The sequence below is a fragment of the Streptomyces pyxinae genome, from assembly GCF_024756275.1.
GTDB classification, from domain to species: Bacteria; Actinomycetota; Actinomycetes; order Streptomycetales; family Streptomycetaceae; genus Streptomyces; species Streptomyces pyxinae.
The window spans coordinates 1-113281 of record NZ_JANUGQ010000013.1 but is presented as its reverse complement, the minus strand read 5'-3'; the positions used below and the strand labels follow the sequence as shown (position 1 = coordinate 113281).

The 113281-nt window shown below is 74.1% G+C and carries 106 protein-coding genes, 1 pseudogene and 1 riboswitch (1 of these 108 cut by a window edge); of the genes and pseudogenes, 57 read left to right on the top strand and 50 right to left on the bottom strand.

Features of this window, described 5'->3' with window-relative positions; genetic code table 11:
• The 13 genes from sufB to NX801_RS16910 form a co-directional block, all read left to right on the top strand.
• Positions 1 to 593, top strand: the end of a protein-coding gene (sufB, locus tag NX801_RS16970) for a Fe-S cluster assembly protein SufB (RefSeq protein ID WP_258788645.1). It extends 823 nt beyond the left edge of the window; 593 of the gene's 1416 nt are visible here — the last part of the coding sequence; the start codon falls outside the window, past its left edge; its stop codon occupies positions 591 to 593.
• A 476-nt stretch (positions 594 to 1069) separates the two neighbouring features.
• Entirely contained in the window at positions 1070 to 2251 is a 1182-nt protein-coding gene (sufD, locus tag NX801_RS16965; RefSeq protein ID WP_258788577.1) for a Fe-S cluster assembly protein SufD, read from the top strand.
• Positions 2251 to 2571: a non-heme iron oxygenase ferredoxin subunit gene (locus NX801_RS16960; protein WP_258788576.1), complete on the top strand. Its 321-nt coding sequence runs from the start codon at positions 2251 to 2253 to the stop codon at positions 2569 to 2571. Before sufD ends, NX801_RS16960 begins: the two co-directional genes overlap by 1 nt.
• Positions 2572 to 2577: 6 nt before the next feature.
• A complete protein-coding gene (sufC, locus tag NX801_RS16955) occupies positions 2578 to 3342 on the top strand; it encodes a Fe-S cluster assembly ATPase SufC (RefSeq protein ID WP_258788575.1) in 765 nt (254 codons plus the stop codon).
• Between the two features lie 130 nt (positions 3343 to 3472).
• Positions 3473 to 4729, top strand: a complete 1257-nt coding sequence (locus tag NX801_RS16950) for a cysteine desulfurase (protein ID WP_258788574.1) — start codon at positions 3473 to 3475, stop codon at positions 4727 to 4729.
• 15 nt (positions 4730 to 4744) lie between these two features.
• Positions 4745 to 5206 (top strand): Fe-S cluster assembly sulfur transfer protein SufU, encoded by a 462-nt coding sequence (sufU, locus tag NX801_RS16945; RefSeq protein ID WP_258788573.1) that lies wholly within the window; start codon positions 4745 to 4747, stop codon positions 5204 to 5206.
• Positions 5203 to 5559, top strand: coding sequence for a metal-sulfur cluster assembly factor (locus NX801_RS16940; RefSeq protein ID WP_258788572.1), 357 nt, complete (start codon positions 5203 to 5205; stop codon positions 5557 to 5559). The genes sufU and NX801_RS16940 overlap by 4 nt, the downstream gene beginning before the upstream one ends.
• Positions 5560 to 5676: 117 nt before the next feature.
• On the top strand, positions 5677 to 6318 hold the full coding sequence (locus NX801_RS16935) for a TlpA family protein disulfide reductase (protein ID WP_258788571.1): 642 nt from the start codon (positions 5677 to 5679) through the stop codon (positions 6316 to 6318).
• A 63-nt stretch (positions 6319 to 6381) separates the two neighbouring features.
• Complete coding sequence (locus NX801_RS16930; protein WP_258788570.1) at positions 6382 to 6750, top strand: VOC family protein; 369 nt, start codon at positions 6382 to 6384, stop codon at positions 6748 to 6750.
• A 542-nt stretch (positions 6751 to 7292) separates the two neighbouring features.
• Positions 7293 to 7928, top strand: coding sequence for an RNA polymerase sigma factor (locus NX801_RS16925; protein ID WP_428986170.1), 636 nt, complete (start codon positions 7293 to 7295; stop codon positions 7926 to 7928).
• The gene (locus tag NX801_RS16920; RefSeq protein ID WP_258788568.1) at positions 7925 to 8266 is read left to right on the top strand and encodes a hypothetical protein; all 342 of its coding nucleotides are present in this window, start codon (positions 7925 to 7927) and stop codon (positions 8264 to 8266) included. The genes NX801_RS16925 and NX801_RS16920 overlap by 4 nt, the downstream gene beginning before the upstream one ends.
• Positions 8267 to 8333: 67 nt before the next feature.
• Positions 8334 to 9632, top strand: coding sequence for an alpha/beta hydrolase (locus NX801_RS16915; protein WP_258788567.1), 1299 nt, complete (start codon positions 8334 to 8336; stop codon positions 9630 to 9632).
• 392 nt (positions 9633 to 10024) lie between these two features.
• Entirely contained in the window at positions 10025 to 10630 is a 606-nt protein-coding gene (locus tag NX801_RS16910) for a helix-turn-helix transcriptional regulator (RefSeq protein WP_258788566.1), read from the top strand.
• A 94-nt stretch (positions 10631 to 10724) separates the two neighbouring features.
• Here NX801_RS16910 and NX801_RS16905 read toward each other — a convergent pair whose 3' ends face one another.
• Positions 10725 to 11060, bottom strand: coding sequence for a hypothetical protein (locus tag NX801_RS16905; protein ID WP_258788565.1), 336 nt, complete (start codon positions 11058 to 11060; stop codon positions 10725 to 10727).
• A gap of 198 nt (positions 11061 to 11258) precedes the next feature.
• Positions 11259 to 11516 carry a hypothetical protein gene (locus NX801_RS16900; RefSeq protein WP_258788564.1) on the bottom strand — a complete coding sequence of 86 codons (258 nt, stop codon included), beginning with the start codon at positions 11514 to 11516 and terminating at the stop codon, positions 11259 to 11261.
• 261 nt (positions 11517 to 11777) lie between these two features.
• Between NX801_RS16900 and NX801_RS16895 the strand changes: the two genes are divergently transcribed.
• Positions 11778 to 12083, top strand: a complete 306-nt coding sequence (locus NX801_RS16895) for a hypothetical protein (protein ID WP_258788563.1) — start codon at positions 11778 to 11780, stop codon at positions 12081 to 12083.
• A gap of 507 nt (positions 12084 to 12590) precedes the next feature.
• Positions 12591 to 12833: a hypothetical protein gene (locus NX801_RS16890; RefSeq protein WP_258788562.1), complete on the top strand. Its 243-nt coding sequence runs from the start codon at positions 12591 to 12593 to the stop codon at positions 12831 to 12833.
• Here the strand turns inward: NX801_RS16890 and NX801_RS16885 are convergent.
• Positions 12830 to 13993 carry a DUF7847 domain-containing protein gene (locus NX801_RS16885; protein ID WP_258788561.1) on the bottom strand — a complete coding sequence of 388 codons (1164 nt, stop codon included), beginning with the start codon at positions 13991 to 13993 and terminating at the stop codon, positions 12830 to 12832. The genes NX801_RS16890 and NX801_RS16885 overlap by 4 nt on opposite strands.
• A 143-nt stretch (positions 13994 to 14136) precedes the next feature.
• Between NX801_RS16885 and dapD the strand changes: the two genes are divergently transcribed.
• Entirely contained in the window at positions 14137 to 15129 is a 993-nt protein-coding gene (gene dapD, locus NX801_RS16880) for a 2,3,4,5-tetrahydropyridine-2,6-dicarboxylate N-succinyltransferase (protein WP_258788560.1), read from the top strand.
• A gap of 143 nt (positions 15130 to 15272) precedes the next feature.
• Here the strand turns inward: dapD and NX801_RS16875 are convergent.
• Positions 15273 to 15643 (bottom strand): annotated as a pseudogene (locus NX801_RS16875) (dihydrodipicolinate synthase family protein); the annotation flags it as partial.
• A gap of 145 nt (positions 15644 to 15788) precedes the next feature.
• Here NX801_RS16875 and NX801_RS16870 point away from each other — a divergent pair.
• From NX801_RS16870 to NX801_RS16860, 3 genes are read left to right on the top strand one after another with little or no spacing between them, the layout of a single operon-like run.
• Positions 15789 to 16178: a phage holin family protein gene (locus tag NX801_RS16870; RefSeq protein ID WP_258788559.1), complete on the top strand. Its 390-nt coding sequence runs from the start codon at positions 15789 to 15791 to the stop codon at positions 16176 to 16178.
• A complete protein-coding gene (locus NX801_RS16865) occupies positions 16175 to 16432 on the top strand; it encodes a DUF3618 domain-containing protein (RefSeq protein ID WP_258788558.1) in 258 nt (85 codons plus the stop codon). The genes NX801_RS16870 and NX801_RS16865 overlap by 4 nt, the downstream gene beginning before the upstream one ends.
• Before the next feature lie 9 nt (positions 16433 to 16441).
• Positions 16442 to 16741, top strand: coding sequence for a DUF4235 domain-containing protein (locus NX801_RS16860; RefSeq protein ID WP_258788557.1), 300 nt, complete (start codon positions 16442 to 16444; stop codon positions 16739 to 16741).
• 378 nt (positions 16742 to 17119) lie between these two features.
• On the opposite strand, the gene NX801_RS16855 is transcribed toward NX801_RS16860, so the two are convergent.
• Positions 17120 to 19021, bottom strand: a complete 1902-nt coding sequence (locus NX801_RS16855) for an endonuclease/exonuclease/phosphatase family protein (RefSeq protein WP_258788556.1) — start codon at positions 19019 to 19021, stop codon at positions 17120 to 17122.
• A 262-nt stretch (positions 19022 to 19283) separates the two neighbouring features.
• On the opposite strand from NX801_RS16855, the gene NX801_RS16850 reads away from it, so the two are divergent.
• The gene (locus NX801_RS16850) at positions 19284 to 20789 is read left to right on the top strand and encodes a hypothetical protein (protein ID WP_258788555.1); all 1506 of its coding nucleotides are present in this window, start codon (positions 19284 to 19286) and stop codon (positions 20787 to 20789) included.
• Between the two features lie 183 nt (positions 20790 to 20972).
• Here the strand turns inward: NX801_RS16850 and NX801_RS16845 are convergent, their stop codons facing one another.
• Together NX801_RS16845 and NX801_RS16840 are read right to left on the bottom strand one after the other, a co-directional pair.
• Complete coding sequence (locus tag NX801_RS16845) at positions 20973 to 21926, bottom strand: SCO6745 family protein (RefSeq protein ID WP_258788554.1); 954 nt, start codon at positions 21924 to 21926, stop codon at positions 20973 to 20975.
• Between the two features lie 75 nt (positions 21927 to 22001).
• The gene (locus NX801_RS16840; protein ID WP_258788553.1) at positions 22002 to 22682 is read right to left on the bottom strand and encodes a PAS domain-containing protein; all 681 of its coding nucleotides are present in this window, start codon (positions 22680 to 22682) and stop codon (positions 22002 to 22004) included.
• A 220-nt stretch (positions 22683 to 22902) separates the two neighbouring features.
• Here NX801_RS16840 and NX801_RS16835 point away from each other — a divergent pair, with 220 nt between their 5' ends.
• Complete coding sequence (locus tag NX801_RS16835) at positions 22903 to 26433, top strand: cytochrome P450 (RefSeq protein WP_258788552.1); 3531 nt, start codon at positions 22903 to 22905, stop codon at positions 26431 to 26433.
• Positions 26434 to 26566: 133 nt separating this feature from the next.
• Here NX801_RS16835 and NX801_RS16830 read toward each other — a convergent pair whose 3' ends face one another.
• The 4 genes from NX801_RS16830 to NX801_RS16815 form a co-directional block, all read right to left on the bottom strand.
• Entirely contained in the window at positions 26567 to 27823 is a 1257-nt protein-coding gene (locus NX801_RS16830; protein ID WP_258788551.1) for a TerD family protein, read from the bottom strand.
• Between the two features lie 116 nt (positions 27824 to 27939).
• A complete protein-coding gene (locus NX801_RS16825; protein ID WP_258788550.1) occupies positions 27940 to 28773 on the bottom strand; it encodes an NAD-dependent epimerase/dehydratase family protein in 834 nt (277 codons plus the stop codon).
• Positions 28774 to 28947: 174 nt separating this feature from the next.
• Positions 28948 to 29358 carry a hypothetical protein gene (locus NX801_RS16820; protein WP_428986169.1) on the bottom strand — a complete coding sequence of 137 codons (411 nt, stop codon included), beginning with the start codon at positions 29356 to 29358 and terminating at the stop codon, positions 28948 to 28950.
• 244 nt (positions 29359 to 29602) lie between these two features.
• Positions 29603 to 31051, bottom strand: a complete 1449-nt coding sequence (locus tag NX801_RS16815) for a peptidoglycan D,D-transpeptidase FtsI family protein (protein WP_258788549.1) — start codon at positions 31049 to 31051, stop codon at positions 29603 to 29605.
• Between the two features lie 171 nt (positions 31052 to 31222).
• Here NX801_RS16815 and NX801_RS16810 point away from each other — a divergent pair, with 171 nt between their 5' ends.
• Positions 31223 to 31432: a hypothetical protein gene (locus NX801_RS16810; protein WP_258788548.1), complete on the top strand. Its 210-nt coding sequence runs from the start codon at positions 31223 to 31225 to the stop codon at positions 31430 to 31432.
• Between the two features lie 234 nt (positions 31433 to 31666).
• Positions 31667 to 32725: an aminotransferase class V-fold PLP-dependent enzyme gene (locus NX801_RS16805; RefSeq protein WP_258788547.1), complete on the top strand. Its 1059-nt coding sequence runs from the start codon at positions 31667 to 31669 to the stop codon at positions 32723 to 32725.
• A gap of 114 nt (positions 32726 to 32839) precedes the next feature.
• On the opposite strand, the gene thpD is transcribed toward NX801_RS16805, so the two are convergent.
• The 5 genes from thpD to NX801_RS16780 form a co-directional block, all read right to left on the bottom strand.
• On the bottom strand, positions 32840 to 33724 hold the full coding sequence (gene thpD / locus NX801_RS16800; RefSeq protein WP_258788546.1) for an ectoine hydroxylase: 885 nt from the start codon (positions 33722 to 33724) through the stop codon (positions 32840 to 32842).
• Positions 33725 to 33728: 4 nt separating this feature from the next.
• Positions 33729 to 34127, bottom strand: coding sequence for an ectoine synthase (locus NX801_RS16795; RefSeq protein WP_156695024.1), 399 nt, complete (start codon positions 34125 to 34127; stop codon positions 33729 to 33731).
• A 266-nt stretch (positions 34128 to 34393) separates the two neighbouring features.
• Positions 34394 to 35662, bottom strand: coding sequence for a diaminobutyrate--2-oxoglutarate transaminase (gene ectB, locus NX801_RS16790; RefSeq protein ID WP_258788545.1), 1269 nt, complete (start codon positions 35660 to 35662; stop codon positions 34394 to 34396).
• Positions 35663 to 35840: 178 nt separating this feature from the next.
• A complete protein-coding gene (ectA, locus tag NX801_RS16785) occupies positions 35841 to 36389 on the bottom strand; it encodes a diaminobutyrate acetyltransferase (protein WP_258788544.1) in 549 nt (182 codons plus the stop codon).
• Between the two features lie 571 nt (positions 36390 to 36960).
• A complete protein-coding gene (locus NX801_RS16780) occupies positions 36961 to 38058 on the bottom strand; it encodes a pyridoxal-phosphate-dependent aminotransferase family protein (protein ID WP_258788543.1) in 1098 nt (365 codons plus the stop codon).
• Between the two features lie 248 nt (positions 38059 to 38306).
• On the opposite strand from NX801_RS16780, the gene NX801_RS16775 reads away from it, so the two are divergent.
• Entirely contained in the window at positions 38307 to 39398 is a 1092-nt protein-coding gene (locus tag NX801_RS16775; protein WP_258788542.1) for an amidohydrolase family protein, read from the top strand.
• 181 nt (positions 39399 to 39579) lie between these two features.
• Here NX801_RS16775 and NX801_RS16770 read toward each other — a convergent pair whose 3' ends face one another.
• The 11 genes from NX801_RS16770 to NX801_RS16720 form a co-directional block, all read right to left on the bottom strand.
• Entirely contained in the window at positions 39580 to 40152 is a 573-nt protein-coding gene (locus NX801_RS16770) for a GNAT family N-acetyltransferase (protein WP_258788541.1), read from the bottom strand.
• Between the two features lie 140 nt (positions 40153 to 40292).
• Complete coding sequence (locus NX801_RS16765) at positions 40293 to 42635, bottom strand: penicillin acylase family protein (RefSeq protein ID WP_258788540.1); 2343 nt, start codon at positions 42633 to 42635, stop codon at positions 40293 to 40295.
• 231 nt (positions 42636 to 42866) lie between these two features.
• Positions 42867 to 43937, bottom strand: coding sequence for an Rv2231c family histidinol phosphate aminotransferase CobC (gene cobC, locus NX801_RS16760; RefSeq protein WP_258788539.1), 1071 nt, complete (start codon positions 43935 to 43937; stop codon positions 42867 to 42869).
• A 358-nt stretch (positions 43938 to 44295) separates the two neighbouring features.
• On the bottom strand, positions 44296 to 44898 hold the full coding sequence (locus NX801_RS31015; protein ID WP_428986164.1) for a cobalamin biosynthesis protein: 603 nt from the start codon (positions 44896 to 44898) through the stop codon (positions 44296 to 44298).
• Positions 44895 to 46298: a cobyrinic acid a,c-diamide synthase CobB gene (locus NX801_RS16750; protein ID WP_258788538.1), complete on the bottom strand. Its 1404-nt coding sequence runs from the start codon at positions 46296 to 46298 to the stop codon at positions 44895 to 44897. The genes NX801_RS31015 and NX801_RS16750 overlap by 4 nt, the downstream gene beginning before the upstream one ends.
• A complete protein-coding gene (cobO, locus tag NX801_RS16745) occupies positions 46292 to 46900 on the bottom strand; it encodes a cob(I)yrinic acid a,c-diamide adenosyltransferase (RefSeq protein WP_258788537.1) in 609 nt (202 codons plus the stop codon). The genes NX801_RS16750 and cobO overlap by 7 nt, the downstream gene beginning before the upstream one ends.
• A gap of 85 nt (positions 46901 to 46985) precedes the next feature.
• Positions 46986 to 49217, bottom strand: a complete 2232-nt coding sequence (locus tag NX801_RS16740; RefSeq protein ID WP_258788536.1) for a putative cobaltochelatase — start codon at positions 49215 to 49217, stop codon at positions 46986 to 46988.
• 121 nt (positions 49218 to 49338) lie between these two features.
• A complete protein-coding gene (locus NX801_RS16735; protein ID WP_258788535.1) occupies positions 49339 to 51300 on the bottom strand; it encodes a cobyric acid synthase in 1962 nt (653 codons plus the stop codon).
• Positions 51297 to 52391: a cobalamin biosynthesis protein gene (locus NX801_RS16730; protein ID WP_258788534.1), complete on the bottom strand. Its 1095-nt coding sequence runs from the start codon at positions 52389 to 52391 to the stop codon at positions 51297 to 51299. Before NX801_RS16730 ends, NX801_RS16735 begins: the two co-directional genes overlap by 4 nt.
• A 136-nt stretch (positions 52392 to 52527) precedes the next feature.
• A riboswitch (cobalamin riboswitch) is annotated at positions 52528 to 52606 on the bottom strand.
• Positions 52607 to 52903: 297 nt separating this feature from the next.
• Complete coding sequence (locus tag NX801_RS16725; protein ID WP_258788533.1) at positions 52904 to 53125, bottom strand: hypothetical protein; 222 nt, start codon at positions 53123 to 53125, stop codon at positions 52904 to 52906.
• Between the two features lie 13 nt (positions 53126 to 53138).
• A complete protein-coding gene (locus NX801_RS16720) occupies positions 53139 to 54473 on the bottom strand; it encodes an inorganic phosphate transporter (RefSeq protein ID WP_258788532.1) in 1335 nt (444 codons plus the stop codon).
• Positions 54474 to 54605: 132 nt separating this feature from the next.
• Between NX801_RS16720 and NX801_RS16715 the strand changes: the two genes are divergently transcribed.
• From NX801_RS16715 to NX801_RS16705, 3 genes are all read left to right on the top strand, one after another.
• The gene (locus tag NX801_RS16715; RefSeq protein WP_258788531.1) at positions 54606 to 55439 is read left to right on the top strand and encodes a class II aldolase/adducin family protein; all 834 of its coding nucleotides are present in this window, start codon (positions 54606 to 54608) and stop codon (positions 55437 to 55439) included.
• 103 nt (positions 55440 to 55542) lie between these two features.
• Entirely contained in the window at positions 55543 to 56670 is a 1128-nt protein-coding gene (locus tag NX801_RS16710) for an alpha/beta hydrolase (protein ID WP_258788530.1), read from the top strand.
• Positions 56671 to 57030: 360 nt separating this feature from the next.
• On the top strand, positions 57031 to 58329 hold the full coding sequence (locus tag NX801_RS16705; protein WP_258788529.1) for a hypothetical protein: 1299 nt from the start codon (positions 57031 to 57033) through the stop codon (positions 58327 to 58329).
• Between the two features lie 82 nt (positions 58330 to 58411).
• On the opposite strand, the gene NX801_RS16700 is transcribed toward NX801_RS16705, so the two are convergent.
• Positions 58412 to 58813: a VOC family protein gene (locus NX801_RS16700; protein WP_258788528.1), complete on the bottom strand. Its 402-nt coding sequence runs from the start codon at positions 58811 to 58813 to the stop codon at positions 58412 to 58414.
• Between the two features lie 528 nt (positions 58814 to 59341).
• Here NX801_RS16700 and NX801_RS16695 point away from each other — a divergent pair.
• The 3 genes from NX801_RS16695 to NX801_RS16685 all read left to right on the top strand — a co-directional run bounded on the left by NX801_RS16695 (position 59342) and on the right by NX801_RS16685 (position 62622).
• Positions 59342 to 60940 carry an ABC-F family ATP-binding cassette domain-containing protein gene (locus NX801_RS16695; RefSeq protein WP_258788527.1) on the top strand — a complete coding sequence of 533 codons (1599 nt, stop codon included), beginning with the start codon at positions 59342 to 59344 and terminating at the stop codon, positions 60938 to 60940.
• Positions 60941 to 61383: 443 nt separating this feature from the next.
• Positions 61384 to 61605 carry a helix-turn-helix domain-containing protein gene (locus NX801_RS16690; RefSeq protein ID WP_019885249.1) on the top strand — a complete coding sequence of 74 codons (222 nt, stop codon included), beginning with the start codon at positions 61384 to 61386 and terminating at the stop codon, positions 61603 to 61605.
• Between the two features lie 132 nt (positions 61606 to 61737).
• Positions 61738 to 62622 carry an enoyl-CoA hydratase/isomerase family protein gene (locus NX801_RS16685; protein ID WP_258788525.1) on the top strand — a complete coding sequence of 295 codons (885 nt, stop codon included), beginning with the start codon at positions 61738 to 61740 and terminating at the stop codon, positions 62620 to 62622.
• Positions 62623 to 62730: 108 nt separating this feature from the next.
• Here the strand turns inward: NX801_RS16685 and NX801_RS16680 are convergent, their stop codons facing one another.
• Positions 62731 to 63591: a hypothetical protein gene (locus tag NX801_RS16680; RefSeq protein WP_258788524.1), complete on the bottom strand. Its 861-nt coding sequence runs from the start codon at positions 63589 to 63591 to the stop codon at positions 62731 to 62733.
• A gap of 103 nt (positions 63592 to 63694) precedes the next feature.
• Between NX801_RS16680 and NX801_RS16675 the strand changes: the two genes are divergently transcribed.
• From NX801_RS16675 to amaP, 5 genes are all read left to right on the top strand, one after another.
• Positions 63695 to 64180: an Asp23/Gls24 family envelope stress response protein gene (locus tag NX801_RS16675; protein WP_428986168.1), complete on the top strand. Its 486-nt coding sequence runs from the start codon at positions 63695 to 63697 to the stop codon at positions 64178 to 64180.
• A gap of 213 nt (positions 64181 to 64393) precedes the next feature.
• Positions 64394 to 64585, top strand: a complete 192-nt coding sequence (locus NX801_RS16670; protein ID WP_258788522.1) for a hypothetical protein — start codon at positions 64394 to 64396, stop codon at positions 64583 to 64585.
• Positions 64586 to 64591: 6 nt separating this feature from the next.
• Positions 64592 to 64957 (top strand): Asp23/Gls24 family envelope stress response protein, encoded by a 366-nt coding sequence (locus NX801_RS16665; protein WP_258788521.1) that lies wholly within the window; start codon positions 64592 to 64594, stop codon positions 64955 to 64957.
• Positions 64954 to 65535 (top strand): DUF6286 domain-containing protein, encoded by a 582-nt coding sequence (locus tag NX801_RS16660; protein WP_258788520.1) that lies wholly within the window; start codon positions 64954 to 64956, stop codon positions 65533 to 65535. The genes NX801_RS16665 and NX801_RS16660 overlap by 4 nt, the downstream gene beginning before the upstream one ends.
• 4 nt (positions 65536 to 65539) lie before the next feature.
• The gene (amaP, locus tag NX801_RS16655; protein ID WP_258788519.1) at positions 65540 to 66118 is read left to right on the top strand and encodes an alkaline shock response membrane anchor protein AmaP; all 579 of its coding nucleotides are present in this window, start codon (positions 65540 to 65542) and stop codon (positions 66116 to 66118) included.
• 987 nt (positions 66119 to 67105) lie between these two features.
• Here amaP and NX801_RS16650 read toward each other — a convergent pair.
• From NX801_RS16650 to NX801_RS16630, 5 genes are all read right to left on the bottom strand, one after another.
• Complete coding sequence (locus tag NX801_RS16650; protein ID WP_258788518.1) at positions 67106 to 67861, bottom strand: SDR family oxidoreductase; 756 nt, start codon at positions 67859 to 67861, stop codon at positions 67106 to 67108.
• 117 nt (positions 67862 to 67978) lie between these two features.
• A complete protein-coding gene (locus NX801_RS16645; protein ID WP_258788517.1) occupies positions 67979 to 69763 on the bottom strand; it encodes a glycoside hydrolase family 15 protein in 1785 nt (594 codons plus the stop codon).
• Between the two features lie 103 nt (positions 69764 to 69866).
• The gene (locus NX801_RS16640) at positions 69867 to 70655 is read right to left on the bottom strand and encodes an SURF1 family cytochrome oxidase biogenesis protein (RefSeq protein WP_258788516.1); all 789 of its coding nucleotides are present in this window, start codon (positions 70653 to 70655) and stop codon (positions 69867 to 69869) included.
• Between the two features lie 356 nt (positions 70656 to 71011).
• On the bottom strand, positions 71012 to 71245 hold the full coding sequence (locus NX801_RS16635; protein WP_258788515.1) for a hypothetical protein: 234 nt from the start codon (positions 71243 to 71245) through the stop codon (positions 71012 to 71014).
• 152 nt (positions 71246 to 71397) lie between these two features.
• On the bottom strand, positions 71398 to 72366 hold the full coding sequence (locus NX801_RS16630; RefSeq protein ID WP_258788514.1) for a DEDDh family exonuclease: 969 nt from the start codon (positions 72364 to 72366) through the stop codon (positions 71398 to 71400).
• A gap of 313 nt (positions 72367 to 72679) precedes the next feature.
• Here NX801_RS16630 and NX801_RS16625 point away from each other — a divergent pair, with 313 nt between their 5' ends.
• Positions 72680 to 73663 (top strand): sterol desaturase family protein, encoded by a 984-nt coding sequence (locus NX801_RS16625; RefSeq protein ID WP_258788513.1) that lies wholly within the window; start codon positions 72680 to 72682, stop codon positions 73661 to 73663.
• Between the two features lie 89 nt (positions 73664 to 73752).
• Positions 73753 to 74451, top strand: coding sequence for a lysoplasmalogenase (locus tag NX801_RS16620; protein ID WP_428986167.1), 699 nt, complete (start codon positions 73753 to 73755; stop codon positions 74449 to 74451).
• Between the two features lie 63 nt (positions 74452 to 74514).
• On the opposite strand, the gene NX801_RS16615 is transcribed toward NX801_RS16620, so the two are convergent.
• The gene (locus NX801_RS16615) at positions 74515 to 75972 is read right to left on the bottom strand and encodes a CoA transferase (RefSeq protein ID WP_258788512.1); all 1458 of its coding nucleotides are present in this window, start codon (positions 75970 to 75972) and stop codon (positions 74515 to 74517) included.
• A 258-nt stretch (positions 75973 to 76230) separates the two neighbouring features.
• On the bottom strand, positions 76231 to 77766 hold the full coding sequence (locus NX801_RS16610) for a S8 family peptidase (RefSeq protein ID WP_258788511.1): 1536 nt from the start codon (positions 77764 to 77766) through the stop codon (positions 76231 to 76233).
• Positions 77767 to 77995: 229 nt separating this feature from the next.
• On the opposite strand from NX801_RS16610, the gene NX801_RS16605 reads away from it, so the two are divergent.
• The 3 genes from NX801_RS16605 (at position 77996) to moaA (ending at position 81259) form a co-directional block, all read left to right on the top strand.
• Positions 77996 to 78370: a DUF485 domain-containing protein gene (locus NX801_RS16605; RefSeq protein ID WP_258788510.1), complete on the top strand. Its 375-nt coding sequence runs from the start codon at positions 77996 to 77998 to the stop codon at positions 78368 to 78370.
• The gene (locus NX801_RS16600) at positions 78367 to 80001 is read left to right on the top strand and encodes a solute symporter family protein (RefSeq protein ID WP_258788509.1); all 1635 of its coding nucleotides are present in this window, start codon (positions 78367 to 78369) and stop codon (positions 79999 to 80001) included. The genes NX801_RS16605 and NX801_RS16600 overlap by 4 nt, the downstream gene beginning before the upstream one ends.
• A gap of 268 nt (positions 80002 to 80269) precedes the next feature.
• The gene (gene moaA / locus NX801_RS16595) at positions 80270 to 81259 is read left to right on the top strand and encodes a GTP 3',8-cyclase MoaA (RefSeq protein WP_258788508.1); all 990 of its coding nucleotides are present in this window, start codon (positions 80270 to 80272) and stop codon (positions 81257 to 81259) included.
• Between the two features lie 151 nt (positions 81260 to 81410).
• On the opposite strand, the gene NX801_RS16590 is transcribed toward moaA, so the two are convergent.
• Together NX801_RS16590 and NX801_RS16585 are read right to left on the bottom strand one after the other, a co-directional pair.
• On the bottom strand, positions 81411 to 81662 hold the full coding sequence (locus tag NX801_RS16590; RefSeq protein WP_258788507.1) for a hypothetical protein: 252 nt from the start codon (positions 81660 to 81662) through the stop codon (positions 81411 to 81413).
• Positions 81663 to 82023: 361 nt separating this feature from the next.
• Positions 82024 to 82497 (bottom strand): DUF3099 domain-containing protein, encoded by a 474-nt coding sequence (locus tag NX801_RS16585; protein WP_258788506.1) that lies wholly within the window; start codon positions 82495 to 82497, stop codon positions 82024 to 82026.
• 242 nt (positions 82498 to 82739) lie between these two features.
• On the opposite strand from NX801_RS16585, the gene NX801_RS16580 reads away from it, so the two are divergent.
• A complete protein-coding gene (locus NX801_RS16580; protein WP_258788505.1) occupies positions 82740 to 83021 on the top strand; it encodes a GlsB/YeaQ/YmgE family stress response membrane protein in 282 nt (93 codons plus the stop codon).
• Positions 83022 to 83209: 188 nt separating this feature from the next.
• On the opposite strand, the gene tyrS is transcribed toward NX801_RS16580, so the two are convergent.
• From tyrS to NX801_RS16565, 3 genes are all read right to left on the bottom strand, one after another.
• Positions 83210 to 84478, bottom strand: coding sequence for a tyrosine--tRNA ligase (gene tyrS, locus NX801_RS16575; RefSeq protein WP_258788504.1), 1269 nt, complete (start codon positions 84476 to 84478; stop codon positions 83210 to 83212).
• Between the two features lie 392 nt (positions 84479 to 84870).
• Entirely contained in the window at positions 84871 to 86316 is a 1446-nt protein-coding gene (locus tag NX801_RS16570) for a metallopeptidase TldD-related protein (RefSeq protein ID WP_258788503.1), read from the bottom strand.
• Positions 86313 to 87836, bottom strand: coding sequence for a TldD/PmbA family protein (locus NX801_RS16565; protein ID WP_258788502.1), 1524 nt, complete (start codon positions 87834 to 87836; stop codon positions 86313 to 86315). The genes NX801_RS16570 and NX801_RS16565 overlap by 4 nt, the downstream gene beginning before the upstream one ends.
• 475 nt (positions 87837 to 88311) lie before the next feature.
• Between NX801_RS16565 and fabG the strand changes: the two genes are divergently transcribed.
• The 3 genes from fabG (at position 88312) to NX801_RS16550 (ending at position 90408) form a co-directional block, all read left to right on the top strand.
• Entirely contained in the window at positions 88312 to 89031 is a 720-nt protein-coding gene (fabG, locus tag NX801_RS16560; protein ID WP_258788501.1) for a 3-oxoacyl-[acyl-carrier-protein] reductase, read from the top strand.
• A gap of 5 nt (positions 89032 to 89036) precedes the next feature.
• Complete coding sequence (gene fabI / locus NX801_RS16555; protein WP_258788500.1) at positions 89037 to 89804, top strand: enoyl-ACP reductase FabI; 768 nt, start codon at positions 89037 to 89039, stop codon at positions 89802 to 89804.
• A 250-nt stretch (positions 89805 to 90054) separates the two neighbouring features.
• A complete protein-coding gene (locus tag NX801_RS16550) occupies positions 90055 to 90408 on the top strand; it encodes a hypothetical protein (protein WP_258788499.1) in 354 nt (117 codons plus the stop codon).
• On the opposite strand, the gene NX801_RS16545 is transcribed toward NX801_RS16550, so the two are convergent.
• Positions 90383 to 91153: an FCD domain-containing protein gene (locus NX801_RS16545; protein ID WP_258788498.1), complete on the bottom strand. Its 771-nt coding sequence runs from the start codon at positions 91151 to 91153 to the stop codon at positions 90383 to 90385. The genes NX801_RS16550 and NX801_RS16545 overlap by 26 nt on opposite strands.
• 264 nt (positions 91154 to 91417) lie before the next feature.
• Here NX801_RS16545 and NX801_RS16540 point away from each other — a divergent pair, with 264 nt between their 5' ends.
• The 4 genes from NX801_RS16540 to NX801_RS16525 all read left to right on the top strand — a co-directional run bounded on the left by NX801_RS16540 (position 91418) and on the right by NX801_RS16525 (position 93972).
• Positions 91418 to 92770 carry a CynX/NimT family MFS transporter gene (locus NX801_RS16540; RefSeq protein WP_258788497.1) on the top strand — a complete coding sequence of 451 codons (1353 nt, stop codon included), beginning with the start codon at positions 91418 to 91420 and terminating at the stop codon, positions 92768 to 92770.
• Positions 92771 to 92787: 17 nt separating this feature from the next.
• Positions 92788 to 92910: an SGM_5486 family transporter-associated protein gene (locus tag NX801_RS16535; RefSeq protein ID WP_258788496.1), complete on the top strand. Its 123-nt coding sequence runs from the start codon at positions 92788 to 92790 to the stop codon at positions 92908 to 92910.
• A gap of 270 nt (positions 92911 to 93180) precedes the next feature.
• Positions 93181 to 93375 carry a hypothetical protein gene (locus NX801_RS16530; protein ID WP_258788495.1) on the top strand — a complete coding sequence of 65 codons (195 nt, stop codon included), beginning with the start codon at positions 93181 to 93183 and terminating at the stop codon, positions 93373 to 93375.
• A 78-nt stretch (positions 93376 to 93453) separates the two neighbouring features.
• A complete protein-coding gene (locus NX801_RS16525) occupies positions 93454 to 93972 on the top strand; it encodes a SixA phosphatase family protein (protein ID WP_258788494.1) in 519 nt (172 codons plus the stop codon).
• Positions 93973 to 94127: 155 nt separating this feature from the next.
• Here NX801_RS16525 and serB read toward each other — a convergent pair whose 3' ends face one another.
• Positions 94128 to 95345 carry a phosphoserine phosphatase SerB gene (gene serB, locus NX801_RS16520; protein ID WP_258788493.1) on the bottom strand — a complete coding sequence of 406 codons (1218 nt, stop codon included), beginning with the start codon at positions 95343 to 95345 and terminating at the stop codon, positions 94128 to 94130.
• Between the two features lie 304 nt (positions 95346 to 95649).
• Here serB and NX801_RS16515 point away from each other — a divergent pair, with 304 nt between their 5' ends.
• Complete coding sequence (locus NX801_RS16515; protein ID WP_258788492.1) at positions 95650 to 98271, top strand: ABC transporter ATP-binding protein/permease; 2622 nt, start codon at positions 95650 to 95652, stop codon at positions 98269 to 98271.
• Between the two features lie 265 nt (positions 98272 to 98536).
• Here the strand turns inward: NX801_RS16515 and NX801_RS16510 are convergent, their stop codons facing one another.
• The 3 genes from NX801_RS16510 to NX801_RS16500 form a co-directional block, all read right to left on the bottom strand.
• Positions 98537 to 99253, bottom strand: a complete 717-nt coding sequence (locus tag NX801_RS16510; RefSeq protein WP_258788491.1) for a transglycosylase SLT domain-containing protein — start codon at positions 99251 to 99253, stop codon at positions 98537 to 98539.
• Between the two features lie 343 nt (positions 99254 to 99596).
• A complete protein-coding gene (locus tag NX801_RS16505) occupies positions 99597 to 100667 on the bottom strand; it encodes an S-adenosylmethionine:tRNA ribosyltransferase-isomerase (protein ID WP_258788490.1) in 1071 nt (356 codons plus the stop codon).
• Entirely contained in the window at positions 100664 to 101365 is a 702-nt protein-coding gene (locus NX801_RS16500) for an SDR family NAD(P)-dependent oxidoreductase (RefSeq protein WP_258788489.1), read from the bottom strand. The genes NX801_RS16505 and NX801_RS16500 overlap by 4 nt, the downstream gene beginning before the upstream one ends.
• A 367-nt stretch (positions 101366 to 101732) precedes the next feature.
• On the opposite strand from NX801_RS16500, the gene NX801_RS16495 reads away from it, so the two are divergent.
• The 3 genes from NX801_RS16495 to NX801_RS16485 all read left to right on the top strand — a co-directional run bounded on the left by NX801_RS16495 (position 101733) and on the right by NX801_RS16485 (position 104035).
• The gene (locus NX801_RS16495) at positions 101733 to 102914 is read left to right on the top strand and encodes a GAF domain-containing sensor histidine kinase (protein ID WP_258788488.1); all 1182 of its coding nucleotides are present in this window, start codon (positions 101733 to 101735) and stop codon (positions 102912 to 102914) included.
• The gene (locus NX801_RS16490; RefSeq protein ID WP_258788487.1) at positions 102911 to 103573 is read left to right on the top strand and encodes a response regulator; all 663 of its coding nucleotides are present in this window, start codon (positions 102911 to 102913) and stop codon (positions 103571 to 103573) included. Before NX801_RS16495 ends, NX801_RS16490 begins: the two co-directional genes overlap by 4 nt.
• Positions 103574 to 103795: 222 nt before the next feature.
• Positions 103796 to 104035, top strand: a complete 240-nt coding sequence (locus NX801_RS16485) for a chaplin family protein (RefSeq protein WP_309505851.1) — start codon at positions 103796 to 103798, stop codon at positions 104033 to 104035.
• Between the two features lie 1111 nt (positions 104036 to 105146).
• On the opposite strand, the gene NX801_RS16480 is transcribed toward NX801_RS16485, so the two are convergent.
• Positions 105147 to 105956 (bottom strand): hypothetical protein, encoded by an 810-nt coding sequence (locus NX801_RS16480; RefSeq protein ID WP_258788486.1) that lies wholly within the window; start codon positions 105954 to 105956, stop codon positions 105147 to 105149.
• 243 nt (positions 105957 to 106199) lie between these two features.
• Here NX801_RS16480 and NX801_RS16475 point away from each other — a divergent pair, with 243 nt between their 5' ends.
• The 4 genes from NX801_RS16475 (at position 106200) to NX801_RS16460 (ending at position 109775) form a co-directional block, all read left to right on the top strand.
• A complete protein-coding gene (locus tag NX801_RS16475) occupies positions 106200 to 106991 on the top strand; it encodes an ABC transporter ATP-binding protein (protein WP_258788485.1) in 792 nt (263 codons plus the stop codon).
• Between the two features lie 193 nt (positions 106992 to 107184).
• The gene (locus NX801_RS16470; RefSeq protein ID WP_258788484.1) at positions 107185 to 107613 is read left to right on the top strand and encodes an NfeD family protein; all 429 of its coding nucleotides are present in this window, start codon (positions 107185 to 107187) and stop codon (positions 107611 to 107613) included.
• 163 nt (positions 107614 to 107776) lie between these two features.
• On the top strand, positions 107777 to 108796 hold the full coding sequence (locus NX801_RS16465; RefSeq protein ID WP_258788483.1) for an SPFH domain-containing protein: 1020 nt from the start codon (positions 107777 to 107779) through the stop codon (positions 108794 to 108796).
• A gap of 205 nt (positions 108797 to 109001) precedes the next feature.
• A complete protein-coding gene (locus tag NX801_RS16460; RefSeq protein WP_258788482.1) occupies positions 109002 to 109775 on the top strand; it encodes a sulfite exporter TauE/SafE family protein in 774 nt (257 codons plus the stop codon).
• A 136-nt stretch (positions 109776 to 109911) separates the two neighbouring features.
• On the opposite strand, the gene NX801_RS16455 is transcribed toward NX801_RS16460, so the two are convergent.
• From NX801_RS16455 to NX801_RS16445, 3 genes are all read right to left on the bottom strand, one after another.
• Positions 109912 to 110424: an HNH endonuclease gene (locus NX801_RS16455; protein WP_258788481.1), complete on the bottom strand. Its 513-nt coding sequence runs from the start codon at positions 110422 to 110424 to the stop codon at positions 109912 to 109914.
• Positions 110425 to 110568: 144 nt separating this feature from the next.
• Positions 110569 to 111105 carry a YbhB/YbcL family Raf kinase inhibitor-like protein gene (locus NX801_RS16450; RefSeq protein ID WP_258788480.1) on the bottom strand — a complete coding sequence of 179 codons (537 nt, stop codon included), beginning with the start codon at positions 111103 to 111105 and terminating at the stop codon, positions 110569 to 110571.
• 229 nt (positions 111106 to 111334) lie between these two features.
• Positions 111335 to 112117, bottom strand: coding sequence for a sporulation protein (locus NX801_RS16445; RefSeq protein WP_258788479.1), 783 nt, complete (start codon positions 112115 to 112117; stop codon positions 111335 to 111337).
• A gap of 143 nt (positions 112118 to 112260) precedes the next feature.
• Between NX801_RS16445 and NX801_RS16440 the strand changes: the two genes are divergently transcribed.
• On the top strand, positions 112261 to 112911 hold the full coding sequence (locus NX801_RS16440) for a DNA-3-methyladenine glycosylase (RefSeq protein ID WP_258788478.1): 651 nt from the start codon (positions 112261 to 112263) through the stop codon (positions 112909 to 112911).
• Positions 112912 to 113281: the final 370 nt, after the last annotated feature.

Sequence of the window (113281 nt, the reverse complement as noted above, 5' to 3'; positions counted from 1 at the left end):
ACAACCTGGTCACCAAGCGCGCCGTCGCCTACGAGGGCGCCACCATGGAGTGGGTCGACGGCAACCTCGGCTCCAAGGTGACCATGAAGTACCCGGCGGTCTACCTGATGGGTGAGCACGCCAAGGGCGAGACGCTCTCCATCGCCTTCGCGGGCGAGGGCCAGCACCAGGACGCCGGCGCCAAGATGGTGCACATGGCGCCGAACACCTCCTCCAACATCGTCTCCAAGTCGGTGGCGCGAGGCGGCGGCCGCACCTCCTACCGGGGTCTCATCGAGATCGGTGAGGGCGCCCCGGGCGCCAAGTCCAATGTGCTCTGCGACGCCCTGCTGGTGGACACGATCTCCCGCTCGGACACCTACCCGTACGTCGACGTCCGCGAGGACGACGTGTCCATGGGCCACGAGGCGACCGTCTCCAAGGTCTCCGAGGACCAGCTCTTCTACCTGATGAGCCGCGGTCTGAGCGAGGACGAGGCGATGGCGATGATCGTCCGCGGCTTCGTGGAGCCGATCGCCAAGGAGCTGCCGATGGAGTACGCGCTGGAACTCAACCGGCTGATCGAGCTCCAGATGGAGGGCGCGGTCGGCTGACCCGCCGCCCGCCCGTCCGCCGAGCGGTACGCCGCCGGTGCCGTACCGGAGCCGTGGGGCCGTGACCGCGAGGTGACGGCCCCACGGCCCCGGGCCCGGCCTCCGCACCGGTGGCCCTCCTGGTCCGGGGCCCCTCCCGGACCACGGCCGGCCCGGACCCCGGGTGGCCCGGGTGCCGTGCGGCGGGCGGTGCTCCCCGTACCCCCCGCCGGCGGACCCCCACCGGCCGCCGCCCCGCCGACCATGACCCGGCCGGCCCCCGGGCGGCTCCGGAACCCCGGGACCCCGGGACGGGCCCGTGACCCGGGCGAAGCCCCTGACCGGGCCCGCACCGGAGCCGTACCGACCGGACCCGGACAGGACCCCGGCCGGACCCGGAAGGGACCCGGCCGGAGCCGACCGACCGGGCGGCGACCCCCGACCGTCTTCGACCCAGGCTCAGACGCCAGACGCAGGAAGAGAGCAACACGACAGCCATGGCTGAGGCCCAGAACATCCCGGCGGGCTCCACCACCGCCGGATCCATCGCGGTGGCCGCCGAGTCCACCGTCGCCACGCGCATGAGCGCGCCCCCCTCCTTCGACGTGGCGGACTTCCCCGTGCCGCACGGCCGCGAGGAGGAGTGGCGGTTCACCCCGCTGGAGCGGCTGCGCGGACTGCACGACGGCACCGCGGTCGCCACCGGCGACGGGCTGCGTGTCGAGGTGTCGGCGCCCGAGGGCGTCACCACCGAGACCGTCGGCCGGGACGACGCGCGGCTCGGCCGGGCCGGCACTCCGGTGGACCGGGTCGCCGCCCAGGCGTACTCGTCCTTCGAGAAGGCGTCGGTGATCACCGTCGCCAAGGAGACCGTCCTCACCGAGCCGATCCGGATCGCGGTGCACGGCGAGGGCGGCACCGCCTTCGCCCACCAGGTCGTGGAGCTGGGCGCCTTCGCCGAGGCCGTCGTCGTCATCGACCACACCGGCGACGCCGTACTCGCCGCCAATGTCGACTTCGTCCTGGGCGACGGCGCGAAACTCACCGTCGTCTCCATCCAGGACTGGGCCGAGAAGGCCGTCCATGTCGCCCAGCACAACGCGCTGCTCGGCCGGGACTCCTCCTTCAAGTCGGTCGTCGTCACCTTCGGCGGCGACGTGGTCCGGCTGCACCCGCGCGTCTCCTACGCGGGCACCGGCGGCGAGGCCGAGCTGTTCGGCCTCTACTTCACCGAGCGGGGCCAGCACCAGGAGCACCGCCTGCTGGTCGACCACAACACCCCGCACTGCAAGTCGAACGTGGCCTACAAGGGCGCGCTCCAGGGCGAGGACGCGCACGCCGTCTGGATCGGGGACGTACTGATCCAGGCCGCCGCCGAGGGCACCGACACCTACGAGATGAACCGCAACCTGGTGCTCACCGACGGCGCCCGGGTCGACTCGGTGCCCAACCTGGAGATCGAGACCGGTGAGATCGCCGGCGCCGGGCACGCCTCCGCCACCGGCCGCTTCGACGACGAGCAGCTCTTCTACCTGATGGCCCGCGGCATCCCGGAGGCCGAGGCCCGCCGCCTCGTCGTCCGGGGCTTCTTCGCCGAACTGGTCCAGCAGATCGGGCTGCCGGACGTCGAGGAGCGGCTGATCGCCAAGATCGAGGCCGAGCTGGAGGCGTCGCTCTGATGACGACCTTCCAGCGGGCCTGCGGCCTGAGCGAGCTGGACGAGGACACCCCCAAGCGGGTGGAGCTCGGCGGCACGCCCGTGGCCCTGGTGCGCACCGAGGGGGAGGTGTTCGCGATCAACGACATCTGCTCGCACGCGAACGTCTCGCTCTCCGAGGGCGAGGTGGAGGACTGCTCCATCGAGTGCTGGCTGCACGGCTCCAGCTTCGACCTGCGCACCGGCAAGCCCTCCGGCCTTCCCGCGACGCGTCCCGTCCCCGTTTACCCCGTAAAGATCGAAGGGGACGATGTGCTCGTCTCCGTCACCCAGGAGTCCTGAGTCCCCATGGCTACGCTTGAAATCCGCGACCTGCACGTCTCCGTCGAGGCCGACAACGCCACGAAGGAGATCCTCAAGGGTGTCGACCTGACCGTGAAGCAGGGCGAGACCCACGCCATCATGGGCCCCAACGGCTCCGGCAAGTCCACCCTCGCCTACTCGCTGGCGGGCCACCCCAAGTACACGATCACCGGCGGCACGGTCACCCTGGACGGCGAGGACGTCCTGGAGATGTCCGTGGACGAGCGCGCCCGCGCCGGCGTCTTCCTCGCCATGCAGTACCCGGTCGAGGTCCCCGGCGTCTCCGTCTCCAACTTCCTGCGCACCTCCGCCACCGCCACCCGCGGCGAGGCCCCCAAGCTGCGCACCTGGGTGAAGGAGGTCAAGGAGGCCATGGAGCGCCTCAGCATGGACCCCTCCTTCGCCGAGCGGAACGTCAACGAGGGCTTCTCCGGCGGTGAGAAGAAGCGCCACGAGATCCTCCAGCTGGAGCTGCTCAAGCCGAAGATCGCGATCCTGGACGAGACCGACTCCGGTCTGGACGTGGACGCCCTGCGCATCGTCTCCGAGGGCGTCAACCGGGTCCGCGAGAGCGGCGAGGTCGGCACCCTGCTGATCACGCACTACACCCGCATCCTGCGCTACATCAAGCCCGATCACGTGCACGTCTTCGCCGGCGGCCGGATCGTGGAGTCCGGCGGCCCCGAGCTGGCCGACAAGCTGGAGTCCGAGGGCTACGTGGCCTACACCAAGACCGGCACCTCCGCGTGACCGACGCACCCGCGTCCGCCCCGGGGCCGGCCCGCGCACCGCAGGCCGGCCCCGGAGCCGGATTCACCGGCACCGCCGGCGCGTCCGGCCGAGCCGGAGAAACCCGAGACGTACGAGAAAGGGGAGAGGCGTGACCCAGCTGCCGGGCCTCCTCGACACCGAGGCGCTGCGCAAGGACTTCCCGATCCTGGACCGGGTCCTCCACGACGGCAAGAAGCTCATCTACCTGGACAACGCGGCCACCTCGCAGACCCCGCGCCAGGTCATCGACGTGCTCAGCGAGTACTACGAGCGGCACAACGCCAACGTCCACCGCGGGGTGCACGTGCTCGCGGAGGAGGCCACGGCGCTCTACGAGGGTGCCCGTGACAAGGTCGCGGACTTCGTCAACGCGCCCAGCCGCGACGAGGTGATCTTCACCAAGAACGCCTCCGAGTCGCTCAACCTGGTCGCCAACATGCTCGGCTGGGCCGACGAGCCCTACCGGGTGGACAGCGACACCGAGATCGTCATCACGGAGATGGAGCACCACTCCAACATCGTTCCGTGGCAGCTGCTCTCGCAGCGCACCGGAGCGAAGCTGAAGTGGTTCGGGCTGACCGACGACGGCCGGCTCGACCTCTCGGAGATCGACCGGGTCATCACCGAGAAGACGAAGATCGTCTCCTTCGTCCTGGTCTCCAACATCCTCGGCACCCACAACCCGGTCGAGGCGATAGTCCGCCGCGCCCAGGAGGTCGGCGCCCTGGTGCTGATCGACGCCTCCCAGGCCGCCCCGCACATGGTGCTGGACGTCCAGGAACTCGGCGCCGACTTCGTCGCCTTCACCGGCCACAAGATGTGCGGCCCGACCGGCATCGGCGTGCTCTGGGGCCGTCAGGAGCTGCTGGAGGACCTCCCGCCGTTCCTCGGCGGCGGCGAGATGATCGAGACCGTCTCGATGAGCTCGTCGACGTACGCCCCCGCCCCGCACAAGTTCGAGGCCGGTACGCCCCCGATCGCCCAGGCCGTCGGCCTCGGCGCGGCCGTGGACTACCTGTCCGCCATCGGCATGGACAGGATCGCCGCCCATGAGCAGGCGATCACCGAGTACGCCCTGCGGCGCCTCCAGGAGGTCCCGGACCTGCGGATCATCGGCCCGGCGACGGCCGAGGAGCGCGGCGCGGCGATCTCCTTCACGCTCGGCGACATCCACCCCCACGATGTGGGGCAGGTGCTGGACGAGCAGGGCATCGCGGTCCGGGTCGGCCACCACTGCGCCCGGCCGGTCTGCCTCCGGTACGGAATTCCGGCGACCACCCGGGCGTCGTTCTACCTGTACACCAGCCCGGCCGAGGTCGACGCGCTGGTCGACGGGCTGGAGCACGTCCGTAACTTCTTCGGATAAGGGGCAGGGCCACTAGTGAAGCTCGACTCGATGTACCAGGACGTCATCCTGGACCACTACAAGAACCCGCACGGCCGGGGCTTGCGGGACGGCGACGCCGAGGTGCACCACACCAATCCCACGTGCGGTGACGAGATCACGCTGCGGGTGCGGTACGAGGGCTCCCGGATCGCGGACGTCTCGTACGAGGGCCAGGGCTGCTCCATCAGCCAGGCGTCCGCCTCGGTCCTCAACGAGCTGCTGGTCGGCAAGGAGCTGGCGGAGGCCCGGCGGATCCAGGAGACCTTCCTGGAGCTGATGCAGTCCAAGGGAAAGATCGAACCGGACGACGCGATGGAGGAGGTGCTGGAGGACGCCGTGGCGTTCGCCGGTGTCTCCAAGTACCCCGCCCGTGTGAAGTGCGCGCTGCTGAGCTGGATGGCGTGGAAGGACGCGACCGCCCAGGCCCTGGGCGACGCGGAGAGGAAGACGGCATGAGCGAGAACGAGACGGTCGCCGAGAACGAGACGGTCGTGATGAAGCCGGCCTCCGAGGAGGAGGTCCGCGAGGCCCTCTACGACGTGGTCGACCCCGAGCTGGGCATCGATGTCGTCAACCTGGGGCTGATCTACGGCATCCACGTCGACGACTCCAATGTGGCGACCCTGGACATGACGCTCACCTCGGCGGCCTGTCCGCTGACCGACGTCATCGAGGACCAGGCCAAGGCCGCCACCGACGGCATCGTCAGCGAGCTGCGGATCAACTGGGTCTGGATGCCGCCGTGGGGTCCCGACAAGATCACCGACGACGGCCGCGAGCAGCTCCGCGCCCTCGGCTTCAACGTCTGACCCGCCGCGCTCCCCGGGTCCCCGCCCGGCCCCGCGTCCCCGCCCCCGCCCGCCCGGCCCCGCGCCCGGCGGGCGGCGGCGTTTCCGGCCCCGGTGCCCCGTGAGAGGCTCTGGCACATGATCGCCGAACCCCCGCCGCGTATCCCTGTCCGGAGCCGTACGACCCGCCGCCGGTGGTTACGGACGGCCGCGCTCGCCGCCGGGCTGACCGCCCTCGCCGCCTGCACCACCGGTCCCGGTGCGGACGGCCCGGCGGACCGTGCCGGGGCCGGCGCCGTCACCACGGTCCCGGCGGCCGAGCGCCGGCCGGCCCCCGCGCTGACCGGCGAGTCCCTGCACGGCGAACGGCTCGACCTGGCCGCGTACCGGGGCAAGGTGGTGGTGCTCAACATCTGGGCGGCCTGGTGCGCGCCGTGCCGGGCGGAGGCCCCGCACTTCGCCCGGGTGGCCAGGGAACTGAAGAACCAGGGCGTGGAGTTCGTTGGGATCAACACCCGGAACCAGGACACGGGCGAGCCGCTCGCATTCGAGCGTGACTACGGCATCCCCTACCCCAGCTTCCACGACCCCTCCGGCAAGCTGATCCTCGCCTTTCCCCGGGGCTCCCTCAACCCGCAGGCCATCCCCACCACACTCGTCGTCGACCGGGAGGGCCGGACCGCCGCCCGCGCCCTGACGGCCCTGGGCGAGGACCAGTTGAAGGACATGATCCGCCCCCTCCTCACCGAGCGCCCGGCCCCGGCCCCGAGAGCGGGATGACACCGCTCGGCACACCGCACGCGCTCATCCATGAACGGAGGCGGCCACGGGCAGACTGACCGCATGGCCGCTTCCCTGTACCAGATCGCCATCGACGCGCACGACCTCAAGGGACTCGCCGCCTTCTGGTGCCGGGTCCTGGACTGGAAGGTGCTGTACGAGGCGGAGGACGAGATCGTCATCGGCGCGGGCCCCGACGCCTGGCCGGGCATCGTCTTCCTCCCGGTGCCCGAGGGCAAGACCGTCAAGAACCGCGTCCACCTGGACCTGGCCCCCGACACCGACCGGACCGCCGAGGTGGAGCGCCTCATCGCCCTCGGCGCCCGCCCGGCCGACGTGGGCCAGGGCCCCGACGTCCCCTGGACCGTCCTCCAGGACCCGGAGGGCAACGAGCTGTGCGTCCTCGGCCCGAAACGTTCGCTGACGGAGTGAGCGCCGGGGCCCGCCGCGTCGGACCGGCCGGTCCCGGCCTGCCCGGACCGCCCCGGCGATCCGCTCCGGGCGGGTCGGGTCACGCCCCGTGGCCGCGACAGGGGACTCGGTGCGCCGCGTGGTGCGCTCGCTCACGCACCGGTCCGGCTCCCTTCCCTTCCCTTCCCTTTCCTTCCTCTCCTCTCCTTTCCTCTCCTGACGTGTCCTGCCTGATGTGACCCACTTCACCCGGCGATCCGGCGATGGGAGCGGGTGGACCCGCAACCTCGGCTTCGGCCGCACGTCTGGGGCCATGAGAGAGCTTCCTCGGGAGCCGTGTCCCTACGGTGAAGGATCGTCATGTCTGCATGTCACGCCGGCCCAGGTGGGCCCCGCTTCGGTCGGCCGCGCCTCGCCCCGGCCCGTACCCCCTTCCCGGGCACCGCGCCGGCCGCGGGAGTGATATGAGGGCGGCCGGTGGCTCCGTGCTGTGGGCTTCTCGTCCACGCGACACCCCCGGAGCACCGCGCGACCCGGTGGCCACGGTGGCCGCGGCGCGGGGGATGCGTACGGTGCTGCGCACATGGGGAAGGCTGTCGCGTTCCCCGGACAGGCCGTCGCGGGCCACCCCGGGACTCGCCGTGGCCACGCTTCCTGACCCTGGTGCGGCGGCTCACCCCGCCCTCGCGCCGGATGCCCGCCGCCGGGACGGGAAGATGGACATCGGCCTCCTCTACCACCACCGCCGCCTGGCCCTGATCCGCCTGGCCGTACTGCTCGTCGACGACCTGGCCACCGCGGAAGACGTGGTGCAGGACGCCTTCACGGCACTGCTGCGCCGCCACGGCCACCGCCTGGACGAACTGGGGGAGCCAGAGGCGTACCTGCGTACGAGTGTCGTCAACGCCTCCCGCTCCGTGCTGCGCCGGCGCAGGACCGCGCGCCGCGCCCCGCTCGCCCGGGAGCGTCCCTGTCCGCCGCCCGAGGAGTACGTACTGCTGCGCGAGGAGCACCGCGAGGTCCTCGGCGCGCTGGGCCGGCTGACCCGGCGCCAGCGGGAGGTCCTGGTGCTGCGTTACTGGTCCCACCTGACCGAGGCGCAGATCGCGCAGACCCTCGGCCTGTCCCGGGGCACGGTCAAGTCCACCGCCAGCCGCGCCCTGGCCGCGCTGGCCAGGCACCTGGAGGCCGACCGGTGACCGCCCGCCGGCACGAGGACGACGAGGACGTGCGGGAGCGTCTGCGGGCCGCCCTCGACGCCCGGGCCCGGCTCGTCGGGCCGGAGCACCTGAGGCCGCCGGCGCCGCCGTACGCCCCGGTCGCCGCCGGGCCCCACCTCCGGCGCGCGGCACTGGTCCTGGCCGCGCTGGCCGTGGTCGGCGCGACCCTGCTGTGGTGGGACACCCGTCACCACGACCTGCCCGCCGCGCCGGTGCCTGTCCCGACCGTCACCCGCACGGCCCCGATGCCCGCGTCACCCCCCGCCTCCTCGCCCTCTGTCCCGGCCCAGGACATACCGGCGCCGAGGAGCCCGTGAACCCACCCCGCCCATGGCTCCGGTCCACCCCCGGCTTCCGCCCGACCCACCACGACAGGCTGACCCCATGAAGCTCCCCGCCCGCCTGACCGTCCTCGCCTGCGCCCTCGGGCTCTGCGTCCCCGCCGCCCCCGCGTACGCGGCGGCCCCGACCGCTCCGCCCGGGCGGCGACACGCGGAACCGGCGGCCGCCGACACCGTCCTGACGGCCCGTTACGACCTCGGTGACCAGGCGTTCCGGCCCCCCGCCTCGCTCGGTTACACGGGCCGCGCCGAACTCGCCGCCGATGTCTACTACCCCGCCCGCCCGGGCACCGGCCGGCACCCGCTGGTCCTGATGCAGCACGGCTCCTGGGAGACCTGCGCCGACGCCGCGGCCGAGAGCGAACGCGCCGCCGCGATCAAGGCTCGCGACCACGCGCTGAGCCAGGGCGACGAGGCCGAGGCGGACCGGCAGAACGCACTCCTCGAACGGATCGCCGCACGGCTGTGGGCGTGGCCCTGCGCGCCCGGCATCGCCCCGATCCCCAGCAGCGCCGGGTACGACTATCTGGCGCGCGCTCTGGCCCGGCGGGGCTTCGTGGTCGTGTCGGTCGGTGCCAACGGCATCAACGCCACGGCCGCCGGACAGGCCGACACCGTCTACAAGGCCCGTGCCGCCCTGCTCGACCGGCATCTGCGGATGTGGCAGACCCTCGCCGGCTCGGGCACCGGCCCTCTGCGCGGCGCGCTCACGGACCCGCGCACCGGGGCCCCGGTCACGGCCGGCTTCCGTGGCAGGCTCGACATGAGCCGGGTCGGACTCCTCGGCCACTCCATGGGGGGCGGCGGTGTCATGCAGGAGATCGCCGACTCCTCCCGCGCCCACTGGCCGGCCGGCGTCGACATCAAGGCCGCCTTCACCCTCGGCCCCACCGCCACCTGGGACGGCGAACCGGTGACCCGGACACCGTTCGCCGTGATGTGGGGCACCTGCGACCAGGTCAACACGGGTTCCTACTTCGAGCAGAACCGCGCCGCCAACCGGGTGCCCATTTACCAGTACACGCTCACCGGCGGGAATCACGACTTCTACAACAAGCAGTGGTCCCCCAGCAGCGGCCAGGTGGCCGCCCATGACGACATCGTGCCGGGCACCGCTCCCGGCACCTGCCTGTCCCAGTACGGAGGCACCGACCGGCCCCAGCGGGACCAGCCACGGCTGGCCGAGCGCGCGCAACGGCTGATCACGGTTTACCGGGTCACCGCGTTCTTCGAGCGCTTCCTCCAGGACCGCACCGACCGCGAGCCTCACCTCACCGGCGCCCAGCCCTTCCCCGGGGAACCGGCCGGCACCGTCACCACGTCGTACGACCCGGGCCGGTAGCCGGTAGCCCGGGATCTCCACGGCCCGGCGGCCGGCGAGCGGGAAGCCGACGATCAGCCGCGGGGACGCCCCGGGCGCCGCCGCGCGGGGCTCGCGGGCGTCCGGCTGATCCCGCCGTTGTATGGGACTGGTCGCTCACCTTGTTGAGCGGCCCCACCGCGGTGATTAGTTTGGGCGTGGAACCCCGGCGGCGCGGCGGAATGCGGGTACGGGGAGGGCCGGCCGGAACGGCTCCACGACAAAACCGCGTAACGGCGAGGTGAAGGACTGTGCCTGCTGCCGGGCGAACTCGAATTCCGTGGTTCCGGAGGGCTCACGGCCGATGCCGCTCTCGTCGCTGCCCGCCGGACCGGTGAAGTCTCGTGAGCCGGATGGGATCGAGCGGGGGAAACGTGGCGATTCGCGTCGCTGTAGCTGGTGGCTGCCTTCTCGGGGCGGAAATGATGGCCGCGTCCTTGCATCAGGAGGACGGGCTCGATGTCGTGATCGTCGTGACCGGCTACGACGAACTGGTCGAAGCCGTCGCGCGGACGGACGCGAAAGTGGCCCTGATAGACCCGGAACGGATCGACGGGGACTGCACGACCGCCGTCACCGAGGTGCGCAAGGCGCGCCCCACCTGTGAAGTGGCACTGTCCGTGGACGCTCCGACGGCCGGCTTCGTCGACCGGGTATTACGGGCCGGTGTGCTGAGCGTCGTACCCAAGAGCGCCGGGCTGCGGCGACTGATCGAATCCGTGCGAGGTGTGGCGTCCGGCCAGGTGGTCATCGACCCGCGGCTCGTGCCCGGGGCGGTGAGCCGGGGCAACCCCCTGACGGCTCGCGAGGTGGACGTGCTGCGGCTCACGGCGTCGGGTGCCTCGGTCAAGGAGATGGCGGGCGAACTGCACCTGTCCACCGGGAGAATCCGTAACCTCGCCTCGGCGGCGATCAAAAAACTCGGGGCGCGCAATCGCTATGACGCCATGCGCATAGCGGACGGACAAGGCTGGCTCTGACCGGCCCCGGTCGGCCGCGCCACCGGACAGACCGAAGACCGGCCGGGGGGACTTTCCCCCGGCCGGCCTTTGTACGACCCCCGTGTGCGACAACTCAGCAGGAGACGACCCGGTCCCAGTCCGCGATGGGCACGTTGGGGACGAAATTCTTCACCTTGTCGGGGGCGATGGCGACGCACGAACTGTCGTAGGCGCGCTTGAAGATGGCCCGGACCCGCTTGGTCTCCGTGCACTTGTTGGTGACCTCGAAGGAGCGGTACCCCTGGTCATTGGTGTACTTCTTGATCTTCACACACGACGCCGGTGCCGAGGTCGCCGCGCTTTCGCCGGCGGGGGCGGCCGAGGCGGCCGATCCGGTGGCGATGACGGAAGAGAAGGCCAGGACGACCCCGGCACCGACAACGGCGACCTTGTTCTTCATGAGCAGCATGCGTTTCCCCGATTCGTGGTGCCTGAAGGCTGGAAGGTGAAGGTGGAAGCCGGCGCGGAATGGTCGTTCGCGCCACCTGAAATGTATCTTCGGGCGGGGGACGGTGTATGCGTCACATTCGTCACCTTCCGCGATGACATTTGTCACCGCGTCAGCAGGCCGCACCGGGCACCCGGACTCCTGAACCGGGCCGCCGGGTCAGACCGGCAGGTCCCAGCCCGGGCCGTCCTCGGCACCCATCCACACCCGCTGGCGGGCGGCGGAGACCGTGATGCCGAAGCCCTCCTGGCGCGGCTCACCAACGGCTTGCCAGTGCCGCACCGCCCGTTCGACCCGGTCCCACAGGCGCTCGGGCCCGCGCTGCACCACGTTCCACCCGCCCCCGGGTGCGAGCGCCGTCCGGGCCTGCGAACCGGTCGACACGTCCCAGAGGATCTGCTCCGCCCCCGCCCCCATGCGTACGGCCGAGGGCGCCGCGAGCTGCGCGACCCAACCACCGGTCCAGGTGTCGAGCGTCGCGGGGTCGATCGTGTGGTCGTCCGCTCATCCGCAAGGACGCGGCCACGCCGAGCGTTACCGTGGAAGCCGCACCACGCGCAGCGAACGGCCCCGCGAGGCGAGGGAGTCGGGCACCGGTGCGCACAGCGCGGCGGAACGAGGGACTTGAGCGTCTGCACCGCGAGGCGGGGTGGACGCTGCGTCAAGTTCGCCCGGGCCGTGAACCGCCTGGGCACCGAGACCGGCATGCCGCTCCGGTATCAGGAGCCCTCGGTCCACCAGTGGCTCAGCGGCAAGCTGCCGAGGGAGCCCGTACGCCCCCTGGTCCTGGAAGCTCTGTCCCGCCGCCTGCACCGCCCCGTCACCGCCACCGAGGCCGGGTTCCCCATGGTGGCCGGTGAAGCCGACGTGCCCGCCGGGACGGTGAACGGGCTGCTCGACCTGGGCCGGCAGGACATGGATCCCTCTCGCCGGGGTGTCATGAGCGTTGGTCTGTTATCGGTAGCGCTGTCGGTGCCGGAGTGACCGGATGTGGTGGGGCGGATGGAAGCGGCCGGGTCGGGTGCGGTGGGGCGACTGGGGGTGGCCGAGGTGGACGGCGCAGGTGCCGCACGCGCTCGGGGTCGGGCGGAAACGACACCGTGCAGCGATCCGCGACCGGGGCCCTGGTGGCGGCCGGGGTCGGCGCAGCCCCCGAGCCTGCTGCCGACGAGCCGAGCCACCGCAGGAAGCCCGATGACCAGCGCCGGACTATCGGCTGCGCCCTGGGCGAGCCGGTGCAATGCCTGTCGCCCGGCAGGGCCGTGCGGTTCGTTCACCATGTCCGGTGAACGACGGAACTCATGGCGCATGGTCGGTCCTTCACGATTCTCCCCCGCGATGGAGCCTTGCTCGCACCAGGTGACCGCATGGTCGCTCAGCGGGGTGCCGACGGAAGTGGGTGCGACTTCAAGACCTGCAACCGACTCGTCGGCTCAGCTGTACCGGGCCGATGAGGACCACGGGTATGTGGCGCCCACGTACGTGCCTGCCATGCGGCAGAACGTCCGGTACCAGAGCAAGGGCATCCCCATGGCGGTGGTGCCGTGCGTCAATGCCGCGTACGCCCGGCACCCGCGACTGGCGGTGTCGCCGGAGGCGTTGCGGGTGGCCGGGGTGCGGGTGCTGTACGGGGCGGGCTGGTTCGAGCCCAATCCGCCGGGGGAGAGGCGACCGTACCCCTGGGGGCCGGCCTTGGAGGCGCTTGACGGGCTGGTGCGGCGCCCGGGCGGCTAGGTTCCGGTGGGCGCGGGCGGCTGGGGGGCCGGGGGCGCGGCGGGTGCGGCGGCTGCCATCAGGGTGGGGGCCAGGTTCTCGCGGCGGATGCGCTGGTCGACGTAGAGGAGCGAGATCACCAGCTGCGGGAACGCGGAGGTCAGCAACTGGCCCAGGAGCTGGCCGCCGAGGCCGAAGACCAGGGCGATGACGACGAAGGCGACGACCTCGGGGGCGTCGGCGCCCTGCTGGGGGGCCTGGTTGAAGAGGCCGCCGGCGAGCGAGAACGGGAGCTGGAGCAGATAGGCGGCCACCGAGGCGGCCAGGTACCCGAGCATCGAGATGCCGAAGACCCGCCACCAGGAGCCCTTCACCAGCCGGGAGGAGCGGCTCATGGCGGTCAGGGCGGAGCTGCGTTCGAAGACCGCGACGGCCGGGGCGAAGCTGTACTTCACCCAGAGCCAGGTGGCCAGCGGACCGGCGACGAGGAGGGCCAGGACGGCCAGCCCGAGCACGGCGAAGGCGGCCGTGGCATCGCCGTCGTGGAAGGTGATCACGGTGATCAGCAGGGTGGCGGTGAATGTGCCGATGATCAGGACGACGGGGACGAACACGATCAGCCCGGTGAGCAGCACCGCGCCCAGGACCGAGGTGAGCCGCCGGCGGACCCGCCGCCAGACGGTGCCGATCGTGGTGGGACGGCCGAGCACCGCGTCCTGGAGGACGGCGGGGCAGCCGGCCTGGACGACCGCGTTGGCGATGAGCAGGACCAGGGAGCCGAAGAGGTAGACCACGACCAGCGCGATCAGCGGAGGCAGGAACTCGTCCACCCCCGGCGCCCGGTCGTGGGACCAGTGGACCAGGCGGTCGATGTCGCCCGCGACCGCGAGATACGCCAGTCCCGCCACCGCGACGACGGCCAGCGCGGCGACCGCGTAGGCGGCCAGGGCCAGGCCGAACAACTGGCGCCAGTGGCGGCCGAGGGTGGTGAAGGCGCCGTTGAAGATGTCGCCCAGGCCGAGCGGGGCGAGCGGGATCACGCCGGGCCGGGGTGCCGACCAGCCGGGACCGGGGCCCCAGCCCGGGGCGGCCGGGTAGGACGGGCCGGGTGCGCCGGGCGGGGGCGGCGGGGCGGGGTGGCCGTAACCCGGAGGTATGCCCGGGCCCTGGGGGTCGCTCATGCGGTCTCGTACTCCGTCGATCATGTGGGCGGAACCCGAGTACGTTACCGGGCGCACCGGGGGTGCCGGGCGCGGGCCGGGAGCCGGTCGCTCTCCGTGAGACCGGTTGGCTCCGGCGCGCCCCCGCCGGTTAGGTTCTCCGCATGACCGACACCACTTCCGCACCCCGCACCACCGGCGCCGTCGCCGCCGGCCTCGCCACCATCGCCGGCGACGGCACCGTTCTCGACACCTGGTTCCCCGCCCCCGAGCTGACCGACGCGCCCGGCCCGGCCGGCACCGAGCGGCTCACCGAGGACCAGGCCGCCAACCTGATCGGGGAAGGCGCCGTCAAGGCCGTCGGCGTGGACGCCCGCCGGGGGGTCGAGGTGGTCGCCGTGCGCACGGTCATCGCCTCGCTGGACGACAAGCCGCTCGACGCGCACGACGTCTATCTGCGGCTGCACCTGCTCAGCCACCGCCTGGTGAAGCCGCACGGCCAGAACCTGGAGGGCATCTTCGGGCTGCTGGCCAATGTCGCCTGGACCTCGCTCGGCCCGGTCGCCGTGGACGACCTGGAGCGCGTCCGGCTCAACGCCCGCGCCGAGGGGCTGCACCTCCAGGTGACCAGCGTGGACAAGTTCCCGCGCATGACCGACTACGTGGCCCCCAAGGGCGTACGCATCGGGGACGCGGACCGGGTGCGGCTCGGCGCCCACCTCGCGGCCGGCACCACGGTCATGCACGAGGGCTTCGTCAACTTCAACGCCGGCACCCTGGGCACCTCCATGGTCGAGGGCCGGATCTCCGCCGGAGTGCTCGTCGGGGACGGCACCGACATCGGCGGCGGCGCCTCCACCATGGGCACCCTCTCCGGCGGCGGCAATGTGGTCATCTCCATCGGTGAGCGCAGCCTGGTGGGCGCCGAGGCGGGCGTCGGCATCGCGCTGGGCGACGAGTGCGTGGTGGAGGCGGGCCTCTACCTCACCGCCGGCACCCGGGTGACCATGCCCGACGGACAGATCGTCAAGGCCCGGGAGCTCTCCGGCGCCTCGAACATCCTCTTCCGCCGCAACTCGGTCACCGGCACCGTCGAGGCCCGCCCGAACAACGCGGTCTGGGGCGGCCTCAACGAGATCCTGCACAGCCACAACTGAGCCCGGGGCTCCGCGCTGAAACGAGCCCGGGGCTCCGGCTGATCCCGGCGGCGGTCGGACGGCCGCCGCCGGGCCGGTCGGGGTGCCGCCGGGCCGCCCCAGGCCGCCGGTCCGGTAGGGCCGCCGGTCCGGTCGGCAGGGCCCGGTGGATTGAGCTCCTCGCTCCCCGAGCAGTACGCCGGCGGGGCGCCGACGGCCATGGCCCGGGCGGCGCCCAGCAGGTCGTACGAGCAGTCCTTGACCGCCACGATCCGGGGGTGCCCGGCGAGCCGCAGCAGGGTGGCCGGCTCGACGCGTAACCCGGTCCGCGCCGGGATGTCGTACTGGCCGGGGACTCACCGGTGGTCCCGTTGAGCACCAGCCCGTCGCACCCCTCGGCCAGCAGGGCGACGGCCAGTTCCTGTGCCTGGTCCGGACCGAGCGCCCCGGCGGGGGTGAAGGGGGTGACCAGGGCGCGGAGGGCGCGGAGGGCGCGGCCGAAGGGGCGAGGGGCGGCGGTCGGCGCCGGGGACAGGGGCGCAGGCTGTCGGTCGATGGTGGTGAAGGTCTGCTTAGTTCCACTGGGGCTGATGGGTAAGAGTTGCTGAAGGGTGTGGTGGTTCGGGTTTTCGGTGCCGGGGTACCCGGTCGTCCCCGTACGTGATGGGAGGCGATGGGACGTGGCCGGAGAACCGACGGTCGGCGAGCTGGTCAAGCAGGCATCGGAGCAGCTCACCGACCTGGTCAGGACCGAGATGCGCACTGCGCAGGCGGAGATGGTGCAGAAGGGCAAACGCGCGGGCAAGGGCGGTGGTCTGCTGGGCGCCTCCGCCGCCGTGGGGTACGTGGGGCTGATCGGAATCTGGGCGACGGTCGCCGCGCTGCTGAATCTGGCCCTCGACGTCTGGGCCTCGGTGCTCATCGCGACCGCCGTCTTCCTGGTGGTGGCCGGTGTCCTGGCCGTCCTCGGCCGCAAGCAGCTCAAGAGCGCGGTGCCGCCCAAGCCCGAACGGGCCATCGACGGGGTGCGGTCCGATGTCGACGAACTCAAGGAGAGGGTCCACCGATGACCAAGGAGACGCCGGATTCGCCCAGTCCCGACCGGCTCCGGCTGGAAGCGGCGCAGAAGCGCGCGGAGCTGGGCGACACGATCGACCAGCTGATGGCGAAGACCGATGTGAAGGCCCATGCCGCCAAGCTGGTCCATGAGCACACCCCCGAGCCGGTACGCCGCAACGCCGGGCCGCTGCTCGGTGCCGTGGCCGCGCTGGTGGTGACCGGGGTGGTCCTCTGGCGGCTGCGCCGCAGCGGGAAGTGGGGGTGACCGGGACCGATGGCGACAGGACAGAAGCCCCCGAAGAGCAAGAAGAAGCGGAAGCAGAAGCTGCTTTACCGCCCGGTCGGCATCGCGCTGGGCATGGCCGGCGGTGCGCTGGCGAGCACGCTGTTCGCGAAGACCTGGGCCCTGCTGGGCGACGGCGACGCCCCGGACGCCATGGACGAGGAGCGCACCTGGCGGGAGATCCTGCTGGCGGCGGCGCTGCAGGGCGCGATCTTCGCCGTGGTGAAGGCGGCGGTGGACCGCAGCGGCGCCACCGGCGTCCGCAAGCTCACCGGCATCTGGCCCTCCTGAGGCGAGGCGGCCGCACCGGCGGAAGGGCCGGCTCCCGCGCGTCACGCGGGTGGCCGGCCCTTCGCCGTGCCCGGGGCCCCGGCCGCCCGGCGGGCCCCGGCCGCCCGGAGCGGGCAGGTGGCGGACGGAGAACGGACGGACAGCGGACGAAAAAGCGGCTGCACGGCGGACGGACGGCGGGGCGGCCCGGCGGGCGCCCGTCCGCCCGCCGGACCGGTGGCGAGCCCGGGCCCTGCGGGCGGCCCCCTCGGGCCCTGCGGCCGGTCTCGGGCCCTGCGACCGGGTCCCGGGCCCTGCGGGCGGCCCCCCGGGCCCTGCGGCCGGCCCCGCGCCCTACGGGCCCTCCCGGCTCCTGCGGCCGGCCCCCGGCCCCGCGCCCTACGGGCGGAAGCGGATCACCTGCGGGTCGTGGTCGCTGTCCTGCTGGGCGAACTCCGCGTTGATGTGCACGCTGTCGTAGGCGAAGCGGCGGATCGACGGGCTGGTCAGGATCTGGTCGAGCACCTGGCTGTTGCCCTGGTAGACGTACGAGTACCGCTCGGCGCGCGGCAGCGAGGTGACCGCCGTCCGCAGCGCTCCGCCCGCGGTGAGCGCGCGGGCGGTACCGGAGAACTCGAAGTCGTTGATGTCGCCCAGCGCCAGCACCTTGGCGTCCTTCTGGACCGCCAGCAGCTCCTTGACGAAACCGTTCACCGCCTGCGCCTGCTGGAGCCGCTTGGCCTCGGAGGAGCGGTTGGGCGGCTGGTGGTGGGAGACCAGCGACTCGTCGCCGCCCTTGGAGCCGAAGTGATTGGCGATCACGAACACCGTCCGGCCCCGGAAGACGAACTCGCCGGCCAGCGGCTTGCGGCTGTTCTCCCAGGCGGTGTCGGCCGGGGCGATCCGGCCGGGGGAGTGGGTGAGGGCGGCCCGCCCGCGCTCCCGGACGACACCGGTCGCGGTGGTCGCGTCGCCGGGGGCGCGGTCGGTGAAGGAGACCCGGGCCGGGTTGAAGAGGAACGCCTGCCGGATGTTGCCGCCCGGCTCGCCGCCGTCCTGGTTGTTCAGCGGGTCGATCGAGCGCCACGCGTACGCCGGTCCACCGGCCGCCACAATGGCGTCGGTGAACTTCTTCAGCGTCTGGTCGGCCGCCACCACCCCGTCGTTCCTGGCGCCGGTGTTGTCCTGGATCTCCTCCAGGGCCAGCACGTCGGGCGAGGCCAGGTTCTCCACCACGGCCCGGGCCAGCGCGTCGAACTTCGCCTGCGGGTCGGACGGGTCGAGGTTCTCCACGTTGTACGTCGCCACCGCCAGCTCGCCCGAGCGCTGCTTGGCCGTGCGCTCGCGCTTCAGCCCTCGGTCGGTGACGCTCAGCGGCGTCCGGGCGGCCAGGGTGTAGCCGCCGAACTGGTTGAAGTCGAGCGGGCCCTCGGTGGTGCCGGTGAGCACATCGCCCACATTCGCCCTGGGGAAGGGCTGTTCGGCGGTCGGGGTGAGCGACTGGACCTGGAGCCGGCCGGTGTTCTGGTCGGTGTAGGAGCCGTAGACGGTGCCGCCGCGCCGGTTGTCGTTCTCGTGCGGCTTCACCGTCACCCACAGCTCGCTGTACGGGTCGGTGGCGCCCACCACCCGCGAGGAGCCGATCCGGACGTTGGTGCCCTCCAGCGACTCGTAGTAGTCCAGGGCGTACGAACGCGGCTTCAGCGCCAGGCCGTTGACCGAGCCCCCGGCGGCCGGGTCGCCGGCCGGGGTGTACCGGGACGGGACCGTGCGGGCGGAGACGGTCACCGGGGCGGGCAGCGGGTTGCCCGAGGAGACGACGGTGACGGTGGGCTTGGTCAGCTGGGTCAGCGACTGGTTGCCGGAGGCGGTGCCGCCCGGCACGTACTCCCCGACCGTGCCGGCGACGGAGACCGCGTCGCCGGTCTTCACGGTGGGCGCGCCGCCGGTGTAGACGAACAGGCCCTCGCTGGTGGCCGGGTCGGCGTCGGGCCGCGGGTCCTGCATCCAGAAGCCCTTGGAGCCGTACGTCCGGACCCCGGTGACGATGCCCGTCACCCCGGTGACCTGCTGGTTGACGAGCGGGGAGATCCGGGTGGCGCCCTGGATGTCATGGATGCGGACGACCGCCCCGGGCGCCGGGTCCCCGGCCGGGGCCGCGCTCGCGAACGGGCCGGCGAGCAGCCCCGCGGCGAGGGCGGTGGCGACCACGGCGGCCACGGCGGCGGTGCGCGGCAGTGCGGCGGACACCGGGGAGGCCGGGGACGCCGGGGAGGGGGACGGGGATATGGGGCTGGACATCGATGTGCTCCGGAGCTCCGAGGGAGGGTGAGGGTGCCGCGTACGGTCCGTGGCGTGCCTGGTGCGGTCCGTATGCGATTTCTACGCGCGTCAATGTCCGGTGTGCGCGGGGGACTTGTCAAGGGGTGTCGGGCATACGGCGGTTGAGCATTGGATGAACCGTCTGGCATGCCCCCAAATGCGTCTACGCTAAGCGCTGGCCGGCCGGTCGGAGACCAGGGCCGCCCGGTGTACCGCGCACGTTGACGAGGAGACCCAGCCGATGCCCGCGACCCGCCCCACCCTGCCGCCGGTGCGGCTGCTCTCCGACGCGGAGCTGGCCCGGGAGGCGCTCGCCGCCCCGCTGCTGGCCCGCGCCGTCCGGCTCGCCCGCTGGGCCGGCCCGGAGACCCGGGTGGGCGCGGGCGGCGAGCTGGCCGAGGCCCAGCTGCCCGCCGCCGCCGAGGTGTTGGGGCTCGGCGCGGACGAGGACGGTGCCGCCTGCGCCGCCGAGGCGTGGCGGGTCGCGGCCGAGACCGGCCTGGTCGAGGTCACCGATCCCTCGGCGGACGAGGCGGAGGACGGCACCGCCGCGCCGGGCGAGCAACTGGCGCTGATCACCGGGGGTTCGCCGCGCGAGGTGCTGGCCATCTGGCTGGACGCCCTGGAGGCGGCCTTCGCGGACGCCACCGCGCCGGTGCTGGACGATCTGGCCGACGCCCTCGACGAGAGCGGTGCCTTCGACCTCGACGCCCTCGGCTGGGACCCGGAGGCCGAGGCCGAGTTCCTCGAAGGGGTGCTGGGCAACCTCTATCTGCTGACCGTCAGCGAGGGCGGCGCGGGCGACGGACCGGTGCCGCTGCCCGCGCTCGCCGCCTCGGTGATCGTCCCGGACGACATGCCCGAGCCGACCGACGACATCCTGGAGCGGGTCTCCGAGGCGATGATGCGGCTGGACGACCAGTTCCGGGTGCTCGAACCGACCGGTCTCGTCCAGTACGCGCCGGTGGACGAGGCGCTGATGGCGGAGGAGGACCAGGAGCCGGACGTGCCCGGCGGCGCGGGGACGGACGGGACCGGTGACGCGGTGTCGGGCGGGGCCGGGTCCGCGCTGGACGAGGAGGACGTCTCCCGGTACGGGATGGTCCGGCTGACGCCCCTCGGGCTGTACGGCATCCGCACCCGGCTGCTGGAGGCCGGGGTGGCCGCGCCGGCCGTCGGGGAGCTGGCCGACAAGGGGGCGGACGCGCTGCTGGACGGCATCGGGGACTACCCGGACGCCTCGGCCAGGGCGGAGACCCGGAAGTGGCTGGAGCGGCGCGAACCGCTGGCCGCCGCCCGGGAGTTGCTGGCCGCCGCCCGGGGTGCCGACCCGGGTGCGCCGCTGCGCCGGCTCAGCTGTCAGCAGGCCCTGGCCCTGGTCGGCGCGGAGGCCGAGCCGGCCGCCCGCGAGGTGCTGGACGACCCGCAACTGGGCGGGCTGGCCCGGGTGTGGCTGGCCGAGCGGGGCGCCGCGGACATCCCGCCGCCGCCCGAGTCCATGATCTTCTGGCTGGCCGTCGACACGATCGCCGCCCAACTCGACGCGGACGGGGACCTGGAGGAGCTCCAGGACCTGATCGAGTCCCTGACCGGACAGTACGGCGGCTTCTTCGAGACGGCCTGGCGGGTGGACCACCCGGCCACCCCGGAGGTCCTGGAGGCGATGGGCCGCCTCCACCGGGACAAGCACGCCGCCAAGGACGCCCGGAAGGCCGCGTTCAAGGCGCGCTCCCGCTCGGACGGCTGAGCGACGGCCGGGGGCGCCCGGGCGAGCGGCCGGGTCGGCGGCCGGGACCGGCCGGGCGTGCGGGGGTCCTGCGGGGACGGACGGCTTCCGGCGTACCTCCCCGTAGGACGTATGGACGTATGGACGTACGGTCGGCTTCCGGCGTACGGCTCCGAACCGAGCGTACGGCTCCGAACGGGGCGGTCAGCCCGTCGGCGCCGGGGCCCCGGGCGCAGCGGGAGTCTCAGGCGCTCCGGGGGCGTCGGGCGCTCCGGGAGCCCCGGGCACCCCGGAGCCGTCCGGCGCCGGGTCGGGCGCGGGGACGCCGATCGGGTTGGGGAAGCGCAGCGCCCCGGCGCAGACGCGGCCCAGCGGGCCCAGCGCCTCCGCCAGCCGGTCCGCCGCGCCCGGGGGCAGGCCCCGCCACGGCCGGGCGGCGGCCAGATCGGTGGCCCGCTCCACGGCGGCCAGTGTCTCCAGGCCCGCCGGGGTGGCCGTGCCCGCCGGGTCCAGCAGCCCGCGCCCGCACAGCCGGCCGGCCGCCGCCTCCCACTCCGCGTCGGTCCAGCCCCGGTACGGCTGCGACTCGGTGCGGGGCAGATCGTGGCCGGCCCGCAGCACCAGGATTTCGCAGCCGTCGAGCCCGGCGGCGACCAGCGCGGCGAGATGGCCGTCGCCCCGGTGCTCGCGCAGCACGGTCGCGGCGTGCCAGAGCAGGGCGTACGGCTCCTCCGGCGCCGCCACCGCCAGATTGGCGGCGGCCAGCGGGCGCCCGGCCACGTCCACGTCCCGCGCGTACCGGCTGAGGAGCGCGGCGGCCCGCTCGACGGCCGCCTCCCGGCCCGCCAGCATCCGGCGCAGCGCCGCGCTCGCGCCCAGGCACCGCGCCTCCAGCGCCCGGTCCGGCGGGAGCACGTCCCAGACCCCGGGCACCGCCCGTCGGACCATCGCGGGCGCGAACGAGAAGAAGGCGGAGGCCACCGCCCCGGGCCCGGCCGCGCCCAGCGGAGCCGCCCGGCCCGCGAAGTAGCCGCGCCAGACCCCGCGCAGCCCGGTCGTCTCGAAGGCGGCCCTGGCCTCCGGGGCGAAGTAGGTGACGGCGTGCACCGGTTCGTACAGCGTCCAGAGCGCGCGGGCGGCCCGCGAGGCGTCGTCCATGCCGGGGATTCTCACCCGTACGGGTGCCGGTTGGGGAGAGCGCGTTCACACCCGGGGCTGCTTCCGGGGCGGGTCTCAGGGCGCCCCCGGAGGCGGGTCCGGGCGCGGGTCCCGGGCCGGCTCCGGAGGCCAGGCGTCCGGGTCCAGGACGCCCAGCACATAGGCGCGGGCGACCAGGGCCGTACGGTTCGGGACGGACCAGCGGCGGGAGAGCCGGGTCAGGTGGTAGTTGACCCCGTCCACGGTGAGGCCGACCGACCGGGCGATCCGCTCGGTCGTCGCGCCGGCCGCCGCCAGCGCCAGGATCCGGCGCTCCAGCGGACCGGTGTCGTCCGGCCCCCGGGACGGGCGCGGCCGGTGCTCGCCCAGCACCCGGACCAGCACCAGCAGCCAGAGCGGGGCGTCGGCCGTGTCGCTCACCGTGTCGGCGGTCAGCTCGCCGTACCGCTCCCGGCCGTCCGGCGCCGACCAGCTCACCCGGACCGGATAGCGCGACCGGTGGCCCCGGCGCACCGCGTCCACGATCCGGTGCACCTCGTCGGCGGCCCGGGGGTGGAACAGCTCCAGCACGTTCCGCTCCGGCAACTCCCCGGGCCGTGTCCCCCATTCGGCGGCCATCGCGGGGTTGGCCAGCAGGATCCGCCCGTCGGTGCGGCAGACCGCGATGGGCACCGGCACCCGGTCGAAGACCAACAGCGCCCGGTTGCGCCAGTCGAAGAGGGTGCCGGTGTCCAGGATCTCGTGCGCCTCCTTCAACCGCCCTGCCCCTTCCCGCCGATGAGGCGCCCCGCGCCCGCCCTCCGCATGTCCTCCGCAAGCCGTCCGTACGCGCCCTGTGTACGCGCTCTCCGTACGCCCCTCGCCATGTCCTGCGCACAGGAGCACGCGGACCGCAAGGGCGCCGGGCTCCTTCCGGCTACACAATCATGTAGCCCGGTGGCCCGGACGGCCGGGTCGGCGGCCCGACGCTGGGGCCATGAGCGACACACCCGCACCCACCCTTCCCGTACCCGTCCCGTCCGGGGCGCCCGAATCCGGCGCGCCCGCAGCCGTGTTGCCCGGCGGCACCGGGGACGGCTCCCCCGGCGTGCCCGAGGTCACCGTCGAGGTGGACGCCGAGTCGGGCGTGCCCCTGGTGGACATCTCCGCCGTCGGCCCCACGGACACCCCGGTCCAGCAGATCATGGAGCTGATGCGCGAGCACGGGCCGGTGCTGCGGCGCCGGCTGCACGGCCGCGACGTGCTCTTCGTCTCCGACCCGGAGCTGGTCGCGGAGTTGTGCGACGAGGAACGGTTCGCCAAACAGGTCGGCCCGGCGCTGGAGAACGTCCGCGAGTTCACCGCCGACGGCCTCTTCACCGCCTATGACGACGAGCCCAACTGGGCCAAGGCGCACGACATCCTGATGCCCGCCTTCGCGCTGGGCTCGATGCGCACCTACCACCCGGTGATGCTGCGGGTCGCCCGGCGGCTGATCCGCTCCTGGGACGCGCGGATGGCGGCCGGACAGCCGGTGGACGTGGCCGAGGACATGACCCGGATGACCCTGGACACCATCGGACTCGCCGGTTTCGGCTACGACTTCGGCTCCTTCGAGCGCCCCGAGGGCCATCCCTTCGTCCGGGCGATGGTCCGCTGCCTGGAGTGGAGCATGAACCGGCTGGGCCGGGTGCCCGGGATCGACTACACCGAGCAGGACGAGGCGTTCCGGGCGGACGCGGACTATCTGGCCTCGGTGGTGGACGAGGTGATCGCCAACCGGGCCGGGAGCGGCGGCGGGACCGGCACGAGCGCTGCGGACGGCGGGAATGCCGGGAGTGGCGGGACAGGCGCGGACGGCCGGGACGCCGGCTCGGGCGGTGCGGCGGAGGCGCCGGCCGAGGACCTGCTGGGGCTGATGCTGGGGGCCGTCCATCCCGCCGACGGCACCACCCTGGACCACGCCAACATCCGCAACCAGGTCATCACCTTCCTGATCGCGGGCCATGAGACCACCTCGGGCGCCCTCTCCTTCGCCCTCCACTACCTCGTCCGGCACCCGGCCGAACTGCGGGCCGTGCAGCGGGAGGTGGACGCCCTCTGGGGCGACACGGCCGACCCCGAGCCGGAGTTCGCCGAGATCGGGCTGCTCCGCCGCACCCGGCAGGCGCTCAACGAGGCGCTGCGGCTCTGGCCCACGGCCGCCGCGTTCGGCCGCCGGGCCCGCCGGGACACCCTGCTCGGCGGCCGGATCCCACTGCGCGCCGGGGAGTGGGCCATCGTGGCGGCCCCGATGCTGCACCGGGCGCCGGTCTGGGGCGACAACCCGGAGCTGTTCGACCCGGACCGCTTCGCGCCCGAGGCGGAGGCGGACCGGCCGGTGCACGCCTACAAGCCGTTCGGCACCGGCGAACGAGCCTGCATCGGAAGGCAGTTCGCACTGCACGAGGCGACCATGCTGCTCGCGCTGCTGGTCCACCGCTACCGGCCGCTGGACCACGCGGGCTACCGGCTGCGGGTCAAGGAATCGCTGACCCTCAAGCCCGAGGGGCTCACGCTGACCCTCCGGCCCCGCACCGCCGCCGACCGCCGGGCCCTGGCGCGTACCGCTCCGGCCGCCCCGGCCCCCGGCGGACCGGCCGGCACCGGGACGGACGCCACCACCGGGACGGACGCCGGGCACGGGCCCGCCCGGGTGCGGCCGGGCACCGGGCTGCTGGTGCTGCACGGCTCCAACTACGGCACTTGCCGGGGCTTCGCGGCCGAACTGGCCGAACTGGGCGAGGCGCTGGGCTGTACGACCGAGGTGGCGCCGCTGGACGACTACCCGGACGGGGTGCCGGACCGGGGCCCGGCCGGCGAGGAGCGGCCCGTGGTGATCGTCGCCGCCTCCTACAACGGCCGCCCCACCGATGACGCGGCCCGGTTCACCGGGTGGCTGGAGCGGGCCGAGCCGGGCGCGGCCGCCGGGGTGCCGTACGCCGTGCTGGGCGTGGGCGACCGCACCTGGGCCGCCACCTACCAGCGCGTCCCGACCCTGATCGACACCCGGCTGGCCGAGCTGGGCGGCGTCCGGCTGGCCGACCGGGGCGTGGCGGACGCCGCCGGGGACCTGGCCGCCGGGGTACGGGCCTTCGCCGCCGCCCTCCGCGCCCGGCTGCTTGAGCGGTACGGCGACCCGGAGTCGGCCGGCGCCCCCGCTGCCGCTGCTGCTCCCGGTGCCGTCACCGGCACCGACGCTCCGGCCACCGGCCCCGCGTACACCGTCACCGAGCTGACCGGCGGCCCCCTGGACGCGGCAGCCGCCCGGTACGGCCTGGTCCCGATGACCGTCACCGCGAGCCGGGACCTCACCGCGCCCGGCTATCCGCGCGTCAAGCGGCTGGTACGGCTGGCGCTCCCGGCGGGCGCTGCCTACCGCACCGCCGACCATCTCACCGTGCTGCCCGCCAACGCGCCCGAGCGGGTCACCCGTACCGCCGCGCTGCTCGGCGCCGACCCGGACACCCTGCTGAGCCTCGCCCCGGCCCGCCCCGGGCGCGGCCCACTGGCGGTGGACCGACCGCTGACCGTACGGGAGTTGCTCACCCACCATCTGGACCTCGGCCACCGGCCGGGCGGCGACCGGCTGGCCCGGCTCGCCGCGCTCAACCCGTGCCCGCCGGAGCGGGCCGCGCTCGCCGCCCTCGCCGCCGAGGCGGGAGACGGACCGGGACCGGCGACCCTGCCCGAGCTGCTCACCACCTACCCGGCGCTGCGGGAGGCGCTGGACTGGGCGGAACTCCTCGAACTGCTGCCGCCGATGCGGCCGCGCACCTACTCGGTCTCCTCCTCGCCCGCCGTGGACCCCGGCCATCTCGACCTGATGGTCTCGGTGGCGCCGGAACGGCCGGGCACCGGCTCGGCCCATCTGGCCGCGCTGAACCCGGGGGACACCGTGCTCGCCCGCCTCCAGCCGTGCCGGGACGCCTTCCGGGTGGAGCACGGGCCCCGGCCGCTGATCCTGATCGCCGCCGGCACCGGCCTGGCGCCCTTCCGGGGCGTGATCGCGGACCGCCGGGCGCTGCTCGCCGCGAACCCGGCGGCCGGGGAAACGGCGCCCGCGAACCCGGCGGTCCCGGAGCTGGCGCCCGCGAACCCGGCGGCCCCGGGTCCGTACGGGCGGCTGCTCTGCTACGTCGGCTGTGACGCGCCGGACGCCGACTATCTGCACGCCGAGGAGCTGCGGGCGGCCGAGGCGGCGGGCGCGGTGGAGCTGCGCCCGGCCTTCAGCGCCGCCCCGGTCGCCGGGCACCGGTTCGTCCAGCACCGGATCGAGGCGGAGGCGGCCGAGCTGTGGCCCCTGCTTGAGGCGGGCGCCGGGGTGTACGTCTGCGGGGACGGCGCCCGGATGGCGCCGGGCGTCCGGGCGGCGCTGCGGACGGTGTACCTCCGGCACACCCCGGGGGCCGGGGAGGCGGACGCCCAGCGGTGGCTGGACGGCCTCGCCGCCGAGGGGCGGTACACCGAGGACGTCTACGCCGGCTGAGGCACCGGCGGCGCACGCGGTGGGGCGGCGCCCGGGGCTGTACGGCCCCGGGCGCCGCCCCGCCGGAAACCCCGGGCGCCGCCCCGCCGGAAACCCCGGGCGCCGCCCCGCCGGTACCGACTGGCCCCGGCGGTCAGAGCGCCTGGGCGGCCGGCTTCACCATGCCCCGGACCGTGCGGGACTTCACGAAGTCGCCCATCGCGGTCATCTCCCACTCGCCGGAGAACTGCCGGATCAGCTTGGCCATCAGCACACCGGTCTGCGGCTCGGCACCGGTCAGCTCGAAGCGGACCAGCTCCTCGCCGGTCGCGGCGTCCAGCAGCCGGCAGTACGCCTTGGCCACCTCGGTGAACTTCTGGCCGGAGAAGGAGTTCACCGTGAAGACCAGGCCGGTCACCTCGGCGGGCAGCCGGCCGAGGTCGACCACGATCACCTCGTCGTCGCCCGCGCCCTCACCGGTCAGATTGTCGCCGGAGTGCTTCACCGCGCCGTTGAGGATGGTCAGCTTGCCGAAGTAGCAGCTGTCGATGTGGTCCCGCCGGGGTCCGTACGCGATCACCGAGGCGTCCAGGTCGATGTCCCGGCCCCGGAACGCGGGCTCCCAGCCGAGGCCCATCTTCACCTGGGAGAGCAGCGGACGGCCGCCCTTGACCAGGGAGACGGTCTGGTTCTTGGTGAGGCTGACCCGGCCCTTGTCCAGGTTGATCTTCCCGCTGCCGGGTGCGGCGGGCGCCGGGGCCGGGGGAGCGGCCGGCGGCGGGGGCGTGCTCACCCGGGGGTCCACCGGGGCCGGAGCCGGGGCCGCCGGTGCGGGCGGTGCCGCCGGGGCGGAACTTACCGGGGCGGGGGCCGCGGGGGCCGGAGCGGCGGCGGGGGCGGCCGGCGCCTCGTCCTCCACCGAGACACCGAAGTCGGTGGCGATGCCGGCCAGCCCGTTGGCGTACCCCTGGCCCACCGCGCGGGCCTTCCAGGCGCCGTTCCGCCGGTAGACCTCGGCCACCACCAGCGCCGTCTCGGTGCCGAGGCCGGGCGGGGTGAAGGTGGCGAGGACGGCGCCGCTGTCGGCGTCCCGGAGGGTGGCGGTGGGCTCGACGCCCTGGAAGGTCTGTCCCGCCGCGTCCGGGCTCGCGGTCACGACGATCTTCTCGATCCCGTCCGGCACGGCGGTGGTGTCCACCGTGATCGCGTCGGGTGCGGCACCGCCGCCGGAACGGTAACTCACGCCCGGCCCGGACGGCTGGTTGTAGAAGATGAAGTCGTCGTCGGAGCGCACCTTGCCGGCGGCGGTGAGCAGCAGGCCGGAGACGTCCAGCCGCACGGGTGCGGTGACGTCCACCGTCACCCGCGCGGCGCTGAGCGGGATGTTCGAACCGGGGGTCATTGCGGTCATGCCAGGGGTAACGAGCGACTCCGCTTTGCCGTTCCCTTACCCGCGCCCGCCCGTTCCGCGTCCCCCGAACGGCCCCGGCCCGCCTCCCCGGGAACGGCCCCCGGTCCGCCCCCTGCTCACTCCCGCCACCTCGGCGGGTCGGTGGTGAAGGCACCGCCCAGCCGGGTGTGGGCCGGGTCGGTCTCGGAGAGTTCGCCCTGTTCGGCGAGGAGCCGGGCGGCGTACGGCTCCGAGTCGTCGAGCGGTTCGTAGCCGAGGGCGCGGGCGCTCGACAGGTCCCACCAGAGCCGGGTGTTGGCGGAGGAGCCGTACACCACCGTGTGCCCGACGTCCGGCGCGGTGAGCGCCGCGTGGAAGAGCCGGCCCGCGTCACCGGGGCTGAGCCAGAGGGAGAGCTGGCGCACGTCGACGGGGGCCGGGAGGCAGGAGCCGATCCGTATCGAGACCGTCTCGATCCCGTGCAGGTCCCAGTAGAGCTGGGCCAGGTCCTCACCGAACCCCTTGGAGAGGCCGTAGAAGGTGTCGGGCCGGCGGGGCGCGGCGACCGGGATCGGCGCCTCGCCCGCCCGGGGGCGCGGGACGAAGCCCACGGCGTGGTTGGAGGAGGCGAAGACCACCCGGCGCACGCCTTCCGCCCGCGCCGCCTCGTAGAGCCGGTACGTGCCCTCGATGTTGGCCCGCAGGATCGCGTCGAACGACGCCTCCAGCGAGATGCCCGCCAGATGCACGATGGCGTCCGTCCCGCGTACCGCCGCGCGCAGCGCCTCCCGGTCCGCCAGGTCGGCGGTGATCGCCTCCGGTTCACCCGGCACCGGCCGGACGTCCAGCAGCCGGAGCGCGTACCCCCGGGCGGGCAGCGCCTCCCGGAGGACGGCGCCGACCCCGCCCGCGGCCCCGGTCAGCAGCACCGTACGGGGGGACTCGGCGGGGGTGGCGGGCTCGATGGGCACGGTAGGGAACTCCTCATCTGGACGCGGACAAACGACGGCCGGCCGTCAGTCGTCAGCTGCCAGCCGGGCAGATGGTCGTACGAGTAAGTGCACGAGTAAGTGCGTACGAGTACGAGTACGTGCACGGGCACCGGCGCGGGTACGTGTATGGGCCACGCCCGGCCGACGGCGAGGCTAGGAAGCGGGAACGGCCCGGTCAAGAGGGCCTCCGCCCGGGCGGCGCCGCTCGTGGCGCAGCGCCAGCCCGGTGACCACGGCGCCGAGGCCCTCCCAGGCGCCGACCCCCAGGAGCGCCTCCGGGGCGCGCCCGACCAGTACCGCACTGGTGAAGACGGCGCAGGTCAGCAGCCGGAAGGGCACCGTCCAGCGGAAGAAGGGCCGCCAGTCGGCCAGCGCCGCCAGCAGGTAGTAGACACCCATGTTGAGCGCGGCCATCGAGGAGGCGGTCAGGAACATCGTGGTGTGGTCGCCCGCCGCGCGCCGGGCGCCGGGTATCGGGGCCAGGCCCATGACCGCGACCAGCGCGTCCGGGGCGGCCAGCCCCACGGTGCCCAGCGACGCGGCGAGCAGTCCGAAGACCGCCATGGTCCAGCCGGACAGGGAACGGGGACGGGGCAGCCGCACGGCACTTCCTCCAGGGAGCGGGGGCAACGGAGACAACCGCCCCTGCATACCGTGCGGCGGCCGGCCCCCCGCGCCCGGGGTGCCGGCCGCCGCGCCGGGCACGCGCAAGTGACCAGGCGTACGCGCAAGTGACGGCATACGCACAAGTGACCAGGTCCACGCGCGAGTCACCCGGGCGCACGCGCGAGTGGCCGGGTAACCGGCTCTACTTGAGCGCCGCCTTCATCATCTTCTTGGCCACCGGGGCGGCCAGCCCGTTGCCGCTGATCTCGCCGCGCTTGGAGTCGGAGTTCTCCACCATCACCGCGACGGCCACCTCCTTGCCGCTGCCCGGGTCCTTGGCGTACGAGGTGAACCAGGCGTACGGGGGCTCGCTGTTGTTCTTGCCGCGCTGGGCCGTTCCGGTCTTGCCGCCGACCTCGGCGCCGTCGATCCGGGCGTTGGTGCCGGTGCCCTCCTCGACCACGGTCACCATCGCACCGCGCAACTGCTCGGCGGTGGAGGAGGACATGATCCGCCGGCCCTCCTGATCGCCGTAGGAGTCCAGGGCGTCGCCGTTGGCGTCCACCACCTTGGAGACCATGTACGGCGCCGAGAGCACTCCGTCGTTGGCGATGGCACCCGACACCATGGCCATCTGCAACGGGGTGGCCGTCACGTCGAACTGGCCGATGCCGGTCAGCGCGGTCTGCGCCTTGTCCATCTCGGACGGGTAGACGCTGGCGTAGGCCCGTACCGGCACGTCCTGCTTGTCGTTGTTGAAGCCGAACTTTTCCGCCATCTCCTTGACCTTCTCCTTGCCCAGGTCGGCGGCGATCTTGCCGAAGACGTTGTTGCAGGAGTACCGGAGCGCGGTCCGGAGCGAGGCGTTCTCACAGGGCGCCGAGGCGCTCTCGTTCCTCAGCGGGGTGCGGGTGCCGGGCAGGGTGTACGGGTTCGGGCTGTCGGTGGGCTCGTCCACGGAGCCGTACAGCTTGTTCTCCAGCGCCGCCGCCGCGACGACCAGCTTGAAGGTGGACCCGGGGGCCACCGGCTGCCGGATCGCCCGGTTGACCATCGGCTTCTCCTCGGCGGCGTTGAGCTGCCGCCACGCCTTGCCGGCCGAGTCGCCCGCGATGGCGGACGGGTCGTAGGAGGGGGTGCTGACCATGCCGAGGATCCGGCCGCTCTTCGGATCGATCGCCACGGCCGCGCCCATCTTGTCGCCCAGCGCCTCGTACCCCGCCTTCTGCACGGCCGGGTCGATGGTCGTCAGGACGTTGCCGGGCTTGGTCGACTTGCCGGTCAGGACGTCCAGCGGGTTCTTGAGCCGGGTGTCGGTCCCGTCCAGCACCTTGGAGTAGATGCCCTCCAACTGGGTGGCCCCGAACGCCTGCGAGCTGAACCCGGTGACCGCCGCGTACAGCTTTCCGTCCTTGTACGAGCGTTTCCAGCGCAGGTCGCCGCTGGTGGTCTCCGCGGAGCCGGTGACCGGTGACCCGGCCACGATGATGTCGCCCAGTGGATGGGCGTACTGCTCCATGATGTTGCGCCGGTTGCGCTTGTCGTCCGCGAGCGCCTTCGCCTGATACGCCTGCACCCAGGTTGCCCGCACCAGCAGGGCCAGGACGAGCAGCAGGGAGAAGACGGCGGCTCTTCTGATCGTCTTGTTCATGCCGTACGGAGAGACGAACGGGGAACGGTGATTCGTTCCAGGACCATCGACTTTTCAGACAATCCTCATGTCGGTGTCCGAGCTGTGAACGGTCCGCCGCTCGGTCGGGCACGTCGGGAGGGAATCGGGAGGGGAACGTGACTCCGGTGGCCCCGGGAGCGTTGAAGGGGCATGAAGAAACGAACCATGGCCGCCTTCGCCTCGCTCGCCACCGGTGTGGTCACCGCGCTGATCACTCCCAACGCCCACGCCGCCGACCTCGGCGACAAGCTCTCCGAGCTGCCGGTGCTCGGCAAGATCAGCACGCTGGACACCGAGCTCAACACCGACGGCGGCCTGCCGCTGAACAAGAACTCGGAGAGCAGCACCCACCGGATGTAGTCCGGCGGGCCGTGGCCCCGATCCGCGCGCCGGCCTCCCCCGAGGGCACGGCAGCGGACCCGGGGAGGCGGGTGCCCCGACCACCCGCCTCCCCCTCCCGCCATCACCCGGCCTCCCCCAGCCATCACGGGCCCACCGTCACCGGTCTCCGCGCCCGCCCACCGGTCTCCCCGCCGCCCACCGGCGGGGAGCGCGCCGTTGACGGAAAGTTGATCAACCCCGCAGGCTGGGCGCATGGAGACCCGCCTCGGAGGCGCCGAGTTCGCCCCCGCCCAGACCTATCTGAACACCTCCGCGTGCGGGCTGCTGCCCCGCAGGGCCGTCGCCGCCATCACGGCGCTCACCGGGGAACTCGCCGCCGGGCGGCCGGGCGCTTCCGGCAGTTACGAGGTGCTGGAGGCGGTGCGGGCCTCCTTCGGCCGGATCGCCGGAGCGCACCCGGACCGGGTGGCGCTCGGCTCCTCCGTCGCCGGCCATGTCGGCCTGGTCGCCGCCGCTCTCCCACCCGGCGCCGAAGTCCTGCTCCCGGAGGGCGACTTCGTCTCCCTCAGCAGCCCGTTCACCACGCGTGGCGATCTGAAGACCCGGTTCGTCCCGCTGACGGAGCTGGCCGGCGCCGTACGGCCCGGGACCGCCCTGGTCGCGCTCTCCTCCGTGCAGTCGGCGGACGGGCGGATCGCGGACCTGGCGGCGATACGGGCGGCGGCCCGCGCCCATGGCGCCCGGACGCTGGTCGATCTGACCCAGTCGATGGGCTGGCTGCCGCTGGAGACGGGCGCGTACGACTACACCGTCACCGCCGGGTTCAAGTATCTGATGTGCCCGCGCGGCGCCTCCTTCCTCACCGTGACCGAGGAGGCCCAGGAGTCGCTGCCGCCGCACCACCCGGGGTGGTTCGCCGCCGGTGACCCGGACGCCGGTCTGTACGACCCGATCCCGGGGCTCGCCCGCTCGGCCCGCCGCTACGACGACGCGCCCGCCTATCTCTCGTACTACGGCGCCGAGCAGTCGCTCGCCCTGCTGGAGGAGGTCGGAGTGGCCGCCGCCGGCGCTCATGCCACCGCGCTGGCCGCCCGCTTCCGGGCGGGGCTCGCCGCCCTCGGCCGTCCGCCGGTGCCGGCCGACGGCTCGGTCGTGGTCTCCGTACCGGGCCTCGCGGAGCGCCACACGGAGCTGCTCCGGGCCGGAGTGATCACCTCCGCCCGGGCGGGCGGCCTGCGGGCCTCCTTCCACCTCTACAACTCCGCCGCCGATGTGGACCGGGCGCTGGAGGTGCTCGCCGCCGGCCGCTGACCGGAGGCGGGTGCCGGAGCACGGCGGAGGGCGGGACCGGATCTCCGGTCCCGCCCTCCGCCGTCATGCCCGTACGCGGTGCGCCCGCGCAACCGGCTCATCGGTTCACCCGGTTCACCGCACCGGGGTGAACTCCCGGGCGCCGATGAACTCCGGGCGCCGGACCGGAGCCGCGAACGGCTCCACCGCGGTGTTCTCCACGCTGTTGAACACGATGAACACATTGCTGCGCGGGAACGGCGTGATGTTGTCGCCCGAGCCGTGCATGGCGTTGCAGTCGAACCAGGTGGCCGACCCCGCCTTGCCGGTGAAGAGCTTGATGCCGTGGGCGTCCGCGAACGTGGTGAGCGCCTCGTCCGAGGGCGTCCCCGCGTCCTGCATCTGGAGCGACTTCTTGTAGTTGTCCCGGGGCGTCTCACCGGCGCAGCCCAGGAACGTCTTGTGCGAGCCCGGCATGATCATCAGTCCGCCGTTGGTGTCGTGGTTCTCGGTGAGCGCGATCGACACCGAGACGGTACGCATCCGGGGCAGCCCGTCCTCGGCGTGCCAGGTCTCGAAGTCCGAGTGCCAGTAGAAGCCGGAGGCGCCGAACCCGGGCTTCACATTGATCCGGGACTGGTGGACGTACACGTCGGAGCCGAGGATCTCGCGGGCGGTGCCGACGACCCGCTCGTCGCGCACCAGGTTCGCGAAGACCTCGCTGATCCTGTGGACCTCGAAGACCGAGCGGACGTCCTGCGACTTCGGTTCCACGATGGAGCGCTCGTCGGCGCGGATCGCCGGGTCGTTGACGAGCCGGTTCAGCTCGGCCTGGTAGACCCCGACCTCGTCCTCCGGCAGCAGCTCGTCGACGGCGAGGAAGCCGTCGCGCTCGAACGACCGCAGGGCGGGGGTCGGCGTGCCCCAGACGACCGGGTCCTGGCGCGGGGTCATCACCTCTGCGGCTCCCCGGGTGGGGTAGAGGTCGGTCGTCGTGGTGGTGGTCGTGGTCGCGGTCATACTGTCAGCCCTCCTCGGTCAGCAGCGGGTAGACACCGTTCTCGTCGTGGTCCTCCCGTCCGGTGACGGGAGGGTTGAAGACGCAGACGCACCGGAAGTCGGTCTTGGGCCGCATGGTGTGGCGCTCATGGCCGTCGAGCAGGTACATGGTGCCCGGCTCGATCCAGTGCGTCTCGCCCGTCTCGTCGTTGGTCAGTTCGGCCTCGCCCTCGACGCACAGCACGGCCTCGATGTGGTTGGCGTACCACATCGACGTCTCGGTGCCCGCGTAGAGGACGGTCTCGTGCAGCGAGAAGCCGACCTTCTCCTTGGCGAGCACGATGCGCTTGCTCTCCCAGGTGCCGGAAGCCGCCTTCACATGGCGGTCGGTGTTCTCGATGTCCTTGAAGGAGCGGACGATCACGGTGGTGCGGTTTCCCTTCCTCATGTCACCGGCATGGCGGTGGTCTCGTGTCACCGGTGTGACGGTTGCCTCATGACACCGGTGTGACGGTTGCCTCGTCTCACCGGTGTGACGGTGGTGGGCCGCCCGGCCGGGCGTGGTGGCGCCGGCCGGTGCGGTGGTTCGGACGGCCTTTCCGGTACTGCCGGTACGTCCGGTACGGCTCCGGGGCCGCACCGGACGGGCGGCCGGCGGTCAGTGGCCGGCCGCCGGCGGACGGGGCCGCCTCAGGCGGTCTCGCGCACCGCGCGGGCCAGGGTGCGCAGCCCCTCGTCCAGCTCGTCCGGGGTGATGGTCAGCGACGGCAGCAGCTTGACGACCTCGCTCTCCGGGCCGGAGGTCTCCAGGAGCAGCCCCAGCTCGAAGGCGCGGCGGCAGATCCGGCCGGCCCGGCCCTTGTCCGCGAACTCCAGGCCCCAGACGAGGCCCCGGCCGCGGAAGTGGGCGCCGTCGGCGGAGTTCTCGTCGGCGATCGACAGCAGCGCCTGCTCGACCTGCTCGCCGCGGGTGAGGGTCTGCTTCTCCATCTGGCCGTCGGCCCAGTAGGTGTTGAGCGCGGCGGCGGCGGTGACGAACGCCGGGTTGTTGCCCCGGAAGGTGCCGTTGTGCTCGCCCGGCTCCCAGACGTCCAGCTCCGGCTTGAAGAGGCAGAGCGACATCGGCAGGCCGTAACCGCTGATCGACTTGGAGAGGGTGACGATGTCCGGCGTGATGCCCGCCTCCTCGAAGGAGAAGAAGGCGCCGGTGCGGCCGCAGCCCATCTGGATGTCGTCCACGATCAGCAGCATGTCCTGGCGGTGGCACAGCTCCTGGAGCGCGCGCAGCCACTCGGCGCGGGCCACGTTGATGCCGCCCTCGCCCTGGACGGTCTCGACGATCACGGCGGCGGGCTTGTTGAGACCGGAACCCTGGTCCTCCAGCAGCCGCTCGAACCAGAGGAAGTCCGGGACCTGGCCGTCGAAGTAGTTGTCGAACGGCATCGGGGTGCCGTGCACCAGCGGGATGCCCGCGCCGGCGCGCTTGAAGGCGTTGCCGGTGACGGCGAGCGAGCCCAGCGACATGCCGTGGAAGGCGTTGGTGAACGAGACGATCGCCTCGCGGCCCTTCACCTTGCGGGCCAGCTTCAGCGCCGCCTCGACGGCGTTGGTGCCGGTCGGGCCGGGGAACATGACCTTGTACGGCAGGTCACGCGGGCGCAGGATCACATTCTGGAAGGAGTCCAGGAAGGCGCGCTTCGCGGTCGTCGCCATGTCCAGGCCGTGGGTGATGCCGTCGCGCTCGATGTAGTCGATCAGCGCGCGTTTCAGCACCGGGTTGTTGTGGCCGTAGTTGAGTGAGCCGGCCCCGGCGAAGAAGTCCAGGTAGGTGTGGCCGTCCTCGTCGGTCAGATGAGCGCCCTGCGCGCGGTCGAACACCGCCGGCCAACCGCGGCAGTAGCTGCGCACCTCCGACTCCAGGGCCTCGAAAACACTCAGGGCGGGCGGGGTGATGGTCACAGCGGGTTCTCTCCTCGTGGGGGTCGTCGTCTGGTGCGTCTCGTACGCGGTCGGACCGGGTCGGACGGGATCGGCCGGGATCGGGAGGCGTCCGGGACGGTCCGGGGCCCGGCCCGGGGCGTCCGAGGGGGTCCGGAGGGATCCGGGGAAGTCCGTGGGGGGAGGGGACAGGCGCGGGTCAGGCGGCCACGGGGGCGATGCGGTACAGCACCTCGGGCTCGTGGGTGCCCTCGGGGAAGAGACCGCCGTCGAAGAGGACCTCGCGCTCCAGGGCCGCCCCCCGCCGCTCCGCGAACGCGGCGAAGAGCCGGTCGGAGGCGGTGTTGTCGGGCGTGACGGTCGTCTCCAGGGTGCGCACGCCCTGACCGGCCAGCCGGCTGGTGAGCGCGTCCAGCAGCACTCCGGCGAGCCCCTTGCCCCGGTGCTCCCGGTCCACGGCGATCTGCCACACGACCAGGGTCTCGGGGCGCTCGGGGCGTACATAGCCGGTGACGAAGGCGATGGGCTCGCCCTCGGGGCCGCGTGCCACCAGCGATGTACCGGCGAAGTCCCGGCACCACAGCAGGTAGCTGTAGGAGGAATTGAGGTCCAGGACCTCGGAGTCGCGGGCGATGCGCCATATCGCGGCTCCGTCCTCCACGCGAGGAGCGTCTATACCGATGGCCGGGGGCACTGCTCGGTCGAATTCGGTACGGGCACGTGCCAGGTCTGCTTGTGCGGCGGTCATGTCGTTGCAACTTACCCAGCGGCTTTTGAAAATGCATCGCCGGACGGGGTTGGGCGAATGCGTGCCATGTGTTATCGCGCGAGCGCGAGCCGAGATGAACCACTCTGATATCTGTGCAGGTATGCCCGGTTTTTTCCGGGCAAAATGGGCGCGATGTGGAGTCGGTCACATGATCGTAACCTCGGTGACTCATGTACGAATCGTGAAATCGGACCGATCGGGAAGCGGTTCCGAGGTGGGGTGTTTAAGCCCAGGGATACGGGGCAGGAGGTCGTGGGCAGAGAATCACCGATAAGGTCCCGTAAAAGACTGCGCCGTTATTCTCGGATGAATTCCCGGAAGATTCCAGGGGGTTCGGCGAGGAATGCGCGGCGGTTTCTCCCGGCCGCGCCCCCGCTCCCCGTACGCACGCTGCCCCCGCCGGTCGTACCGGCGGGGGCAGCGGTTCGTGTCACGGGTGATCGTCCGGCGAGTGACCGTACGGCGGGCGGGCCGGATCCACGGCCGGGAATCTACGGCCGGACGGTCACGGCGAGCCCCGCCCGCCCCCGGCCCGCCCGCCTCCGGCCGGTCACCAGGTCTCGGTGACGGCGCGGCGGGCGGCCGCCACGTCCACCCGGGCGCCCGTCTCGGCCAGGGCCGTGCCCAGCGCGGCCAGCGAGGAGTGGACCGCGCCCGCGGTGGCGTGCTGCCCGTAGTGATTGACCCGGACCATCTCCCCGGACAGCGCCCCGCCCCCGGCGACCAGCGGCAGCTCCGGGTCGGCCACCAGGGCGGCGGCGACCAGCTCGGCGGCGTTCACCCCGCCGGAGGTGCGCAGGGTGGTGGCGACCGGAGCCGCGTCCCGGGCCTCGACGACATACGGCTCCAGGCCGCCGCCCAGCGCCAGCACCCCCGCCCGAGTGGCCGCGGCGGCCGAGGCGTGCCGGGCCATCAGCGCGCCCGTGCCCTCCTTCTCGATCCGCTCCAGACACGCCTCCAGGGCGAGCATCTCCAGCTGGGCCGGGGCGTGCGGAAGCGCCTTGCGGCCGGTGTCGATCCAGCGCTCCTTCCAGTCCAGCAGCGAGAGGTAGGAGCGGCGCGGGGCGCGCGGGTTCTCCGCGAACCGGGCCCAGGCCCGCTCGCTCACCGAGACCGCCGAGACGCCCGCCGGGCCGCCCATCGCCTTCTGGGCGCCGATCACACAGAGGTCCACGCCCCAGTCGTCCGGTCGCAGCGGCTCGGCGCCCACCGAGGCCACCGCGTCCAGCATGAACAGCGCGCCGTGCGCCCGTACCACCTCACCGATCTCCGCGACCGGATTGGTGTTGCCGGTCGCCGCCTCGGCGTGCACCAGCGAGACGAAGTCGGTCTCCGGATGGGCGGCGAGCGCCCGTTCCACCTGCTCGGCGGTGACCGCCGTGTGGAACGGCACTTCCAGGTCGGTCACCGTGGCCCCGCAGTCGCGCAGCCAGTCGCCGAAGGTCTGCCCGTACGGCCCGGTCACCACATTGAGCGCGGTGGAGCCGGGCCGGGCGCCGGAGCGGACGCACCCCTCCAGCGGCAGCAGCGCCTCGCCCTGGGTGATCACGACATCGTGGTCGGTGGCGAGCAGCGTGGCCACCCGCCGCTCGATCGCGGCGAAGCGCGCGGCGGTGAGCGGCGGAAGGTCGAGAAGGGGATGCGACACGGTGGGCTCTCTTCCGGGACGTGCGGCCGGCGGGCGGCGGGGACGGTGGTGCTGCGGTACGGGCGGTGATGCCAAGGTACGGACGGTGGTGCCGCGGTACGGACGGCGGCGCCGCGGTCGTGGCCGGGTGGCCGGGTGGTGCTGTGGTCGTGGACGGGTGGAGCGGGGTCCGGCCCGGGGCCGCGAGGTCCGGCCAGGGGCCCGGCCGAGCCTACAGAGCGGCCCCGGACGCCTCGTACAGTGCCGGTATGAGCGATCACACGGTGCTGCACGTGACGGGGCGGGTGCTCGTCGGCCCGGAGGACGTACGGGACGAACTGTGGGTGGTGGACGGGCGGATCAGCCTCACCCGTCCCGCCCTGGCGGAGGACGTCCGGACGGTACGCGGCTGGGCGCTGCCCGGTCTGGTCGACGCGCACTGCCATGTCGGCCTCGACGCCCATGGCGCGGTGGACGCGGCCACCAGCGAGAAGCAGGCACTCACCGACCGGGACGCGGGCACCCTGCTGATCCGGGACGCCGGTTCGGCGGCCGACACCCGCTGGATCGACGACCGGGACGACCTGCCGAAGATCATCCGGGCGGGCCGGCACATCGCCCGTACCAAGCGCTACATCCGCGACTACGCCCATGAGATCGAGCCCGCCGACCTGGTCGCCTACGTCGGCCGGGAGGCCCGGCGCGGCGACGGCTGGGTCAAGCTGGTGGGCGACTGGATCGACCGCGAGGCGGGCGACCTCAGCGCCTGCTGGCCGCGCGCCGAGGTGGAAGCGGCCATCGCGGAGGCGCACCGGCTCGGCGCCCGGGTCACCGCGCACTGCTTCGCCGAGGAGTCGCTGCGGGATCTGGTGGAGGCGGGGATCGACTGCGTCGAGCACGCCACCGGGCTCACCGAGGACACCATCCCGCTCTTCGCGGAGCGGGGCGTGGCGATCGTGCCGACCCTGGTGAACATCGCCACCTTCCCGCATCTGGCGGCGGGCGGGGAGGGGAAGTTCCCGCGCTGGGCGGCGCACATGCGGCGGCTGTACGAGCGCCGGTACGACACCGTGCGCGCGGCCTGGGACGCGGGCATCCCGGTCTTCGTGGGTACGGACGCGGGCGGCTCGCTGGCCCACGGACTGGTCGCCGCCGAGGTCGCTGAGCTGGTCAAGGCGGGCATCCCGCCGCTGGACGCCCTCGCCGCCACCACCTGGCGGGCCCGGGAGTGGCTGGGGCGCCCCGCCCTGGAGGAGGGCGCCCCGGCCGACCTGGTGGTCTACGACGAGGACCCGCGCGCGGACGTCCGGGCCCTCGCGGCGCCGCGCCGGGTGGTCCTCAACGGCCGGGTGGTGGGCTGAGCCCCGGGCCGGGGGCGGCCTGGCCGGTCCGGGACGGCCTGGTCCGGGCCGGGCCGGGGCAGTCGTGGCGGCCCCCGGGCGCCGGCCCCGGTCCGGTGTCCGCCGGCGGCCGCCCGCCCGGCGGCTCCGGGGCGGCCCCCCCGGAACCCGGTGCCGGGCCAGTCTGCGCGGCGCCGGCCGCTCAGCGGCTCAGGAAGACCAGCCGGGCGCGCTTCTCGGGCAGGTGCACCTCCGGCAGCACCACCTCGGGGAGCACCACCTCCGGACCCGCCTCGAAGCCGCTGCGGAGCAGCCGGTCGATCGCCTTGTGGTTCGCGGCGTCCGGCTCCGCCACCGCCCGCTCGTGGTCGGCCAGCACGAATCGCTTGAGGGCCCGGATGAGGTGGGCGCTGAAACCGTGCTCGGGCCGGTCGGTGGGCGCCAGCATCAGATGGAAGCCGATGTCCCCGGGCCGTACCTCGTAGCACTCGCTGACCCGGTCGGCGGCGGGTTCGTAGGTCTGGAACAGCGCCACCGGCTCGCCGTCCCGGTAGGCCAGGTAGGCATGGTGGGTGGTGAGCGAGGCCAGATGGGCGTACACCTCCCGCACCTCGTCCACGGTGGTCTCCCGCATCCCCCAGAACCGGGCCCGCTCCTGGTTCACCCAGCCGTGCAGCAGGGGCGCGTCCCGGTCCGGGTCGAGCGGGGCGATCCGCACGGTGCCGAAGCCCTCGAAGGTCTCCTCGAAGAGGGTGGCGGGGTCGGTGGTCGTCATGGTGGTTCTCGTGTCCTCGGGGTGTGCGGGGTACCGCGCGTCTCAGGGGTGTCGCGGGTCTTTCGGGCACCGCGGGTCTTCGTGGTCGCGGAGGATTTCCGGGCTCTCCGGGCTCTCCGGGGGCCCGGCGGGCGGCGCCGCTACGGTGTGCCGTCGGCGGTGCCGGTGCCGGTGCCCGTTTCGGGGATCTCGTACGTCTCCGCCGGGGTGAGCCGCGCCCAGTCGGTGACGACCGGGACCAGGCCGCCGGCCAGCCACAGCGGCAGCTGGTCCCGGGCGTGCGGGTCGCCGGGCACCCCGGAGGCGCCGAGCGGCACCACCCAGAGGCTGTCCTCGCGGCGGGCCAGGTCCCAGACGTACCGGGCGGCCGGGCCCCGGAAGGCCCGGTCGGTGAGGCCCGGCACGCTGGAGGTGGCCAGTACGCAGTCGTGGTCGCCGGCCAGCCCCGGCCGGACGTCGGCGTCCGGGGCGTCCCCGGGCTCCGGCAGCGCCGTCCAGGGCGCCAGCCGGTGGGTGTCGCCCCAGGCGGCGGGCGGGTCCCCGGCGGCCACCTCCTCCAGCGCCGCCCGGACCAGCGCCGGTCGCTCGGCCGCCGGGACCGGACCGGAGGTGAGCAGCGTCTCCAGGGCGTACGCCACCCGGGGCAGCAGGGCCAGCCAGGGCTGGAAGACCGCCGGGTACGCGGGCGGCTCGGTCAGCCCGGCGAACACCGGATGCCCGGCGAGCCGGCGTACGACGGCCCCGCGCACCGCCGCGAAGGCACCGGCGTCCGTGCTGTCGGCGTCCATCCGGCGGTTCCAGCGGAGCAGCCGGTCGCGCAGCTCGCGGCCGGCCGGGGTGAGTCCGTCGAGACCGGCGAGCAGCGCCAGCAGCGGCCGGGCCGAGGCGAGCCGGGTGTCCATGTGGATCGCGGCCTGCCCGGGGCCGGTCCACTCCTTCGAGGCGTCCAGCAGTGCCGCGATCCGCCGCTCCCGGTGCGGGGGCGCGAACTCCACTCCCAGCGGGGCGGCCAGTCCGCGCGCGTTCGCCATCACCGCCACCACCCCGTCCACCGGGGCGCTCGGCAGCGGCTCCCGGCCGTCCCGCCACTCATGGCCGGGCAGCCAGGCCGGTACGACCCGCAGGGCGTTGTCCGGGTGCCGGACCGGGACGTATCCGGCCACCCGGTGCAGGGTGCCGCCGCCGGTGTCGGCCGCCTGGACGACATTGACGGGCTCGATCCAGGCGTCGAACGCCCGGTCCACATCGGCCACGGTCCGGGCGGCGAGCAGCGCGGGCAGGGCGGCGAACCCGGAGTCGGCGGTGACCCGGGGCGGATAGCGCAGACTGATCGCCTCGAACTCGCCGGCCGTGGAATCGCCGGTCGTGGTCCGGCCGGTCGCGGTCCGGCCGGTCGTCGGCTCCCCGGCCGTGGCCTCGCCGGTACGGGGCCCGCCGGCGCCCGTGCCCCCGACCCCGGTCTCCCCGACCCGTCCGGTCTCCCCAGCCCGTCCGGTCTCCCCGACCCGTCCGGTCTCCCCAACCCGTCCGGTGTCCCGGACCTGCCCGGCCTCTCCGGCCTGCCCGGCCTCTCCGGCGTCCGGGACGATCACCGGGCCGCGCTCGGTCTCGATCACCTCCACGGTCACCGGGCCTGCGCCCCTGACCTCGACGGCCTCGGTGTGGGCCGGGGCCGGGCGCCAGCCGTCCGGGCCGAGCGCCTCCACCGTCCCGCCGGGGCCGCGCCGCAGCCGCTCCCGGTAGAGATCCTGGTAGTCGGCCATGGCGTTGGTGATCGCCCAGGCGACCGAACCGGTGTGGCCGAAATGCGCCAGTCCCGGGACCCCCGGCACGGCCAGTCCGACCACGTCGTACTCCGGGCAGGAGAGCCGGATCTGCTGGTAGACCCCGGGCGCCTCGATGAACCGGTGCGGGTCGCCGGCGATCAGCGCGGCCCCGGTCGCGGTGCGTTCCCCGGTGATCAGCCAGCCGTTGCTGCCCGCCGTGCCGGGACCGTCGGTGGCGAACAGATTCAGCCGGTCGTCGCCCAGCGTCCGGGCCACCCGGTCGCGCCAGAGCTTGGTGGGAAAGCCCGCGAAGAGGATGTGGGTGGAGAGCCAGACCGCCAGTGGGGTCCAGGGCTCCCAGCGGCCGGGGGCCTGGCCCGTCGCGGCGAACTCTGGTGCGTGGCGGGCCCCCTCGGGCAGTCCGGCGCGGACACCCTCGGTGTACGCGGTCACCCAGGCCCGGGTCGGCTCGTCCAGCGCGGCGAAGCAGCGGCGGGCGGTGTCGGTGAGCCGGGCGCGCCGCGCGAAGAGGTCCCAGGAGAGCGCGTCGGGGCCGAGGAAGGCGGCCGTGGTGCCCTGGGCGCGGTGCCGCTCGACCTCCAGCTGCCAGGCCCGGTCCCGGGCGGTGGCCCGGCCCTGGGCATGGGCCAGCTCGCGGGCGTTCCCGGCGCGCAGGTGCGGGATGCCCCAGGGGTCCCGGTAGACCTCGATACTCACAGCTGTCCCGCTCTCTTAGGTTAGGCTGGCCTAAGTTAATTCACGGTGGCGCGGGACGCAATCTCGGGCCGCCGAAGCCGCCCCCCGGACGCCCGGAGCCCCGGACACCCGAGGCGGTCCGGGGGCCCAGAAGGGGCCGGAGGGCGACCGGAGCGGGTACGCGCCCGTGGCCGACCGGGACCCGGCCGGAGCGGGGACAGGGCCCGCCGGGCCGGGTACCCGGGTGGGGGCTCAGCGCTCGGCCGAGGTGCACCCCGCCATCACCAGGGCCTGGTCCAGCGCCTGGAGGAACCGGTTGGTGGTGGCCCGGTCGCGCACCGCCAGCCGCAGCCACTCGGGGCCCAGACCCGGGAAGGTGTCACCGCGCCGGGCCGCGAAGCCCAGGGACCGCAGCCGCTCCCGTACCGCCGCCGCGCCCTCGATCCGGACCAGCACGAAGGGCCCGGCCGCCGGGGTCACCACCCGTACCTCGTCGAACTCCGCGAGCCCGGCCAGCAGATGGTCCCGCTCCACACCGATCCGGTGCGCCGCCTGCTCGGCCTCGGCCAGGGCCGCCCCGGTCATGCACGCCTCGGCCGCCGCCAGCGCGGGCGTGGACACCGGCCAGAGCGGCTGGGCCCGCTCCAGCGCGGCGATCGTGGCGGGCGGGCCCAGCACATAGCCGATCCGCAGCCCGGCCAGCCCCCAGGTCTTGGTGAGGCTGCGCAGCACCACCACCCCCGGCAGGTCCGTCCGTCCGGCCAGCGACTCCGGCTCGCCCGGCAGCGCGTCCATGAACGCCTCGTCCACCACCAGGGTCCGTCCCGGCCTGGCCAGCCGGGCCAGGGTCGCGGCCGGGTGCAGCACCGAGGTGGGGTTGGTCGGGTTGCCCACGACGACCAGATCGGCGTCCTCCGGCACCGCCGCCGGGTCGAGCCGGAAGCCGTCCGAGGCGCGCAGCAGCACCCGCCGCACCCGGTGCCCGGCGTCCCGGAGCGCCGCCTCGGGCTCGGTGAACTGCGGGTGCACCACGACGGGGCGGCGTATCCGGAGCGCCCGGGCCAGCAGTACGAACGCCTCCGCCGCACCCGCCGTGAGCAGCACGTGCTCGACGGGCAGCCCGTGCCGCCCGGCCACCGCCGCCCGCGCCGCCCGGGCGTCGGGATAGGCGGCGAGGCCGGTGAGCGAGTCCGCGATCCGGTCCCGCAGCCAGGCGGGCGGGGTGTGGGAACGGACGTTGACCGCGAGGTCGGTGAGCTTCTCGTCCCGTACCTCGGCGTCACCGTGGTGACGCAGGTCGTGGGTGTCAGTGTCGGTATGCATGGCCGCCATCGGGGTGGGGGAGGGGGGTGGGGACGGCGGACCGTGGGTGGCGGTCCGCCGGAAGCGCTGCATGTCCAAGGAGCCCGGTGCGGCCGGTGTTGTCAATGCCGTTGTGCAACACCGCTGCTCGGGCGATCGCTCCGCCGCCGGAGCCGCCGCCCGGAGCGGCGGTGCCGGAGCGGTCGCCCGGGGTGGTCGCCCGGGACGGTCCGCGCGCAGGGCCGGGGCCGGGTCTCAGGACGTCCTTCCGGACTGCCTTTCAGGACTGTGTTCGACGCCGCTGTGCGACCGGCCTGTCCGGTGGCTGTGCTCCACCGGTCCACCGGTCCACCGGTCCACCGGTCCACCGGTTTACGGTTCACGGTCGACCGGCTCCACCCGGTGACCGCTGTGCCACCGGCTTACCCGGTGGCCGGGCCGGCAACCCCGGCGGCGGCCCGGCCGGCCGTCTGCCGGGCGGCTCCGCGACCGGTTTCAGCCGGGCGACCGCACAGGTCACCCGCCCCGCCTTCCGCTTGGGGACGAGCAGCTCCGCGCCGGTGCCGGCCGCCAGCGCGGCGGCCTCCGCCACCGAGGGGGTGCCGACGGCGGTGAGCGCCGCCGGGGAGGGATGCGGTACGGGAATCCCCGCCAGCCGCCCGGCGGGGAGCGGGAGCAGCGGCACGCCCAGCCGCCCGGCGGCGGCGAGCAGGCCGGGTTCGGCCGCCTTGGCCTCGACCGTGGCCAGCGCCACCACCTCGGCGGCGGCGAGCCCGGCGGCGGCCAGCGTCCCGGTGATCAGCTCCAGCACCGCGCCGGCGGTCACCCCGCACCCGGCCCCCACCCCGACCACCAGCCCCGGCCCGGTCACCGCCGGGCCGGGACCGGTCGTCGCCAGGCCGGGACCGGTCGTCACCGGGCCGGGACCGGTCGTCGCCGCGCCCGGCCCGGCCGGTGCCGGTTCCGTGTCCCGGTGGTTCATGGCGCGCAGGCCGTGACGAACCGGCGGGCCGTGGCGGGGAGGGCCGCCCAGTGGGTGTGCACATAGCTGGCGTGCACCCCCGCCCGGACGAAGCCCTCCACCCGCCGCTCTGGCTGCCGCAGCCCCCAGGCCGGGGTCTCGCCCGCGCCCGGCTCCAGCACCGTGCGGTGGAACTCGTGCCCCCGCATCCGGGTGCCCGTGGCCGCCAGCGGGCTGTCGTGCAGCGCCACCGCGTCCCGGTAGCCGAGCGTCAGCCGGGGGGTCATCCGGGCGTCCGCGTCCAGCACCCCGCACATCGGCCGGCCGTCCAGCGACCGGGCCAGATAGAGCAGTCCGGCGCACTCGGCGGCGACCGGGGCGCCCTCCCGGGCCAGCGCGGCCACCGCCTCGCGCAGCGCCGCGTTGGCGGAGAGCTCGGAGCCGTACACCTCGGGGAAGCCCCCGCCGATCACCAGACCCCGGGTGCCGTCCGGCAGCTTCTCGTCCCGCAGCGGGTCGAAGGGCACCACCTCGGCCCCGGCGGCGGCCAGCAGCTCGGCGTTCTCGGCGTACGAGAAGGTGAACGCCGCCCCGCCCGCCACCGCCACCACCGGCCGCCCGCCGACCGGGACCACCCCGGCCCCGGGCCCTTGCGCCTCGGCCCCGGCCGCCTCCGCCCCGGCCCCGGCCGCCAGCGCCGCCACCGGGTCCCAGGGGGCGTCCGGCAGCGGGGGAGCGGACCCGGCCAGGGCCAGCAGGGCGTCCAGGTCGCAGCCGGCGCGCACCTGTTCGGCCTGGGCGGCCACCGCGTCCACCGCCTCGGCCTGCCGCTCGGCCACCGGGACCAGGCCCAGATGGCGGGAGGGCGTGGCCACGGCGGGCGCCCGGCGCAGTACCCCGAGCACCGGCACCCCGGAGCCGCCCAGCGCCTCCCGGAGCAGGTGCTCGTGCCGGTCGGTGGCCACCTTGTTGAGGATCACCCCGCCGATGCGCACCTCCGGGTCCCAGGAGGCGAAGCCGTGCACCAGCGCCGCCACCGAGCGGGACTGCGAGGAGGCGTCCACCACCAGCACCACCGGCGCCCGCAGGATCTTCGCCACCTGCGCGGTGGAGGCCAGCTCGCCCTGGTCGGCGGCGCCGTCGTAGAGGCCCATCACGCCCTCCACCACGGCCACGTCGCAGCCGCGCGCGCCGTGCGCGAAGAGCGGGGCGACCAGCGCCGTACCGCACATGAAGGCGTCCAGGTTGCGGCCCGGCCGGCCGGTGGCCAGCGCGTGGTAGCCCGGGTCGATGTAGTCCGGGCCCACCTTGTGCGGGGACACCGCGAGCCCCCGGCCGGCGAGCGCGGCCATCAGACCGGTGGCCACCGTGGTCTTGCCCGCGCCGGAGGAGGGCGCGGCGATGACGAGACGTGCTACCACTCGATGCCCCGCTGGCCCTTCTGCCCGGCGTCCATCGGGTGCTTCACCTTGGACATGTCGGTGACCAGGTCCGCGAAGTCGCACAGCTCGGCCGGGGCGTTGCGGCCGGTGATCACCACATGCTGGCGGCCGGGCCGGTTCCGCAGCACCTCGATCACCTCGGCGGTGTCCACCCAGCCCCAGTGGAGCAGATAGGCGAACTCGTCCAGCACGTAGAACTCGTACGTCTCCGCCGCCAGGTCCCGCTTGACCTGCTCCCAGCCCTCGCGCGCCTTCTCCTCGTGGGAGGGCTCGCCCTCGGCCGTCGGGCGCTGGATCCAGGACCAGCCCTCGCCCATCTTGTGCCAGGTCACCGGGCCGCCCTGGCCGGTGGCACCCAGCGCCTTCAGCGCGTTCTCCTCGCCGACCTTCCACTTGGCCGACTTGACGAACTGGAAGACCCCGACCGGCCAGCCCTGGTTCCAGGCGCGCAGCGCCATCCCGAAGGCGGCGGTGGACTTCCCCTTGCCGACGCCGGTGTGCACCATCACCAGCGGCCGGTTGCGGCGCTGACGGGTGGTCAGGCCGTCCTGCGGTACGACGGTCGGCTGTCCCTGCGGCATTACCCGGCCCTCCCGGTGGTCCTGGTGGTTCCTGTCGTGGTGGTGCTCGCGGTGAGCGTGGTCCTCGTGCTGCCCGGCGGCGCGCTCACGCGACCCGCCCGCCGGCTCCGGCCCGGGCGCCCCCGGTCCGTGCGCCCCGTCCGGCCCGGGTGGCCCGTACGGCCCCCGCGTCGGCGTCCCGGGCGTCCCGCACCACCCCGGCGATGGCGTCGGCGCGCAGCTCGTCCAGGGTGACGGCGGTACCGCCCAAGGCCCGGGCCAGCTCCCCGGCCAGCCCCAGCCGCACCGGTCCCGTCTCGCAGTCGACCACCACGGAGGCGGTGCCCTCGGCGGCGTGCAGCCCGGCCGCCCGGGCGGCGAACGCCAGCGGCTCGCGGCCCCCGGTGGCCCGGCCGTCGGTGACGACGACCAGCAGCGGCCGGCGCGAGGGGTCCCGCAGCCGCTCGACCCGCAGGGTGTCATGGGCCTTCAGCAGCCCGGCGCCCAGCGGGGTGCGGCCACCGGTCGGCAGCCGCTCCAGCCGGGTCGCCGCCGCGTCCACCGAGGAGGTGGGCGGCAGCACGAGTTCGGCGCCGGAGCCCCGGAAGGTGATCAGCCCCACCTTGTCGCGCCGCTGGTAGGCGTCGAGCAGCAGCGAGAGCACCGCGCCCTTCACCGCGCCCATCCGCTTGCGCGCAGCCATCGACCCGGAGGCGTCCACCGCGAAGAGCACCAGATTGCCCTCGCGCCCCTCCCGGGTGGCCTGGCGCAGATCGTCCCGGCGCACCACGAGCCCGGGCCCGCTGCGCCCCCGGCTCCGCTGGTGCGGCGCGGCGGCGTGCACGGTGGCGGCCAGGTGCAGCTTGGTCAGCGCGCCCCGGGGCCGCCGCGCCCCGGTGGTCCGGCCGTGCTCGGTACGCGCCCGGGAACGCCGCCCGGCCGCGCCCTCGCCCAGCCCCGGGACGCTCAGCACCCTGGTGCGGAACGGCTCCGCCGCCCGGACCGGGGCCTGCTCCCCGGCCCCGGGGGCGGGAGCCCCGGCCGGCGGAGTCTCCTGGGGCGTCCCGTCCGGACCGTCGGCCGCCGGCTCCTCCGGCCCGTCGGCCTGCGGCGGTACCTCGGGACCGGGCGTCTCGGGGGCCGGGCCGCCGCCCGGGCCACCGTCGGGCCCATCGTCCGGAGCGCCCCCGTCCGGGCCGCCGCCGTCGGGGCCGTCAGGACCGTCGGAGTCGTCAGGGCCGGCATCGGGATCCACCGGGTTCTCCGGCTCGGGGTCCGGCTCCGGCTCGTCCTCCTCGCCGAAGCGCTCCAGCACCTCGTCGAGCTTCTCCTCGTCCAGTCCCGGCGCGTCGAACGGGTTGCGCCGCCGCCGGTGCGGCAGCGCCAGCAGCGCCGCCTGCCGTACGTCCTCCGAGGCCACCCGGTCCCGCCCGGCCCAGGCGGCCAGCGCGGTCGCGGTCCGGGCCATCACGATGTCGGCGCGCATCCCGTCCACCTCGAACGCCGCACAGGTGGCCGCGATCTGGCGGAGCGCCCCGTCCCCGAGCCGCACCCCGGGCAGCAGCGCCCTGGCCGCCACCACGCGCTCCCGCAGCGCGGCCTCCTCACAGGCCCAGCGCGCCGCGAAGCCGGCCGGGTCGTCGTCGTACGCCAGCCGCCGCCGCACCACCTCGACCCGCTGGTCCGGCTCCCGGGAGGCGGCCACCTCCACGGTGAGCCCGAACCGGTCGAGCAGCTGCGGCCGCAGCTCGCCCTCCTCCGGGTTCATCGTGCCGACCAGCAGGAACCGGGCGGCGTGCCGGACCGAGACGCCCTCCCGCTCCACGTACGAGGAGCCCATCGCCGCCGCGTCGAGCAGCAGGTCGACCAGGTGGTCGTGGAGCAGATTGACCTCGTCCACGTAGAGCACGCCCCGGTGGGCGTCGGCCAGCAGCCCGGGCTCGAACGCCTTGACGCCCTCGGAGAGCGCCCGCTCGATGTCGAGCGCGCCCACCAGCCGGTCCTCGGAGGCGCCGACCGGCAGCTCCACCATCCGGGCCGGCCGGGTCACCCCCGGGCCCGGCTCGTGCGGGCCGTCCGGGCAGCGCGGGTCCGGGGCGGCGGGCGCGCAGGAGAACCGGCAGCCCGGGACCACCGCCAGCTCCGGCATCAGCGCCGCGAGCGCGCGCACCGCCGTCGACTTGGCGGTGCCCTTCTCGCCGCGCACCAGCACCCCGCCGACGGCCGGCGAGACCGCGTTGAGCAGCAGCGCCAGCCGCAGGTCGTCCATGCCGACGACGGCGGTGAAGGGGTAGTGGGGCGCGAGCGCCGCGGTGGTCGGGGCGGCAGAAGTGGTCATCGGGGCACTCCGGGGCTCTGCGCCGGGCGGACCATGACCGGTCCCGGCGCGGACGGAAGAATCACGAAAGGGGCGGAACGGGCCGACGGGCGGCCCGGGCCCATGGACGAGACGGCGGCGCTCACCCGGAACCTCCCGGGGCTCCGGGGGCCGCCGGATCCTCCGGGAACGGGCCTTCCGGGTCTCTCGGGACCCCGGGCCCTCCTGGGCGCAGGCCCTCCGGGGAGGCAGACGACTCCGGGACCCCGGGACACGGGCCCTCCGGGCGCCCGGGCGCTCCCGGGTTCTCCGGGGCGGCGGACGGTTCCGGGCGGGGGCCCACCGGGCGCGTGGGCGCTTCCGGCCGGGCCTCCGGGGAGGCAGGCGGCTGCGGGTACGGGTCCCCCGGCTCTCCCGGGCCCCCCGGCGACGCGGACGGCTCTGGGGACGGGCCCACCAAGCGCACAGGCGCCCCCGGGCCCCTCGGCGACGGAGACGGCTGCGGGTCTCCCGGCTCCCCCGGGGACGGAGACGGCTCCGGGACCCCCGGGTACGGCCCTTCCGGGCGCGCGGGTGTCTCCGGCCGGGGCTCCGGGTACGCCGGCGCCCCCGGCGGGACGAAGGGGAGACCCGGCGGCGGGCCCTGCTCGATCAGCCGGAGCAGCGCCCCGGTGTCGGCGTGCTCCTCGATCAGGTCGCCGAGCCGGTCGAGCTGCTCCTCGCGCAGCACGCCGAAGGAGGTGTCCGGGGCCGGGACGAACCGCCGCCCGGCCGCCGCCGCCACCGCGCGCAGAAACGCCCGGCGGAAGCCGTCGCTCTCCAGCGAGCCGTGCCAGTGGGTGCCCCAGACCGCGCCGACCCGGCAGCCGTCCAGGAACGGTTCGCCGCCCAGCACCTCGGCGACGCCGTGGTGGATCTCGTACCCCTCCACCGGCTCACCGAGCGCCTCGCCCACCGGCCGGGCCAGCGTCTTCTCGCGGGCGAACCGCACCCGTACCGGCAGCAGGCCCAGGCCCTCGACCTCGCCGGCCCGGGACTCGACCTCGTCCACGATGCGCTCGCCCAGCAGCTGGAAGCCGCCGCAGACGCCCAGCACCGGCCGGCCCTCCGCCGCGCGCCGGGCCAGCGCCCCGGCCAGCCCGCGTGCGCGCAGCCAGGCCAGGGCCCGGACGGTGCCCCGGGTGCCGGGCACCACCGCCAGATCGGCGTCGGCCAGCTCCTCGGGCCGGTCCACGAACCGCACCACCACACCCGGCTCGGCGGCCAGCGCGTCCACATCGGTGAAGTTGGACATCAGCGGCACGGCACAGACCGCGACCCGCAGCAGCTCGTCCCCGAGCGGCGGCGCGACCACCGACTCCCGGACCGCCCCGCGCAGCGACACCCGCAGCCCGTCCTCCTCGTCGATGCCGAGGCCGTGGGCGTACGGCAGCACCCCGAGCGAGGGCCGCCCGGTCAGCCCGCGCAGCATCTCCAGACCGGGTTCGAGCAGCGAGACGTCGCCCCGGAACTTGTTGACCAGATAGCCGGCGACCAGCTCCTGGTCCTCCGGCGCCAGCAGCGCGGTGGTGCCGAAGAACTGGGCGAAGACCCCGCCCCGGTCGATGTCCCCGACCACCACCACCGGCAGCCGGGCGGCCCGCGCGATGCCCATGTTCACGATGTCGGTACGGCGCAGATTGATCTCGGCCGGGCTGCCCGCCCCCTCGCAGATCACCGCGTCGTACGTGCTCCGCAGCTCCTCCAGACAGGCCAGGACCGGCTCGAACAGCTCCCGCTGCCGGCCGCCGTGGTAGCCCCGGGCGCTCATCTCGCCCACCGGCCTGCCCAGCAGCACCACCTGGCTCGTCCGGTCGCCGCCCGGCTTGAGCAGTACCGGGTTCATCAGCGCCGTCGGCTCCACCCGGGCGGCCCGCGCCTGCATCGCCTGCGCCCGGCCGATCTCCGCGCCCTCCCGGGTGACGAAGGAGTTGAGCGACATGTTCTGGCCCTTGAACGGCGCGACCTTCACGCCCTGCCGGACCAGCCAGCGGCAGATCCCGGCGGTGACCACGCTCTTGCCCGCGTCCGACGTGGTGCCCGCGACCAGCAGCCCCCCGCTCATGCGCCCCTCCGCTTCCCGGCCGCCCGGCCCCGTGCCCGTACGGCTCCACTGCTCCATGCCCGTACGGCTGCGCCGCCCGAGGCCCGTACGGCGCCGCCGCCCGCCGCCGGTACGGCTCCGCCGCCCCGTGCCCGTACGGCTCCGAGCACCGCCCGGCCGCCCGCGCAGACCGCCAGGGCCAGCAGGCCCACCCGGCGGGAGAGCCGGACCGCCCGCTCGATGTCGGCCACCGCCACGGCGCGCCCGGCCGCGTTCAGCACCGGCCGGTGCTCGACCCGGCCGCCGTACGCCAGGGTGCCGCCGAGCCGTACCCCCAGGGCGCCCGCGAAGGACGCCTCCACCGGGCCCGCGTTGGGGCTCGGGTGCCGGGACGCGTCCGCCCGCCAGGCGCGTACCGCCCCGCGCGGATCACCGCCCGCCACGGCCGCCAGGGCCGCCGTCAGCCGGGCGCCCGGAGCCCCCGCCAGGTCGTCCAGCCGGGCCGAGGCCCAGCCGAACCGGCGGTGGCGCGGCGACTTGTGTCCGACCATGGCGTCCAGCGTGTTGACCGCCCGGAACGCCACCAGCCCCGGCACCCCGCCGACGGCGCCCCAGACCAGGGCGCCGACCACGGCGTCCGAGGTGTTCTCCGCGACCGACTCCACCACCGCGCGGGCGATGGCGGGCCCGTCCAGCGCCTGCGGGTCGCGCCCGCAGAGGTGTGGCAGCCGCTCCCGGGCCACCGCCACGTCCCCGGCCTCCAGCGCCCCGCCGATCGCCCGCGCCTCCCGGCCCAGCGAGGTCCCGCCGGTCACCGCCCAGACGGCGGCGGCGGTCAGCGCCACCGAGCCGGCCGCCCGGGCCCGGGACGGATGGCCCGGCCGGCCGCGTACGGCGCGCGCGGCCAGGGCGGCGGCACCCGCCGCGCCCCCGGCGCACACCAGGGCGTGCAGCGTGCCCCAGCCCCGGTGGTCGTGCCACAGCCGCCGTTCCACGCCCCCGGCGATCCGGCCGAAGGCGGCGACGGGGTGGCCCCGGCGGGGGTCTCCGATCAGCAGGTCCGCGGCGAAACCGGCGAGGGCACCGCAGACGAATATCCGGTCACTGCGCATCCGGCCGACCCGCCCGGATACCGCGGAGGCCCGGCCGGGGGAAGGCGGAGCCGGGTGAGGGGGCAGCAGGGCAGCCGGGCATGGGCGATGTCCTCACTCAGGGTCCGCGCCCTGGCTCGACGGAACCGGCGGCGAGAGTTCCTGGCTCCCGGGGCGTGCGGTCCGCGCGCCCCGGTGACAGTGGCGGGACCGCGCCGGATTCGCACCGGCTTCCTCTCCTGCCGCCGTTATGGGCCCCGGCAGTCCACCACGCCCCGCGAAGGCCCGTCAACTTGCTGTTGACCTGCGAAGGGGCCGGTGTGCGCAGCCCCACACCGGCCCCTCCGCATCCGTCCGTCCGCCCGGCGGCACCCGCCCCGGCCGTGCCCGCCCCCGGCCACCCGGCATGCCCGCCCACGCGCCCTGACCGCCCGGCCCCGGACATGCCTGTGCCCGTACCGGAGACCTCCGGTACGGGCACAGGGGCGCGGCTCGGGCTCACACCGCGTCTCGCACCGCCGAACGGCGCGGGCTCACGCCACGATCAGGAAGATGCCGTACGCCACCGCCGCCGCGCAGAGCGCGAAGCAGGCGTAGGCCCCGATCCGGGCGGGGGCGGCCGAGCCGCCCCGGGCGACGGCCGCCTCCTGGCGGGCGAGGCCGACGACGCCCATGGTGAACAGGCCCACCAGCGCCACGGTGACCACGAGGCTCACGCCGAACACGGAGCCGAGAGCTGCCCAGTCGATCTTCATGCTGCTGTCTTCCTCACACCGTGGCGACGGGCGCCGGGTCGGACACGGCGACGGCGGATACCGGTGCCGGAATGGGGGAGGCCGTCAGGTCCGGCGCCTCGGAGCGCTGGAGCGGCACGGCGAGGGCGGTCGCGGTCGGCGGCGGCGAGACGGCCGCGATGGCCGTGGTGACCACACCGGCCGGCTCCGCCGCGACGGCGGGTCCGCCGGCCGCGACCGGGGTCCGGCCGGTCGCCACCTCGTCCGTCGCCTCGTTCATCACGTCGTTGTGGTCGACCGGCTTGCGGCGGGAGGCCAGCCAGATGGCGCCCGAACCGGCGATGAGCAGCACGGCCACCACCGCGACGCCCCAGGTGCCCTGCTGGGTCAGGAACTCGGCCCCGGCGCCCACCAGGCCGGCGGCCGGCAGGGTCAGGCCCCAGGCGACGAACATCCGGGTGGCGGTCGACCAGCGGACCACCCCGCCCTTGCGGCCGAGGCCCGCGCCCATCACGGCGCCGGAGCAGGACTGGGTGGTGGAGAGCGAGAAGCCCAGGTGCGAGGAGGCCAGGATGACGGTGGCGGCGCCGGTCTGGGCAGCGAAGCCCTGCTGCGGCCGCAGGTCGGTGAGGCCCTTGCCCATGGTGCGGATGATCCGCCAGCCGCCCAGGTAGGTGCCGAGCGCGATGGCCATACCGGCCGAGACGATCACCCAGAGCGGCGGGTTGGAGCCGGGCGCCAGGACGCCGCCGGTGACCAGGGCCAGGGTGATGACGCCCATCGTCTTCTGCGCGTCATTGGTGCCGTGGGCGAGCGAGACCAGACCGGCGGAGGCGATCTGGCCGGCCCGGTAGCCCTTGGCGGTGGCCTTCTCGTCGGTGCCCGCGCCGATCCGGTACGTCAGCCGGGTGGCCAGCATCGCGGCGAGGCCCGCCACCACCGGGGCGGCCACGGCGGGGAGCAGCACCTTGGTGACGACGGTGCCGCCGTTCACCGAGGACCAGCCGGCCGACATCACGGCCGCGCCGATCAGGCCGCCGAAGAGTGCGTGGGAGGAACTGGACGGCAGTCCGAGCAGCCAGGTCAGCAGGTTCCACAGGATGGCGCCGACGAGTGCCGCGAAGATCACTTCGGTTCTGATGCCGGACTCGTTGATGATCCCGCCGGAGATCGTCTTGGCGACCTCGACGGACAGGAACGCGCCGACCAGGTTGAGCGCGGCGGACATGGCCACCGCCGTCTTGGGCTTCAGGGCGCCGGTCGAGATGGTGGTGGCCATCGCGTTGGCGGTGTCATGGAAACCGTTCGTGAAATCGAACACGAGAGCTGTCACAACCACAATGGCGAGCAGCAGCGTGATGTGTTCCATTTACCCAGGCAATCGTTCGACGTCAATGGTGCGGCGAACGTAGGCAACCTGAGTGAACGGAAGGTGAACTGGACCGGGCGGCGTGGTGACTGCCCCCACAGCCGCTCCGTCGCGCCTGCCAGGATCGATGCCATGACACACCGGGGCGGGCGGCGGCAGGACGAGGGATCACGGGGCGAGGGGCGGCGGGACGAGGTGCGGCGGGACGAAGGAGCGCGGGACGAGGGGCGGCGGGACGAGGTGCGGCAAGAACGGCGGCGGCTCGCGGACGACGTGTCCCCGGACGAGACGCCCCCTGACGACGCGCTCGCGGCGGGCTGGGCGGCGCTGGTGGAGACCGCGCGCCGGACGGTGCGGGACGGGCTGGTCGTCGGCACCTCCGGCAATGTCTCGGTACGGGTCGGGGAGCTGGTCCTGGTCACCCCGACCGGAGTGCCCTGTGACCGGCTCGGCGCGGACGACCTGCTCGCCGTCGATCTCGGCGGCCGGCGGGTGCGCGGCACCCTCGCGCCCACCAGCGAACTCCCCCTGCACCTGGCACTCCACCGGCACACCCCGGCCCGGGCGGTGGTGCACACCCACGCCGTGCACGCCACGGCCGTCTCCACCCTGGTGGCCGAGCTTCCGCCGGTCCACTATCTGGCGGCGGTGCTCGGCGGCCCGCCCCGGGTGGCGCGCTACGCCCGCTACGGCAGCCCCGAACTGGCCCGGAACGTGCTGGCGGCGCTCGCCGGCCGCACCGGCTGTCTGCTCGCCAACCACGGCGCCGTCACCTACGGGGACACCCTCGACCAGGCGTACGACCGCACGGCCCAGCTGGAGTGGATGTGCCGGGTCTGGCTGGCCGCCGCCTCGGTGCCCGGCCGCGCCCCCGCCCTGCTCACCCCGGACCAGCTCGCCGAGGCCGCCGACGCCTATCAGGACTACGGTCAGGACAACGGCCGGGACTCGGGCCGGCCGGAGTGACCCCGCCCGGCGGGGCCGTACCGGCCGCCGCCCGCGCGGACCGGCTTCACCCCGCCACGGTCACCCGCTGGCAGTCCCGGCGGCGGATGCGGACACTGGGAGGATGCGCCCGGCTACAGCGACGGCAGCGGCCGTCACCACCCTGATCGGTGCCGGAGCGGCCGCGGTGGCCGCCGGACGGTACGCCAGCGATGCCGCGCTCAAGGCGCCGCCCGGCCGTCCGCTCCCCGGCGAACCCCGGCTGACCGTGCACGCCACGGCCGCCGGACAGGTGACCCTGAGCCGCTGTCTGGCCTCGCTGCGCCCCGGGCGGTACGGCCTGACCGGCCCCGGGGTCCACGCCGTGGTCGGCCCGGTCCTCGCCGGGGCGGCCGACTCCGCCGACACCGTGGTCCGCCGGCTGGAGCGGGTGGCGCACGGCCGGCTGGAGGCGGGCGACCGGGTGCGGATGACCCCGCAGGTGCACAGCGGCACCCCCGCCGAGGCGCTCGGCCTCGACCACCGGGACGTCGAGCTGCCCGGCGAGCTCGGCCCGCTCCCCGCCTGGTACGTCCCCGGGGCCCGCCCCACCTGGGTGATCACCGCGCACGGCCTGGGCGCCACCCGGGAGCACCCGCTGAACGTGATGGGCGCCCTCGCCCGCAAGCAGGTCCCGGTGCTGAACCTCGCCTATCGCGGCGACCCGGGCGCGCCCCGTTCCGCCGACGGGCTCGGTCACCTCGGGGACGCCGAGTGGCACGACCTGGACGCCGCCATCCGGTTCGCCGTGCGCGAGGGCGCCGAGCGGGTGGTGCTGCACGGCTGGTCCACCGGCGCGGCCATGGCCCTGCACGCCGCCGCCGGAAGCGCGCTCCGCGACCGGGTGGCCGGGCTGGTGCTGGACTCACCGGTGCTGGACTGGGAGGTCACCCTGCGCGCCCTGGCCACGGCCCGGCACGTCCCGGCCGCCCTGCTGCCGCTCGCCGTCCGGGCCGCCCGGGGCCGGACCGGGCTCCACGGCGACCGGCTGCGGGCCGTCGCGGACCCCGCCGCCCTGCGGGTGCCGACCCTGCTGGTGCACGGCCCGGGCGACCGGGTCGCCCCCTGGCGCAGCAGCCGCGTCCTCGCCGATCTCCGGCCGGACCTGGTCACCCTCCACACCGTCCCCGACGCGCCGCACGCCGCGATGTGGAACGCCGACCCCGCCGGCTACGAGGAGACCCTGCGCCGCTTCCTCACCCCGCTCGTCTGACCCCGCCGGTCCCTTTCCGCGCCCCGCCGGTCCCGCCCCGCGCCTCACTTTCTCTCGCCCCACCTCTCATCGCCCCGGGGACTCCTCACCACCTCTCACCACCTTCGCGATTCCTCACCACCCCTGTGCGCCCCCGCCCCGCCGGGTCCCACCGGCCCCAGGAGGGTGTGACGGGCCGTCTTGTACCACCCGTCCCCTCCGTCCGGCGCACCGCCCCGGCGTCCGCCATTCCGTTTGGGCTTTCGGGCTGTCACCGGGAAGACTGTTCCTGTGACGTCTCGAAAGCCTGAAGAGCAACTGGCGCGCAATTCCAGACTCCGACTCGTCCGTCCGCGGCCCCTGACCACGGCCCGGCGGGCTGTGACGACCCGGCGCACGCGGCCGGCCTCGCGCCCCCCGGAGGGCACCCCGCCCCCGGCGGAGCTCGCCCGTCAGGCCCGGGCGGTCCTCGCGGACGCCGTCCGGATCGCCCGCTGGGCCGCCGTCCACCGGGAGACCGGCCCGGCCGCCCCCACCGCCGCCCGGCCGGCCACCGCCACCGAACGGGCCGCCCAGGCGCTCGGGCTGACGGTGGACCAGGTGCGGGCCGGCTGGGACCGCGCGCGCCTCGCCGGTCTCGTCGAACTGCACGGCGACACCGCCCGGCCCGGCTGGCGGCTGCGGGCCTGGGACCGCGACGACACGGCGGTGCTGCGCGGCTGGGTCGCCCTCTTCGACGCCTGGTCGCTCGTCCACCCGGCCCCGGACGGCGCCGCCACGGCGGCGGTCGCCGAGGTCGTGGAGGCCGTCCCCCAGGTCCTCTCCCTTCTTCAGCTCTCGGCCGGGCCGGTCCAGGTGCCCGCCCTGCTCGATCTGCTCCAGCAGCGGGTGGCGGAGCTGCGCGAGGAGCGCTGTGAGGTGCCGGACGGCCCCCGCCCCCAGCCGCTCCCCGGCCCCGACTCGCTCGCCCTCCTGCTCGACTGGGCGCTGGACGGGCTCGGGGCGGTCGGCGCCCTCACCCTCGGCGCCGGCCACGCCACCCTGACCCCGCTCGGCAACTGGGCGGTCTGGGTCAAGCTGGAGCAGATCTGCGTGGCCGCGCAGAGCCCCGCCGGGCACATCGAGCAGTCCGCCGAGGACATGCTGCGCGCCTGCGCCCGGCTCACCCCCGGCCCGGCCCGGACCGAGTACCGCGCCTGGCTGGCCGCCCGGACGGTCGGCAGCGCGGTCACCGAACTGCTCGCCGTCGCCCGGGGCGACGACGCCCTGCTGCGCGGTCTGGCCTTCGAGGCGTTGCGGGTGGTCGGCGGCGCCGCCGAGGCGGACGTACGGGCGGTCGCGGACGAGGTGCCGCTGCGCCCCTACGCGCTGCTCTGGCTGGCGGAGCACGAGGGCGCCGACCCGGACGAGGCGACCGAGGTGCTCACCCGCGAGGAGGCCACCTGGCTCTGGGTGGACACCGCGGCGGCCGTCGCCGACCACGGCGAGAGCACCCTGCTCGTCCGGCATCTGGACTCCGCCGTGCAGGGCACCGTGCCCGCCCTGCTGGACGAGGTCCGGGCCGTCAACCACCCCCGGACCGTCCAGGTGCTGGTCGCCCTCGCGGCCGCGCACCCCGATCCCGCGCTCGCCAAGGCCGTGCGCCGCGCGGCCTTCCAGGTGCACACCGGAGGCGCCTGACCCGGCGCCCCCGGCAGCCCCCCGCGCGGCCGGCCCGCACCAGCCGGTCACGGCCGGCCGCGCCGGGGGCGCCCGCCCCGCCCTAGCCGGCCGCGCCGGGGGCGTACGTCCCGAAGCTCCAGACGTTGCCCTCGGCGTCGCGCGCCATGTAGTCCCGCCCGCCGTAGTCCTGGTCGGTGGGCGGCATCACTATCTCCACGCCGTGCTCGGCCGCCCGGGCGTGGTGCGCGTCCACATCCGCCACGACCACGTACACCCCGGTCGGACCGGCGTCGGCCATCGTCTTGTCGAAGACCCCGCCGCGCCCCCGGGAGCCGACCATCACCACGCCGTTGCCATAGGCCAGCTCGGCGTGGAGGACGGTGCCGTCCTCCCCCTCGAACAGGCTGCGCTCGGTGAAACCGAACGCCTCCTTCAGGGTCCTGATCGCCGCCTTGGCGTCGGTGAACAGGATCGTCGGACAGATGCTCGGTGCGTCCGCCATGCCACTCACTCCTCACTCGCTTCCCGGCTCACTCCTCGGCCGCGTGCCCGCGTCCGCCCGCCCGGGCCCGGCGCCCCGGCGCAGCACACGCGGCCGCGCGGCCCGGCCGCGATCGATGTCCCGCGATCGGCGTCCCACGGTCGGTGCTCCGCGATCTGTGATCTGGATCTCAGCCGCGAAACAGTCTGGCACCCCCCACTGACAACGGCCCTCCGGCAGCCCCGGCACCACCCCTGACCAGGTACGACGGCCCCCGGACCGCTCGGCCCGACGGCTCCGGGCCCCCGGCGGCGGAGGCCCGGCCGCCCCCCCCCGCCCGCGCCCCCGCCGTCCCTCCCGCCGCGCCCGTTCCCGCCGTGTCGCCACCCCGTCCGCACCCCGCCCCCGCGGGTGCTCCAAAGGCGGAAAAGCAGTTGCAACCGCCCGTTAGACTGGCCCGTATGGCCATTCTCCTCGCGCATTAGAGCGGCGTCGAAGCCCCGCCACGCAGTCCTTCCGCCCTCCTCACCGCCGTCCTGGAGTCTGTCCGTGATCACCGCCTCCGGTATCGAGCTGCGCGCCGGCGCGCGCGTCCTCCTCGAATCCGCTTCCTTCCGCATCGCCAAGGGCGACCGCATCGGCCTGGTCGGCCGGAACGGCGCCGGCAAGACCACGCTCACCAAGTGCCTCGCCGGCGAGGGCGTGCCGGCCGGCGGCACCATCGCCCGCTCCGGTGAGGTCGGCTACCTCCCGCAGGACCCGCGCACCGGCGACCTCGATGTGCTCGCCCGCGACCGGGTGCTCTCCGCCCGGGGGCTCGACGTCCTCATCCGCAAGATGCGGATGAACGAGGAGCGCATCGCCACCGGCCAGGGCGCCACCCGTGAGAAGGCGCTGCGGCAGTACGAGCGCCAGGAGACCGAGTTCCTCACCAAGGGCGGGTACGCCGCCGAGGCCGAGGCGGCCACCATCGCCGCCGCCCTCGGGCTGCCCGACCGGATCCTGGGCCAGCCGCTGCACACCCTCTCCGGTGGTCAGCGCCGCCGGGTCGAGCTGGCCCGGATCCTCTTCTCGGACGCCGACACCCTGCTGCTGGACGAGCCCACCAACCACCTCGACGCCGACTCGATCGTCTGGCTGCGCGACTACCTCAAGACCTACCGCGGCGGCTTCGTGGTCATCTCCCACGACGTCGACCTGGTCGAGACGGTCGTCAACAAGGTGTTCTACCTGGACGCCAACCGCTCCCGGATCGACGTCTACAACATGGGCTGGAAGCTCTACCAGGCCCAGCGCGAGGCCGACGAGAAGCGCCGCAACCGCGAGCGGCAGAACGCCGAGAAGAAGGCGGCGGCGCTCAACGCCCAGGCCGACAAGATGCGCGCCAAGGCCACCAAGACGGTCGCCGCGCAGAACATGGCCAAGCGCGCCGAGCGGCTGCTCTCCGGCCTGGAGGACGTCCGGATCGCGGACAAGGTCGCCAAGCTCCGCTTCCCGGAGCCCGCGCCCTGCGGCAAGACCCCGCTCACCGCCGAGGGGCTCTCCAAGTCGTACGGCTCGCTGGAGATCTTCACCGATGTGAGCCTCGCCATCGACAAGGGCTCCCGGGTCGTCATCCTCGGCCTCAACGGCGCCGGCAAGACGACCCTGCTCCGGTTGCTCGGCGGCGTCGAGCAGCCCGACACCGGCGCGGTCACCCCGGGCCACGGCCTCAAGCTCGGCTACTACGCCCAGGAGCACGAGACCCTGGACCCCGACCGGACCGTCCTGGAGAACATGCGCTCCTCGGCACCCGACCTCGATCTGGTCGAGGTGCGCAAGGTGCTCGGCTCGTTCCTCTTCTCGGGCGACGACGTCGACAAGCCCGCCGGGGTGCTCTCCGGCGGTGAGAAGACCCGGCTGGCGCTCGCCACCCTGGTCGTCTCCTCCGCCAATGTGCTGCTCCTCGACGAGCCGACCAACAACCTCGACCCGGCCAGCCGCGAGGAGATCCTCGGCGCCCTGCGCACCTACAAGGGCGCGGTCGTCCTGGTCACCCACGACGAGGGCGCGGTGGAGGCGCTCCAGCCCGAGCGGATCATCCTGCTGCCGGACGGCGTGGAGGACCTGTGGGGCGCGGACTACGCCGACCTGGTGGCCCTCGCCTGACGCCCTCGCCCGCCGCCCCGCCCGGACCTCGGCGCCCGGCGGGGCCCGGCGCGGCCCGGTGCTCGGACGCGGCCCCGGGGCCGGGTGCGGCCCGGTGACGGACCGGGGTTCGGCCGCCCGCGCGGTGCACCGGGACGGCCGCCGGGCGGCCGTCTCGATCATTCGGCCTACGCGTGATCCTTCATCTGGGTGAGCGGCTCTCGTATCGCGGCGCGGCACCCGGCGAACGCCCCGCTTCCGGTTCCGCCGCGCCGCGCCGCCACCCACCCGCTCCTGACCTGGCCTTTCCCACTTCCTGCCACGGCGCTGCGACCATTCCGTCGCGGGTGCCCGCCCCGGGACGGCCCAACCTTGTGTCACGGACCTTGTCGAATGGCTGGCCAGGACGCGCCCGAGGGGTGATCATGAGAAGACCAGAGCGCACTTCCCATGAGGAGGCACGGGTGGCCGAGACTCTGAAGAAGGGCAGCCGGGTGACCGGCGCCGCGCGCGACAAGCTCGCGGCAGACCTGAAGAAGAAGTACGACTCCGGTGCGAGCATCCGGGCGCTGGCCGAGGAGACCGGCCGGTCCTACGGATTCGTCCACCGGATGCTGAGCGAATCCGGGGTCACACTGCGCGGGCGCGGTGGCGCCACGCGCGGCAAGAAGGCTCCTACGGCCTGACGCCGGGCGAGGCGTGTCCGGCCCCACCGGTTCCGGGCGGGGCCACCCGGCCGTTCCCTGTGTACGGCCGGGTGGTTACTGTGCAGTCACTTGCGGCTGACCGCACATCCGTACCGGACCCGGAGGCGCTCCATGACCTCGCTCGACCCAGCCGACTCCGCCAGCGCGGTGCCCGACGCCGACACCGGCACCGCGCCCGACACCAGCACGGTCCTCGACAAGGACGGGGTACGGCTCACCGTCGGTGGCGCCGGCGGCACCGAAGCCGGTGAGGCCGCCGGTGCCGTCGCCACCGTGACGCTGACCAACCCCGCCAAGCGCAACGCGCAGTCCCCCGCGCTCTGGCGCGCGCTGGCCGAGGCGGGCCGGTCGTTGCCGGGCGACGTCCGGGTGGTCGTCCTGCGCGGCGAGGGCAAGTCCTTCTCCGCCGGACTCGACCGGCAGGCGTTCACCCCCGAGGGCTTCGACGGCGAGCCGTCCTTCCTGGAGATGGCGCGCGGCTCCGACGCGGAGCTGGACGCGATCATCGCGGAGTACCAGGAGGCGTTCACCTGGTGGCGGCGGAACGACCTGGTGTCGATCGCCGCCGTACAGGGACACGCCATCGGCGCCGGCTTCCAGCTGGCCCTCGCCTGCGACCTCCGGGTGGCCGCGCGGGACGCCCAGTTCGCCATGCGCGAGACCAGCCTCGGCCTGGTCCCCGACCTCACCGGTACGCATCCCCTGGTGGCGGCGGTCGGCTATGCCCGGGCGCTGGAGATCTGCGCCACCGGGCGGTTCGTCCACGCCGACGAGGCCGAGCGCATCGGACTGGCCAATCTCGTCGTACCGGGGGAGGAACTGGACGGCGCGGTGCGCGATCTGACGGCCGCGCTGCTGGCCGCCCCGCGTGACGCCGTGATCGAGACCAAGGCGCTGCTGAGCGGCGCGGCGGGGCGTACGTACGAGGAGCAGCGCGCCGCCGAGCGCGCCGCCCAGGCCCGCCGGCTCCGTGACCTCGCGGGGCTCGCGGACTGAGGGCACTGAAGCGCGGAGCCGCTTCGGCGCCGGGGCGCCCGGATCGCGGAGCCGTTCCGTCCCCGCCCCGGTCCCCGTACGAGGCGTCCGCCCGGACGGCCCCGCCGGTTACGCCACCCCGGTGACCACGACCGTCACCGGCAGCCCGTCCCCGACGGCCCCCCGCACCGCCAGCGCCACATCCAGCGCGCGGTGCCCGGGGGCCGTCGCCAGTTCGATCCGGACGTGGCCGGCGGCCCGGTGCACGGACGGACCCAGGACCGTCGTCAGCCGGGCGACCCCCGGCACCGCGAGCGCCACGGCCGCCTCGGGTGCCGGGGGGCCGTCGCCGGCCGCGCCGGGCTCGTCGAGTCTGACGGTCTCAGGCCGGCCGGCCTCGGGCCCGGAGGCGCCGGGCTCCGGTCCGGAAGCCGGACCGGCCGGCTCCGGCGGCTCGTCCGGGGCGGGACCTCCCCCGGACGGCTCAGTCGGCCGCCGGGAATCCGCCGGGGCGTCCGGCCGGTCGTCCAGCAGGGCGGTGACCCGCAGATCCACCTCGGTCAACGGCAGCCCCAGCCGCTCCGCCGCCGCGGCGAGGAGCACCGTACGCAGCCGCTCCGCGACGGCCGGCAGGGGCGCCGGGCCGGCCGCCGTGAGCTCCACCGCGACCTCCGCCTCCAGCCGCAGCGGCCCCACCGGCAGCGCGCCCGGGGGAGGCGGCAGCGCGGGGCTTCCGACCGCCGCGTCCGGGGCGACCGGTCCGATCCGCCACCGCCCCGGCACCGCCTCCGGTACCTGGCGGGCGGCCTCGCCCAGCACCGTGACGGCGGCCCGCTCGGCCAGCCAGGCGCCCTCCTCGGGGCCGCCCAGGGGCAGCAGCCGGCCGAGGCTCAGCCTGGCCCGTACCGCCGCCGTCCAGGAACGGTCCGCCGCCCCGGTTCCGTCCGTCCCGTCCGCCCCGCCCGTGGTCTGCGCTCCAGCCGTGGTCATCGCTCCAGACTGCCGCATTCCCGGCGCGATTGTGCGCAACGGCACCTAATGTGAACAAGGGGGACATCACCGTGCTGGAAGGGGCGCAGAGATGACCGACGACATGTCGCAGACCGCACAGACGGCGCGGGGCGCCCGTCCGGGCGACCCGGCGGCGGACACCCGCAAGGGGCCCGGCGTCAAGCGGAGCCCCGGCGGCGCCCCGGCGACCCGGGGCCGTACCACCATCGCGGACGGCGTGGTCGAGAAGATCGCCGGGCTGGCCGCCCGGGACGTCGTCGGGGTGCACGCCATGGGCAGTGGTGTCTCCCGCACCTTCGGCGCCGTCCGCGACCGGGTGCCGGGCGGCCGGCCCAGCGTCACCCGAGGGGTGAAGGCCGAGGTCGGGGAGGTGCAGACGGCACTCGACCTGGAGATCGTCGTGGAGTACGGGGTGGCGATCGCGGACGTGGCCCGGGCCGTCCGGGAGAACGTCGTCAACGCGGTGGAACGGATGACCGAGCTCGAGGTGGTCGAGGTCAACATCGCCGTCAGCGACGTGAAGCTGCCCGAGGAGGAGGACGAGGAGTCGGAGAGCCGGCTCCAGTGAGGTGCCCCGCCCGCGGGAGCCGCCCGGGACCCGCCCGGTGGAACCCCGGGACGCCCGGGGCCCCCCGTCACCCGGCGGCCCCGGAGGCCGACGAGGACCCCCGGAGGCCATGGGGATCCCGGGACCACGGCCCCGGCGGGCGGGCACATCGATGGGCAGGACGGCATGACGACAGAACGGCATGACGGCTGACGGCTGGAATGGGAGCGCGTGATGAGCATGGCGGTGATCGGCCTGGTGGCCGGCATGGCGCTCGGCTTCGCCGGTTGGTTCGGCGGTTTCGGGGCGTTTCTGGTGGTCGCCGCGCTGGGACTGGTCGGCCTGGTGGCCGGCCGGTTCCTCGACGGCGATCTCGAACCCGGGGACTTCTTCCGGGTCCGCTCCCGCGACGAGCGGCGGCGGTGACGGGAGGTGGCCGCGGACCGGATCGAGCCGGCGGATCGCGGGGCGACCACCATCGCCGACCGGGTCGTGGCGAAGATCGCCGCGCGGGCGGCGCGTGAGGCGCTGGGCAGCCTGCCCGAGGGCGGCGATCCGCCCCGGGCGAGCGTCCTGGTGCGCCGGGACAGCGCCCGGGTGCATGTGACGCTCGATCTCGGCTACCCCTCCGACATCGGCGCCCAGTGCGGCGCGGTGCGCGGGCGGGTGAGTCGGCGGGTGCGGCAACTGGCGGGCATGACGGTGCCGGAGGTGGCGGTCCGGGTGGAGCGGTTGCTCACGCCGTACGACCGGAACGACCAGGGCGGCCGGGACGGCCGGGGAAGGGGACTGCGATGAGCGACCGCACACCGGCCCCGGAGCCGTCCCGGGGAGCCCGCCGCTTCTGGGCGGCGCGGCGCGTACCGGCGACGCTGCTCGCCCTGGTGGTGCTGGGCGGCTCCGGGCTGCTCCTCTACGACGTGGCGGCGGTACGGGCCGAGCGCCCCGGCATGCGCTGGCGCCGGTTCCTCGCGGACGAGCTGGCCACCCGGCCGCTCAACGACCACTGGGTGCTCATCGGCGCGGCGGTGGCGGTGCTGCTGGGGCTCTGGCTGCTCTTGCTGGCCTGCACCCCCGGGCTCCGTCGGATGCTTCCGATGCGGCGGGACGCCGAGCCGGTACGGGCCGGGCTGAGCCGGGACTCGGTGGCCGAGGTGCTGCGTGACCGGGCCCTGGACGTGCCGGGTGTCCAGTCGGTCCGGGTCAGGGCGCGCCGCCGCCGGGTCGGGGTGCGGGCCGTCTCGCACTTCCGCGAACTGGAGGACGTACGGAACGACGTGACCGCCGCCGTGCGCGCGGGCATCGGGGAGCTGGGCCTGGCCCGGCCGCCCGCCCCGGCCGTGCGCGTCACCCGTGCGGCCCGGAAGAAGGGGTGAGGGCGTGCTGCGGATCGTCAACCGGGTGCTGCTGGGGCTGGCCGGCCTCGTCCTGCTGGCCGTCGGCGGCGCGGTGCTCGCCGCCGGAGCCGGCCTGGACGTGCCGTCCTGGTGGCCCTGGCACGGTCCCGACGGGGTGTTGCTCTCCACCGGTGCCCGCCGCCGCTGGCGGGGCGAGGACTGGTGGTGGCCGGCCGTGCTCGCGGCGCTCGCGGTGCTGCTGCTGGCCGCGCTCGCCTGGCTGCTCGTCCAGGCGCGCCGCCGCCGGCTCACCGAGGTGCTGGTGAACAGCCGGGACGGCGAGGGCGCGGGGCTGCGCGGCCGGACCCTGGAGGACGCGATGGCGGGCGAGGCCGAGACCCTGGACGGCGTCGACCGGGCCCGGGTCCGGCTGACCGGCCGCCGTACGGCTCCCACGGCGCGGGTGGCGCTCACGCTGGAGCCGGGTGCCTCGCCGGGCGAGACCCTGACCCGGCTGCGGGACGGGGCGCTGGCCCACGCCCGGGACTCGGCGGGTCTCAAGCAGCTGCCCGCCAAGGCGTACCTCCGCACCGCCGGCCACCGCCCCGGCCGGGTGAGCTGACCCCGGCGGAGCGGCGACCCGGTCCCGGCGGCCCCACCTGCGGCTGCGCGGGCCGGGCCCGGCGGTCCTCCTCGGAACGGACCCCCCGGGACCCGGCGGTCTCGGACCTCCGCTCGCCCGAGGCCGCGCGGTCCGGGCCCGGCTGACCGTCCCGCCCGGCAGCCGAAGCCGTACGGCCGCGCAGCCGGTGGGGTCCCGGTCGGCGGCCCTCCCCGGGACGGACCGCTCCGGACCCGGCGGGCCCGGGCCGCGGCTCGTCCACGGTGCGGCGTCCGGGCCCGGCTTGCCGTCCCGCCCGGAGTCGGCGCCATGCGACCTCACGGGCGCCGGGGGCCCGGCCCGACGGCCTCCCCGGGACGGACCGCTCCGGACCCGGCGGGCCCGGACCTCGGCCCGTCCATGGCCGTGCGGTCCGGAAGCTGCGCACCCGCCCCCCGGCAGCCGTCGTGGTACGGCCCCGCGGGTGCCGGGGCCGGTCCGGTGGTTCCGCCTGCACGGGCGCGGGGTGGCCGGGACCGCGCCGGCGAACCAGGGATCGCCGGCGGTTCCCCGCAGTGGGCCCGGACCCCGCTCGTCCACGGTGCCTGGTCCGGGCCGACGAACCCGCTCCGGCGGCAGTCGGCGCCTCGCGGGCGCCGGGGCCCGGCCGGGGCGGCTCCGTGTCCGGGCCGGGCGCCGGGGCTTCGCACTCGGTGGCCGTCGCCCGTGCGGCGGGACCGACCCGGTACGGCTGCCGGTGCCGGGTGTCTCCCCGGGACCCGGCCCCGGACTTCGGAGCTCGGACCTCCGAGCCCGTCCCGGGCGGGCTCGTGCGCACGGCCGAGCCGTCCGGCCACAGTGACCCGACCCGACCCCGGCACGATGATCGGCGTCGGGCGGCCCGGAGCCCCGGTCCGGGGCCGGCGGCTCGGCGCCCGGTGGGGGCCGGTGCGCGGCGGACCCGGGCGCGGTCGCGCGCGGGCTCCTGTACGGCGGGCCCGCCGGCGGTCAGAAGCCGTGCCGGTTGCCGCCGTCCACCGGGAGCATCACGCCCGTCAGATAACCGGCCGCCGGGGAGAGCAGGAACGCGGCCGCGCCGCCGAACTCCTCGGGCGTGCCGTACCGGCGCAGCGGCACCCGCTCCTCGTGGTGGGCCCGGGTGGCGTCCGGGTCGCCGGAGAGGGCGTCCAGCTCGCGCACCCGGCCGGTGTCGATCCGTCCCGGGAGCAGCCCCACCACCCGGATCCCGCGCGGGCCCAGCTCGTCGGCGAGCGACTTGGCGAACCCGGCGAGCCCGGGTCGCAGGCCGTTGGAGATGGTGAGCCCGGGAATCGGCTCGTACACCGAACCGGAGAGGACGAAGCCGATCACCCCGCCCTCGGCCAGGGCTTCGGCCGCCGTACGGGCCAGCCGGACCGCGCCCAGGAAGACCGACTCGAACGCCGTCCGCCACTGCTCGTCGGTGTTGTCCGCCACCCGCCCGGGCGGCGGGCCGCCGACGCTGATCAGTACGCCGTCGAACCGGCCGAAGTGCGTCCGGGCGGCCCCGATCAGCCGCTCGGCTCCCGCCGGGTCGGCGTTGTCGACGGCCAGCCCCACCGCGTTCGGGCCCAGTTCCTCGGCCGCCCGCGCCACGGCCTCCTCGTCGCGTGCCGCGATCACCACCCTGGCGCCGTCGGCCACCAGCGCCCGGGCCGAGGCGAGGCCCAGGCCCCGGGAGGCGCCGGTCACGACGTACACACGGTCCTTCAGTCCAAGATCCATGCCGCCATCCTGCCGCCTCCCGCCACTCCGGCGCGAGGGCCTTCCACCCCGGACCCCGGGGCCCGCGTCCCAGCCGCCGCCCGGCACCGGCCCCGAGCGGCGGCCCCGGGCAGCGGCTCAGTCGCCGGCCTCCGCGCGGGCCAGCGCGATGGCGGAGCTGACCAGACCGATGTGGCTGAACGCCTGCGGGAAGTTCCCGAGCTGCCGCCCGGACACCGGCTCGTACTCCTCGGCCAGCAGCCCCACGTCGTTGGTGAGCGAGAGCAGCCGCTCGAACAGCTCCCGCGCCTCCTTGGTCCGGCCGGTCAGCCGCAGCGCGTCCACCATCCAGAACGAGCAGGCCAGGAAGGTGCCCTCGTCGCCGGGGAGCCCGTCCACCCGGGACCCGTCGGTGGTGTAGCGGCGGATGAAACCGTCGTGGCTCAGCTCCTCCCGTACCGCGTCCACCGTGCCCACCACCCGGGGGTCGTCCGGGGGCAGGAAGCCGACCCGGGGGATGAGCAGGGTGGCCGCGTCCAGTTCCTTGGAGCCGTACGACTGGGTGAAGGTGTTGCGCTCGGGGTCGTACCCCTTCTCGCACACCTCCCGGTGCACCTCGTCCCGCATCGCCCGCCAGCGCGCCGGGTCGCCGGGCAGCGAGGGGTCGGCCTCCAGGGTGCGGACCGCGCGGTCGGCGGCCACCCATGCCATCACCTTGGAGTGCACGAAGTGGCGGCGCGGTCCGCGTACCTCCCAGAGCCCCTCGTCCGGCCGGCGCCAGGTGGACTCCAGGAAGCCCAGCAGACTCAGCTGGAGGTTCCAGGCGTGCGACTGGGCGGCGAGCCCGGCCTCCCGGGCCAGGAAGAGCGAGTCGATGACCTCCCCGTACACATCGAGCTGGAGCTGCTTCACGGCGGCGTTCCCGATCCGTACCGGGCTCGCTCCCTCGTACCCGCTCAGCCAGGGCAGCTCCAGCTCGGGCAGCCGCCGCTCACCCGCCAGCCCGTACATGATCTGGAGGTCCGCCGGGTCGCCGGCCACCGCCCGCAGCAGCCAGTCCCGCCACGCCGCCGCCTCGTCCAGGTAGCCGGCCGCCAGCAGCGCGCCGAGCGTCAGGGTGGAGTCGCGCAGCCAGCAGTAGCGGTAGTCCCAGTTCCGTACCCCGCCCGGGTCCTCCGGCAGCGAGGTGGTGGCGGCGGCCACGATCCCGCCGGTCGGCGCGTAGGTCATCGCCTTGAGGGTGATCAGCGAGCGGAGCACCTCCGCCCGGTGCGGGCCCTCGTAGGTGCAGGTGTCCGCCCACTCGCGCCAGTCCTCCAGGGAGTGCTCCAGCGACTCGAACGGGTCGATCAGCGAGGGACGCTGGTCGTGCGAGGGGTGCCAGGTGAGGACGAAGGCGACCTTCTCGCCCTCGCCGACCGTGAACGACGAGCAGGTGGAGAACTGCTGGCCCCAGGTCTTCACCTCCGGCTCGCTGCGGAGCCATATCGAGTCGGGCCCCGCGACCGCCACCCGGTGGCCGTCCGACCGGCGCACCCAGGGCACCACCGAGCCGTAGTCGAAGCGCAGCCGGAGCGTCCCGTACATCTCGACCGAGCCGCTGAGCCCCTCCACGATCCGGACGACATCGGGCGCCTCGTCGCGCTGCGGCATGAAGTCCAGGACCCGGACCGTGCCGGTGCGGGTCTCCCAGACCGTCTCCAGCACCAGCGAGCTGTCCAGATAGCCCCGGCGGGTACAGGCCTTGGCGTCCTTGGGCGCGAGCCGCCAGTGGCCGTTCTCCTCGTCCCCCAGCAGTGCCGCGAAACAGGCCGCCGAGTCGAAGCGGGGCAGACAGAGCCAGTCGATCGAGCCGTCCCTGCCCACGAGCGCGGCGGTCTGGAGATCCCCGATGAGGGCGTAGTCCTCAATGCGTTGCGTCACGCTGTGGCCTGTTCCCGCCCCGACCGGCGGTTAAGCAGCGGTGGACGAGGGTCACATGGCGGGCGGCCCGGGCGGTGGGCCCGGACGGCCACCGGGGCAGTGATCAGGCGGCCGCGGGCTCCGGCCGGGCCGGGCTCTCCGCCGCGGCCGCCGCCCGGTCGCGCTTCTCGCGCCGGACCAGCACCACCCAGCCGACCGGTACGCCGGCGGCGAACAGCCACCACTGGACGGCGTACGCCATGTGCGGGCCGATGGAGTCGTGGTCGGGCTCGGGGATCAGCTCGGGGGTGTCACCGGACGGCACCGGCGCGGTCTGCTCCAGATAGCCGCCGAGCACCGGCCGGCCCAGCACTTCGGTCTGCTGCTCGCTGTTGATCAGCATGACCTGACGGGGCGGCAGCCCCTTGAGGTCCTTGATGCCGCTGGCGCCGGTGGTCTCGTCGGCCTTCAGCCGGCCGGTGACGGTGACCTCGCCCCGGGGCGCGGGCGGCACCTCGGGGAAGGCCATCTGGTCGGCGGCGGCCGGGATCCAGCCCCGGTTGACCAGGACGGTGGCGCCGCCCCGGAGGTTCAGCGGCGTGAGCACCAGGACGCCGATCCGCTCGTCGGCGGAGGTACGGCGGCGCACCACGACCTCATGGGCGGTGTCGAAGGTGCCGGTGGCGGTGACCCGGCGCCAGTAGTCGGCGCGCGGGACGGTGTGGCCGGGGGAGGTGAGCTCCGTGACCGGCATGGGCCGGGCCCGCAGGTTGTCCTCGATCAGGGCGTTCTGGGCGACGCGGTGCTGGTGCCGGTGGAACTGCCAGAAGCCCAGCTCGATCATCACGGGGATGAGGACGAGGGCGAGCAGGGTGAGGATCACCCACTGCCGGGACAACAGGAAGCGGTACACGCCATCGACCGTACCCGTACGCCCCGCCGCCCCGGCCGCCGGGTCCGGCCGGGGCCGCCGGCTCCGACCCGGGACGGGGGCGGGTGGCGTCCGGACCCGCCACCCCGGCCATGGCGGACGGCGAGGGCGCGGGGCCCCGGGGCCGCCGCCTCCGCCATGGCGGGAACGCGGGGTCCGGGCCCTCGCGGGCGGCGGACCGTATCGTCCCGGTGCCTGCCGGTGCCTGCCGGTGCCTGCCGGTGCCTGCCGGTGCCTGCCGGTGCCTGCCGGTGCCTGCCGGTGCCTGCCGGTGCCTGCCGGTGCCTGCCGGTGTTGCTCAGTGCTTGTCAGCGCTGAGCAGTCCTGGTCAGACCTTGTCAGCGTTTGTTGACGAGTCCCGCCCTCCCCTCGGCCCGGGCGCAGTGCCCGCCGCAGTACCAGTGGCCCTCGACCTCGACGCCCTGGCCGATGATCTGGACCCGGCAGTGCTCACAGATGGGCGCCATGCGGTGGATGGCGCAGGCGAAGCAGTCGAAGACATGCACCGCGCCCTGCGCGTGCACCTCGAACGACATGCCGTAATCGTTTCCGCAGACCTCACAACGTGCCATGCGCCACAGGGTGCGGTCCGGCACCGGTCGCCGGAGCGGCGGCACGCCCTGCGGTCACCCGTCCGGCCAGCCGCCCGTCGCATCGGCCGGGGACGGCCGGCCGCACCCGGCTCCCGGTCCCGCCGCGCCCGCCTCCGGCTCAGCCCCCCGGCTCAGCCCCCGGCCGGGGCCACGTCCCGGAGCAGATGGGTGAAGGCGGCCTCGTCCACGATCGGCGTGCCGAACTGGCGCGCCTTCGCCGTCTTGGAGGTGCCCGCCAGCGGATCGTTGGTGACCAGCAGGCTGGTCAGCCGGGAGACGCTGGTGGCCACGTGCAGTCCCGCCTCGACCGCCCGGTCCTCCAGCAGCTCCCGGTCGATGGAGGTATCACCCGAAAAGGCGACCCGCATGCCCTGCTTGAGCGGCTTGTCCGGCTCGTACCGCCCGGGGTTGGGGTACGGGCAGGCCGGGCGCTTGCGCGCGGGGCGCCAACTGCCGTGCCCGTACGAGGGCTGACGGCCGATCCGCGCGGCCGGGGCCGGCTCCCGCACCCACTCGGTGAGCGGCCGGCACTCCAGCAGCGGCAGCGTCACCCCCCGCTCGGCCGCCGCGTGCAGGCTCGGCCGGAACGCCTCGGCCAGCACCCGGGCGTCGTCCAGCGCGTGGTGGGCCCGGCGCTGCTCCACCCCGAAGTGGGCGGCGAGCGACTCCAGCTTGAGGTTGGGCAGCGGCAGCGCCAGCTCCCGGGCGAGCGCGATGGTGCACAGCCGCTGGCGCACCGGCGCGGTCCGCTCGGCCCGGGCGTACTCCCGGGAGATCATGCCCCAGTCGAAGAGGGCGTTGTGCGCCACCAGCACCCGGCCCTCCAGCCGGGTCGAGAACTCCGCGGCGATGTCCGGGAAGAGCGGGGCCTCCACCAGCATGTCGGCGGTCAGTCCGTGGATCCAGACCGGACCGGGATCGCGCTCGGGGTTGACCAGCGTGTACCAGTGGTCCTCCACATTCCCCTGGGCGTCCAGCCGGTAGACGGCAGCCGACACTATCCGGTCGTCGCGGGCGAGTCCGGTGGTCTCCACGTCGACGACCGCGTACCCCTGCGGGTAGGCGGTCGGCCACATGGCTGTCGTACGGTCGTCGAGCATGGTTCCTGAGAATAGAGCCCGGCACTGACAGCGCCGCGCCCGGGCGTCCCCCCGGCCGGCCGCCGCCGCGCCCGCCCGCCCCCGACTCCGGCGCGATGGACGGGAGTTGCGCCGGGCTCGGCGGGCGGGAACGGGGGAGCGGGGTGACGATCCGTCCGGTGCGGGAAGCCGGGCGATGCGCCCCGATTTGTCCCATATGTTCAGGGAGTGTTCGGCGACTGAGGGACGCCCGGCGGGCGTTGACAGATCGTCTCGCATACTTGTGGGTAACAACCCCTAGCCGCGCCCCGGTGGCCCGCTCTACCGTGCTCGCATGCCGAACCTGCCCGATGTCGTGCTGTGGTCCATACCCGCGTTCGTGCTGCTCACCGTCCTCGAGATCGTCAGCTGCCGGCTGCACCCCGACGAGGACGCCGCCGGCTATGAGACCAGGGACGCCGCGACGAGCCTGGGCATGGGGCTCGGCAGCCTGGTCTTCGACTTCCTCTGGAAGATCCCGATCGTGGCGGTCTACACCGCGGTCTACGAGCTGACGCCGGCCCGGGTGCCCGTCCTGTGGTGGACGGTTCCGCTGATGCTGCTCGCCCAGGACTTCTTCTACTACTGGTCCCACCGCGGCCACCATGTCGTACGGATCCTCTGGGCCTGCCATGTCGTCCACCACTCCAGCCGGAAGTTCAACCTCACCACCGCGCTGCGGCAGCCCTGGACCTCGCTCACCGTCTGGCCGTTCTACCTGCCGCTGATCGTCTGCGGGGTGCACCCGGCGGCGCTGGCCTTCTGCTCCTCGGCCAACCTCGTCTACCAGTTCTGGGTGCACACCGAGCGGATCGGCAGGCTTCCCCGCCCGATCGAGTTCGTCTTCAACACCCCCTCCCACCACCGGGTGCACCACGCCTCCCAGGGCGGCTATCTGGACCGGAACTTCGGCGGGATCCTCATCGTCTGGGACCGGATGTTCGGCTCCTTCACGCCGGAGACCGAGCGGCCCGTCTTCGGGCTCACCAAGAACATCGCCACCTACAACCCGCTGCGGGTCGCCACCCATGAGTACGCCGCCATCGCGCGGGACCTGCGGGCCGCCCGTGGCTGGCGGGAGCGGGCCGGCCGGGTCTTCCGGGGACCCGGCTGGCAGCCCGCCCCGCCTCCGGCCGCCCCGTCTCCGGCCGCCCCGTCTCCGGTCGCCGCGCCTCCGGTCGCCGTGCCCCCGTCGGACCGGACCGGTGCCGGGCCCGCCCCCGCCGGCCCGGAGGGGCGGCCGGCACCGGCGCTCGAGTCCGCCGGGCCGGCCGCGTGACCGCCGGGCCAGGACCGGCGGCCCCCGGGACCGGGGCGGCGACCGCCAGGACCGAAGGCCGCCCAGTCGTCGGAACCGGCGGCCGGACGATCACCGGAACCGGCGGCCGGGCGGTCGTTCCGGCGGCTCGTGCCGGGCGGGCCGGGGCGCTGCTGCTCGGCGCCTTCGGGCTGGCGGTCGTGACCGACCTGACCGCGCTGCTCGGGGGCTCGGCCACCGGCCATCTGCTCGCCAAACCGCTGCTGATGCCCCTGCTGCTGGCGTACGCGGCGGTGTGCCGGGCCCCCCGCCCGCTGCTCGCCGCGCTGGTGTGCGGCTGGGGCGGGGACGTCCTCCTGCTCGCGGACGGCGCCGAGTGGGCCTTTCTCGCCGGAATGGGCTCGTTCGCCCTGGGCCACCTCTGCTATCTGGTCGCTTTTCGCGGTACGCGCCGGGCGGCGGCGCCCGGCCGGGGCCGGGTCGTCACCGGTGGGTACGGGGCCGCGCTGGTGGTCACGGTGGCCCTGTTGTGGCCGGGGCTGCCCGCCGGGCTGCGGCTGCCGGTCGCCGGGTACGCCACCCTGCTGACCGTGATGGCCCGGGGCGCCGCCGGTCTGGGCGCCGTCGCCGGGGCGGGCGGCGCGCTCTTCCTGCTCTCCGACACCCTGATCGCCGGTGGAGTGGCCGGCTGGCCGCAGCCGCCGGTACCCGACTTCTGGATCATGCTCAGCTATGCCGCCGCCCAGTACCTGCTGGTCACCGGGATCCTCGCCCGGGCGTCCGCGCCCCGGCCGCGTCCGGGGAGCTGACCGCCGGGCACCCCTGCGGTCCGTCGGCGGCACGGCTCGGTCGCCGTGCTCGGTCGCCGTGCCTCAGTCACCGGACCAGGCCGGGGCGTCGGTGCCCCACCGGCCCGGCGGCCGGGTCCAGTCGGCCGGGCCGCCCTCGTACGCCACCGGGGAACGGGCGTACCGCAGCCGCCCCAGCGGGCCGTCCACCGTGCTGGTCCAGCGGTCCCGGTTGGCCGGGCCCCCCGGATCGGCCGGGCCGCCCGGGTCCGCCGGGCCGTCCGGGTCCGCCGGGCCGTCCGGACCGGTGGTCCCGTCTCGCCCGAGGTCGTGCACCAGCCAGTGGGCGGTCTCGGTGAGGGCCGCCTCGACCAGGGCGCCCCGGCCGTCCCGGTGCCGCTCGGTCAGTGCCCGCAGCACCCCGGCGGCCAGCAGATAGCCGGTGCCGTGGTCGAGCGCCTGCGCGGGCAACGCACCCGGCTCGCTGTCGGTGCCCTCCAGCAGGGCGATGCCGGTCGCCGCCTGGACCAGGCTGTCGAAGCCCCGCCGGCCGCGCCAGGGGCCGTACCGCCCCCAGGCCGACAACCGGGCGACGACCAGCCCCGGGCGCCGCGCGGCCAGTTCGGCGGGGGAGAGGCCGAACCGGTCGAGCGCCCCGGGCCGGTAGCCGCTCACCACCACGTCCGCCCCGGCCAGCAGCTCGTCGAAGGTACGCCGGCCGGCCCGGCTCGCCAGGTCCAGGACGGCCGACCGCTTGCCGGGCCCGGTGTCGTTGTGGGCCTCCTGGCTCTCCGGCAGGTGCGGGGAGTCCAGGCGCAGCACCTCGGCGCCCAGCAGGGCCAGCGTCCGGGTGGCGACCGGACCGGCGAGGACCCGGGTCAGGTCCAGCACCCGGAGCCCCGCGCACGGCCGGGCCGGCGTCCCGGCCGCCGGGAACGGAACCGGCCGGCGCCCGGGCCCGTCCGACCGCTCCAGGGTGAGCGGCGGCCGGCCCGGGACCAGGGCACCCTGCGGGTGCGCGGCCCACTGCCGTACGTCCCGTACCGCGACGGCCAGCCCCCCGGCCGCGTACACCGCCTCCTCCACCTCCACGGCCCGCCGGCCCCCGAGAACGGCGGCCACGGCCGCCACCGGGGCGCCGTCCGGCAGCCCCAGTGCGGCGAGCAACCTGGCCCGGTGGTGCGGGTAGTTGGCGTGGGTGCGCAGCCGGCCGTCGCCGGTCCGCCAGAAGCGCGAGAGCGGATCGAAGGCCGCCCACGCCCGGCCGTCCAGCCGGACCAGCCGCTCGCTGACGAAGGCCGCCGCCACCGCCCCGTCCGAGACCCGCACCCGGGGCGCCGGTCCTCCGGCGCGGACGGCGGCGAGCTCGGCCGCCGCCAGCGCGGCGGCCGCCACCGAGGTCCGGGCCAGCTCCATGACCGGCAGCCGCGCCGGCAGCCCGGGGCCGTCGCCGCGCTCGTACCGGATTCCCTCCAGCAACCCTGTTTCGGCACCCAGTACCGTCCACACCCGGGGCAGATCGCCGTGCTCAGTGAGGTCCATAGGTTTCATGCTGACACTCAGTGCCAGGAGAAGAAAGAGGAAGCGAGGCCGGGTGCGGTTCCCCGCACCCGGCCCCGTACCGCCGGCCGCCCGCCGTCCCGCATGAGCCCCCCGCGACCCTACGGGCGAGCGGACCCACCCGTGGCCCGGCAGGCGAGCGGGGCCCCGCCGTCATACGCGGGGTCGGGGCGCGCCGGCCGTCATAGGCGGGGTCGGGGCGCGCCGGCCGTCATACGCGGGGACGGGGCGCGCCGGGCGCTACTTGCGGACGGCGTCCAGGGCGTCGGCCAGCCCGGTGCCGTAGAAGCCGTTCTTGTTCTTGCCGCCCTCGCACACCCCGTCGATCTTGCCGTCGCCGTTGATGTCGTACGGGTTGGTGCACGCCTGGTCGTCGGCCTGGGCGTACAGCAGCTCCTTCACCCGGGCCGGGGAGGCGTTCGGGTGCGTCGACCTGATCAGCGCCACGACGCCCGCGACATGCGGGGAGGCCATCGAGGTGCCGCCCTTGTAGCCGAACTTGCCGCCGGGCAGCGTGGAGAGGATCAGCCCGTTGACGGCGGGGGCCTGCGGCGGCTGGTAGGCGGTCGAGTCACCGCCGGGCGCGGCGATGTCCACGACCCCGTTGCCCCAGTTGGAGTACGAGGCCTTCAGGCCCTTGGCGCCGGTCGCGGAGACGGTGACCACACCGGGCAGCATCGTCGGGATGTCGGGGCACTGGCTCGGGTCGACGGTCCGCTTGACCGGGGCCGAGTCATTGGGGCTGGTGGTGTCGGTGACCGAGTGCGAGGCCAGGTCGGTGCTGGAGTTGCCGGCGGCGGCCACATTGACCGCGCCCTTGCGCTCGGCGTACCCGGAGGCCCGCTTGATCGCCTCGACCAGGGCCTTCTGGTCCGGGTCGTTGACGCAGTTGAAGAGCCAGGGGTCCACGTAATAGCTGTTGTTGGTCACCTCGGCGCCGTGGTCGGCGGCCCAGACGAAACCGCAGACGACCGCCTCGGTGTAGAAGAACCCGTCGGGGTTGGAGACCTTGATGCCGGAGACCTTCACCCCCGGCGCGACACCGGTGACGCCGGTGCCGTTCTTGGCGGCGGCGATGGTGCCCGCCACATGGGTGCCGTGGTCGCTCTCGCCGGCGGCGGGCCGCCAGGCGCCCTCGGTGGTGTCGGCCTTGCCCGAGACACAGCTCGCGGAGGCCGCGCGGTCGAAGTTGGGCGCCAGGTCGGGGTGGGTGTCGTCCACCCCGGTGTCGATGACCGCGACGGTGACCTTCCTGCTGCCCAGCGACCGCTGGTGCGCCTTGTCCGCCTTGATGGCCGGCAGATCCCACTGGAGCGGTTCCAGCGCGTCCTGCTCGTCGGACGCCCTGGCCGCCGCGGCCTTCGCCTCCCGGGCGGTGAGCGGCTGTTCGGCGGCTATGTCCTTGGTGGACTGCGCGGCGATCGGCGCGGTACGGGTCGCGCCGGCCGACTGGACGTCCCTGGCCTCCCGTATCGTCTTCGCGAACTCCGGGTTCTTCGAGTGCACGACGACGACACCGATCCGGTCGTAGGCCACCACGACGGTGCCGCCCGCCCGGGTGATCGCCTTCTTCAGCGAAGCGCTCGCCGCGCCGCCGCCCTTGACATTGACGACGTACGACAGTTCCGGGCCGTCCGTGGCGACCGCGGTGGCCGGTGCCTCGTCCGCCGGGGCGGCCGAGGCCGCGCCGATCGGCAGCAGTCCGAGCGAGGCCGTGAGTACCAGACCGGCGGGCAGGGCGAGCACGCGCCCGCGCCTGGATCCCAGATGAGCCATGGGTTCGGTTCTCCACATCATCCGTGACGTCCGCCCGCACAGCTGTACGGGCGGCAGGTGCATGACGAGTGAAGTTAGCGCTGATCATCACGGCTCAGCAACGACTTCTTCCGGAAAAACCCGGAGGGTGAACCGCTTCGTGCCGGGCGCCGTGCCGTTGACAGGGAAGAGCCGGTGTCAACCGCACGCCGGACCGTGCCCACCCCCTATCCACCGCGAGGAGTCTTCCGTGGCCACCGACGCAGCGCCGCCCCCGGGCGGCCGGGACGACCGTCCCGCACAGCCCACGACCGCACAGTTCGCCGAGGTGCAGCAGAGCGCGGAGTTCGGTGAACTGCGCCACGCCTACCGGTCGTTCGCCTTTCCGCTCACCATCGCCTTCATCGCCTGGTACCTGCTGTACGTCCTGCTCTCCAACTACGCCGGCGGCTTCATGGGCACCACGCTCCTCGGCAACGTCAATGTGGCGCTGGTGCTCGGACTGGCCCAATTCCTCACCACCTTCCTGATCGCCTGGTTCTACTCACGGCACGCCGCCGCGAAGCTCGACCCCAAGTCGCGGGCGATCAAGGCCCGGATGACCCGCACGGAGGCCGACGCATGAGCACCGTCCACCCCGCCGCCACCCTGCTCGCCGCCCCCAGTGCCACCACCGAGCACCGGCCGCTGATCATCACCCTGTTCGGCTGCTTCGTCGTCGCGACCCTGGTCATCACCGTCTGGGCCGGCCGGCAGACCCGCAGCGCCGCCGACTTCTACGCCGGCGGACGCCAGTTCAGCGGTTTCCAGAACGGCCTGGCCATCTCCGGCGACTACATGTCCGCCGCCTCGTTCCTGGGCATCGCCGGGGCCATCGCCCTCTTCGGCTACGACGGGTTCCTCTACTCCATCGGCTTCCTGGTCGCCTGGCTGGTCGCGCTGCTCCTGGTCGCCGAACCGCTGCGCAACTCCGGCCGCTTCACCATGGGCGACGTGCTCGCCTACCGGATGCGCCAGCGTCCGGTGCGTACCGCCGCCGGCACCTCCACCATCGTGGTCTCGATCTTCTATCTGCTGGCCCAGATGGCCGGCGCGGGCGTCCTGGTCTCGCTGCTGCTGGGCATCACCAGCGACGCCGGCAAGGTCGGGATCGTCGCGCTGGTCGGGCTGCTGATGATCGTGTACGTCACCGTCGGCGGCATGAAGGGCACCACCTGGGTGCAGATGGTCAAGGCGGTGCTGCTGATCGCGGGCACCCTGCTCATCACCTTCCTGGTGCTGCTCAAGTACGGCTTCAACGTCTCCGAACTCCTCGGTGACGCCGCCGAGAAGAGCGGCAAGGGCGCGGCCTTCCTGGAGCCCGGGCTGAAGTACGGCGCCACCGGCACCTCCAAGCTGGACTTCCTCTCGCTCGGCATCGCCCTGGTGCTCGGCACGGCGGGGCTGCCGCACATCCTGATCCGCTTCTACACCGTGCCCACCGCCAAGGCCGCCCGCACCTCGGTCAACTGGGCGATCGGCATCATCGGGGCCTTCTATCTGATGACCATCGCGCTGGGCTTCGGCGCCGCCGCGCTCGTCGGGCCCGCCGAGATCACCGCCTCCAACAAGGCCGGCAACACCGCCGCCCCGCTGCTCGCCCTGCACATCGGCGGCGAGAACTCGGCGGGCGGCGCCATCCTGCTGGCGGTGATCTCCGCCGTCGCCTTCGCCACCATCCTGGCCGTGGTCGCGGGCCTCACCCTCGCCTCCTCCTCGTCGTTCGCCCATGACATCTACGCCAATGTGATCCGCAAGGGGCACGCCTCCGAGAAGGAGGAGGTCCGGGCCGCCCGCTGGGCGACCGTCCTCATCGGAGTGGTCTCCATCGGCCTCGGCGCCCTCGCCCGCGATCTCAATGTCGCCGGACTGGTCGCCCTCGCCTTCGCCGTGGCCGCCTCGGCCAATCTGCCGACCATCCTCTACAGCCTGTTCTGGAAGCGGTTCACCACCCAGGGCGCGCTCTGGTCCATCTACGGCGGGCTGATCTCCTCGGTGGCGCTCGTCCTCTTCTCCCCGGTCGTCTCCGGCAAGCCCACCTCGATGTTCCCGGAGGCCGACTTCGCCTGGTTCCCGCTGGAGAACCCGGGTCTGTTCTCCATCCCCCTGGGCTTCCTGCTGGGCTGGCTGGGCTCGCTGCTCTCCCGGGAGACCCCGGACGCCGGCAAGTACGCCGAGCTGGAGGTCAAGTCCCTCACCGGCATCGGCGCGCACTGAGCCGTACGCCCGCCGGGACGCCTGCCGCCCGGACCCCGTGCCGTACGGGCGCCCGGCGCCGTGCCCCCGCCCGGACACCCGTACCGCCCGGGGCCCCGCGACGTACGGCTCCCCGGTCCGTACGGGACCACCCCGGGGCCGGTTCGTCGGAAGCTACGAGCCGGCCGCCGGGGTCCTGGTCACCGGGGCCCTGCTCGTTCTCGCCGAACGCCGCGTAGGCTCGGTCGAAGAGACGAGAAGCCGGACTACCGGGGGAGGAGGGGCCGCGGTGCTCATCGACACCTATGGCCGTACGGCCACCGATCTGCGGGTCTCACTGACCGACCGGTGCAATCTGCGCTGTACCTATTGCATGCCCGAGGAAGGGCTCCAGTGGCTCGGCAAGCCGGAGCTGCTCACCGACGACGAGATCGTCCGACTCATCACCATCGCCGTCACCGAACTGGGCGTCACGGACGTCCGCTTCACCGGCGGTGAACCGCTGCTCCGCCCGGGCCTGGTCTCGATCGTGGCCCGTTGCGCCGGGCTCCGCCCCCGCCCCCGGATGTCGCTGACCAGCAACGGCATCGGGCTGCGGCGCACCGCGGCGGCGCTGCGGGAGGCCGGGCTCGACCGGGTCAATGTCTCCCTGGACACCCTGCGTCCCGAGGTCTTCAAGGCACTCACCCGCCGGGACCGGCACCGGGACGTGCTGGACGGTCTGGCGGCCGCCCGGGACGCCGGCCTCACCCCGGTCAAGGTCAACACCGTGCTGATGCCGGGCCTCAACGGCGACGAGGCCCCCGAGCTGCTCGCCTGGGCGCTGGAGCACGGTTACGAGCTGCGCTTCATCGAGCAGATGCCGCTCGACGCCCAGCACGGCTGGAAGCGGGACGGCATGATCACCGCCGGGCACATCCTGGCCGCGCTGCGCACCCGCTTCACCCTGGAGCCCGAGGGCGACGAGCGGCGCGGTTCGGCCCCCGCCGAGCGCTGGATCGTGGACGGCGGCCCCGCCCGGGTGGGCGTCATCGCCTCCGTCACCCGGCCGTTCTGCCGGGCCTGCGACCGCACCCGGCTCACCGCCGACGGCCAGGTCCGCACCTGCCTCTTCGCCCGTGAGGAGACCGATCTGCGCGGCGCGCTGCGCTCGGGCGCGCCGGACGAGGAGATCGCCGGGCTGTGGCGCACGGCGATGTGGGGCAAGAAGGCCGGCTCCGGCCTGGACGACCCGGACTTCCTCCAGCCGGACCGGCCCATGTCGTCCATCGGCGGCTGACTCCGGCCCGTCGGCGGCCGAGTCCCGGCCCGTCAGTTGCTGACCCCGGCCCGTCGGCGGCCGGGCCCCGTGGCTCCTCCGTGGCTCCGGGTCCTTCTCGCCCCGGCGTCCTCCGGCGCCCGCCACGCCCGGCCGCCCCCGCCCGCCACGCTCAGCCGCCGGCGCCCCGGCCGGTCTCCCGGCTCCGCCACTCGGCCAGCTCCACCACGTCCTTGAGAAACCCCCGTACGCCCAGGAACCGCGACAGGTACTCCCGGTGCTCCTCGCAGGCCAGCCAGGTCTTGCGGCGCTCGGGCGGGTGCAGCTTCGGGTTGTTCCACGCCAGCACCCAGACGGCGTCCGCCCGGCAGCCCTTGGCGGAGCAGATCGGATCGGTCTCGTCGCTCACCGCACGCACGTCCATACCACCAGTGGGGCCCGACGGGGGCCCGGCCGTGTCCGGCGGGAGAGTGACCGGGAACCCGGGCGGACGGCACCGGGTGCCTCCGGGGGTTCCGGCGGTTTCCGGACAGGGCAAGTCTGCCAGGCCCGACACGATGCCCAGGTCAGGGCGGTGCGCCGCGAGGGTGAGGAGAAGGGGCGAGGCCCGGAAATGGCGACACCGGGCAGCCACGGGGGGAGCTGCCCGGCGTCGGTCCGTCGCTCCGACGGGGGATGCGGAGCGCCTACGCAGTATGTCACGGCGAACGCGCTGGAGTGCACCGGAACTTCAGGATTGATCTGAGGTTTTCCTGAGCTTGCCGGACGCGCTCGTTCCGGACCGGTCAGTGCGGTTCGCTGCCCGCTCGCTGATGCTCGCGGTCGGCATCACGGCCGGTGGCGCGGTCGGCGCGCTCCTCAGGGTCGGTGCGATCCTCATGGCCGGTGCGGTCCGTGCGGTCGGGGCCCGGACCGCCGGCGCCCGGGGGCGTCGTCCGCCGCTCACCGGCCGGCTCGTGCTCGGAGGCACCGAGCGCGGGGCGGACGGGCGGGGGCAGATAGGCGGAGGGCAGCGAGGGCGCGCTCTCCCGGCCGGCGTTGGCGATCACCACGGCGACGTACGGCAGCACCGCGCCCAGTACCAGGGCGACGATCGCCACATGCCGCTCCACGTTCCAGAGACCGGCCGCCGCGATCACCGCCACGGTCCGGACCGACATGGAGATCACATAGCGCCGCTGACGGCCGCGTACGTCGTCGGCGAGGCCCTGACGTGCCCCGGTGATCCGGAAGACTTCGTCGTGCCTGCGCTTCCGCATCGTCCCACCACCCGGCTCCGGTGTCCCGGCAGCTCACCCGGCCGGGACCTGCCCTCCACGGTACGCCCGCCCCCGCCCCCGTACGAGACCGGGGGCCGCGCCCCGTACCGTACGAAACCGGGGCCGTCCCCTTCCCGGACCGCCCGTTCGTCACCCGTACGAGACGCCCGAAATGCGCCGTACGGCGGATGACCCCAGACTGTCGATGACTGCTCACGTCGATCCGTACCGAGGAGGCAGCCATGGGCTGGTTGTGGGCGATTATCGTGGGATTCGTGCTGGGCCTGCTGGCCAAGGCGATTCTGCCGGGCAAGCAGCACAGTCCACTGTGGCTGACGACCATCTTCGGCATCATCGGCGGAATCGTCGGCAACGCCCTCGCCAGAGCGTTCGGCATCGAGGCGACCCCCGGCATCGACTGGGGCAGGCACGCGCTCCAGGTCGTCGCCGCCGTGGTGATCGTCGGCATCGGGGACATGCTCTACATGGCCCTGCGCGGCAACCGCCAGCGAACGCGAGCCTGACCGCGCGTGCCGGAACAGCCGGAAGGGCGGCACCGGCGGAGGCGCCACGGAGGTGCCACGGGGTTCGGCGGCAGGGGAGGGAACGGGGGCCGGGAAACGGGGGCGGAACAGCACCAGGGCGGTGGGCCCGGGAGACACCCGGAGCCCATCGCCCTGCGTGTGCGACTCGTGTACGGCGCCGCCGCCGCTCAGCCGCCGGTGACCTCGATCGCGGCCAGGTTGCGCTTGCCCCGGCGCAGCACCAGCCAGCGGCCGTGCAGCAGCTCGTCGGCCGTGACCTCGGCGTCCTCGGCGGTCACCTTCACGTTGTTCACGTAGGCGCCGCCCTCCTTGACCGTGCGGCGGGCCGCCGACTTGCTGGGCGCCAGGCCGACCTCGGCGAAGAGGTCCACCACCGCGCCGAGCCCGGCCACCCGGGCGTGCGGCAGCTCGGAGAGGGCCGCCGCCAGCGTCGGCCCGTCCAGCTCCGCCAGCTCGCCCTGGCCGAAGAGGGCCTTCGAGGCGGCGACCACGGCCGCGCACTGGTCGGCGCCGTGCACCAGGGTCGTCAGCTCCTCGGCCAGCGCCCGCTGGGCGGCCCGGGCCTGCGGACGCTCCTCGGTCAGCCGCTCCAGCTCCTCGATCTCCTCCCGGGTCTTGAAGCTGAAGATCCGCAGGAACTTGGCGACGTCCCGGTCGTCCGCGTTCAGCCAGAACTGGTAGAACGCGTACGGCGTGGTCCGCTCCGGGTCCAGCCAGACGGTGCCCGACTCGGTCTTGCCGAACTTGGTGCCGTCCGCCTTGGTGATCAGCGGGGTGGCCAGCGCGTGCACCCCGGCCTCCGGCTCGACCCGGTGGATCAGGTCGGTGCCCGCCGTCAGATTGCCCCACTGGTCGCTGCCGCCGGTCTGGAGCACACAGCCGTACCGCCGGTACAGCTCCAGGAAGTCCATGCCCTGGAGGATCTGGTAGCTGAACTCGGTGTAGCTGATGCCCGCGTCGGAGTTGAGCCGCCGGGCGACGGCCTCCTTGGCGATCATCTTGTTGACCCGGAAGTACTTGCCGACGTCCCGCAGGAAATCGATGGCCGAGAGGCCGGAGGTCCAGTCCAGGTTGTTGACCATGGTCGCGGCGTACGGTCCCTCGAAGTCGAGGAACCGCTCGATCTGCGCCCGCAGCCGCTCCACCCAGCCCGCGACGACCTCGGGCGCGTTGAGCGTGCGCTCCGAGTTGGGCTTGGGGTCACCGATCAGCCCGGTGGCCCCGCCGACCAGGCCCAGCGGACGGTTGCCCGCCTGCTGGATGCGGCGCATGGTGAGGATCTGCACCAGGTTTCCCAGGTGCAGGCTGGGCGCGGTCGGGTCGAAGCCGCAATAGAACGTGACCGGACCGTCCGCGAACGCCTTCCGCAGCGCGTCCTCGTCGGTGGACTGGGCGATCAGCCCGCGCCACCGCAGTTCGTCGACGATGTCCGTCACGTTCCCGGGTCTCCTTCGGTGCTCGTGTTGCTCGTGTTGCTCGTTTTACTTGTGTCGCGCGTGCCGCTCATGCCGCTCGGGGCGCTCCTGCCGCCGCATCGCTGCGGTGCCGTGGCGCCGAGCCGCCGAGCCGCGGGTGTTGCCCCGCCAGTCTAGGCGGGTCGCGGCCGGCCCCGGTCACGGCCGGGTGCCGGCGGCGGACCCCGCGGGCGCCCGGGACCGGATCGCGCGGGCGCCCGGGACCGTACCCCGGAGCCGGGCATCGAGCCGGAAGCCGGGGCCGTGCCCGGAGCCGTACCCCGGGCCGGCGGCCCGGGACCGGAAGTCGCGGCCGGCCGGCGGGCACCGGCGTGGGCCGGACGCCGGCGGGGCCCGGGGCGGCCCGGGGCGGGTCAGACGCCCTGGCTGACCGAGCTCATGTTGAAGTCGGGCACGCGCAGCGGCGGCATGGCCGCCCGGGTGAAGTAGTCGTTCCACTCGCGCGGCAGCGTCCGCTCGGTGCGCCCCGCCTCCACGGCGCGGGAGAGCAGGTCCACCGGCGACTCGTTGAACCGGAAGTTGTTCACCTCGCCGACCACCTCGCCGTCCTCCACCAGATACACCCCGTCCCGGGTCAGCCCGGTGAGGAGCAGCGTCGCCGGATCGACCTCGCGGATGTACCAGAGGCAGGTCAGCAGCAGCCCGCGCGAGGTGGCGGCCACCATCTCCTCCAGCGACCGCGTGCCGCCGCCGTCCAGGATCAGGTTGCCCGCCGCCGGCGCCACGGGCGACTGGGTGAGCCCGGCGCTGTGCCGGGTGGTGACCAGCCGCTCAAGACGACCCTCCCGCACCCAGTCCACCGGGCCCAGCGGCAGCCCGTTGTCGAAGACCGAGGAGTCGTCGCCGGAGGCGTGCGCGATCACGAACGGCGCCGACTCCAACCCCGGCTCCCCGGGGTCGCTGCGCAGGGTCAGCGGCAGCGGCGAGAGCGTCTCCCCGGTCCGGGTGCCGCCGCCGGGCCGGGAGAACACCGTACGGCCCTCCGCCGCGTCCCGGGCCGCCGACGACCAGAGCTGGTAGATCAGCAGATCGGCCACGGCGGTCGGCGGCAGCAGGGTCTCGTACCGGCCGGCCGGCAGCTCCACCCGCCGCTCCGCCCAGCCCAGCCGCCGGGCCAGCTCGGCGTCGAGCGCCACCGGGTCCACATCGGTGAAGTCCCGGGTCGCGCGCCCGGCCCAGGCCGACCGCGCCCGGTCCGGCGACTTGGCGTTCAGCTCCAGCGTCCCGGACGGCTGGTCGTGCCGGAGCCGCAGCCCGGTGGAGGTGCCGAGATAGGTGGAGGTCAGCTCGTGGTGGGCGAAGCCGTACAGCTCCCGGCCACCCGCCCGGGCCCGGCCGAACGCCTCGCCCAGCGCGGGCGCGAACGCCGCGAAGACGTCCGAGGTGGTCTCGGCGGGCGCCGCGGTGAAGTCGGGCGACCCGGGCACGTCCGCCACCAGCGGCTGGGCGTCCTCGGCAGGGCCCGCCGTCCGCGCGGCCGCCTCGGCGGCCCGGACCAGCGGCTCCAGCTCCTCGGCGGTGACCGCCGACCGGGACACCACCCCGGAGGCGGTGCCCTCCGCCCCGTCCACGGTGGCGATCACGGTGAGGGTACGGCCCCGGGTGACCCCGTTGGTGGTCAGCGCGTTGCCCGCCCAGCGGAGGTTGGCGGAGGAGCGCTCGTCCGCGATGACCACACAGCCGTCCGCGCGGGACAGCTCCAGCGCGCGTTCGACGATCTCGTGCGGCGCGTAGGACGCGCGCGGCCCGCGGGACGTGGGCGACGTGTGCGTCTTGTGCGGCTTGGCGGCGGGGCTCATCGGCCGGCCTCCTGCGTCGTGTTGAGGATGTTGACGCCCCGGAAGAGGGCGGAGGGGCAGCCGTGCGAGACGGCGGCGATCTGGCCCGGCTGGGCCTTGCCGCAGTTGAAGGCGCCGCCCAGGACATAGGTCTGCGGGCCGCCGACCTTCTCCATCGAGCCCCAGAATTCCGTCGTCGTCGCCTGGTACGCGACATCGCGCAGCTGGCCGGCGAGCCGGCCGTTCTCGATGCGGAAGAAGCGCTGCCCGGTGAACTGGAAGTTGTACCGCTGCATGTCGATGGACCACGAGCGGTCGCCCACCACATAGATGCCGCGCTCCACGCCGCCGATCAGGTCCTCCGTGGAGAGCCCGCCCGGATCGGGCCGCAGCGAGACATTCGCCATCCGCTGCACCGGCACATGGTCCGGCGAGTCCGCGAAGGCGCAGCCGTTGGAGCGGCCGAGCCCGGTCAGCCGGGCGATCCGCCGGTCCAGCTGATAGCCGACCAGGGTGCCGCCGCGCACCAGGTCCCAGGACTGGGCCTCGACGCCCTCGTCGTCGTATCCGATGGTGGCGAGCCCGTGCTCGGCGGTGCGGTCGCCGGTCACATTCATCACCGGGGAGCCGTACGCCAGCGTGCCCAACTGGTCGAAGGTGGCGAACGAGGTACCCGCGTACGCCGCCTCGTACCCCAGCGCCCGGTCCAGCTCGGTGGCGTGGCCGATCGACTCGTGGATGGTCAGCCACAGATTGGACGGGTCCACCACCAGGTCGTACGTCCCCGCCGTGACGCTCGGCGCCCGCATCTTCTCGGCCAGCAGCGCCGGCATCTCCTCCAGCTCGCCGTCCCAGTCCCAGCCGGTGCCGGTCAGATACTCCCAGCCCCGGCCCACCGGCGGGGCCAGCGTCCGCATGGAGTCGAACTCACCGGTCGTCCCGTCCACCGCGACCGCCGTCAGCTGCGGATGCAGCCGCACCCGCTGCTGGGTGGTGACGGTGCCGGCGGTGTCCGCGTAGAACTTGTTCTCATGGACGGTGAGCAGCGACGCGTCCACATGCGCCACCCCGTCCGCCCGCAGCAGCCGCGCGCTCCACTCGGCCAGCAGCCCGCTCTTCTCCGCGTCCGGCACGGTGAAGGGATCGATCTCGTACGAGGAGACCCAGGTCCGGTCCGCGTGCACCGGCTCCTCCGCCAGCTCCACCCGCTCCCGCGAGCCGGCCGCCGCGATCACCTTGGCCGACAGCTTCGCCATCGCCACCGCCTGCGAGGCGACCCGGGCGGCGGCGTCCATGGACAGGTCCACGCCCGACGCGAACCCCCATGCCCCGCCGTGCACCACCCGCACCGCGTATCCGAGGTCCGTGGTGTCCGAGGAACCGGCCGGCTTGGCGTCCCGCAGCCGCCAGGAGGCGCTGCGCACCCGCTCGAACCGGAAGTCGGCGTGCTCGGCCCCGAGCGCGCGGGCCCGGGCGAGCGCCGCGTCGGCGAGCGCCCGCAACGGCAGCGCGAGGAACGTCTGATCGATGTCGTGGGCCACGGGCGCCCTTCCCTTCACATCACGCGGGTCACATCACGCGGGCTCGGTCCGTCGGATCGGCTGGTGAATCAGTGAATCAGTGAGTCCACGAACCCATGAATCAACGGGTCGGTCGGGTCAATTGGGTCAGTGGATCAGCAGGCGAAGTCAAGCACGGGCCGCCCGCCCCGCACATGCCGCATGGGCGGAAAGGGCCGGAGCGCGCGGCCGGGCGGGCTCGCCGCCGGGGCCGGGCGGCACGGCAACGGAGCCGCCGCCGGGGACCGGGCACCACGGGAATCCGGGGGAGGGACGGAACGACGGGAACTGACGACGGGAACTGCCGGGGGAGTGCCGGGAACCGCCGGGAACCGCGACGGGAACTGTAGGGACCCGACAGAGCGTGGCTGACGCCACTGTCAGGGGCCGATTCCCCGCGCGGGGCCGGTGACCGATAGGTTTTCGGAGTACCAGACCGCCAGGAAAGGGTGAACCGTTGAGCCGCTCGGTTCTTGTGACCGGAGGAAACCGGGGCATCGGCCTCGCCATCGCGCGCACCTTCGCCGAAGCCGGCGACAAGGTCGCGATCACGTACCGGAGCGGGGAGCCCCCCGAGGAACTGCTCCGGCTCGGCTGCCTGCCCGTCCGGTGCGACATCACCGACGCCGAGCAGGTGGAGCAGGCATACAAGGAGATCGAGGAGAAGCACGGTCCGGTCGAGGTGCTGGTGGCCAACGCCGGTGTCACCAAGGACCAGTTGCTGATGCGGATGTCGGAGGACGACTTCACCTCCGTCCTCGACACCAACCTCACCGGCACCTTCCGGGTCGTCAAGCGCGCCAACCGCGGCATGCTGCGCGCCAAGAAGGGCCGGGTCGTCCTGATCTCCTCGGTCGTCGGGCTGCTGGGCTCGGCCGGACAGGCCAACTACGCCGCCTCCAAGGCCGGTCTCGTCGGTTTCGCGCGGTCTCTCGCCCGGGAGCTCGGCTCGCGCAACATCACCTTCAACGTCGTCGCACCCGGTTTCGTCGACACCGACATGACCAAGGTGCTCACCGAGGAGCAGCGGGCGGGCATCGTCGCCCAGGTGCCGCTGGGCCGCTACGCGCAGCCCGAGGAGATCGCCGCCGCGGTGCGCTTCCTCGCCTCCGACGACGCCGCGTACATCACTGGAGCCGTCATCCCGGTTGACGGCGGATTGGGCATGGGTCACTGAGCAACATGAGCGGAATCCTCAACGGCAAGCGCGTCCTGGTCACCGGCGTGCTGATGGAGTCGTCCATCGCCTTCCACACCGCCAAGGTGGCCCAGGAGCAGGGTGCCGAGGTCATTCTGACCGCCTTCCCGCGCCCCACCCTGACCGAGCGCATCGCCAAGAAGCTGCCCAAGCCCGCCAAGGTCGTGGAGCTCGACGTCACCAATGACGAGCACCTGGCCCGGGTCGAGGAGACGGTGCGCGCGGAGCTCGGCGGTCTCGACGGTGTCGTCCACTCCATCGGCTTCGCGCCGCAGGACGCCCTCGGCGGCAACTTCCTGAACACGCCGTTCGAGTCGGTCGCCACCGCCATGCACGTCTCGGCCTTCTCACTGAAGTCGCTGACCATGGCCTGCCTCCCGCTGATGGAGGAGGGCGGCTCGGTGGTCGGTCTGACCTTCGACGCGCAGTACGCCTGGCCGCAGTACGACTGGATGGGCCCGGCCAAGGCGGCCCTGGAGGCCACCAGCCGCTACCTCGCCCGTGACCTCGGTGAGCGGAACGTCCGCTGCAACCTGATCTCGGCCGGCCCCATCGGCTCGATGGCCGCCAAGTCCATCCCGGGCTTCGGCGACCTGGCCAAGGTCTGGGACGAGCGCTCCCCGCTCCAGTGGGACATGTCCGACCCGGAGCCGGCCGGCCGCGGTGTGGTCGCGCTGCTCTCGGACTTCTTCCCGAAGACCACCGGCGAGATCGTCCACGTCGACGGCGGCGTGCACATCATGGGCGCCTGAGCTTTTCCTCCCTCATGTGACCTCCTGTGAGGCCGGGTGCGGGTACGAGGCCGTGTGCCGCCCTTCCGGCGGTACGCGGCCTCCGCCGTTTCCGGGCGGACGCGGCCACGGCCGGGCCCGGGCGCCCCGGTGCCCCGGGCCGCTCCGCTCTGTCATCGTTCGTCACTCCCGAGTCGTGAAGTCGGAGAGATCACGGCAAACTGGTACGGAACGGACAGAAGTGTCCACCGGTCGGGGAGGAGATGTCGCCGTGCGTACGAGACGCACCGCGGTCCTGGTCACCACGGCGGTCCTCCTGGCCGGGCTCACCGTCTCCGCGGAGGTGTACGCGCGGGCGGCGCACGGCCCGGACGAGCCCCCCGAGGAGGAGTACATCGCCTCCTGCCGGACCGAGGTCGAGGGCTCCAGCGTCACCGCGTACTGCCACAACCCGTTCCCCCGGGTCGACCGGGTCCAGCTCCATGTCGAATGCGACCGGTGGTGGGACCTCGACTCCGACAGCGTCCCGGCCGAGGTCGGCCCGACCGCCTACGCGGAGCTGACCCTGCGGTGCTGGAAGGAAGTCGGCTCGGCCTGGATCAGTCACCAGCCGGTGCCGGACTGACCCCGGGTGCCCGCGTCGGCTCCGGTGCCGGACCGGCCCCGGGTCCCCGCGCCGGTTCCGGGGCCGCCACCGGCACCGGGCCGGGGCAGGAGACGAACGGATAGCCCGCCGCCTCGGCCGCCGCCGTCTCGCCGTCGCCGGCCCGGATGGCCGCGATGAGCCGTCCGTGGTCCATGTACCCCTCGGGCCGCAGCTCCTGGCCCACGTCCTCCCGCAGCGTGTCCCGCAGCAGATGGCCGAGGTCGGCGTAGACCTCGGTGAGGACGTCGTTGTGCGAGGCCGCCACCACCGCCAGGTGCAGGGTGGCGTCCGCCGAGACGAACCGTTCGGAGTCCCCGGCCGACCAGGCCTCCTCCCGCCGCTCCAGCAGCGCCTCCAGCTGCCGTACGTCCCGGTCGGTGCGCCGCAGGGCCGCCAGCCGGGCGGCCGACGACTCCAGGATGCAGCGCAGCTCGGCGATGTGCCGGGGGTCGGCGTCGGTGAACCGGCGGTGCATCACCCCGGCCAGCTCGCTGGTGGCGACCACATAGGTGCCCGAGCCCTGCCGGATGTCCAGCAGTCCGTTGTGCGCCAGCGCCCGTACCGCCTCCCGGACCGTGTTACGGGCCACCCCGAGCTGCTCGACCAGCTCGGGCTCGGTGGGGATCCGGGAGCCGACCGGCCACTCGCCGGAGGTGATCTGGTTCCGCAGCTCCGCGATGACCTGGTCGCAGAGGCCGGACCGCCGGGGTGAGCTCAGCGTCATGATGCTCCTCGTCGATGGGTGCTGGGGACATGGTGCCGTGCGTCCCGGCCGTCCGCCGGGGGTGCGGTGGTCCGGTGGCCGGACAGGGCGCCCGGCCGGCCGCCGCTCCGGGTCGGTGGGCGGTCTCTCCGGGCCCCCGGACCGTCTCCCCGAGGCCCCGAAACGTCTCTCCGGGGCGGCGGGCCGTCTCCCCGGACCCGTGGGTCGTCTCTCCGGATCGGCGGCGGTGGACAATCAATCATCCCATGATTCTATGATGGTCTCATGTCCGACCAGTCGGCGGCCTCCGCCCCCATCCAGACCCCGCCCCCCACCGCCCCCTCCGCCCCGGAGCGGACGGCCGCCCCCGCGCCGAAGACCGCCGCCCCCGCGCCGAGGACCGGCGTCTGGTTCCCCCGGCTGCTCATGGCCGGCCTCGTGCTCGCGGCACTCAACCTCCGCCCGGCCATCACCAGCCTCGGCGCACTGCTGGAGGAGGTGCGGGACGGACTGCACATGAGTGGGAGCGTGGCGGGCGTCCTCACCTCCGTACCGCCGCTCTGCTTCGCCGTCTTCGGCATCACCGCGCCCCGGCTGGCCCGCCGCTTCGGCCCGGGTGCCGTGGTCTGCGCCGGAATGGCGGCCATCACCGCCGGACTGGTCCTGCGGCCCTTCGCCGGCGGCACGGTGGCCTTCCTCGCCGCCAGCGCCCTCGCCCTGGTGGGCATCGCGCTGAGCAACGTCCTGATGCCGGTGATCGTCAAGCGCTTCTTCCCCGACCGGGTCGGCACCATGACCGGTCTCTACTCCATGGCGCTGGCCCTCGGCACCTCGCTCGCCGCCGCCGCGACCGTCCCGCTCACCCAGGCGCTGGGCGGCTGGCGGGCCGGCCTCGGAATCTGGGCGGTGCTCGGCGTCCTGGCCGTGCTGGTCTGGCTCCCGCTCGCCCGGGCCGGCTCGGCCCGGACCGGCCGGGGCACCGCCACCGAGGCCGCCGCCCGGGCCACCGGCACCGCCGCGACGGCCGGACCGGTCCCCGCGACCGCCGAGGCCCCGGCCCTCCGGATCACCCGCAGCCGCACCGCCTGGGCGCTCGCCTGCTTCTTCGGCCTCCAGGCCACCGGCGCGTACATCACCATGGGCTGGATGCCGCAGATCTTCCGGGACGCCGGTGTCTCCGCCTCCACCGCCGGCGTGCTGCTGGCGCTCACCATGGTCATGGGCGTGCCGCTCGCCTTCGTCATCCCCCGGGTCGCCACCCGGATGCGCACCCAGGGGCCGATCGCCCTGGTCCTCGCCGCCTGCGGGCTCACCGGCTACGCCGGCCTCTACCTCGCCCCGGCCGGTGGGGCCTGGCTCTGGGCCCTGCTGCTGGGCATCTCCAACTGCGCCTTCCCGCTCGCCCTCACCATGATCGGCATGCGTTCCCGGAGCGGCGCGGGCGTGGTGCGGCTCTCCGCCTTCGCCCAGAGCGTCGGCTATCTGATCTCCATCCCGGGCCCCATCCTGGTGGGCGCCCTCTACCAGCACAGCGGCGGCTGGGGCGCCCCGCTCGCCCTGATGGCCGGGCTGCTGCTCCCGCAGATGGCCGCCGGGATGCTGGCCGGACGGGACCGGACGATCGAGGACGAGGGGTGAGGTGCGAAACTGGAGCCATGCAGCAGCCTGTGCTCGACCCCGACCCGCAGAACGGCCAGAAGAAGCTCCTCACCGTCTTCGGCGTGATGCTCGCGATCGGCGTCCTCATCGCCATCATCGCCTCCATCGCCGCGCCCTGACTTTCTGGGGCTCGGTCCTCTCCGGCGTGCGCTCAGGCGTCCGCGGAGGGTACGGGGCCCTCGTATGCTCGGGCGCCCCAGGGGGCCTCGGGGGCTCCGATCGCCGGCGTCCGGTCGGTCCGGGCCGGGGGTTGGCCCCCGTACCCCTAGGGGGTCTGCCTCAGGGGGAACTGGGTGGCTCACCGGATGGGCCGGGGGTGCCCCGGCGCCTAGCGTGGAGACCACCTCGGCGGAGTGCCGGGGCCCCGTCCACGGACCTCGGAGGCGGCCATGCCGGCCCGCACGCATCGTTCGACGCCCGGTGCCGACATACGGCTGCCATGGTGGGCCCTGGCTCTCCCGGCGCTGGCGTTCACGGTGCTGCTGGCGCTGATCACCACCGGGGCCGGCGGGGCGCCCGCGCCGGTCGGTGACCCGGCCATGGGGCGGGTTCTGGAGCAGGTCCACCACACGCTGCCCCACTGACCCCGCCCTGGTCCGCCTGCCCGGGGCGGGCACCAACGCCCTGCGCCCCGTGGCCTGTTTCGTGCGAAGCTGGGGAGCATGAGCGCCGATACACCCCGCAGGATCGTGGTACTCCGGCATGCCAAGGCCGACTGGCCGGACGTGTCCGACCATGAGAGGCCCCTGGCCGAGCGCGGCCGCCTGGACGCCCCGGCGGCGGGCCGAGGGCTCGCCCAGACCGGTATCGACTTCGACCTGGTCCTCTGCTCCACCGCGCTGCGGACTCGGGAAACCTGGAAGCTGGCGGTGCCGGAGCTGCCCAAGCGGCCCCGCACCGTCTACGAGGAGCGTATCTACGAGGCCACCCTGGGTGACCTCCTCGCCCTGCTCAACGAGACCCCCGAGGACGTGGACGACCTCCTTCTCGTCGGCCACAACCCGGGCGTCCACGCGCTGGCCGACGCGCTCGCCGGCCGTGCCGAGGGGGACGCCCTGCCCCGGATGAACCGGGGCGGCTTCCCGACCACCGCGTTCGCCGTGATCACCTTCACCGGCCCCTGGAAGACCGTGGAGCACGGCGTGGGCACCCTCACCGGCTACTGGGCGCCGCACGCCTGAGCCCGGCGGGACGCGAAGGCACGGGCCCTGCTCCGGGGCGCTGCGCCGGCCGGACACAGGGCCGTACGAGACGGGGGCAGGGCCGTACGGCTGCCGTACGGCACGGCGGAACGTGCCCGCGGCGGTACGGCGGAGGCGCGCGGCGCGGCTCGCGGTCAGTCGACGAAGGTGTCCGCCGCCTCGACCTCCTCGCGGGTGATGCCCAGCAGATAGAGGACGGTGTCCAGGAAGGGCACATTGACCGCCGTGTGCGCGGCCCGGCGGACGACCGGCTTGGCGTTGAACGCCACCCCGAGCCCCGCCGTGTTCAGCATGTCCAGATCGTTGGCGCCGTCCCCGATGGCGACCGTCTGGGCCAGCGGCACCTCGGCCTCGGCGGCGAACCGGCGCAGCAGCCGGGCCTTGCCCGCCCGGTCCACGATCTCGCCGGTGACCCGCCCGGTCAGCTTGCCGTCCACGATCTCCAGCGTGTTGGCGGCCGCGAAGTCCAGCCCCAGCCGCACCCGCAGCTCGTCGGTGACCTGGGTGAATCCGCCGGAGACGATGCCGACCTGGTAGCCGAGCCGCTTGAGCGTACGGACCAGGGTGCGCGCGCCCGGGGTGAGCCGGACCTCGGCCCGCACCTTCTCCACCACCGACTCGTCGAGGCCGGCCAGCAGCGCCACCCGGGCGTGCAGCGACTGTTCGAAGTCCAGCTCCCCGCGCATGGCCCGGGCCGTCACCTCGGCGACCTCCTCCTCGCAGCCGGCGTGCGCCGCGAACAGCTCGATCACCTCGTCCTGGATCAGGGTGGAGTCCACGTCCATGACGATCAGCCGCCGGGCCCGGCGCTGGAGCCCCGCCGACACCACGGCCACGTCCACCCCGATTCCGGCGGCGGCGGTGGCGAGCGCGGTGCGCAGCGGCTCGGTCTCGGTGCCCGACACGGCGAACTCGACGGCCGTCACCGGATACTTGGCCAGCCGGAAGACCCGGTCGATATTGCCGCCGGTCGAGGTGATGGCGGCCGCTATGGCCGCCGTGGACTCGGCGGTCAGCGGATGCCCCAGCACGGTGACATGGGAACGGCCCACCCCGCGCGGCAGATTGTCGCCGGTGCCCGAGATGATCTCGGCCTGGAGCCGCAGCGACTCCGCCCAGCTGTGCACGGTGGACCGCAGCTCGCCCTCCGTGCCGGCCGACGGCTCGGTCACCAGCGCGCACAGCACGATGCGGCCCCGGGTGACGACCTGCTCGATGTCCACGACGTCGACGGAGAAGGCGGCGAGGGTGTCGAAGAGTCCGGCGGTGATGCCGGGCCGGTCCTTCCCGAAGATCTTGACGAGGAGGGTGGGAACCTCGGGGGTTCGCGATGCGGTCTGCGATGCGCTCATGGTGGGACCACCGTATCCGTCCCGGGACTCCCGGCGTCCCGCGTCCCGGCCGCCGGACAGCCGGTGCCCGGGCGCCCTCCGGCACACCCGGCGCACGGGCCGGCGGAACAGGCTCCGGGTGCCGGCTCCAGGAACAGGCTCCAGGGGCCGTGTCCGGTGACGGGGGAGTTGTCCCGGAGTGGGCTGCCCGGGGTGCCGGAGCCCCGGACCGCTCGACTTTCGGATCAGGTCTTCGGCCTGAAATAGTTCCCCCGATGTTCGCCATCCCTGGCTCCCTGCACGGGGGGAACACGGGGGACAAGTAGTGGGGCATGGAGTGCCGGAACTCGTACTGGAACTGAACGGAAGAACCTGGACGCTCGATCCGTCCAGGTCGTACACGATAGGGCGCGACCCCCAGGGCGACCTGGTGCTCGACGACGCCCGGGTCTCGTGGCGGCACGCCACGGTCGGCTGGGACGGCCGCGGCTGGGCGATCGAGGACCATGGCTCCACCAATGGCACCTTCGCCCAGGGGCAGCGGATCCAGCGCCTGGAGCTGGGCCCGGGCACCGCGCTCCACCTCGGCAACCCGAACGACGGCCCCCGGCTGACGCTGACCGCCGCCCCGGCCGCCGCCGGCGCCCATTCCGCCCCGGCCGTCGCGCCGCAGCCGGGCCCGGTGCAGCACCAGGCCCCCGCCCCGGCCGTCGCGCCGCAGCGGGGCCCGGTGCACCACCAGGCCCCGCCCGCCCAGCAGGCCCCGGCCGAGTACCCCGGCGCCCCGCGGCAGGCCGCGCACCACCAGCCGCACCCGCCGCAGCAGGGGGCCCCGTACCAGGGAGCCCAGCAGCAGGCCCCGCAGCAAGGGGCCCCGTACCAGGCGGCCCCGCAGCAGGGGGACCCGTACGCCCCGCAGGTCCCGGGGGCGCACGGGGACCGCGGCCCCACCACCTTCCACCAGCTCGCCCTCGGCCGGGTCATGCGCATCGGCCGCGCGCTGGAGAACGAGCTGGTCGTCTCGGACCTCCAGGTCTCGCGCCACCACGCCGAGCTGCACGCGACCCCGGACGGCCGCTTCGAGCTCCGCGACCTCGGCTCGCACAACGGCACCTATGTCAACGGCCAGCCGCTCGCCAAGTCCGGCTCCGCCCTGATCGGCCCGGACGACATCGTCGGCGTGGGTCACTCCACCTTCCGGCTGGTCGGCGACCGGCTGGAGGAGTTCGTCGACACCGGCGAGGTCTCCTTCTCCGCGCGCCACCTCACGGTCACCGTGGACGGCGGCAAGCAGATCCTGAAGGACGTCTCCTTCGGCGTACCGGAGAAGTCCCTCATCGCGGTCATCGGCCCGTCCGGCTCCGGCAAGTCCACGCTGCTCAAGGCGCTGACCGGCTACCGCCCGGCCAATCAGGGCGACGTCCTGTACGACAACCGGGACCTCTACAAGCAGTTCGCGGAGCTGCGCCAGCGCATCGGTCTGGTCCCGCAGGACGACATCCTGCACAAGGAGCTGACCGTCCGCACCGCGCTCAGGCACGCGGCCAAGCTCCGCTTCCCGGCGGACACCACCGCGCGGGAGCGCGAGGCCCGGATCGACGAGGTGCTGCGCGAGCTGAAGCTCGACATCCACAAGGAGAAGAAGGTCACCTCGCTCTCCGGCGGCCAGCGCAAGCGCGTCTCGGTCGCCCTGGAGCTGCTGACCAAGCCGTCGCTGATCTTCCTGGACGAGCCGACCTCGGGTCTCGACCCGGGCATGGACCGCGATGTGATGCAGCTGCTGCGCGGCCTCGCCGACGACGGCCGCACGGTACTGGTCGTCACCCACTCGGTGGCCGAGCTGGCGCTCTGCGACAAGCTGCTCGTCATGGCGCCGGGCGGCTCGGTGGCGTACTTCGGCCCGCCGGACGAGGCGCTGAACTTCTTCGGCTACGACAGCTGGGCCGATGTGTTCTCCGCCTTCGAGAACTACCGGGACTACGACTGGGCCGGCCGCTGGAAGGGCTCCCAGCACTACCAGCTGTACGCCGCCGATCTCGACGCCGTCGCCCCGCAGCCGGTGCGGATGCCGCCCGCCCAGGCGATCCGGCCACCCAAGCCGCAGGGCTGGGGCGCCCAGCTCTGGACGCTGATCCGCCGCTATGTGGCGGTGATCGCCTCCGACAAGGGCTTCATGGGACTGATGGTGATCCTGCCGGCCGTGCTGGGCGCGGTCTCGGTCGTGATCCCGGCCGACTTCGGCCTGGGCAAACCCACCCCGCCGTCCCGGTTCAACGGCGACGCCGGAACGATCATGCTGATCCTCGCGGTCGGCATGTGCTTCTCCGGCGCGGCCAACTCGGTCCGTGAACTGATCAAGGAACGGGTCATCTACGAACGGGAGCGGGCCACCGGTCTCTCCCGCTCGGCCTATCTGATGTCCAAGGTGATCGTCCTCGGGGTGATCACGGCCGTCCAGGGCGTCATCATCTGCGCCATCGGCTTCGCCACCCGGGAGCTGCCCGAGGAGGGCCTGCTGATGCCCCCGGCCGTCGAGCTGTGCCTGGTGATCATCGCCCTGGGCTTCACCTCGATGATGTTCGGCCTGGTGATCTCCGCGCTGGTGAAGACCGCCGAGAAGACCATGCCGCTGCTGGTCATGTTCGCCATCGTGCAGGTGGTCTTCACCGGCATCCTCTTCCAGGTGTACGGCTCTCCCGGCCTGGAGCAGTTCGCCTGGCTGATGCCCTCGCGCTGGGCGATCGCGGGCGCGGGCGCCACCCTCGACCTGGCCCATCTGATGCCGCCGTGGGACCCGAAGAACCCCACCGACCTGGACCCGCTGTGGAAGCACACGGCCGGCCAGTGGGGGCTGAATGTCGGTGTGCTGCTGTTCCTCGGCGTCCTCTGCGGCTTCGCCGTGGCCCGGCTGCTGCGCCGCCATGAGCCGGAGGTCATGCGCAAGTAGCACGCGAACGGGCCCGTACGGCGGAGAGGCCCGTACCGCGAACGGTCCCGGAACGCGAACGAGGGCGGCACCCCGCACGGGGGTGCCGCCCATCGACGTTTCGGGCGCCGGGATCCGGCGCGGGGCCCCTTCGGCGGGGCCCGGTCCGTGGCCGCCCGGCCGGGAGCGACGGTGCTCGACCGGCTCGGCTGGCGGACGGAGGTACCGCGGGCCTGCTACGGCCCGGCGGACTGCTGCCTACGGCATCGGAGGCTTCGCGGCCGGCTCAGTAGGCGCTGTTGACGTTGTCCATGGAACCGTAGCGGTGGGCCGCGTAGTTGCAGGAGGCCACGATGTTGGCGACCGGGTCGTACTGGCTCTTCTTGGTGCCGGCGACGTGGTAGGTGTCGAAGGTCGGCTTGATGATCTGGAGCAGACCGATCGACGGGACGCCGTTGATGGCGTTGATGTCCCAGTTGTTGATCGCCCGGGGGTTACCGCTGGACTCCCGCATGATGTTGCGGTGGATGCCCGCGTAGGTGCCGGGGATGTTGTGCTTCTTCATGATGGACAGCGACTCGCGGATCCAGCCGTCCAGGTTGTTGGCGTAGACCGGCTTGCGAGCGGCGGCACGGGAGGCGGCGGCCTTGGCGGCGGCGCGCTTCTCCGCGGCGGCCTCGGCCTTCGCCTTCGCCTCGGCCTTGGCCTTGATGGCCGCGGCGGCGTCGGCCTTGGTCTTGGCGTCGGCCTTCGCCTTCAGGGCGATGGTCGAGTACTGGTCGGCCAGACCGTCCTGAAGCAGGTTGGTCGTCTTGGTGGAGAAACCGGCCGGGGCGGCGGCGGCCGGGGCGGCCACGGCCTGCGGCTCCACCTCGGTCTGGGCGTGACCCGGGACGGCGGTGAACGCGACGGCGGCGGCGCCGGCGGCGGCCACACCCGCGATCGAGATCTTCTTCTTGTTGCTGACGAGACGGCTGAAGCCAGTGATGCGGGACGCGGACATGCAGTCGTACCTCTTCGAGTAGCGGAACGTCGCCAGGCCGGGGATCGGCGCTTCGCCTGCTCGGCGGGGCAACGGCTGCAATTGTTAGCGGCCGCAAAAACGGACGGCAAGGGTGTGACGTACGAAGTCGGGTAGTGGATCACGAGACACCCCGAACTATGACAAAACCCCCTAGAGGTGCAGGTCAGAACAGTCTCACATGTCCTTTATCCACCCACTATGCACTTTCGTAAGTGACCTGGCTCCTATGCCCGGGCTCACACGGCGCGCCGCCCCGTCTCACTGTGCGTTGCACAAGCGATGCTCCGTGTGGACCGCTTCGGCCGGGGGCCCGACCCCGGTCTCAGGCCCGGTCCTCCGGGAGCAGGAGGTGGACATCGCCGAACTCGTGCCAGAGATAGCGCCGGTCCAGCGCCTCGGTGTACGCCCGGCCGAGCGCCGCCCGCCCGGCGACCGCCTCCAGCATCAGCAGATGCGAGGCCGCCGGCTCGTGCAGCCCGGTGAGCAGCCCGTCCACCGCCCGCACCCCGCGCCCCGGCGTCACCACCAGGCCGGTCCAGCCGTCCGCCGCCCGGACCGTCCCGTCCGGGTCCGCCGCCGACTCCAGCGCCCGTACCGCCGTCGTCCCCACCGCCACGATCCGGCCGCCGCCGGCCCGGGCCGCGTTCACCAGCCACGCCGTGGTGGCCGGCACCGAGAACCGCTCCGGATACGGCGGCTCGTGCGCCTCGCCCGACGCCACCCCGGTGTGCAGGGTGAGCGGCGCGAACTGCACCCCCCGGCTCACCAGCTCCGCGACCAGCCCGGGCGTGAAGGGCCGGGACGCGCTCGGCATCTCCGCCGAGCCCGAGCCGTCCCCCGGGTCCACCGCGAAGACCGTCCGGTACGCCGAGAGCGGCTGGTCCCGCTCCGTGTAGCCGTACCGGATCGGCCGTCCGTACCGGGCCAGCAGTCCCGGCACCCCCGCCCCGCCGGCCGCCTCCGCCGTCAGCGAGGCCCACCACAGCCGGACGGCCGCCGGGTCCAGCGGCTCCTCCAGCACCAGCCGCGCCCCGCCCGGCAGCCGTACCGCCGCCCCGGCGGGCCCGCCCGGGCGCGGCCGGGTGGCGCCCCGCCCGTCCGGGGCGCGCAGTTCCACCGCCCACCGGCCGTCGTCGCCGTGCGTGGAGAAGTGGACCACCACCGGCTCCGCGCCCAGCCGCCCCGACACGGCCGCCGCCAGCGTGGGGGAGGTGTTCACCACCAGCACGTCCCCGGCCCGCAGCAGCCCGGGCAGCTCCCGGAAGGCGTGGTGCGACACCGCCGTACCGCGCGAGACCATCAGCCGTACGTCGTCCCGGCCGCCGCCGCGCTCCTCGGCGGGCACCCGCGCGGACAGCTCCTCCGGCACCCGCAGCGCCTCGAACACGCTCACGCCCCCACCCCCGGCACCAGCAGCGGGGCGGTGTACCGGCCGCTCGCCGGCCGCCGGTCCAGCAGCTCCAGGAAGCCCGGCACCACCGACTCCGGGGCCGGCCGGGGGCCCGGGTCGTCCGGCACCGCCGCCCGGTAGAGGTCGGTGGCCAGGTCGCCCGGGTCCACCGCGTACACCCGCAGCTCCGGCTCCTCCACCCCGAGCACCGCCGCCAGCTGGTCGAGCGCGGCCTTCGACGCCCCGTACCCACCCCACGTCGGATACGCCTCGGCCGCCGCGTCCGAGCTGACCGCGACCACCGTTCCGGCCCCGCTCGCCCGCAGCAGCGGCAGCGCCTCCCGTACGAGACCGAGCGCGGCGACCACATTGGTCTCCAGCGCCGCCCGCAGCCCCTCCAGCGGCAGCGCGTCCAGCCGCACCAGCGGCTCGGCGCCCAGCGCGGAGGCGTTGTTCACCAGCAGGTCGCAGCCGCCCAGCTCCCGGGCGGCCGCCACCAGGGCCGAGCGGTGCCAGGGGTCGGTCACATCCCCCGGGAGCGCCACCACCCGCGTCCCGTGCGCCCCGGCCTCCCGGGCGCTCTCCTTCAGTACGTCTCCGTTCCGGGCGTCGAGGACCAGGTCCCAGCCCCGCCGGGCCAGTGCCGAGGCGAGCGCCCGCCCCAGCCCCTTCGACGCTCCGGTGACGATCGCGACAGCCATGGTGTCTCTCCTCTATGTCCTGTGTCTCTGCGCGTCTTTTCGGGGGCGGCCGGGCTCCGGGGATCCTCCGGCCCTCGGACGGCCCCCGGTCCCGGAAGCTCGGGTTCGCGGGCCCGGAGGCTCCCGTCCGCCGTCCTCAGCCTGGTGCGGCTCCCCCGCCGGCCGCTTCGTCCGGCGGACCGGGGCGCCGGGGGAATAGGACCTACGCCCGGCGCGGGAGCCGCCGTACTCCGGAGGTCGGGCCGCCGGCCACGGAGGACCTGGGCCGGTTCTGAGCCGGGGCCGCGCCGGACCTAGGTCTCCTGGCCGGGGCGGGACGGTCCCGTGTCCGATACGGACGGTCACCACCCGCCGGTACGGTGAACACATGACCGACCGACCACCCCGCACCGGCCTCGCCGCCGTCAGTGCGGCGCTGCTGGCGATGAGCCGGCACCTGGAGGTCCACGACGTCCTCAAGACGATCGTGGTCTCGGCCCGCGAACTGCTGGACGCCGAGTACGCGGCGCTGGGGGTCCCCGACGACCACGGCGGCTTCGCCCAGTTCGTGGTGGACGGGGTGAGCGACGAGCAGTGGCGGGCGATCGGGCCGCTGCCCCGGCAGCACGGCGTCCTCGCGGCGATGCTGCACGCGGCCCGCCCCGAACGGCTGGCGGACGTACGCCGGGACCCCCGCTTCGAGGGGTGGCCCGCCGCCCACCCCGACATGTCCGACTTCCTGGGCATGCCCGTCCGGGACGGCGAGGAGACGATCGGCGCCCTCTTCCTGGCCAACAAGCGCCGCCCCGCCCCGGGCGGTCGCGGCTTCACCGAGGAGGACGAGCGGCTGCTCGGCATGCTCGCCCAGCACGCCGCCATCGCGCTGACCAACGCCCGGCTCTACGAGCGCAGCCGCGAGCTCACCATCGCCGAGGAGCGCTCCCGGCTCGCCCATGAGCTGCACGACGCGGTCAGCCAGAAGCTCTTCTCGCTCCGGCTCACCGCCCAGGCCGCCGCCGCCCTGGTCGACCGCGACCCGGCCCGCGCCAAGGGCGAGCTCCAGCAGGTGGCCGCGCTCGCCGCCGAGGCCGCCGACGAACTGCGCGCCGCCGTGGTCGAGCTCCGGCCCGCCGCGCTGGACGAGGACGGACTGGTCGCCACCCTCCGCACCCAGGTCCAGGTGCTCGACCGGGCCCACACCGCCCGGGTCACCTTCGACACCTGCGGCGTCCGGGCCCTGCCGGCCGCCCAGGAGGAGGCCATGCTGCGGGTGGCCCAGGAGGCCCTGCACAACGCGCTGCGCCACTCCGGCGCCGCCGAGGTCGTCGTCACTCTCACCCGGTGCGGCCAGGGCGCACGGCTGAGCGTCACCGACGACGGTAAGGGGTTCGAGCCGCGCGCGGTCCGCCGGGCCGGGCGCCACCTCGGACTGGTCTCCATGCGGGACCGGGCGAGCGGCGTCGGCGGGACACTGTCGGTGGAGTCGGTGCCCGGCAAGGGCACCACCGTCGAGATGGAGGTCCCCGGCGACCCGGACCGGGGGCGGGAGCGAGAGGGAGGTCTCCGGTGACCGATGCCGAGTCCCGTGCCAAGCCGGGCATCCGGGTCCTGCTGGTCGACGACCACCAGGTCGTCCGCCGGGGGCTGCGCACCTTCCTGGAGGTCCAGGACGACATCGAGGTCGTCGGCGAGGCGGCCGACGGCGCCGAGGGCGTGGCCCGCGCCGAGGAGCTGCGCCCCGATGTGGTGCTGATGGACGTCAAGATGCCGGGGATGGACGGCGTCGACGCCCTGCGCAAGCTCCGCGAGCTGGCCAATCCGGCCAGGGTGCTGATCGTCACCAGCTTCACCGAGCAGCGCACCGTGGTCCCCGCCCTGCGCGCGGGCGCCTCCGGGTACGTCTACAAGGACGTGGACCCGGAGGCGCTGGCCGGCGCCATCCGCTCGGTCCACGCGGGCCATGTACTGCTCCAGCAGGAGGTGGCCGGAGCCCTGCTCTCCCAGGAGGAGACGGGCGGCATCACCGGCCGGGGCTCCGCCCTGACCGAGCGGGAGCGCGAGGTGCTCGGCCTGATCGCGGACGGCCGCTCCAACCGGGAGATCGCCCGGGCCCTGGTGCTCTCCGAGAAGACCGTCAAGACCCATGTCTCCAACATCCTGATGAAACTGGACCTCGCCGACCGCACCCAGGCCGCGCTGTGGGCGGTACGCCACGGGCTGAGCGGCTGAGCGGCGCCGGGTATCGCCCCCAGGGGTGATCGTCAAGCGACATGGCTGACGCTGGTCCGAGATTCATACCGTCGGGTGTACGTAACCCACATGGCGTAACCGGGGGACCGGACGGCCGTTCTCCAGGGCGCACCGCGGCACTCGCCGCGGTGGGCGCGGGCGCACCGGCGGTGCCGGGCGCGTCGGCGTACCCATGGAGCACCCACCCACGGAGGAATCCCAGTGAAGAGCATGAAGAAGGCCGCCGCCGTCACCCTGGTCGCGGGCGGGCTGGTCGCCGCCGCCACCGGTGCCGCGTCCGCCGCCTCCGGCGCCGAGGGCGCGGCCATCGGCTCGCCCGGCATCGTCTCCGGCAACCTGGTGCAGGCCCCGGTCCATGTGCCGGTGAACGTGGTCGGCAACAGCGTCAACGTGGTCGGCCTGCTGAACCCGGCCTTCGGCAACCTGGGCGTCAACCACTGACCGCCGCCCCCTGACGCGAGCGGTCCCCGGCCTCCCTGTCCCGGGGACCGCTCGCCACCCGCCAGGGCGCGCCCCCGCCCGCCCGGCACGCATACGCCCCCACCCGGCGGGCCCGCCCCGGCTCGGCGGCCTGGGCTCGGGATGGCTCGGCCCGGAAGGCTCGTACCCGGGCGGCTCGGCCCCGGGTGCCCGGCCCCGGCAGGCCCCGGCTCCTCGGCCGCCTGGGCCCGGCAGGCCCGTGCCCGCCCCGGCCCAGGCGGCCTGGGCCCCGGACGGCTCGTACCCGGGCGGCTCAGTCCCGGGCGGCCTGGCCCCGGGAGACCCGCAGAGACCCGCACCCCGGCTCCTCGGGCGCCCGGCCCCGGCAGGACCGCGCCCGGGCGGCCCGGGCCTCAGATGGCTCGGCCCGGCAGGCTCGTACCCGGGCGGCTTAGTCCCGGGCGGCCTGGCCCCGGCAGGACCGCGCCCGGGCGGCTTGGCCCCGGAGGGTGCGCGTCCCCACCGCTCGGCCTCCGTAAGACTTGCTCCTGGACGGCTTGGCCCTGAGTGCCGGTCGATGGCCGATTGTCCCGGCAGGCCCGTGCCCGCCCTGGCTCGGCGGCCCGGACCTGGATGGCTCGTCCTGCGGGGTGCCGACCACTCGGCCGAGCGGGGGAGTTCCGACCGGAAGGCCCGCGCCCCGACGGCCAGGCCCCGGACGGCTCGTACTGCGGCGGCCAGGTCCCGGCAGGCCCGCGCCCGCCCCGGCTCGGCGGCGCCGCCCCGGGCGCCCCGCGCTCGGACGCCCCGGCTCGGCGGCACGGCCCTGGGCGCCCCGAGCTGGGCGGGCCCGTACCCGGGCGCCCGGCCCCCGAAGGCGCGCAGGGGCCCGCACCCGACAGCCCCCGGCTCCTCGGGCACCGGCCCCGGAGGGCCCACGCCCGCGTCCGCCCGGCCCCTGTCTGAAGGCCCGGCCCCGGACGCCCCGCGCCTGCCTCGGTCCGGCGGCCGGTCCGGGAGGCCCGTAGAACCCGGACCCCGGCGGTTCCCCGGGCCCGCAGGCGGGGACGCGGGGGCGCGGAACCGGGCGGAGGACCGGCACCGGCGGCCCCCCGGGCCCGCAGGCGAGCGGCTACCGTCCGCGCTCCCGGTCCCGCTCGCGTTCCTCGACGTACGCGTTGTACGCCGCCACCCGTGCCCGGCGCGCCACCCGTTCCACCGGCCGCAGCGCCGCCACCCGGGCCGCCATCTCGGAAGCGCTCACCGCGCCGCCGGGCCCGTGCTCGTACGCCAGCGACACCAGCAGCCCCACCCGCCCGGCCAGCTCCATCACCCGTACCGCGCGCGGCGGGTACCCGGGCGCCAGCGGCTCGCCGCCCGCCTCCGCCCGGGCCCGGTAGGCGTCCAGCGCCGCCTCCGCCACCGGGCCGGAGCCCGCCACGTCGAGGCGGGTCAGCACCACGGTCGCCTCCCGCAGCGCCTCCGCCAGCTCCCGCTCGGCCTCGCCCAGCGACGGCACGTCGGCCGGCGGCGCCTCTCGCACCGGCAGGCAGTGCCAGACCACCTCCACATGCAGGTCCGTGTCGTCGGGGCCCGCCTCGGACACCTCGGGCACCAGCCCGTACGGCGCCCCGAAGCCGACCGCCGCCTCCGTCGCCTCCAGCGCCCGGGCATTGAACTCCGGCGGTCCGCTCAGCCCCAGCGGATGGCCCGGCGCCGGCAGCGCCACCCGCCACCCGGTGACCCCGAGCCCCCGCAGCCGCCCGAGCGCCAGCGTCAGCCCGACCGGCGCCTCCTCGCCCGGCAGACCCGCCACCCGGTGCCGGGCGTCGTCACCGACCACCGCGAGCGCGGCGTCGTCCGGCGACACCAAACCGGCCAGCAGGGCGTTCCCCCAGGCGGCCAATCGTCCTGAACGTGGTTCCGAGAGCTCCGAAAGCATGGCCCAAGCCTAGGGACCGTCCCCGCTCTCGTCCCAACCCGCGGCCCCGGCCGTCCGGGCGGCACCCGGCCGCGTCCTGGCCACGCGGCCCCGGCCACCGGCACCCGCCCCCGTGGGGGAGCCGGTGAACCCGGGCCCTCCGGACCGGCCGGCCGCCCCGGTGGCGTAGGTTTTCCCCTGGGAGCTTCCGCCCGCAGGCGGAAGTGACGACGAGACTCGACCGCAAGGGGAGACAACGCGCTCATGAGCGATGTACTGGAGCTGCTGGACGTATCCGTGGTCCGCGACGGACGTGCTCTGGTGGACGATGTCTCCTGGTCGGTCAAGGAGGGCGAGCGCTGGGTCATCCTCGGCCCGAACGGCGCCGGCAAGACCACCCTGCTCAACCTCGCCTCCAGTTACCTCTACCCCAGCACCGGCACCACCCGCATCCTCGGTGAGCAGCTCGGCAAGGTCGACGTCTTCGAACTCCGTCCCCGCATCGGCATGGCGGGCATCGCCATGGCCGAGAAGCTCCCCAAGCGCCAGACCGTCCTCCAGACCGTGCTCACCGCCGCGTACGGCATGACCGCCACCTGGCACGAGGACTACGAGGCGGTGGACGAGGAGCGCGCCCGCGCCTTCCTCGACCGCCTCGGCATGACCGAGTACCTGGACCGCAGGTTCGGCACCCTCTCCGAGGGCGAGCGCAAGCGCACCCTCATCGCCCGGGCGATGATGACCGACCCCGAACTGCTGCTCCTGGACGAGCCCGCCGCCGGGCTCGACCTCGGTGGCCGCGAGGACCTGGTGCGCCGTCTCGGCCGCCTCGCCCGCGACGCCTACGCCCCCTCCATGATCATGGTCACCCACCATGTCGAGGAGATCCCGCCGGGCTTCACCCATGTGCTGATGATCCGCCAGGGCAAGGTGCTCGCCGCCGGTCCCATGGAGATGGAGCTCACCTCCCGCAACCTCTCCCGCTGCTTCGGCCTCCCGCTCGTCGTGGAGCACGTCGGGGACCGCTACACCGCCCAGGGCCTGCCCCTCTCCTGACGCCCCGGCCCCGCCGGCACTCCCCGTCCTCCCGGCCCCGCCGGCCCTTCCGGTCTGCCCGGTTCCTCCGGCAAGCCTCTCCCGGCCCCGCCGCACACCCCCGTGCGCCGGGGCCGTGCGCCGGGTGCGTGCCCCCACCGCCGCCGTCATCGCGCCCTGTCCCGGCCGGGGTTGACGGATCTACCATGGCCGGGTGGACATCGACGCATGGGTCTGGTGGCTGATCGGCGCGGTGGGGCTCGGCATCCCGCTCGTCCTGACGGCCATGCCGGAACTGGGAATGCTGGCCCTCGGCGCGGTCGCCGGAGCCGTCACCGCCGGTCTCGGCCTCGGCGTGGTGGCCCAGGTCGTCGTCTTCGCCGCCGTCTCGGTCGCCCTCATCGCGGCCGTACGCCCCCTGGCGGCCCGCCAGCGCGACGGCGCCGGCCACCACCGCAGCGGCGTCGACGCCCTGAAGGGCCGTCAGGCCGTCGTGCTGGAGCGGGTGGACGGCAGCGGTGGCCGGATCAAGCTCGCCGGTGAGGTCTGGTCGGCCCGCGCCCTCGACTCCGGCCAGACGTACGAGCCCGGCCAGCAGGTCGACGTGGTCGAGATCGACGGGGCGACCGCCGTGGTCATCTGAGGCCCCGGACGGCGACGAGCCGTCAACTCCGGTCGGCGGAGCGGCAGACCGAACCCGGCCAACCCCGGGGAACGGTGCACATGACAGCCCGCCGTCTGACAAACTCGATCATCGAAACCGGCAACCCGGCAGTCAACCGGCAGCGAAGGGCACGGGGAACACGATGCCATCAGTCATCATCGTCCTGGTCATCCTGGTGGTGCTCGTCTTCATCGCCCTGATCAAGACGATCCAGGTCATCCCGCAGGCCAGCGCCGCCATTGTCGAGCGCTTCGGCCGCTACACCCGCACCCTCAACGCGGGCCTCAACATCGTCGTCCCGTTCATCGACTCCATCCGCAACCGGATCGACCTCCGTGAACAGGTCGTCCCCTTCCCGCCCCAGCCGGTGATCACCCAGGACAACCTGGTCGTCAACATCGACACCGTCATCTACTACCAGGTGACCGACGCCCGGGCCGCGACCTACGAGGTCGCCAGCTACATCCAGGCGATCGAGCAGCTCACCGTCACCACCCTCCGCAACATCATCGGCGGCATGGACCTGGAGCGGACCCTCACCTCCCGCGAGGAGATCAACGCGGCCCTGCGCGGGGTCCTGGACGAGGCCACCGGCAAGTGGGGCATCCGCGTCAACCGGGTGGAGCTCAAGGCCATCGAACCGCCCACCTCCATCCAGGACTCGATGGAGAAGCAGATGCGCGCCGACCGCGACAAGCGCGCCGCGATCCTCACCGCCGAGGGCATCCGGCAGTCCCAGATCCTCACCGCCGAGGGCGAGAAGCAGTCCGCCATCCTCCGCGCCGAGGGCGAGGCCAAGGCCGCCGCCCTGCGCGCCGAGGGCGAGGCCCAGGCGATCCGTACGGTCTTCGAGTCCATCCACGCCGGCGACCCCGACCAGAAGCTGCTCTCCTACCAGTACCTCCAGATGCTGCCGAAGATCGCTGAGGGCGACGCCAACAAGCTCTGGATCGTGCCCAGCGAGATCGGTGACGCGCTCAAGGGCCTCTCCGGCGCCTTCGGCAACCTCGGCAACGGCGCCCCTGGCTTCAACACCGGCACCACGGGAACCACCGGCGGCAACGGCGGCCCCGGAAACGGCCCCGCCGACGGTTCCGGCACCGCCGCGACCGGCGGGGGAGTCGGCAAGCAGCTGCGGCGCGACCAGCCCCGCATCGACTGAGCCCGCCACCGCTCCATCCGGCCACCGCCCTCCGTCCCTCCGTCCCTCCGTCCCTCCGTCCCGCCGCCCGGGCCGGGCCCCACTCGGGCCCGGCCCCGCCCGGCCGCCACCCCGTCCCTGCCCCGGACGGCGGTTGACACCCCACCCTCCGGCATGATCGGTTCAACAACCACTGATCCGGTACGACCGGTACGAGGGGCACAGCGTGACGATCTGGGAGATGCTCGCCGTCTTCGCGGCCGGCGTGGGCGCGGGCACCATCAACACCATCGTGGGCTCGGGGACCCTGATCACCTTCCCCGTCCTCGTCGCCACCGGGCTGCCCCCGGTCACCGCCACCGTCTCCAACGCCCTCGGCCTCATCCCCGGCTCCATCAGCGGCGCCATCGGCTACCGCGCCGAACTCAAGGGCCAGCGCCGCCGGGTGCTCCGGCTCGGCGTCGCCGCCGCGATCGGCGGACTCTGCGGCGCCATACTGCTGCTGCTCCTGCCCGCCACCGCGTTCGAGACCATCGTCCCTGTACTGGTGGGGCTCGCCCTGGTGCTGGTCGTCCTGCAACCGCGCATCTCCAAGGCGGTGCAGCGCCGCCGCGAACGCCAGGGCGACCCCGCCGGCGGCGACCCGGCCGGCGGGCCGCTCCTCTTCACCGGGCTGCTCCTCGCCAGCGTCTACGGCGGCTACTTCACCGCCGCCCAGGGGATCATCTACCTCTCCCTCATGGGCATGCTGCTCCACGACACCCTGCAGCGCCTGAACGCCGTCAAGAACATCCTCGCCGCCGTGGTCAACACCATCGCGGCGATCTTCTTCCTGTTCGCCGCCCACTTCAACTGGACGGCCGTGCTGCTCATCGCCGTCGGCTCCGCCATCGGCGGCCAGCTCGGCGCCCGCGTCGGCCGCCGCCTCCCACCCACCGTGCTGCGCGCCATCATCGTGGTCGTCGGCGTCGCCGCCATCGTCCAGCTCCTGCTGCGCTGACCCAGCGGTACGCCCTCACCGGACAGCAGCCTCCGTCGGACGGCAGCCCCCGCCGTACGGCAGACCGCGCCGGACGGCGGACCCTGTCAGGTGGCGGACCGCGCCGGACGGTACGTCCCCGGGGCGGACACACCGGTCAGGCCGCCGCCGCGGGCCGTACCAGCCACTCCGGCAGCTCCGCCCGCTCACCCGCGCGCATCCCGAGCAGCATCGCCTCCGCCGGCGAGGGCACGAACGGCTGCCGCAGCAACGGCATTCCCGCCTGCTCCGGCGTACGGTCCGCCTTGCGGTGGTTGTCCTGCGCGCAGGAGGCCACCGTGTTCAGCCAGGTGTCCCCGCCGCCCTGCGCCCGGGGCACCACATGGTCGACGGTCGTCGCCCGCCCGCCGCAGTACGCGCACCGGTGCCGGTCCCGCACCAGCACCCCCCGCCGTGACCACGGGGCCTGTCTTCGGAAGGGCACCCGGACGTATCTGCACAGCCTGATCACCCGGGGCACCGGCAGTTCGAACGCCGCCGCGCGCACCCGCAGCGCCGGATGGGACTGCTCCACGACGGCCTTGTCCTGAAGCACCAGGACCACCGCCCGGTTCAGCGTGACCGTCGACAGCGGCTCGAAGCTCGCGTTGAGTACCAGCGTGTCCCGCACAGTGCCCACCTCCCGTTTTCCGACCCACCCCTGGTGGGCTTGGACGGTCAACTCTGGCCGGGCCTGCCGGGTTGGACAACGCAATAAAGAATGCCCGCCTCTGATCTCTCCAGGACCAGAAGCGGGCAAACAACGGATGACGGCTCAACCCGCCGCGGGAGCCTCGTACTCACCGATCAGCTGGGCGCGGCCCAGCGTGTGGAAGCGGAGATTGAAGCCGACGAACGCGGGCGAGGCGTCGGCGTCCGGACCCAGCTTCTCGGTGTCCGCCGCGTACACGGTGAAGACATACCGGTGGCTCTCGCCGGCCGGCGGCGCGGCACCGCCGAAGTCCTTGGTCCCGTAGTCGTTCCGGGCGTGCACCGCACCCGCCGGCAGCCCCTCGAACTTCCCGCTGCCCGCGCCCGCCGGCAGTTCGGTGACCGTCGCCGGAATGTCGAACAGCACCCAGTGCCAGAATCCGCTTCCGGTCGGGGCGTCCGGGTCGAAACAGGTCACCGCGAAGCTCTTGGTCTCCGCCGGGAAACCCTCCCAGCGCAGCTGCGGCGAGGAGTTCCCCTTGTCGTACACCTGCCCGTCCGCCAGGGCACCCCCCGGAGCCAGCTCGTCGCTCACCACGGTGAACGACGGCACCTCCGGGTGGAAGTCGTGCGGAAGGGGTGCCCTCTGCTGCTCGGCCACGTCTGAACCTCCGGGTTCGTCTGTCTGGTCGTTCGGTCCTGCCGGCCCGTACGCGTGCCCGCTCGCGACGCCTGCCATTCCCCGGGGTGCCCGGCGATCCCCGGGCACCTCACCCCTGCGGTTCTCCGGGGACGGGCAGGCGCGCCGAGCCGGACCACCGGGTCCCGGCACGGGCCCGCCGGCCGGCCACGCGATCCGTGACCGGCCGGCCGGGCCGGCAGCCCCGAGACTAGAACCAGTTGCGACGGCCACCCACATCGGCGAGCCACTGGTTCAGGTAAGCCGCCCAGTCGGTGGCATGGAAGTCGTGCAGCCCCACCTTGAACGCCCGGTAGGAGTCGCTGCCCTCGCTGAACAGCCCCGGCTTCTTGTCCATCTCCAGGACGACGTCCATCTCGTGCTCGTCCGCGACGAACGTCAGCTCCACCTGGTTCAGCCCCCGGTACTGCTGCGGCGGCAGGAACTCGATCTCCTGGTAGAAGGGCAGCCGCTGCCGGGTGCCCCGGATGTGGCCGCGCTCCATGTCCGCGCTCTTGAAGCGGAAGCCGAGCTGGATGAAGGCGTCGAGGATCGCCTGCTGCGCGGGGAGCGGGTGCACATTGATCGGATCCAGATCACCGGAGTCCACGGCACGGGCGATCTCCAGCTCGGTCGCCACCCCGATCTGCATTCCGCGCAGCCGCTGCCCGGCGACACTGGTCACCGGCGTCTCCCACGGGATCTCCAGGCCGAACGGCACCACGTGCACGGCACCCGGCTGCACCTCGAAGGCCCCGCCCAGCCGCACCTTGGCGAACTCGATGTCCTGTACGGCCTCGTGATCGCCGCCCTCCACCTCGACCCGCGCCTGAAGACCGACGGACAGCCCCTCGATCTGCTGCGCCACCGAACCGCCCTGGATACGGACCTCACCCTGGACGACCCCACCGGGCACCACGTTCGCCTCGGTCAGCTCCGTCTCCACGGACGCGCCCCCGGCCCCCAGGCTCGCGAGCAGCTTCTTGAACCCCATCGGTCTCTCCTTCTGGATCCTTCTCGATCCGTACCGCGCCGTACCGCCGCATGGCGCGACCGCACAACTGACGCGCGTGTCCGTGCGCGCATACCCGCACACGCGCGACGACCGTAGCCGGTTCCCCAGTACGCTCGTGCGACATGATCGAGAGCCCTGACCGTACGCCGCTGCCCCGAGACTTCTTCGACCGTCCCGTGCTGGAGGTCGCCCCCGATCTGCTGGGACGCGTCCTGGTCCGGACGACGGACGACGGCCCCATCGAGCTGCGCCTCACCGAGGTGGAGGCGTACGCCGGCGAGGACGACCCGGGCTCGCACGCCTACCGGGGCCGCACCGCTCGCAACGCCGTGATGTTCGGTCCGCCCGGACACGCCTATGTCTACTTCACCTACGGCATGTGGCACTGCCTGAATCTGGTGTGCGGCCCCGAGGGCAGGGCGAGCGGAGTCCTGCTCCGGGCCGGCGAGGTACGGGTGGGCCAGGAGCTGGCCCGGAAGCGCCGGCTTTCGGCCCGCAACGACAAGGAACTGGCCAAGGGCCCGGCCCGGCTGGCCACCGCCCTCGACGTCGACCGCACCCTGGACGGCACCGACACCTGTGCCGACGGCGCCGCCGCGGTCTCCCCGCTCGCCGTCCTCACCGGGGCGCCCATCCCGCCCGGCCAGGTGCGCACGGGCCCCCGCACCGGAGTCGGCGGCGAGGGCGCCGACCACCCCTGGCGCTTCTGGATCGACGGCGACCCGACCGTGAGCCCGTACCGGGCCCACGCGCCGCGCCGCCGGAGGTCTTGACAGAGCCGGAGCAGGGGCTTGACTTCGTGAGGCGGAGGGCCTAGTGTCGATCGAGTCGCTGGAGCCGGGCATGTCCTTCGAGGACCCCTGGATGGCGGCAAACCACCACAACGATCACTCTCCCTGCTCTGGCATTCCTCCTCTTTCGGCATGCCGGAACGGGTGACTTCCCTGGCATCCATGGCGTACCCATTGGGTCATTTCCATGGTGATGGCTTCCGATCGGGCCCCTGAGGCCCGATTAGGAACCACCGGGAAAATGGTCTAACGTAGTGGACACGCCGAAAGGGAAAGTCGAAAGACAGAACCGGAAGGCAAGGCCCCCAGTGGCCGCCGGATACGAAATTCCGAGAGCAGGAAGCGGAAAGAG

Bases quoted from the DNA above. Each gene is read 5' to 3' on its own strand.
- NX801_RS16670 (WP_258788522.1), top strand. From the start codon at position 64,394: ATGAGCATGGCGGTGATCGGCCTGGTGGCCGGCATGGCGCTCGGCTTC.
- NX801_RS16685 (WP_258788525.1), top strand. From the start codon at position 61,738: ATGACCTCGCTCGACCCAGCCGACTCCGCCAGCGCGGTGCCCGACGCC.
- NX801_RS16740 (WP_258788536.1), bottom strand. From the start codon at position 49,217: ATGACCACTTCTGCCGCCCCGACCACCGCGGCGCTCGCGCCCCACTAC.
- thpD (WP_258788546.1), bottom strand. From the start codon at position 33,724: ATGACCGCGACCACGACCACCACCACGACGACCGACCTCTACCCCACC.
- NX801_RS16720 (WP_258788532.1), bottom strand. From the start codon at position 54,473: ATGGAACACATCACGCTGCTGCTCGCCATTGTGGTTGTGACAGCTCTC.
- NX801_RS16940 (WP_258788572.1), top strand. From the start codon at position 5,203: ATGAGCGAGAACGAGACGGTCGCCGAGAACGAGACGGTCGTGATGAAG.
- NX801_RS16835 (WP_258788552.1), top strand. From the start codon at position 22,903: ATGAGCGACACACCCGCACCCACCCTTCCCGTACCCGTCCCGTCCGGG.
- NX801_RS16675 (WP_428986168.1), top strand. From the start codon at position 63,695: ATGTCGCAGACCGCACAGACGGCGCGGGGCGCCCGTCCGGGCGACCCG.
- NX801_RS16650 (WP_258788518.1), bottom strand. From the start codon at position 67,861: ATGGATCTTGGACTGAAGGACCGTGTGTACGTCGTGACCGGCGCCTCC.
- NX801_RS16545 (WP_258788498.1), bottom strand. From the start codon at position 91,153: ATGACGCTGAGCTCACCCCGGCGGTCCGGCCTCTGCGACCAGGTCATC.
- NX801_RS16440 (WP_258788478.1), top strand. From the start codon at position 112,261: ATGATCGAGAGCCCTGACCGTACGCCGCTGCCCCGAGACTTCTTCGAC.
- NX801_RS16445 (WP_258788479.1), bottom strand. From the start codon at position 112,117: ATGGGGTTCAAGAAGCTGCTCGCGAGCCTGGGGGCCGGGGGCGCGTCC.
- NX801_RS16625 (WP_258788513.1), top strand. From the start codon at position 72,680: ATGCCGAACCTGCCCGATGTCGTGCTGTGGTCCATACCCGCGTTCGTG.
- NX801_RS16700 (WP_258788528.1), bottom strand. From the start codon at position 58,813: ATGGCGGACGCACCGAGCATCTGTCCGACGATCCTGTTCACCGACGCC.
- NX801_RS16820 (WP_428986169.1), bottom strand. From the start codon at position 29,358: ATGGCGGTCTTCGGACTGCTCGCCGCGTCGCTGGGCACCGTGGGGCTG.
- NX801_RS16480 (WP_258788486.1), bottom strand. From the start codon at position 105,956: ATGCTTTCGGAGCTCTCGGAACCACGTTCAGGACGATTGGCCGCCTGG.
- NX801_RS16680 (WP_258788524.1), bottom strand. From the start codon at position 63,591: ATGACCACGGCTGGAGCGCAGACCACGGGCGGGGCGGACGGGACGGAC.
- sufD (WP_258788577.1), top strand. From the start codon at position 1,070: ATGGCTGAGGCCCAGAACATCCCGGCGGGCTCCACCACCGCCGGATCC.
- NX801_RS16710 (WP_258788530.1), top strand. From the start codon at position 55,543: ATGCGCCCGGCTACAGCGACGGCAGCGGCCGTCACCACCCTGATCGGT.
- NX801_RS16730 (WP_258788534.1), bottom strand. From the start codon at position 52,391: ATGCGCAGTGACCGGATATTCGTCTGCGGTGCCCTCGCCGGTTTCGCC.
- NX801_RS16615 (WP_258788512.1), bottom strand. From the start codon at position 75,972: ATGGACCTCACTGAGCACGGCGATCTGCCCCGGGTGTGGACGGTACTG.
- NX801_RS16580 (WP_258788505.1), top strand. From the start codon at position 82,740: ATGGGCTGGTTGTGGGCGATTATCGTGGGATTCGTGCTGGGCCTGCTG.
- NX801_RS16525 (WP_258788494.1), top strand. From the start codon at position 93,454: ATGAGCGCCGATACACCCCGCAGGATCGTGGTACTCCGGCATGCCAAG.
- NX801_RS16810 (WP_258788548.1), top strand. From the start codon at position 31,223: ATGAAGAAACGAACCATGGCCGCCTTCGCCTCGCTCGCCACCGGTGTG.
- NX801_RS16495 (WP_258788488.1), top strand. From the start codon at position 101,733: ATGACCGACCGACCACCCCGCACCGGCCTCGCCGCCGTCAGTGCGGCG.
- serB (WP_258788493.1), bottom strand. From the start codon at position 95,345: ATGAGCGCATCGCAGACCGCATCGCGAACCCCCGAGGTTCCCACCCTC.
- NX801_RS16855 (WP_258788556.1), bottom strand. From the start codon at position 19,021: ATGTCCAGCCCCATATCCCCGTCCCCCTCCCCGGCGTCCCCGGCCTCC.
- NX801_RS16960 (WP_258788576.1), top strand. From the start codon at position 2,251: ATGACGACCTTCCAGCGGGCCTGCGGCCTGAGCGAGCTGGACGAGGAC.
- NX801_RS16635 (WP_258788515.1), bottom strand. From the start codon at position 71,245: ATGGCACGTTGTGAGGTCTGCGGAAACGATTACGGCATGTCGTTCGAG.
- cobO (WP_258788537.1), bottom strand. From the start codon at position 46,900: ATGCCGCAGGGACAGCCGACCGTCGTACCGCAGGACGGCCTGACCACC.
- NX801_RS16900 (WP_258788564.1), bottom strand. From the start codon at position 11,516: ATGGGGGCGGGGGCGGAGCAGATCCTCTGGGACGTGTCGACCGGTTCG.
- NX801_RS16600 (WP_258788509.1), top strand. From the start codon at position 78,367: ATGAGCACCGTCCACCCCGCCGCCACCCTGCTCGCCGCCCCCAGTGCC.
- cobC (WP_258788539.1), bottom strand. From the start codon at position 43,937: ATGCATACCGACACTGACACCCACGACCTGCGTCACCACGGTGACGCC.
- NX801_RS16540 (WP_258788497.1), top strand. From the start codon at position 91,418: ATGTCCGACCAGTCGGCGGCCTCCGCCCCCATCCAGACCCCGCCCCCC.
- NX801_RS16830 (WP_258788551.1), bottom strand. From the start codon at position 27,823: ATGACCGCAATGACCCCCGGTTCGAACATCCCGCTCAGCGCCGCGCGG.
- fabI (WP_258788500.1), top strand. From the start codon at position 89,037: ATGAGCGGAATCCTCAACGGCAAGCGCGTCCTGGTCACCGGCGTGCTG.
- NX801_RS16585 (WP_258788506.1), bottom strand. From the start codon at position 82,497: ATGCGGAAGCGCAGGCACGACGAAGTCTTCCGGATCACCGGGGCACGT.
- NX801_RS16915 (WP_258788567.1), top strand. From the start codon at position 8,334: ATGAAGCTCCCCGCCCGCCTGACCGTCCTCGCCTGCGCCCTCGGGCTC.
- NX801_RS16530 (WP_258788495.1), top strand. From the start codon at position 93,181: ATGCCGGCCCGCACGCATCGTTCGACGCCCGGTGCCGACATACGGCTG.
- NX801_RS16660 (WP_258788520.1), top strand. From the start codon at position 64,954: ATGAGCGACCGCACACCGGCCCCGGAGCCGTCCCGGGGAGCCCGCCGC.
- NX801_RS16590 (WP_258788507.1), bottom strand. From the start codon at position 81,662: ATGGACGTGCGTGCGGTGAGCGACGAGACCGATCCGATCTGCTCCGCC.
- NX801_RS16885 (WP_258788561.1), bottom strand. From the start codon at position 13,993: ATGAGCGACCCCCAGGGCCCGGGCATACCTCCGGGTTACGGCCACCCC.
- NX801_RS16815 (WP_258788549.1), bottom strand. From the start codon at position 31,051: ATGAACAAGACGATCAGAAGAGCCGCCGTCTTCTCCCTGCTGCTCGTC.
- NX801_RS16475 (WP_258788485.1), top strand. From the start codon at position 106,200: ATGAGCGATGTACTGGAGCTGCTGGACGTATCCGTGGTCCGCGACGGA.
- NX801_RS16905 (WP_258788565.1), bottom strand. From the start codon at position 11,060: ATGCTGCTCATGAAGAACAAGGTCGCCGTTGTCGGTGCCGGGGTCGTC.
- NX801_RS16535 (WP_258788496.1), top strand. From the start codon at position 92,788: ATGCAGCAGCCTGTGCTCGACCCCGACCCGCAGAACGGCCAGAAGAAG.
- NX801_RS16500 (WP_258788489.1), bottom strand. From the start codon at position 101,365: ATGGCTGTCGCGATCGTCACCGGAGCGTCGAAGGGGCTGGGGCGGGCG.
- NX801_RS16845 (WP_258788554.1), bottom strand. From the start codon at position 21,926: ATGGACGACGCCTCGCGGGCCGCCCGCGCGCTCTGGACGCTGTACGAA.
- ectA (WP_258788544.1), bottom strand. From the start codon at position 36,389: ATGACCGCCGCACAAGCAGACCTGGCACGTGCCCGTACCGAATTCGAC.
- NX801_RS16465 (WP_258788483.1), top strand. From the start codon at position 107,777: ATGCCATCAGTCATCATCGTCCTGGTCATCCTGGTGGTGCTCGTCTTC.
- dapD (WP_258788560.1), top strand. From the start codon at position 14,137: ATGACCGACACCACTTCCGCACCCCGCACCACCGGCGCCGTCGCCGCC.
- NX801_RS31015 (WP_428986164.1), bottom strand. From the start codon at position 44,898: ATGAACCACCGGGACACGGAACCGGCACCGGCCGGGCCGGGCGCGGCG.
- NX801_RS16725 (WP_258788533.1), bottom strand. From the start codon at position 53,125: ATGAAGATCGACTGGGCAGCTCTCGGCTCCGTGTTCGGCGTGAGCCTC.
- NX801_RS16865 (WP_258788558.1), top strand. From the start codon at position 16,175: ATGACCAAGGAGACGCCGGATTCGCCCAGTCCCGACCGGCTCCGGCTG.
- NX801_RS16850 (WP_258788555.1), top strand. From the start codon at position 19,284: ATGCCCGCGACCCGCCCCACCCTGCCGCCGGTGCGGCTGCTCTCCGAC.
- NX801_RS16770 (WP_258788541.1), bottom strand. From the start codon at position 40,152: ATGACGACCACCGACCCCGCCACCCTCTTCGAGGAGACCTTCGAGGGC.
- NX801_RS16925 (WP_428986170.1), top strand. From the start codon at position 7,293: ATGCGTACGGTGCTGCGCACATGGGGAAGGCTGTCGCGTTCCCCGGAC.
- NX801_RS16570 (WP_258788503.1), bottom strand. From the start codon at position 86,316: ATGAGCCCCGCCGCCAAGCCGCACAAGACGCACACGTCGCCCACGTCC.
- NX801_RS16935 (WP_258788571.1), top strand. From the start codon at position 5,677: ATGATCGCCGAACCCCCGCCGCGTATCCCTGTCCGGAGCCGTACGACC.
- NX801_RS16805 (WP_258788547.1), top strand. From the start codon at position 31,667: ATGGAGACCCGCCTCGGAGGCGCCGAGTTCGCCCCCGCCCAGACCTAT.
- NX801_RS16715 (WP_258788531.1), top strand. From the start codon at position 54,606: ATGACACACCGGGGCGGGCGGCGGCAGGACGAGGGATCACGGGGCGAG.
- NX801_RS16735 (WP_258788535.1), bottom strand. From the start codon at position 51,300: ATGAGCGGGGGGCTGCTGGTCGCGGGCACCACGTCGGACGCGGGCAAG.
- NX801_RS16630 (WP_258788514.1), bottom strand. From the start codon at position 72,366: ATGCTCGACGACCGTACGACAGCCATGTGGCCGACCGCCTACCCGCAG.
- NX801_RS16860 (WP_258788557.1), top strand. From the start codon at position 16,442: ATGGCGACAGGACAGAAGCCCCCGAAGAGCAAGAAGAAGCGGAAGCAG.
- NX801_RS16510 (WP_258788491.1), bottom strand. From the start codon at position 99,253: ATGTCCGCGTCCCGCATCACTGGCTTCAGCCGTCTCGTCAGCAACAAG.
- sufC (WP_258788575.1), top strand. From the start codon at position 2,578: ATGGCTACGCTTGAAATCCGCGACCTGCACGTCTCCGTCGAGGCCGAC.
- NX801_RS16775 (WP_258788542.1), top strand. From the start codon at position 38,307: ATGAGCGATCACACGGTGCTGCACGTGACGGGGCGGGTGCTCGTCGGC.
- NX801_RS16610 (WP_258788511.1), bottom strand. From the start codon at position 77,766: ATGGCTCATCTGGGATCCAGGCGCGGGCGCGTGCTCGCCCTGCCCGCC.
- NX801_RS16890 (WP_258788562.1), top strand. From the start codon at position 12,591: ATGCGGCAGAACGTCCGGTACCAGAGCAAGGGCATCCCCATGGCGGTG.
- NX801_RS16930 (WP_258788570.1), top strand. From the start codon at position 6,382: ATGGCCGCTTCCCTGTACCAGATCGCCATCGACGCGCACGACCTCAAG.